This is a genomic window from Flavobacterium sp. C4GT6 (assembly GCF_036347315.1).
Classification (GTDB): Bacteria; Bacteroidota; Bacteroidia; order Flavobacteriales; family Flavobacteriaceae; genus Flavobacterium.
Genome location: NZ_JAZGZU010000013.1, coordinates 1 through 113,444, shown reverse-complemented (window position 1 = coordinate 113,444; position 113,444 = coordinate 1). Strand labels below are relative to the sequence as shown.

The 113,444-nt window shown below is 38.2% G+C and carries 88 protein-coding genes and 1 pseudogene; 24 read left to right on the top strand and 65 right to left on the bottom strand.

The features are described from left to right. Positions 1 to 119: 119 nt before the first annotated feature. Positions 120 to 1,238 carry a GTP cyclohydrolase gene (locus V3Z67_RS14295; protein WP_330443953.1) on the bottom strand — a complete coding sequence of 373 codons (1,119 nt, stop codon included), beginning with the start codon at positions 1,236 to 1,238 and terminating at the stop codon, positions 120 to 122. A gap of 12 nt (positions 1,239 to 1,250) precedes the next feature. After that, complete coding sequence (locus V3Z67_RS14290; protein WP_330443952.1) at positions 1,251 to 2,231, bottom strand: transporter; 981 nt, start codon at positions 2,229 to 2,231, stop codon at positions 1,251 to 1,253. Positions 2,232 to 2,351: 120 nt separating this feature from the next. Between V3Z67_RS14290 and V3Z67_RS14285 the strand changes: the two genes are divergently transcribed. The 3 genes from V3Z67_RS14285 (at position 2,352) to V3Z67_RS14275 (ending at position 6,569) form a co-directional block, all read left to right on the top strand. Continuing rightward, on the top strand, positions 2,352 to 2,633 hold the full coding sequence (locus V3Z67_RS14285; protein WP_330443951.1) for a DUF4834 family protein: 282 nt from the start codon (positions 2,352 to 2,354) through the stop codon (positions 2,631 to 2,633). 149 nt (positions 2,634 to 2,782) lie between these two features. Further along, positions 2,783 to 5,266, top strand: a complete 2,484-nt coding sequence (locus V3Z67_RS14280; RefSeq protein WP_330443950.1) for a YfhO family protein — start codon at positions 2,783 to 2,785, stop codon at positions 5,264 to 5,266. A gap of 19 nt (positions 5,267 to 5,285) precedes the next feature. After that, positions 5,286 to 6,569, top strand: coding sequence for a glycosyltransferase family 4 protein (locus V3Z67_RS14275; protein WP_330443949.1), 1,284 nt, complete (start codon positions 5,286 to 5,288; stop codon positions 6,567 to 6,569). 382 nt (positions 6,570 to 6,951) lie between these two features. Here the strand turns inward: V3Z67_RS14275 and V3Z67_RS14270 are convergent, their stop codons facing one another. From V3Z67_RS14270 to uvrA, 3 genes and pseudogenes are all read right to left on the bottom strand, one after another. Further along, positions 6,952 to 7,320, bottom strand: a complete 369-nt coding sequence (locus V3Z67_RS14270) for a glyoxalase (protein WP_330443948.1) — start codon at positions 7,318 to 7,320, stop codon at positions 6,952 to 6,954. 548 nt (positions 7,321 to 7,868) lie between these two features. Then, positions 7,869 to 8,069: pseudogene (locus tag V3Z67_RS14265) on the bottom strand (DnaJ domain-containing protein); the annotation flags it as partial. A gap of 204 nt (positions 8,070 to 8,273) precedes the next feature. Further along, positions 8,274 to 11,063, bottom strand: coding sequence for an excinuclease ABC subunit UvrA (gene uvrA, locus V3Z67_RS14260; protein ID WP_330443947.1), 2,790 nt, complete (start codon positions 11,061 to 11,063; stop codon positions 8,274 to 8,276). A gap of 114 nt (positions 11,064 to 11,177) precedes the next feature. Here uvrA and V3Z67_RS14255 point away from each other — a divergent pair, with 114 nt between their 5' ends. After that, positions 11,178 to 12,437 (top strand): ADP-ribosylglycohydrolase family protein, encoded by a 1,260-nt coding sequence (locus V3Z67_RS14255; protein ID WP_330443946.1) that lies wholly within the window; start codon positions 11,178 to 11,180, stop codon positions 12,435 to 12,437. 41 nt (positions 12,438 to 12,478) lie between these two features. On the opposite strand, the gene V3Z67_RS14250 is transcribed toward V3Z67_RS14255, so the two are convergent. Beyond that, positions 12,479 to 13,423: a DUF2167 domain-containing protein gene (locus tag V3Z67_RS14250; RefSeq protein WP_330443945.1), complete on the bottom strand. Its 945-nt coding sequence runs from the start codon at positions 13,421 to 13,423 to the stop codon at positions 12,479 to 12,481. Between the two features lie 135 nt (positions 13,424 to 13,558). Here V3Z67_RS14250 and V3Z67_RS14245 point away from each other — a divergent pair, with 135 nt between their 5' ends. The 3 genes from V3Z67_RS14245 to V3Z67_RS14235 all read left to right on the top strand — a co-directional run bounded on the left by V3Z67_RS14245 (position 13,559) and on the right by V3Z67_RS14235 (position 15,050). After that, positions 13,559 to 14,023, top strand: coding sequence for a YdeI/OmpD-associated family protein (locus tag V3Z67_RS14245; protein WP_330443944.1), 465 nt, complete (start codon positions 13,559 to 13,561; stop codon positions 14,021 to 14,023). A gap of 244 nt (positions 14,024 to 14,267) precedes the next feature. Next, positions 14,268 to 14,852, top strand: a complete 585-nt coding sequence (locus V3Z67_RS14240) for an RNA polymerase sigma factor (RefSeq protein WP_330443943.1) — start codon at positions 14,268 to 14,270, stop codon at positions 14,850 to 14,852. Between the two features lie 51 nt (positions 14,853 to 14,903). After that, positions 14,904 to 15,050 carry a hypothetical protein gene (locus V3Z67_RS14235; RefSeq protein WP_197429388.1) on the top strand — a complete coding sequence of 49 codons (147 nt, stop codon included), beginning with the start codon at positions 14,904 to 14,906 and terminating at the stop codon, positions 15,048 to 15,050. Between the two features lie 19 nt (positions 15,051 to 15,069). Here V3Z67_RS14235 and V3Z67_RS14230 read toward each other — a convergent pair whose 3' ends face one another. Then, entirely contained in the window at positions 15,070 to 15,729 is a 660-nt protein-coding gene (locus tag V3Z67_RS14230) for an endonuclease III domain-containing protein (protein ID WP_330443942.1), read from the bottom strand. A 35-nt stretch (positions 15,730 to 15,764) separates the two neighbouring features. Here V3Z67_RS14230 and bcp point away from each other — a divergent pair, with 35 nt between their 5' ends. Further along, the gene (gene bcp, locus V3Z67_RS14225) at positions 15,765 to 16,217 is read left to right on the top strand and encodes a thioredoxin-dependent thiol peroxidase (RefSeq protein WP_330443941.1); all 453 of its coding nucleotides are present in this window, start codon (positions 15,765 to 15,767) and stop codon (positions 16,215 to 16,217) included. 29 nt (positions 16,218 to 16,246) lie between these two features. Here the strand turns inward: bcp and V3Z67_RS14220 are convergent, their stop codons facing one another. The 3 genes from V3Z67_RS14220 to V3Z67_RS14210 form a co-directional block, all read right to left on the bottom strand. Next, the gene (locus V3Z67_RS14220) at positions 16,247 to 17,638 is read right to left on the bottom strand and encodes a serine hydrolase domain-containing protein (protein ID WP_330443940.1); all 1,392 of its coding nucleotides are present in this window, start codon (positions 17,636 to 17,638) and stop codon (positions 16,247 to 16,249) included. 90 nt (positions 17,639 to 17,728) lie between these two features. Next, positions 17,729 to 18,751 carry a transglutaminase domain-containing protein gene (locus V3Z67_RS14215; protein WP_330443939.1) on the bottom strand — a complete coding sequence of 341 codons (1,023 nt, stop codon included), beginning with the start codon at positions 18,749 to 18,751 and terminating at the stop codon, positions 17,729 to 17,731. A gap of 83 nt (positions 18,752 to 18,834) precedes the next feature. Further along, the gene (locus tag V3Z67_RS14210; protein ID WP_330443938.1) at positions 18,835 to 20,304 is read right to left on the bottom strand and encodes a TonB-dependent receptor; all 1,470 of its coding nucleotides are present in this window, start codon (positions 20,302 to 20,304) and stop codon (positions 18,835 to 18,837) included. A gap of 85 nt (positions 20,305 to 20,389) precedes the next feature. On the opposite strand from V3Z67_RS14210, the gene V3Z67_RS14205 reads away from it, so the two are divergent. The 3 genes from V3Z67_RS14205 to V3Z67_RS14195 are packed head-to-tail and all read left to right on the top strand — an operon-like array spanning position 20,390 to position 22,171. Continuing rightward, positions 20,390 to 21,154: an MBL fold metallo-hydrolase gene (locus tag V3Z67_RS14205; protein WP_330443957.1), complete on the top strand. Its 765-nt coding sequence runs from the start codon at positions 20,390 to 20,392 to the stop codon at positions 21,152 to 21,154. A 7-nt stretch (positions 21,155 to 21,161) separates the two neighbouring features. After that, positions 21,162 to 21,653, top strand: coding sequence for a hypothetical protein (locus V3Z67_RS14200; RefSeq protein ID WP_330443937.1), 492 nt, complete (start codon positions 21,162 to 21,164; stop codon positions 21,651 to 21,653). 35 nt (positions 21,654 to 21,688) lie between these two features. Continuing rightward, positions 21,689 to 22,171, top strand: coding sequence for a hypothetical protein (locus tag V3Z67_RS14195; RefSeq protein WP_330443936.1), 483 nt, complete (start codon positions 21,689 to 21,691; stop codon positions 22,169 to 22,171). 45 nt (positions 22,172 to 22,216) lie between these two features. Here V3Z67_RS14195 and V3Z67_RS14190 read toward each other — a convergent pair whose 3' ends face one another. Genes V3Z67_RS14190 through V3Z67_RS14170 form a run of 5 tightly spaced genes read right to left on the bottom strand, consistent with a single transcriptional unit; the run spans position 22,217 to position 26,837 of the window. Beyond that, a complete protein-coding gene (locus V3Z67_RS14190; protein WP_330443935.1) occupies positions 22,217 to 22,870 on the bottom strand; it encodes an alpha/beta hydrolase in 654 nt (217 codons plus the stop codon). Positions 22,871 to 22,873: 3 nt separating this feature from the next. Next, positions 22,874 to 23,203 carry a DUF4870 domain-containing protein gene (locus tag V3Z67_RS14185; RefSeq protein WP_330443934.1) on the bottom strand — a complete coding sequence of 110 codons (330 nt, stop codon included), beginning with the start codon at positions 23,201 to 23,203 and terminating at the stop codon, positions 22,874 to 22,876. 1 nt (position 23,204) lies between these two features. Next, positions 23,205 to 23,651 carry a hypothetical protein gene (locus tag V3Z67_RS14180; protein WP_330443933.1) on the bottom strand — a complete coding sequence of 149 codons (447 nt, stop codon included), beginning with the start codon at positions 23,649 to 23,651 and terminating at the stop codon, positions 23,205 to 23,207. A 4-nt stretch (positions 23,652 to 23,655) separates the two neighbouring features. Then, positions 23,656 to 24,912, bottom strand: coding sequence for a dihydroorotase (locus V3Z67_RS14175; RefSeq protein ID WP_330443932.1), 1,257 nt, complete (start codon positions 24,910 to 24,912; stop codon positions 23,656 to 23,658). Continuing rightward, on the bottom strand, positions 24,909 to 26,837 hold the full coding sequence (locus V3Z67_RS14170; protein WP_330443931.1) for a vWA domain-containing protein: 1,929 nt from the start codon (positions 26,835 to 26,837) through the stop codon (positions 24,909 to 24,911). The genes V3Z67_RS14175 and V3Z67_RS14170 overlap by 4 nt, the downstream gene beginning before the upstream one ends. Before the next feature lie 116 nt (positions 26,838 to 26,953). Between V3Z67_RS14170 and V3Z67_RS14165 the strand changes: the two genes are divergently transcribed. Next, positions 26,954 to 28,066, top strand: a complete 1,113-nt coding sequence (locus V3Z67_RS14165) for a lactonase family protein (RefSeq protein WP_330443930.1) — start codon at positions 26,954 to 26,956, stop codon at positions 28,064 to 28,066. Between the two features lie 30 nt (positions 28,067 to 28,096). Here V3Z67_RS14165 and V3Z67_RS14160 read toward each other — a convergent pair whose 3' ends face one another. Next, positions 28,097 to 29,446, bottom strand: coding sequence for a DEAD/DEAH box helicase (locus tag V3Z67_RS14160; protein WP_330443929.1), 1,350 nt, complete (start codon positions 29,444 to 29,446; stop codon positions 28,097 to 28,099). A 174-nt stretch (positions 29,447 to 29,620) separates the two neighbouring features. Between V3Z67_RS14160 and V3Z67_RS14155 the strand changes: the two genes are divergently transcribed. After that, complete coding sequence (locus tag V3Z67_RS14155) at positions 29,621 to 31,597, top strand: DUF7619 domain-containing protein (protein ID WP_330443928.1); 1,977 nt, start codon at positions 29,621 to 29,623, stop codon at positions 31,595 to 31,597. Between the two features lie 62 nt (positions 31,598 to 31,659). Here the strand turns inward: V3Z67_RS14155 and V3Z67_RS14150 are convergent, their stop codons facing one another. Next, entirely contained in the window at positions 31,660 to 32,334 is a 675-nt protein-coding gene (locus V3Z67_RS14150) for a response regulator transcription factor (protein ID WP_330443927.1), read from the bottom strand. A gap of 519 nt (positions 32,335 to 32,853) precedes the next feature. Between V3Z67_RS14150 and V3Z67_RS14145 the strand changes: the two genes are divergently transcribed. The 4 genes from V3Z67_RS14145 to V3Z67_RS14130 all read left to right on the top strand — a co-directional run bounded on the left by V3Z67_RS14145 (position 32,854) and on the right by V3Z67_RS14130 (position 38,884). Then, positions 32,854 to 33,900 carry a hypothetical protein gene (locus V3Z67_RS14145; protein WP_330443926.1) on the top strand — a complete coding sequence of 349 codons (1,047 nt, stop codon included), beginning with the start codon at positions 32,854 to 32,856 and terminating at the stop codon, positions 33,898 to 33,900. A 173-nt stretch (positions 33,901 to 34,073) separates the two neighbouring features. Further along, positions 34,074 to 35,816 carry an APC family permease gene (locus V3Z67_RS14140; protein ID WP_330443925.1) on the top strand — a complete coding sequence of 581 codons (1,743 nt, stop codon included), beginning with the start codon at positions 34,074 to 34,076 and terminating at the stop codon, positions 35,814 to 35,816. Between the two features lie 171 nt (positions 35,817 to 35,987). Further along, the gene (locus V3Z67_RS14135; RefSeq protein WP_330443924.1) at positions 35,988 to 38,297 is read left to right on the top strand and encodes a T9SS type A sorting domain-containing protein; all 2,310 of its coding nucleotides are present in this window, start codon (positions 35,988 to 35,990) and stop codon (positions 38,295 to 38,297) included. A 92-nt stretch (positions 38,298 to 38,389) separates the two neighbouring features. After that, complete coding sequence (locus V3Z67_RS14130; RefSeq protein ID WP_330443923.1) at positions 38,390 to 38,884, top strand: ankyrin repeat domain-containing protein; 495 nt, start codon at positions 38,390 to 38,392, stop codon at positions 38,882 to 38,884. Between the two features lie 38 nt (positions 38,885 to 38,922). Here the strand turns inward: V3Z67_RS14130 and V3Z67_RS14125 are convergent, their stop codons facing one another. The 12 genes from V3Z67_RS14125 to xylE form a co-directional block, all read right to left on the bottom strand. Continuing rightward, positions 38,923 to 40,428: an alpha-L-fucosidase gene (locus tag V3Z67_RS14125; RefSeq protein WP_330443922.1), complete on the bottom strand. Its 1,506-nt coding sequence runs from the start codon at positions 40,426 to 40,428 to the stop codon at positions 38,923 to 38,925. Between the two features lie 9 nt (positions 40,429 to 40,437). Further along, a complete protein-coding gene (locus tag V3Z67_RS14120; RefSeq protein ID WP_330443921.1) occupies positions 40,438 to 42,681 on the bottom strand; it encodes a glycoside hydrolase family 3 C-terminal domain-containing protein in 2,244 nt (747 codons plus the stop codon). A 14-nt stretch (positions 42,682 to 42,695) separates the two neighbouring features. Continuing rightward, positions 42,696 to 44,864, bottom strand: coding sequence for a glycoside hydrolase family 3 C-terminal domain-containing protein (locus V3Z67_RS14115; protein ID WP_330443920.1), 2,169 nt, complete (start codon positions 44,862 to 44,864; stop codon positions 42,696 to 42,698). A gap of 3 nt (positions 44,865 to 44,867) precedes the next feature. Next, the gene (locus tag V3Z67_RS14110) at positions 44,868 to 46,865 is read right to left on the bottom strand and encodes a glycoside hydrolase family 97 protein (RefSeq protein ID WP_330443919.1); all 1,998 of its coding nucleotides are present in this window, start codon (positions 46,863 to 46,865) and stop codon (positions 44,868 to 44,870) included. A 107-nt stretch (positions 46,866 to 46,972) separates the two neighbouring features. Next, the gene (locus V3Z67_RS14105; protein ID WP_442902269.1) at positions 46,973 to 49,369 is read right to left on the bottom strand and encodes a TIM-barrel domain-containing protein; all 2,397 of its coding nucleotides are present in this window, start codon (positions 49,367 to 49,369) and stop codon (positions 46,973 to 46,975) included. Between the two features lie 6 nt (positions 49,370 to 49,375). After that, positions 49,376 to 51,868 carry a glycoside hydrolase family 2 TIM barrel-domain containing protein gene (locus V3Z67_RS14100; RefSeq protein WP_330443955.1) on the bottom strand — a complete coding sequence of 831 codons (2,493 nt, stop codon included), beginning with the start codon at positions 51,866 to 51,868 and terminating at the stop codon, positions 49,376 to 49,378. Positions 51,869 to 51,927: 59 nt separating this feature from the next. Then, positions 51,928 to 52,785 (bottom strand): hypothetical protein, encoded by an 858-nt coding sequence (locus V3Z67_RS14095; protein WP_330443918.1) that lies wholly within the window; start codon positions 52,783 to 52,785, stop codon positions 51,928 to 51,930. Between the two features lie 23 nt (positions 52,786 to 52,808). Then, positions 52,809 to 54,398 carry a RagB/SusD family nutrient uptake outer membrane protein gene (locus V3Z67_RS14090; RefSeq protein WP_330443917.1) on the bottom strand — a complete coding sequence of 530 codons (1,590 nt, stop codon included), beginning with the start codon at positions 54,396 to 54,398 and terminating at the stop codon, positions 52,809 to 52,811. Between the two features lie 14 nt (positions 54,399 to 54,412). Then, positions 54,413 to 57,523, bottom strand: coding sequence for a SusC/RagA family TonB-linked outer membrane protein (locus V3Z67_RS14085; RefSeq protein WP_330443916.1), 3,111 nt, complete (start codon positions 57,521 to 57,523; stop codon positions 54,413 to 54,415). A 45-nt stretch (positions 57,524 to 57,568) separates the two neighbouring features. Then, positions 57,569 to 58,891, bottom strand: coding sequence for a xylose isomerase (gene xylA, locus V3Z67_RS14080; protein WP_330443915.1), 1,323 nt, complete (start codon positions 58,889 to 58,891; stop codon positions 57,569 to 57,571). A 2-nt stretch (positions 58,892 to 58,893) separates the two neighbouring features. After that, the gene (locus V3Z67_RS14075; RefSeq protein ID WP_330443914.1) at positions 58,894 to 60,387 is read right to left on the bottom strand and encodes a xylulokinase; all 1,494 of its coding nucleotides are present in this window, start codon (positions 60,385 to 60,387) and stop codon (positions 58,894 to 58,896) included. Between the two features lie 26 nt (positions 60,388 to 60,413). Continuing rightward, complete coding sequence (xylE, locus tag V3Z67_RS14070; protein ID WP_330443913.1) at positions 60,414 to 62,033, bottom strand: D-xylose transporter XylE; 1,620 nt, start codon at positions 62,031 to 62,033, stop codon at positions 60,414 to 60,416. A gap of 249 nt (positions 62,034 to 62,282) precedes the next feature. Between xylE and V3Z67_RS14065 the strand changes: the two genes are divergently transcribed. Together V3Z67_RS14065 and V3Z67_RS14060 are read left to right on the top strand one after the other, a co-directional pair. Next, a complete protein-coding gene (locus tag V3Z67_RS14065) occupies positions 62,283 to 62,948 on the top strand; it encodes an NUDIX hydrolase (protein WP_330443954.1) in 666 nt (221 codons plus the stop codon). A 48-nt stretch (positions 62,949 to 62,996) separates the two neighbouring features. After that, positions 62,997 to 64,040, top strand: coding sequence for an aldose epimerase family protein (locus V3Z67_RS14060; RefSeq protein WP_330443912.1), 1,044 nt, complete (start codon positions 62,997 to 62,999; stop codon positions 64,038 to 64,040). 64 nt (positions 64,041 to 64,104) lie between these two features. Here the strand turns inward: V3Z67_RS14060 and V3Z67_RS14055 are convergent, their stop codons facing one another. The 20 genes from V3Z67_RS14055 to V3Z67_RS13960 all read right to left on the bottom strand — a co-directional run bounded on the left by V3Z67_RS14055 (position 64,105) and on the right by V3Z67_RS13960 (position 91,568). Further along, positions 64,105 to 64,740, bottom strand: a complete 636-nt coding sequence (locus V3Z67_RS14055) for a response regulator transcription factor (RefSeq protein ID WP_330443911.1) — start codon at positions 64,738 to 64,740, stop codon at positions 64,105 to 64,107. Between the two features lie 2 nt (positions 64,741 to 64,742). Next, on the bottom strand, positions 64,743 to 65,531 hold the full coding sequence (locus tag V3Z67_RS14050; protein WP_330443910.1) for a sensor histidine kinase: 789 nt from the start codon (positions 65,529 to 65,531) through the stop codon (positions 64,743 to 64,745). Positions 65,532 to 66,154: 623 nt separating this feature from the next. Further along, entirely contained in the window at positions 66,155 to 66,583 is a 429-nt protein-coding gene (locus V3Z67_RS14045) for a hypothetical protein (RefSeq protein WP_330443909.1), read from the bottom strand. A gap of 125 nt (positions 66,584 to 66,708) precedes the next feature. Then, on the bottom strand, positions 66,709 to 67,986 hold the full coding sequence (locus V3Z67_RS14040; RefSeq protein WP_330443908.1) for an ATP-binding protein: 1,278 nt from the start codon (positions 67,984 to 67,986) through the stop codon (positions 66,709 to 66,711). A gap of 5 nt (positions 67,987 to 67,991) precedes the next feature. After that, positions 67,992 to 69,038, bottom strand: coding sequence for a hypothetical protein (locus V3Z67_RS14035; protein WP_330443907.1), 1,047 nt, complete (start codon positions 69,036 to 69,038; stop codon positions 67,992 to 67,994). Between the two features lies 1 nt (position 69,039). Then, positions 69,040 to 73,371 carry an eCIS core domain-containing protein gene (locus tag V3Z67_RS14030; RefSeq protein ID WP_330443906.1) on the bottom strand — a complete coding sequence of 1,444 codons (4,332 nt, stop codon included), beginning with the start codon at positions 73,369 to 73,371 and terminating at the stop codon, positions 69,040 to 69,042. 17 nt (positions 73,372 to 73,388) lie between these two features. Then, a complete protein-coding gene (locus V3Z67_RS14025; RefSeq protein WP_330443905.1) occupies positions 73,389 to 74,849 on the bottom strand; it encodes a contractile injection system tape measure protein in 1,461 nt (486 codons plus the stop codon). Then, positions 74,849 to 75,445 carry a hypothetical protein gene (locus V3Z67_RS14020; RefSeq protein WP_330443904.1) on the bottom strand — a complete coding sequence of 199 codons (597 nt, stop codon included), beginning with the start codon at positions 75,443 to 75,445 and terminating at the stop codon, positions 74,849 to 74,851. The genes V3Z67_RS14025 and V3Z67_RS14020 overlap by 1 nt, the downstream gene beginning before the upstream one ends. 24 nt (positions 75,446 to 75,469) lie before the next feature. Beyond that, positions 75,470 to 78,457, bottom strand: coding sequence for a hypothetical protein (locus V3Z67_RS14015; RefSeq protein WP_330443903.1), 2,988 nt, complete (start codon positions 78,455 to 78,457; stop codon positions 75,470 to 75,472). Positions 78,458 to 78,466: 9 nt separating this feature from the next. Then, on the bottom strand, positions 78,467 to 81,487 hold the full coding sequence (locus V3Z67_RS14010) for a hypothetical protein (protein ID WP_330443902.1): 3,021 nt from the start codon (positions 81,485 to 81,487) through the stop codon (positions 78,467 to 78,469). 6 nt (positions 81,488 to 81,493) lie between these two features. Then, complete coding sequence (locus V3Z67_RS14005) at positions 81,494 to 84,601, bottom strand: baseplate J/gp47 family protein (protein WP_330443901.1); 3,108 nt, start codon at positions 84,599 to 84,601, stop codon at positions 81,494 to 81,496. Positions 84,602 to 84,608: 7 nt separating this feature from the next. Next, complete coding sequence (locus V3Z67_RS14000; RefSeq protein WP_330443900.1) at positions 84,609 to 85,022, bottom strand: GPW/gp25 family protein; 414 nt, start codon at positions 85,020 to 85,022, stop codon at positions 84,609 to 84,611. Positions 85,023 to 85,036: 14 nt separating this feature from the next. Beyond that, on the bottom strand, positions 85,037 to 85,327 hold the full coding sequence (locus V3Z67_RS13995) for a PAAR domain-containing protein (protein WP_330443899.1): 291 nt from the start codon (positions 85,325 to 85,327) through the stop codon (positions 85,037 to 85,039). A 2-nt stretch (positions 85,328 to 85,329) separates the two neighbouring features. After that, positions 85,330 to 87,015: a phage baseplate assembly protein V gene (locus V3Z67_RS13990; RefSeq protein WP_330443898.1), complete on the bottom strand. Its 1,686-nt coding sequence runs from the start codon at positions 87,013 to 87,015 to the stop codon at positions 85,330 to 85,332. 6 nt (positions 87,016 to 87,021) lie between these two features. After that, positions 87,022 to 87,795 (bottom strand): CIS tube protein, encoded by a 774-nt coding sequence (locus V3Z67_RS13985; RefSeq protein ID WP_330443897.1) that lies wholly within the window; start codon positions 87,793 to 87,795, stop codon positions 87,022 to 87,024. Further along, positions 87,792 to 87,968, bottom strand: coding sequence for a DUF5908 family protein (locus V3Z67_RS13980; protein ID WP_330443896.1), 177 nt, complete (start codon positions 87,966 to 87,968; stop codon positions 87,792 to 87,794). Before V3Z67_RS13980 ends, V3Z67_RS13985 begins: the two co-directional genes overlap by 4 nt. Before the next feature lie 18 nt (positions 87,969 to 87,986). Then, positions 87,987 to 88,442: a phage tail protein gene (locus V3Z67_RS13975; RefSeq protein WP_035132173.1), complete on the bottom strand. Its 456-nt coding sequence runs from the start codon at positions 88,440 to 88,442 to the stop codon at positions 87,987 to 87,989. A gap of 6 nt (positions 88,443 to 88,448) precedes the next feature. Then, positions 88,449 to 88,889, bottom strand: coding sequence for a phage tail protein (locus V3Z67_RS13970; protein ID WP_330443895.1), 441 nt, complete (start codon positions 88,887 to 88,889; stop codon positions 88,449 to 88,451). Positions 88,890 to 88,924: 35 nt separating this feature from the next. Further along, entirely contained in the window at positions 88,925 to 90,859 is a 1,935-nt protein-coding gene (locus V3Z67_RS13965) for a phage tail sheath C-terminal domain-containing protein (protein ID WP_330443894.1), read from the bottom strand. Between the two features lie 40 nt (positions 90,860 to 90,899). Then, positions 90,900 to 91,568, bottom strand: a complete 669-nt coding sequence (locus tag V3Z67_RS13960; protein WP_330443893.1) for a DUF4255 domain-containing protein — start codon at positions 91,566 to 91,568, stop codon at positions 90,900 to 90,902. Between the two features lie 254 nt (positions 91,569 to 91,822). On the opposite strand from V3Z67_RS13960, the gene V3Z67_RS13955 reads away from it, so the two are divergent. The 3 genes from V3Z67_RS13955 to trxA are packed head-to-tail and all read left to right on the top strand — an operon-like array spanning position 91,823 to position 93,357. Further along, positions 91,823 to 92,731 carry a J domain-containing protein gene (locus tag V3Z67_RS13955; RefSeq protein WP_330443892.1) on the top strand — a complete coding sequence of 303 codons (909 nt, stop codon included), beginning with the start codon at positions 91,823 to 91,825 and terminating at the stop codon, positions 92,729 to 92,731. A gap of 8 nt (positions 92,732 to 92,739) precedes the next feature. Beyond that, positions 92,740 to 93,033: a chaperone modulator CbpM gene (locus V3Z67_RS13950; RefSeq protein ID WP_330443891.1), complete on the top strand. Its 294-nt coding sequence runs from the start codon at positions 92,740 to 92,742 to the stop codon at positions 93,031 to 93,033. Between the two features lie 15 nt (positions 93,034 to 93,048). Next, on the top strand, positions 93,049 to 93,357 hold the full coding sequence (gene trxA, locus V3Z67_RS13945) for a thioredoxin (RefSeq protein ID WP_330443890.1): 309 nt from the start codon (positions 93,049 to 93,051) through the stop codon (positions 93,355 to 93,357). An 8-nt stretch (positions 93,358 to 93,365) separates the two neighbouring features. Here trxA and V3Z67_RS13940 read toward each other — a convergent pair whose 3' ends face one another. The 5 genes from V3Z67_RS13940 to V3Z67_RS13920 form a co-directional block, all read right to left on the bottom strand. Next, on the bottom strand, positions 93,366 to 94,721 hold the full coding sequence (locus V3Z67_RS13940; RefSeq protein WP_330443889.1) for an MBL fold metallo-hydrolase: 1,356 nt from the start codon (positions 94,719 to 94,721) through the stop codon (positions 93,366 to 93,368). A gap of 1 nt (position 94,722) precedes the next feature. Continuing rightward, positions 94,723 to 95,553 (bottom strand): ATP cone domain-containing protein, encoded by an 831-nt coding sequence (locus tag V3Z67_RS13935; RefSeq protein WP_330443888.1) that lies wholly within the window; start codon positions 95,551 to 95,553, stop codon positions 94,723 to 94,725. 66 nt (positions 95,554 to 95,619) lie between these two features. After that, positions 95,620 to 96,522, bottom strand: coding sequence for an alpha/beta hydrolase (locus V3Z67_RS13930; RefSeq protein WP_330443887.1), 903 nt, complete (start codon positions 96,520 to 96,522; stop codon positions 95,620 to 95,622). 77 nt (positions 96,523 to 96,599) lie between these two features. Then, positions 96,600 to 97,127, bottom strand: a complete 528-nt coding sequence (locus V3Z67_RS13925) for a hypothetical protein (RefSeq protein ID WP_330443886.1) — start codon at positions 97,125 to 97,127, stop codon at positions 96,600 to 96,602. Between the two features lie 3 nt (positions 97,128 to 97,130). Next, entirely contained in the window at positions 97,131 to 97,592 is a 462-nt protein-coding gene (locus tag V3Z67_RS13920) for a hypothetical protein (RefSeq protein WP_330443885.1), read from the bottom strand. Between the two features lie 130 nt (positions 97,593 to 97,722). Between V3Z67_RS13920 and V3Z67_RS13915 the strand changes: the two genes are divergently transcribed. Further along, positions 97,723 to 98,445: a hypothetical protein gene (locus tag V3Z67_RS13915; RefSeq protein WP_330443884.1), complete on the top strand. Its 723-nt coding sequence runs from the start codon at positions 97,723 to 97,725 to the stop codon at positions 98,443 to 98,445. Positions 98,446 to 98,526: 81 nt separating this feature from the next. Here the strand turns inward: V3Z67_RS13915 and V3Z67_RS13910 are convergent, their stop codons facing one another. Further along, positions 98,527 to 98,922, bottom strand: a complete 396-nt coding sequence (locus V3Z67_RS13910) for a hypothetical protein (RefSeq protein ID WP_035132196.1) — start codon at positions 98,920 to 98,922, stop codon at positions 98,527 to 98,529. Positions 98,923 to 99,083: 161 nt separating this feature from the next. Here V3Z67_RS13910 and V3Z67_RS13905 point away from each other — a divergent pair, with 161 nt between their 5' ends. Continuing rightward, entirely contained in the window at positions 99,084 to 100,064 is a 981-nt protein-coding gene (locus V3Z67_RS13905; protein WP_330443883.1) for a hypothetical protein, read from the top strand. Here the strand turns inward: V3Z67_RS13905 and V3Z67_RS13900 are convergent. The 10 genes from V3Z67_RS13900 to V3Z67_RS17465 all read right to left on the bottom strand — a co-directional run bounded on the left by V3Z67_RS13900 (position 100,061) and on the right by V3Z67_RS17465 (position 113,433). Beyond that, positions 100,061 to 100,699, bottom strand: coding sequence for a response regulator transcription factor (locus V3Z67_RS13900; RefSeq protein WP_330443882.1), 639 nt, complete (start codon positions 100,697 to 100,699; stop codon positions 100,061 to 100,063). The two genes, V3Z67_RS13905 and V3Z67_RS13900, sit on opposite strands and share 4 nt — an antisense overlap. After that, positions 100,696 to 102,672 (bottom strand): tetratricopeptide repeat-containing sensor histidine kinase, encoded by a 1,977-nt coding sequence (locus V3Z67_RS13895; RefSeq protein ID WP_330443881.1) that lies wholly within the window; start codon positions 102,670 to 102,672, stop codon positions 100,696 to 100,698. Before V3Z67_RS13895 ends, V3Z67_RS13900 begins: the two co-directional genes overlap by 4 nt. A 26-nt stretch (positions 102,673 to 102,698) precedes the next feature. Then, positions 102,699 to 104,966: a tetratricopeptide repeat protein gene (locus tag V3Z67_RS13890; protein ID WP_330443880.1), complete on the bottom strand. Its 2,268-nt coding sequence runs from the start codon at positions 104,964 to 104,966 to the stop codon at positions 102,699 to 102,701. A gap of 15 nt (positions 104,967 to 104,981) precedes the next feature. After that, positions 104,982 to 105,647, bottom strand: coding sequence for a DUF1266 domain-containing protein (locus V3Z67_RS13885; protein WP_330443879.1), 666 nt, complete (start codon positions 105,645 to 105,647; stop codon positions 104,982 to 104,984). Positions 105,648 to 105,651: 4 nt separating this feature from the next. Continuing rightward, complete coding sequence (locus tag V3Z67_RS13880; protein ID WP_330443878.1) at positions 105,652 to 109,449, bottom strand: zinc ribbon domain-containing protein; 3,798 nt, start codon at positions 109,447 to 109,449, stop codon at positions 105,652 to 105,654. Between the two features lie 3 nt (positions 109,450 to 109,452). Then, positions 109,453 to 110,034, bottom strand: a complete 582-nt coding sequence (locus V3Z67_RS13875; RefSeq protein WP_330443877.1) for a hypothetical protein — start codon at positions 110,032 to 110,034, stop codon at positions 109,453 to 109,455. A gap of 161 nt (positions 110,035 to 110,195) precedes the next feature. Continuing rightward, positions 110,196 to 110,840: a hypothetical protein gene (locus tag V3Z67_RS13870; RefSeq protein WP_330443876.1), complete on the bottom strand. Its 645-nt coding sequence runs from the start codon at positions 110,838 to 110,840 to the stop codon at positions 110,196 to 110,198. Between the two features lie 56 nt (positions 110,841 to 110,896). Next, positions 110,897 to 111,538, bottom strand: coding sequence for a hypothetical protein (locus V3Z67_RS13865; RefSeq protein ID WP_330443875.1), 642 nt, complete (start codon positions 111,536 to 111,538; stop codon positions 110,897 to 110,899). 56 nt (positions 111,539 to 111,594) lie between these two features. Further along, a complete protein-coding gene (locus V3Z67_RS13860; protein WP_330443874.1) occupies positions 111,595 to 112,242 on the bottom strand; it encodes a hypothetical protein in 648 nt (215 codons plus the stop codon). A gap of 1,044 nt (positions 112,243 to 113,286) precedes the next feature. Further along, entirely contained in the window at positions 113,287 to 113,433 is a 147-nt protein-coding gene (locus V3Z67_RS17465; RefSeq protein ID WP_417369314.1) for a T9SS type A sorting domain-containing protein, read from the bottom strand. Between the last annotated feature and the right edge of the window lie 11 nt (positions 113,434 to 113,444).

The window sequence follows — 113,444 nt, the reverse complement described above, 5'->3', positions numbered from 1 at the left end:
TAAACCGAAAGCTACTTCTGTCTAAAAAATGTATTTTTACTATTATTAATCCTGTATCGCTATTTTAGGACTAGTCAATAGCATAAATAAAAAAGCCTCCTTTATAAAGGAGGCTTTTTTTATAGGTCTTTTTTGTATGTTTTTCTACGCTTGTGAATTTTAGGGTCAAAGTTTTTCCATAAATTATTCATGGCGTGGTTTTCTTCAAGTTCAGGAGTCCTAATACAGTTTACAATATTGTTTTTGGTGAATACCTTGTGGAATTCTTCAAAAATAATAGCAGTAACCCCTTTGTTTTGATATTCAGGATCAATACCTATGAGGTAAAAAACAACATCTTTGCTCTTCTTTTTGGCTCTTAGCAGGTGTATAAACCCAAACGGGAATAGTTTTCCTTTTGCTTTAATAAGCGCTTCAGAGAACGAAGGCATTACTATGGTAAAGGCTATCATGTTATCGTCCTTATCCATAATAAACTTAATATACTCCGGATTTATAAAGCTGATGTATTTCTTTTTGAAATATTCAATTTGTATATCACTAATCGCTACAAACGAAGCCAGTTTTGAATAAGTAGCATTAAACAGCTCAAACATTTTATCTACATAAGGCATAACCTCTTTGGTAGAGCTAAAGTTTACGGCTTTCAATCCATACCTGCGTTTAATAAGTTGACTTGCCTTTTGAAAATTAGCAGGGTCAACATTATTCATTGTAAAGATGCTTTCGCGATACTCCTTTTCAATAGTAAAGCCAAGCTTCTCAAAATGTTCCATATAGTATGGATGGTTGTACCATGTAATCATGGTGCCTATTTGGTCAAAGCCTTCGGTTAGTACGCCTACCTTATCAAGGTTTGAAAAGCCCATAGGGCCTTCTACATACTCTAAGTTATGCTCACGGCCGTATTCATATACTTTTTCCAAAAGTGCTTTAGAAACCTCTATGTCGTCTATAACGTCAAACCAACCAAAGCGTACTTTTCTCTTTTGTTGCTGGTTTACTTCCTGCCAGTTTATAATAGCAGCGGTTTTACCTACAATCTTACCGTTTTTATAAGCCAGATAAAATTTGGCTTCGGCATTCTCAAAAGCAGGGTTTTTGGTTTTATCAAAACTTTCAAGTTCTTCTGATATGATAGGTGGTACCCAGTAAGGGTTGTCTTTGTATAGCTCAAAAGAGAACTTTATAAAATCTTTTAATTCGCTTTTTGTTTTAGCTTCTTTAATTGTAATCATTAAATAGTAATATTAGTCTTCTCCGGTTTCAAAATCGTCAAGACGGTCTTTCTTTTTATTTTTTTTGTCCTTTTTCTTTTCTTTTTTCTCTTCCTCTTTGCTCTTTTCTTCTTCATATTCGGCCTTGCCCGGAAGCAGAATGTCGTTATAATCGGCATCAAATCGCCAAGAGAATCCTACACCTCCGTAAAGTAGGAACGGAGTATCTTTAAAATTCTTACTTATAGAGGCATCTATTTGCATAGTGTCGTTTAGCAGGTGGGCAGCACCCAGCCTGAAAATAGCATCGGCATAGTAGTCGCTGTCGTATCCCTGAAATTCTCCAAAAGCTGACCATTTGTCATTAAAGCCGTGTGTAAGGGTAGATATCCAGCCATAGCTTGGGTATTCTGTAGTGATTTTATCGGCAATAATGTTGTTAACCCAAACCCATTTTCCAAAGTGATGATGGGTTATGGCCATAAGTTTAGGGCTAACCTCGTCCTGAGGGAAGGTGTAAACGCTTTTACCGCCTACAAGGTTAACACCTCCGTAAACCGCCACGGCAGGGATAAGGTTTCTCCATCTGAATTTATGGTTGGCTTTCCAGCTGTATAAGTTTGGTTCGGGGTTGTAGTTTTTGTCAGGGTCGTAAATAAGGTATTTTGCTCCTACTGTAAACTGCCTGAAGTCGTTACGGGTATAGGTTTGCAGTGCATTGTCATACCAGTCAAACTGATACTGTGCATCAAGTACGAACTCCAGTTCTTCTAAAAAAGCACCATAACGTATTTGCAGATCAAGACCGGTACCTTTTGCATCGTAGTTTAAAATATCATGATCTTCCCAAATACCGTATATTCCTGTTTCTACCTGAAAGATAGTTTTACCCACAGCAAAGCCCGACATTGACTCTCCAGGTCGGTTTGAGTTAATCTGATCAGTATATTGTGCATGAAGACATGCAGAGGTTAAAAGTAAGGTAAGCGGAAAAATTTTTTTAATGAAATTCATGGTTTGGCTCGTTTATTGAACGTAATGTATTACACTTTTTCAAATGTAGTATATTTTATTATATTTTAGTGTGCCTATTTATTTTTAAGGAAGAGATTCCGTAAATTTGAGAAAATTAAAATGACAATGGTTACTGCAAGTTTCACCGGTTTTATAAGAACAATATTAATTATAATTGCTGTTTATTACCTTTTTAGGTTTTTAATGAGGCTGTTTGCTCCAATGCTAATACAGCAAATGGTAAAGAAAGCTGAACAGAATTTCAATAATATGAATCAGCAATATAATCAGCAGGCGCAACAACAGCAATATCAGTCGCAAAGCCGGCAGCAAAGCACTAAACAGATGCCTGAAGAAAAGAGAAAAGTAGGCGAGTATATTGATTTTGAAGAACTTGATTAAATGATACGGTAATCCTTCCCTGCGGAAGGATTTTTTATTTCCGGCCTTTTTATTAATTGAATACTTATAACTGTATTTTTAGCGAAAATAAGTATCTTCACGGCGTTTAATAATTCCTTAACGGGAAATAAAAATCAATAAAAAGGCATATGAAAAATATAAGTAAGTATTATCCGCACCTGCTTGCTGTTATAGGGTTTGTTCTTGTTTCTCTAATTTATTTTTATCCGGTACTACAGGGGAAAAAAATATACCAGTCGGATATTGCCCAATATACCGGTATGGCAAAAGAGCAAAACGATTTCAGGAAGGAAACAGGTGATGAGCCTTACTGGACAAACAGTGCCTTTGGCGGGATGCCTACTTACCAAATGGGTGCAAACTATCCGCATAACTACATTAAAAAGATAGACAGCGTTTTACGCTTTTTACCACGACCTGCAGATTATCTATTCCTTTATTTTATAGGTTTTTATATACTCATGATGGTCTTGAGGGTAAGTCCGTTAAAAGCATTTTTCGGGGCACTTGCCTTTGGTCTCTCCACCTATCTCATTATCATACTTGGGGTAGGGCACAACGCTAAAGCCCATGCTATTGCCTATATGCCTATGGTTGTAGCAGGATTGATACTGGTGTTCCAAAAACGATATATTGTGGGAGGGCTGCTTACCATGATGGCAGCAGCACTGGAGATTAATGCCAACCACTTCCAAATGACCTACTATCTGTTACTATTGTTACTGGTACTGGCTATTTTCTTTATTATAGAAATTGTAAAAAGTAAAGACTTTAAACATCTTGGTAAAGCAATAGGAGTGTTTGCTGTAGCGGGTATATTGGCACTGGGTGCAAATGCTACTAACTTAATGGCTACTTCTGAATTTACCAATTTTAGTATAAGGGGTAAAAGCGAACTTACTTTTAATCCTGACGGTAGTGAGAACACAACGACATCGTCAATGGATTACAGTTATATAACCGAATATAGTTATGGTATTGCTGAGAGTTTTGACCTTATAGCACCAAGACTTTTTGGTGGTGGTGCAAGGGAAGATGTAGGAGAGGATTCTCATTTGTATAACTTTATACTTGGGCTTGGCGCATCTAATGCTGAAGCTAGAGAATTTGCGGCAAATTCGCCTACTTATTGGGGAGATCAGCCTATTGTGGAAGCTCCGGCTTATATAGGTGCTGTTATCTTCTTCCTGGCCATATTAGGACTGTTTATAGACAAACGAAAAATAAAATATGCCTTTTTGACAGGTGCGATTCTGTCATTATTACTGTCGTGGGGTAAAAACTTCCCGGCACTTACAAACTTCTTTATAGATAATGTTCCGTTATACGACAAGTTTAGGGCGGTATCATCCATACAGGTAATACTGGAACTGTGTTTCCCGGTACTGGCGATAATGGGGCTACAGTCTTTCTTTAAATCAGAAAAACAGGAACAGCTTAAATCACTTTATATTTCTGGTGGAGCTGCGCTGGGGGTAATAGTACTTTTATTCCTGTTTAAAGGTTCTTTTGACTTTACAGGCGGAAGTGACGACCAGATTAGACAAATGTACGGGCAAATGGGACCTGATTTTGTAAAAGCCCTTATTGAACAACGTAAGGAGATGTATACCTCTGATTTATTACGTTCGGGTATACTGATATTGCTTTCTGCCGGTGCACTTTGGATGTTTGTAAACAAAAAGCTGTCGGACTTTGTGACGGTGCTTGTAGTGTGCGGACTTATGGTGTTCGATCTTTTCTTTATAGATAAGAACTATGTAAATAAGGATAATTTTAAAAGCGCAAGTCAAATTGATAGACCTTTCCAGGCAAGTCCTGCCGATGAGTTTATAATGAAAGATACTTCCAGCTACAGGGTTTATGAACCATACGGAAGGTTACAGGCAAGAACGTCTTATTTCCATGAGTCGGTAGGAGGTTACAGTGCTGTTAGACCACAGCGTACCGACCAACTGTTTACTTACAATGTTGAGAATAATATGGGAGTACTGTTTAAGTCGGTAAACCCGGAAACAATGACGTTTAAACAGTCGTTACCGGTACTAAACATGCTTAACGTGAAGTATGTTTTACTACAGTCTAACGATAATCAGGATATACCTGTTGAGAACCCATTTGCTAACGGAAGCGGATGGTTTGTAAGCAAGGTTAAGAAAGTGAATTCGGCAGATGAGGAAATAAAGGCTCTTGATAGTCTTGATACTAAAAATGTGGCCGTAGTTAATGTGGCTAAATTCCCTGAGGCGGTTTCTAAAGTTACTTTTGCTACAGATAGTCTTGCCGGTATTACACTGATTAAAAGAGAGCCTAATTATATTAAGTATAAAACCAATAACACTAACGACGGACTTGCAATATTCTCTGAAATATATTACCCTCAAGGATGGGTAGCTACTATTGACGGTAAAGAACAGCCGCATTTCCAGGCAGACTATGTTTTAAGGGCTATGCAAATACCGGCAGGTAAGCATACTGTTGAATTTAAGTTTGAGCCACAGGTAGTTAAAGAAGGTAGTACTATTACACTTATCAGTTTTATTCTGATGTTGGTGTTACTGGCAGCAGGAATATACTTTGGTACTAAAAAGAAAAGCGAAGCAGCAGAATAATATATAAGGTTTAGGAGTTATGAAGAAGGTACTTATAATAACGTATTACTGGCCTCCTGCGGGTGGACCGGGTGTACAGCGTTGGTTAAAATTTGTAAAGTACCTGCCAGAGTATGGTATTGAACCCGTAGTGTATGTACCTAAAAACCCTACCTATCCTTTAATAGACGAGGAGTTACAAAAGGATGTGAGTTACAATACCACAATCCTTAAAAATAATATTATTGAGCCTTACGGTTGGGCCTCGGTATTTTCAAAAAAGAATACAAAGAAAATAAGTTCGGGGATTATACCTGATAAGAAAAAGCAGTCGGCACTCCAAAAGCTGATGCTGTGGGTTAGGGGTAATATGTTTATTCCGGATGCAAGAGTACTTTGGGTAAGGCCTTCGGTAAGCTATTTGACCAACTATTTACAGGGCAGTGGTATTGATACGATTATTACTACCGGACCTCCGCATAGCTTGCATTTAATAGGGATGGAGCTTCAAAAAAGATTCGGGGTTAAATGGATTGCTGATTTTCGTGATCCGTGGACAACCATTGGCTACCATAAAGAGTTAAGGTTAAGTGAATCGTCTCAGCAAAGGCATAAAAAAATGGAGCGCGATGTACTTAATACTGCCAATAGTATTATTGTAACCAGTCCTACTACTAAAGCCGAGTTTGAACAGTTAACTAATAAGCCTGTTACAGTAATCACTAACGGTTATGATGTGGAACAGGTGGCTAAAGAACCGCTTGATGAGAAATTCACGTTAGCACATATAGGTTCGTTTCTGTCAGAACGTAACCCGAAGATACTTTGGGAGTCACTATCCGAACTTATTAATGAGGATGCTGAATTTAAAGATAAATTCGAACTGAAACTTATAGGGGCTGTTAGTCAGGAAGTACTCGCTTCCATAGAACAGCACGGACTTAACGATTACGTTAATAATGTGGGTTATGTGTCGCATAGCGAAGCGGTAAAGCAACAACGTAAGTCGCAGGTATTGGTGCTGGTGGAGATTGATTCTCCGGATACACGATGTATTATACCGGGCAAGCTGTTTGAATACATGGCGTCTGAAAGGCCTGTTATAGGTATAGGGCCACAAGGGGCTGATTTTGCCAATATTATTAAAACGACTAATACAGGTGTGTTTGTTGAGTATACAGAAAAAGAAAAGCTTAAGGATACCCTTAAATCTTATTTTGAACAGTTTATGGGTGAAGGATTAAAAGCGCATGCTATAGGGTTGCGGCAATATTCGCGTAGGAATTTAACAAAACAGTTAGCAAGTTTGTTAAAACAAAGTTAAAAAATGTTATGGTTGTTTTTTTAACTGATATAAAATTCTAACCTTTAGGCTAGGCTGTTAAAAAAGAAAATCCCGCTATTCTGAGAGAATAACGGGACTTAACAAACCAACCAACCAATTATTAACAAACCTCAAAATTATAAAATCCTGAGATTTAATTAAATAATTACAATTATCGTGCCAGAAATCAACCATGAGTTAATTTAGTTGACCCGAATTGTAATACAAAGTTAACGAATAATTAATTAATAAATTATCATTTGTCTTTTAAATATTTTGTTTTAATTGAATTTTTTTTATAAGAGGCAGTTAAAAAACATTGAAAACCCCAGCTATAGCTGGGGTTTTGCTTTATTCTTAAAATGTGCTTAAAATCATTAGGTTACAAAAAAAATTCTCCGAAATGCCATAATATCCCTGACGGATCGTGTACAAAACATTCTTTACCCCATTCCATATTACGTACAGGTACCAGCCTAACGCCTTTATATTTTGCTGTAAGGTTTAGTTCGTTTAAGTTTGTCCAAAAAACATCAACGTTTTCCACTTCCATAAAAAGCATGGTATTATCTACCCAGTCTTTTACGTAGGCTTTCTGTAAATAGAATGCGATTCCGTTATCGGTTTTAAAAACCGAAAGATCGGGAGAGAGTTCGGTTTCCTCAAAACCAAGGTCACGGTAAAACATTCGTGAAACCTCAAAGTCTTTTGCTCCTATAAACGGACGTATCGATTTAGCGTTATGATTCATGGTTTAAGGGTTTGTATGGTTTAAAGATATAAAATAAGGATAGCTGTTTTACATTAGCTGTTCTCCATGTACAGGAATACCAAAAACAATATAATAAACAGCACGAATATCACTATTGCAATTAGTGTGGGCGGGGTTTCTTTTACTTCCTGTGGTTGCTGTTGAATGGAAGGATTATTGGTGGCTGTAATACTGTCGTTAATCTTATTTAGTAAGTTAATACGGTTAACCATCCTTACGTTACCGTCGGCGAGTTTTAGGAGCCTGTCATGAAACTCATGTTTAAGGTTTTCGTCTATAAATATGGCGCAGGTAAGTGCTTCGTCAATAATCAGGTGGTTAATGCTTAAATCCTGTTTGCGTATCAGGAAACTAATGTTCTCCTCACTTAGCAACCTGTCAATAGCATTGTACAGTACATTTTTATTAACGTGTCCGCCGGCACTCAATACGGCATCTTTAATACGTTTTATCTGTACCAGATATTTTATGGGACTGGGTTTGCCCGGTTCGCTATATTGTGGTTTGTTCCCTTTTTTAAAACCCTTAAAGTAATCGTACTCCATACGGGTTTCCTCGTCACTTAATATGATATAGGATTCCAGTATGGCTTTAAAGTTTTCCTCACTCTGTTTATCACCATTATTTTTATCGGGGTGGTATTTTACCGCCATTACTCTATAAGCCTTTTTTATTTCGGCCTGAGTACAGGTTTGGGAAACACCCAGTATTTCATAATGGTTTTTCATTTAGTAATCGTTGTGATTGTAAAAATAGGAAATTTTGGACTCTAGTTTAAATTTGTATTAAATGCTGTCATTGCGATGAGACACTGCTGAGCAATCTTTTAGTATGTAGAAATCTCAACTTACTAAAGATTTTTCGACTCCACTTCTTTACGCTCAAAATGACAAAGTATAACAGGGAACCTGAAACTTCAAACCTGAAACCAATTACAACTTCTCTCCTAAATATTCACCAGTAACCGACTTAGGGTTTTTGGCAATTTCCTCTGGTGTACCAAAGGCAACTAAATGTCCGCCATTCTCACCACCTTCGGGACCTATGTCTATAATATAGTCGGCACACTTAATAAGGTCAAGGTTATGCTCAATAACGATAATCGAATGTCCTTTATCGATAAGAGCATCAAACGATGCCATTAGTTTTTGTATGTCGTGAAAATGAAGCCCTGTGGTAGGTTCGTCAAACACAAATAAGGCTTTATCTTTCGTATTACCCTTAACTAGGAACGATGCCAGTTTTATACGCTGTGCCTCACCACCCGAAAGGGTAGAGGACGACTGACCCAATTGTACATACCCTAAACCAACATCCTGTAGCGGTTGTAGTTTTTGGGTAATTTTGGTTTGTTTGTGCTTATCAAAAAACTGAAGGGCATCATCTATGGTCATGGTAAGTATATCATCGATATTCTTGCCTTCAAAAGCCACTTCCAGTACCTCTTTCTTAAAGCGCTTACCGTTACAGGTTTCACACTCCAGGTGAACATCGGCCATGAACTGCATTTCTATAGTAACTTCGCCTTCTCCTTTACAGGTTTCACAGCGTCCGCCATCTACATTGAACGAGAAATGTTTTGCCTGATAACCTCGCAGTTTGGAAAGCTTTTGTTTAGAGTACAGATCCCTTATATCATCATAAGCCTTAATGTAGGTAACCGGGTTGGAACGTGAACTACGCCCAATAGGGTTTTGGTCTACATACTCAATATGCTTAATGTGTGAGTAGCTGCCTTGCAGTTCGGTAAACTGTCCGGCTTTTTCGCCCACACCTTCCAGTTTCTTTTGTATGGCAGGGAATAATATTTTTTTTACCAGTGTACTCTTACCACTACCCGAAACTCCGGTAATAACCGTAAGGCAGTCCAGCGGGAAGGTTACATCTATATTTTTAAGATTGTTTTCGCGTGCACCTACAATATCCACATGGTTTTTAAACTTGCGACGTTTTGCAGGCACTTTGATTTCCATATCGCCGTTAAGATATTTTGCGGTAAGTGATTCTGATTTCAGGATCTCGTCATAAGTACCCTGAGCTACCAGTTGACCACCGTGTGTACCCGCTTCCGGACCTATATCGATAATCATATCGGCAGCTTTCATGATGTCTTCATCGTGCTCTACCACAATAACGGTGTTGCCTAAATCACGAAGCCCGATAAGTACCTTGATAAGCCTTTCGGTATCTTTAGGGTGAAGCCCTATACTTGGCTCATCCAGAATGTACATAGAGCCCACTAGGCTACTGCCCAGTGATGTTGCCAGGTTGATACGTTGTGATTCACCACCCGAAAGGGTTGATGACCTACGGTTTAGCGTAAGGTAATCAAGCCCTACTTCCTGCAGGAAGCTAAGGCGGTTATTGATTTCTACCAACAAGCGTTTAGCTACCTTTTGGTCGTATTCGCTAAGCTGTATGCCTTTAAAAAACTCAATAAGGTTTTTGATAGGCATATCCACAAGGTCTGATATGGTATGGTTGTCAATCTTTACATGGTTGGCTTCCGGTTTAAGACGTTTACCCTTACATGCCGGACACTTGGTTTTACCACGGTAACGCGAAAGCATCACTCGGTTTTGTATTTTGTAGTTTTTCTCTTCAAGTTCGGCAAAAAAGTCGTCTAGTCCTGTAAAGTACTGGTTGCCTTTCCATATAAGTGCCTTATCACTTTCAGACAACTGGAAGTAAGGTTTGTGTACTGGGAAGTTAAACTTGTGACTGTTGTTAACCAACTGGTCACGATACCAACCCATGCTCTCACCACGCCACGGGTAAATGGCATTTTCAAACACCGAAAGGGCTGTGTTTGGAACAACAAGTTCCTCATCTATACCTACTATGCTGCCGTAACCTTCGCACGACGGACAGGCACCATAAGGATTATTAAAGCTGAAAAGATGCACGTTTGGCTCCAGGAAGGTAAGTCCGTCCAATTCAAAATTACTGCTAAAAGCCAGTCGGTTTCCGGTTTTTACATCCTGCAGGTACGTTTCGCCCTTACCTTCGTAAAAAGCGGTTTGTACGGCATCTGCCAGTCGGTTATAAAACTCCTCTTCATCTTTTACCACAATACGGTCTACAATAAGCATTACCTCTTTATTGGCAAAGTCGGTATTGCCCAGTTCGTCCAGTCGCAGCATTTCGTTATCTACCAGTATACGGGCAAAACCCTGCTGTAGTAAAACGTTTAGTTTTTCTTCAATAGTACGCCCTTTCTCTATGTGTACAGGTGCCAGTAACAACCATCGGCTGCCGTCTTCCTGTTTTTTAACCTCTTCAACCACATCGGTTACTGTATGCTTTTTAACCTCACGCCCTGAAACAGGGGAGTAGGTACGGCCTACACGGGCAAAAAGCAGTTTTAGGTAATCGTAAATCTCGGTACTGGTACCTACGGTAGACCTCGCATTGGTAGTGTTTACCTTTTGCTCAATGGCAATAGCGGGGGCTATACCCTTAATGTATTCTACCTTTGGTTTGTCCAGCCTGCCTAAAAACTGACGCGCATATGACGAAAGGCTTTCCACATAACGGCGTTGTCCTTCGGCATAAAGCGTATCAAAAGCAAGGCTTGATTTACCAGAGCCCGAAAGCCCGGTTACCACAACCAGTTTGTTACGCGGAATGGCAACATCAATGTTTTTAAGATTGTGAAGCTGCGCCCCTTTTATAAGGATGTTTTTTTTAGGTTCGAGTGTTGATATATCGGTTTTTATCATAGCAAAAATGGTAATGTGCAAAGATACTGTTTTACACCGAAATTTTTGTTAAAGAGATGAAGGGATAAAGCGTTATATTTGAGGTATAGTTATTATAAAACCAACCACACTTTAATGTCAAAAATAAAATCAGCCTTATTAGGAGTAGCCGTAGGAGATGCCATTGGTGTACCTGTAGAATTTTTAGGACGTGGCGTATTAAGAGATAATCCTGTAACCGATATGAAAGGCTATGGGACACACAACCAGCCACCGGGTACTTTTTCAGACGACAGTTCGCTTACTTTTTGCCTTGCAGAAGCCCTTACAGAAAAGTATGATCTTAACAGCATAGCCGAAAATTTTTTAAAATGGTTGTATGAAGGATACTGGACAGCACACGGAAATGTATTTGATATAGGAATAGCTACCAGGGAGGCTTTGATTCGTTTTAAGAAAGGTTGTGAACCACAACATGCCGGAGGATTTGACGAATACTCAAACGGAAACGGTTCGTTAATGCGTATACTGCCTTTACTTTTTTATATTGAGGATAAGCCTGTAGAAGAGCGTTATCGTATTATTAAAGAAGTATCATCCATAACACACGGTCACGTACGTTCGGTTATAGCCTGTTTTTACTATTTGGAGTTTGCGCGCCATTTAAACCGTACTACCGACCTTACTTATATTTACAGTGTTGTACAAAGGGAGGTTAATGAACTATTGGTGAAAAAAGAGATAAATCCCGCAGAGATAGCTGTTTTTGAAAGGCTTTTAAAGTATGATATATATAGGTTGCAGGAAGATGAAATACAAAGTTCCGGATATGTGCTACATACCCTTGAAGCTTCGATATGGTGTTTAATGACAACAAAGAACTATAAAGATGCTGTGTTGAAAGCTGTAAATTTGGGTAGTGATACCGATACTACCGCTGCAGTTACAGGCGGACTTGCAGGATTGTTGTATGGTGAGGAAACAATACCTTCACACTGGCTTAGCTTACTTGCTAAACGCCTATTTATTGAAGACCTGGCAGAACGTTTAGAAAAGGGTTTACAGATACAAAAATCTCATTTTATAGCAGAGCTTAAGTACCGCACCACAGAAGAAGGAGGAAGGAAAAGCTGTTCTCATAGTGGTTACAGACCTGCATTAAAATTTGCTTTTGATGCTATGATAACTACAGGGGTACAGTATTTTTTAGATAAAGAAAAAGTATGTCCCGGAGAAACAGTAAAAGCTGCCATATATATCATTGCTTTTCCCTATTTTGAAAAGAGACTTGAAGTAGGGATGGAGTTTGATTTTAGTAAAGGTAATATCATTATAGGTACAGGTGTAATAACCGAAATTATAGATAAAAGCCTTGAAAAACCAAAAACGCCTTAAAGCATGCTTTAAGGCGTTTTTGTATTACTCTTGTTTACTTGTTATGCTTCAGGAGTAAGTTGTTCCGGAGTTTGGTTCTCACTGTCGGTATCTTCGTCTTCTTTTTTCTTCTTGCCTGTAATACGTCTGTATATTGCTCCAAAGAATGCGATAAGGCCTATAACGATAAACTTACCAAACTTAGCAATTACTGCAAAGAAACCTACTTTTGCCAGCACCTTACCGGCTACAAGTCCGCCAATAGTCCATGCAGCAACCTCGTCTACAGATGGGTCGAAATCTTTATATTTGAATCCGTCATTAAACTCTACTATGTTTAATACCTGCGGGATGTCTTTTTGAACAGTAGCTAAATCTTCCATTGAACCGATAGCGTTTAATACCAGTACACCTTTTCTACCCAGTACCCTTACATTATAGTTTAGGGTATGTATAGAATCAGTTCCAAATTTAATTTCCTTAGCCCAATGTAATATTTTTTTATCGTTATCATAATAAGGAGGTGCTGCCCATCCTATAAGTTCAAGAGGAGCATAACCCATTTGTACTCTGTTTTTACTGTCTTCAAGGGTTCCTTCTTTCATTTCTTTTAACAGGTCGTCATAGTCAATATCATCGGCGTCATCATCTTTTACATATCCAATTTCATTATACTCAATATTAAAAACATATCCATGCTCGCTTAGAACGCCATCTTTTTCAGGCATAATAAGTCCCATGGTGATATCTTCTTCATCAGGATTTCCCCATAAGTCTACCAGTACATGTTTGGATTGTTCTGCATCCAGATACTTAAAGCCTTGCGGTACATTAATGGCGCCAACTCCGTTTTTAAGTTCAATTTTACCGTGCTGATAGGTGAATGAATTTTCAATAGAGTCATAAACAGCCTGTAATTCGGCATCGGTTAGCTCTAGCTCCTCCTGTGCATAAACAGCAGCAGATAACATAGTGACCATAAGGACACTCATAAATTTTTTGATCATTTTTTTGTAATTGGTTTGTTTGAGCAGCTAATATACCTATTAAGTTTTTTTTAACAAATATTAATATGCCTTGAGGTTTTCTTTTTAATTAGTTTTGAATCATCTAATCTTTTTTATGAGGATTTATTAATAATTATGCTTTTAACCGATAAAAAATACCTGCTTGAAAAGTTTCCGGGGAAAGGAGGGTGGACTTATGCTGTACTATCGGAAATAAAACCTAACGGCGATATGCCCTTTGGCCTGGTTAAGGTAAAGGGCAGTATTGACGGGTATGAGATAAATAGTTATCACCTTATGCCTATGGGTAATGGTAATCTGTTTTTGCCTGTTAAAGCCGAAATACGTAAAAAGATAAAAAAGCAGGCTGGCGATTATGTACATATTACATTATACAGGGATGAAAGTGAGTTTGAAATACCGAAAGAAATTTTACAATGCCTTAAACTTGAGCCCAAGGCAGAAGGAAAAATCATGAAATACAAAAAAGAGGAGCAAAAAAAATTTATAGACTGGATTTATGCTGCCCAAAAAGAGGAAACAAAAGCCGACCGCATTGCGAAAATGCTGCAAATGCTGGATAAAGGCGAAATGTTATAAATTTCATAAAAGTTTGAAATTTCCTTTAGCATTATGACTTTTTTCAAGAATATTGCCCGTATTATTGCGTTTCAAATGTTAAAATTTAAGTTTTTTTTTGCATGTTAAACTTAAATTCCTTTATATTTGGGATATAATTAATTCAAAATTAACATTGCCTATAGAAAAAATTACTTTTTAGAAAAGAAACCCAGTTTCTGATTATTTATTGAGAACCCAAATTCAAAAACTAAAAAGTATTGCTATGGCTAATGTTGTAATCCCAGATGCCGTATTGGTTAAGAACTATATGTGCGGCGACGAAAATGCTCTTGCCTGTTTAATTAACAGACACCAATCAAAAATTTACGGTTTTATCTACTCTAAAGTAACTGACAGGGATATTGCAGACGATATCTTTCAGGATACTTTTATCAAGGTAATCAAAACCCTTAAGTCTAACGCTTATAACGAAGAGGGTAAGTTTCTTCCGTGGGTAATGCGTATTTCGCACAACCTTATTGTGGATCACTTCAGGAGAAACAAAAAGATGCCTATGCACCGTGAAACCGAAGAGTTCTCTATTTTCTCTATTATGACAGATGATAGTCCTAATATTGAAAGTATGCTAATCACTAATCAGGTTGAAAGTGATTTGAAAAAAATGATTGAAGAGCTTCCTGGCGATCAGAAAGAGGTACTTCAAATGAGGATATACCAAGATCTTAGCTTTAAGGAAATAGCTGATTTGACTGACGTAAGCATTAATACTGCGTTAGGCAGAATGAGGTATGCACTTATGAATTTGAGAAAACTGATAGAAAAAAATAAAATAATTTTGACAAATTAAACAATATCGTGGCTTCGTTTTGCGTTGTATAGAAAATTAAGTACAAAATACATGGCAAAACTTTACTCTAAAAAGAAACAAGAAGCTCCGGAAATGTTACCAAAAAAAGAAACAATAGCGTTTTTGCTTAACTATTCAAAAGCATTAAAAATAGTTAAGACCTCAGGTAATCTTACTTTTGAGAGCATCGCTAATTAATAAAAAGAAGTCCCGTTTTTTAACGGGACTTCTTTTTATTATATTCATCTATTACTGTTTTCCGCCCAATGGTGCGGGTAATAATATCTTTTTCTAAATTCCAGCCACGGGCAGGAGAGTATTCTCTTCCGTACCATATTATCTGTAGGTGAAGGTCGTTCCATAATTCTTCAGGGAACAGTCTCTTTGCATCTCTTTCTGTTTGCTCTACGCTTTTTCCGTTACTAAATCCCCATCGGTACATTAACCTGTGTATGTGTGTGTCTACAGGGAATGCCGGTATACCAAATGCCTGAGACATAACCACACTGGCTGTTTTATGACCTACGGCAGGCAGTTCTTCAAGATCAGGGAAATTTGCCGGAACCTCGCCGTTATGTTTAGCTATCAGTATTTCCGATAGTCCGTGTATACCTTTTGCCTTCATTGGCGAAAGTCCTACCGGTTTTATTATTTCCCTTATTTCCTCAACGGTGAGTTTGACCATGTCATAAGGGTTATCGGCACGCTCAAAAAGCAGGGGAGTTATTTGGTTTACTCTCACATCGGTACTTTGTGCCGACATCAATACGGCAATAAGCAGGGTATAAGGGTCTTTATGGTCTAGCGGGATAGGTATGGTTGGATATATTTCCTTAAGGGTATCTATAGTGAACTGAACCTTTTCTGCTTTGGTCATTTTTATGTATTTTTATGAAAAACAAATATACACTTATGATTACATTAAAAAAAGGAGATAAGGCACCTGACTTCTCGGGAGTTGACCAGGACGGAAACAAACATTCATTAGCCGATTATAAAGGCAAAAAGCTGGTTGTTTTCTTCTACCCGAAGGCCAATACGCCGGGATGTACTGCCGAAGCCTGTGACTTAAGGGATAATTTTGAACGTTTTAAAGCCAATAACTACGAACTTTTAGGGGTGAGTGCCGATTCGCAAAAGGCTCAGGGTAAGTTTAAGGATAAGTATGAGTTTCCTTTCCCGCTAATTGCCGATGAAGATAAAGCAGTAATTAATGCCTTTGGGGTATGGGGTCCTAAAAAGTTTATGGGGCGTGAGTACGACGGTATACATCGCACCACATTTGTAATAGATGAAAACGGTATTATTGATGAGGTTATAGAAAAAGTAAAAACTAAGGCTCATGCCGAACAGATATTGAAATAAAAAAAGCAGCCTATTGGCTGCTTTTTTTATTATTCTATTTTCTTTGCTTCATAATCTATGCCCTGCTCGGGTTGTTGTACCCTGTATTTTGTAACTTTCCCTTCGCTGTTAAAAGTAAACTCGAAACTTACCTCAGGACTGAAACCGTCAACAATAAATTTTGTTTGGGATACCGGTATGAGTTCAAGCTTTTCTTCCTGACCTACGGGAACATAAATTTTACCGTCCTCATAAATAATCTCTTTTGTTTTACCGGTTTCGGTTACATATTTTCCTTCACATTGCTGTAGTATATTATTATCTATTTTAACCTGTTTTTCAGGTTCCTGATTGTAAAGTATACGCCTAATGTTTTTTACTGGTATTTCTGTTGTGGATAAGGCATTGTTTTGAAGTACAATAATGGTTTTGTCATTATCTAAATGTCTTTCAATATAGGTTATATAACCTCCCCAGCTACCGCTGTGTAAAGCTATCTTGCCATAATCGGGAGAATTGGTAAGCATCCATCCAAACCCATAATCTGTACTTCTTTGTCCTGACATTTCATAAGAGGAAAATATCATTTTCCTGTCATTGTCATTAATAATTTCATTACCATATAATGCCCTGTCCCATTTTAGTAAATCTTCAAGGTTGGAGTTTACCATTCCGTCACCCACTATACCATCCAGATAAACCACATAAAAATCAGATCCAAACTCATCAGGGGTTACCTTTTTGTTTAATTCACGCGAGAAAAGATAACCCAATGCATAGTTGTTTTTAATTTCCGGCTTAAACCATCTTCTGTAAATAAAAGTATTATTCATTTTTAATGGTTTAAATATGGTTTTATTAAGGTACTCTCCATACGATTGTTTACTCACTCTTTCAATTATAGTAGCTAAAAGTAAGTATCCTGTATTGCTGTATTCCCATTTTTCGTTAGGAGAGAAGAGTGGTGCAGGCTTCTGTTTTTCAAATGCTTTTATAACATCACTATTGGTTGCTATTTTACTTTTGTCCCATTCTTTTGCCAGTAAATCCATATAGTCGGGTATTCCTCCTGTATGGGTCAAAAGGTTTTTTATTGTTACATTGCCGTAAAACGAAAGCTCGGGAATGTATTTGCTTATTTTGTCGTCATAAGATAGTTTACCTTTTTTTTGTAACTGCACAATTCCCATGGCAGTAAATTGTTTTGAAACAGAGGCAAGCTCAAAACAGGTTTGTGTATTTAGTTTTTGCTGTGTTTTTTCGTTAGCCAGCCCATAACTTTTTTCAAAAACTACCTGTCCCTTTTCTGCTACCAGTATATTTCCGTTAAAAGCATTTTTTTGGTAGAGTTCATTAATGTAATTGTCTATTAATTCTGCCTTTTGAGCCAAAACTTTAAAGGAGCATGTGAAAAGCAAAAGAAGCATTATATTTTTTTTCATACTAGTTGGATTGGTTTAATACATAAACGGAAAGGTTGAGTTATAATTATAAATACAACTTAATAAAAAAGGAGCCTATAGGCTCCTTTTTTACTGAACTTTTACTTTAAAGCTAAGCATTCCGTATATGCCTGAGTATATTGTTAATTCTCTTATTCTTTTGTCTTTAATAATATAGTCGAAATTTAAAATACCATCAGAATATTTTACCTGATCGCTACTGTATTTGATACGATTTTCTTCGGGTTTAAAATTTGTATCTATAATTATTTGGTTCTGTAGGGTGTAGTCATCACTCACCTGTATTTTGAAGTGAATTGTATCGCCTACTTTGGCGTCAATTATTCCTGATTCCGGGCTTATAAGGGTAAAGTATGGTATTGCTGAAGATGAATATAGAGGTAGGTTTTTATATTCCTCTTTAGCATTAATGTATGTTGTGTGCCTTATCCATTCGGGATCTGAAGGGAAATGGTTTAGCAGCATTCTTTCATAAGGTGTACACCAATAAGAGTAATTGCGTTCTTTTATAAATCCTGTCGGTTTCATGTTTTTATCTCTTGGACAGTGACCTGCTCCCCATGTAACATCAAAATAATAGTATTGGTTATCTATTATAACAACATTCCAGGCATGGTCTATTTTTCCCAGTATTCCTATCTCTCTTTGAGATTGTTTTGTATACCCATTTACTATTGAACTTTGTATGCCTGCTAACGAACACATTTTTTTAAATAAAAAGGAATAGCCAAAACAAACTGCTTTCTGTTTATTTATTATGTTTTTTAGAAACTTATCTTCCCATTTGGCATATTGGGTTCCGTAATCTTTTCCTTGTTTATGTTTGGAGTATTCAACTTTGGTGTCACCGTTATTAAAGGCTTTGTAATCGTATTCAATATTTTCGGTTATCCACATAAATATAGCCCGTACTTTTTCGAGATCTGTAGTGCAGTGCTTGGTTAAGTCATTAACTAATAACGGAATATCGTTTTTGTATTCAGTGTGAATAGCTGTACTATCAATAGTATAATACGGATTATCTGTATTTTGTTGGCAATACCCGTTTAGGGAGTAAAATAGTATGATTATACTAAGCAGAAATTTTTTCATTATGACTTAAGGTGCTTAAGCGTAAATATAAATAAAAAAGCAGCTATATAATAGCTGCTTTTTTATTTATTGTACCGTTTTATTTAGTTCTGTTCTGCTACCAGTTTTTTCGGATCATAACCAAACAGTTGGTTTTTCTTTATGATTTCGGCAACCCCCGGAGGAAGCATATCTTCCCATCCAGACTGTCCTTTGCTAATCATTTTAAGCACCTCTCTTGAGAAAATGTCAAGATAACTGGCATCAATATCAGCAATATCAATCACTTTACCGTTAAATTTAAAGAACTTGTACAGTTCTTTCATACGAGGGTGAACCATTAGGTTTTCTGAAGTGATTATTTCGCCTTCCTCATCTTTCATAGGGTATAGGAATACCTTAAGGTCACGGTAAAACAGTTTACCAAAAGCCTCCAGTATACCACCACTTAGGTGACGGTAATATTTTTCGTCAAATATATCTACAAGGTTGTTAACGCCCATGGCAAGCCCCATACGAGCTTTGGTATAGCTTGAGAAGTATTCAACAACTTTGTAGTATTCCTGGAAGTTTGATATCATTACGGTTTGGCCTAATGAACAAAGTAGTTCGGCTCTGTCCATAAAGTCACGCTCGTCAATTTCTCCTTCAGATCTAAGGTTAGAAAGTGTAATTTCAAAAACAACAAGGGCTTTATCTTTCTCCACTTTGTTTTCTTCAATAAACATTTTGTATGATTGCTCATACATATCCATGTTCACCTTAGTTACCGGACGGAAACTACCTCTTAGTGCAAGAATATTTTTCTTGTATAATATAGCTGCCGGAAGTATGTTGTGACCGTCAGGGCCAAACATTACCGCATCGGTCATACCATTCTTAACAAGCTGTAAGCTCATTAAGCGGTTATCTACAGTAGCAAATCGCGGACCCGAGAAATTGATGGTGTCAATCTCTAACTGATCTTTATCAAGGTGATCATAAAGGTAGCGTAATAGCTTTTTAGGATCGTTGTATTTGTAGTAAGCTCCATAAATAAGGTTAACCCCCAGTATACCCAGTGTTTCCTGTTGCAGGCGGGCATCGGTTTCCTTAAAACGGATGTGCAGGGTAATTTCGTTATAGTCCTCTTCCGGTTCAACCTGATATTTAATACCTACCCAGCCGTGACCTTTAAACTGTTTAGCGAAATCAATAGTTGCTACCGTATTGGCATAACTAAAGAAAACTTTATTAGGGTGCTTATCCCTTTTAAGTCGGTTTTCAGTAAGTCTTACCTCGTGTGCCAGCATTTTTTTAAGTCGGCTTTCGGTTACATACCTGCCGTCGTCTTCAGCGCCATAAATGGCATCACTAAAGTCTTTATCGTAAGCAGACATGGCCTTTGCGATAGTTCCTGATGAACCACCTGCCCTGAAAAAATGGCGGACAGTTTCCTGACCGGCACCAATTTCGGCAAAAGTACCGTATATGTTCTCGTTTAGGTTAATCCTTAGAGCCTTGTCCTTTATGGAAGGTACGTGCTCTATAATTTTGTCTCCTTTCAGAGTGATATCAGAATCTTTTAATTTCATGGAAGTGCAATGATATTTGCAAAGTTAGGAAAAACAGGACTTTTAATAAAAGATAAATCCTATTTTTGTAAAAATTTAATGTGTGATTAAAGTATGGTTTTTAGGGACAGGAACATCGCAGGGCATACCGGTTATAGGGTGTACTGATGCTGTTTGCCAAAGTGATGATCCTAAAGATAAGCGTCTGCGGGTATCCGTTTGGATACAGTGGGACGATTTCTCTTTTGTGATTGATTGCGGCCCTGATTTCAGGCAGCAAATGCTTACCTGTGGCTGTAACAGGCTGGACGGTATACTGTTTACACATGAACATGCCGATCATACTGCAGGACTTGACGATATAAGGCCTTTTTTCTTCAGGCAGGGAGATATAGCCATATATGCCCATAATAGGGTACTTAGCGAACTGGAAAAACGGTTTGACTATATTTTTGAAAAGGAAAATAAATACCCCGGAGCACCATCTGTTAAAGAGCATATTGTTGTAAATAATGAACCATTTACTATAGGTAACAAAACCGTTACTCCTGTAAATATAATGCATGGAAACTTGCAGGTTTTTGGTTACCGAATTGATGATTTCGCTTACCTGACAGATGTGAAAACCGTAGAGCCTGCCGAAAAGGAAAAGCTTAAAGGTTTAAAGGTGCTTGTAGTAAATGCACTAAGGGAAACTAAACATCCTACTCATTTTAACCTTGAAGAAGCTTTACAGTTTATCGATGAGATTAAACCCGAAAAAGCTTACTTAACCCACATAAGTCACCTTATGGGACTACATGAGGAAATACAGGCAAAATTGCCTGAAAATGTTTTTTTAGCTTACGATAACTTACAGATAACCATTTAACTATATTATGAAAAAGAACCTTTTTTTATACCTGTTTATTTTTTCGTTACTTATTAATGTGTTTACTTATATGTATTTTACTAATAAGGATAAGTTTCAAACTACAAATATAGAAACTCTTGAAGGGAGAGTACAGGCCTTAAAAGATTCTGTAACCGCAAATGAGGATAATCTTTACAAAGCCAACTACTTTACACTTGATCAAAATGAAGATGCACAATTGTATTTTGGAGATAAGGATTTACAGAAAATTCAAATTGCAATAAGAGATGCTATTTATGCAGGTAATGCAAAAGCCGGAGGAAATCCTCTTGTTAACTATCCGCAAATAGGAAGTCCTTTTTTAGTTAATAATTACAGGATACTTAACAATCGTTGGGTAATAATTGATTTTAGTAACGGGACTCTACACGGTGAATCTATAATTAAATATTTTGTTGAGGAAGACGGTAGTATAACATTTGAACCGGCCGAAACACTTTTACATGCGAATAATTAAATTTTTCGTATTTTAGAGTTATCAAATAAAAACGAATGAAAAAGTTATTGCCACTGCTGCTGGCGGGGATGAGTTTAATTTCCTGTGAGCAAATGATGAAAGATCGTGGTGAGGAACCTGAGGCTGAGCCTGTAAAAAAGGTGGTTATTGGTAACGATAAAGATGCTAAAGGTTGTGTTACTTCTGCCGGATACCGGTGGTCGTTATTAAGAAAAGAGTGTATAAGGGTTTATGATGTAGGGTACAGGCTTAATCCTGTAAAGGAACTGAAAGACACAGGAACCGCATACAGTGCTTTTGTAGTTTTTAACGATGACCAGAGTGTGGTAGAGGTTTTTTTACCCGATTCATCTAAAACATTCCTGCTTTCCAAAACGGAAGAAGGTATTTACAAAGCAGACGACTGGATGCTTGAAGTAAAAAAAGATTATACTTTGTCTAAAGAAGGGAGTCCGTTGTATGCGGGAGCCCTTATTGAGGAAAAAAGAGTAACGGGCGATGATAATGCCCAAAGCTAATACAGTAATACAATAAAAAAGGCGGTTTTTAAACCGCCTTTTTTATTATTGATTAGTCTTGTTTATCCAGCTTAACAGGTCGTAAAAGTTTTGTGGTGTAACACCATGCCCTACAGGATATTCGTGATATTCCACATCCAGTTTCAGGTCTTTTAAAACCTCCGGTGCTTTACGTGCCCAGTCTACAGGGATAACCTGATCTACCACTCCGTGAGAAATAAAGAAGCGTAGCTTAGAAATATCGTTAGTATTAAAACCTTTGTCTATAATATCCATGTTAAGGTAACCACTAAGGGCTACAACACGGTCAATTTTTTCAGGATAGGTTAGTGCTATGGAATAGCTTAGTATAGCGCCCTGGCTAAACCCAAGCAGGGTTACTTTTTGAGCATCAATAGGGTATTGGTCTATAAGTTCATCAATAAACTTAACGATAAGTTCCCTTGATTCTATTGCCTGATTGTCATCGGAAAACTTATTCATATCCGAATCAAAATTAATAGCATACCATGCATTTCCGTAAGGAGGGATGTGGTATGGTGCTCTTGCCGAAATGATATAATACTCGTCGGGAAGCTGCCCTGCAAACGAGAACAGGTCTTCCTCATTACTACCATAACCATGCAGTAACAGTATTAAAGGATTCTTTTCCTGTTTTACTTTAGGTTCCCGTATTAAATAGTATAATGAATTGCTCATTGATTAAATGCTTTTAAATAGTTTTTGGAAAAAAGGGCCCAGTATAGGCATAAGGTTCATTTGTCCCTGTAATGCCCCTATGAAACCAAATATCCATAATATGAAGAAAAAAAGATAAAAAGCAGAGCTTACCATCCAGCTATCAAAAAAGCCTACTGGGTATCCTAATGCAAAAAATGTAAGCATTAAACCCAGAGCCTGCCTAATATGGAATGAGGCAAAAGCATCTTTCTTTTCACTGTTTAGTACCATTGCTATAATTGAGCCAATAATAGTAAGATAACTTACTATGGCATATGTTTTCCCGTTGTTGTTTTCAGGTTGCGTATTCATTTTAATATATTTCTATCGTGCTTTTTGCTTCTATATCTGTTCGTGCATCAAATATTACATCATAGTAAGATGCATCTCCGGCCTTTGTGTTAAGAACCAGTTTTTCACGACCAAACTCAACACCTTTTTTGTCCTTTACGGTAAAAGTAAGTGTGTCGTTAACAGCTTTTTCGGTAATAATATAAATTACCAGTTTATTGTCTTTACTATTGCCTTCATCTTCAATGTAAAACTTACCGGTTTTAATTCCTTCATTAATACGTTTTTCAGATAGGCTGATTTTACATTCTAAAGTCCTGTCAACACCTTCACTAACCCCTTCAATAAATTCGGTAGCAGTTTCCCCAACAGCTTCTCCGCCTTTATTAATCGTTTCTTTAGCCTTTTGACAGGAGCATATTGCTAATGCACAAAAAGCGGTGATTAGAAAATGGACAGGTGACTTCATAATGCTATTCGTTTAAAATTAGTTTTCCGTTGTGGTATACACCATATGCCTTACCTTTTAACTCCTGACCTAAGAAAGCCGAGTTTTTAGATTTTGAAAGAATATCAGCTTTAGTAAAGGTATGTTTTCCTTCGGTAGTAAATAGGGTGAAAGATGCTGTTGCACCTTCTTCCATAGCATGGTCTTCAATTTTGAATACGTTTTTACCGGCAGTGAGTTTTTCAATAATAACATCAACCGCTAGTATATTGGCAAGTGCTCCAAAAGCAGTTTCCAGTCCTATAGTACCATTTTTAGCCATATCAAACTCCATTTTCTTTAGCTCGATGTCAAGCGGATTATGGTCGCTGGTAATCATATCTATAGTTCCGTCAAGTACTCCCTCTATAAGAGCTTTTCTTTCATTTTCAGGTCGTAATGGCGGAGCTACTTTGTAACGGGTGTCAAAGTTAACCAGAGTATCATCGTTAAGTACAAGGTGATGTACGGCAACACTACAGGTTACATTTAATCCTTTTGTTTTAGCCTCTCGTATAAGCTGTACCGATTTTGCTGTAGATACAGTAGGGATATGCATTTTACCACCTGTATATTCTAACAGGTACAGGTTACGTGCTACCTGTAATTCTTCGGCTAGGGCAGGTATACCTTTTAATCCTAAACGGGTACTAACAAAACCTTCGTGTACTACACCTTTACCTTTAATTTTACTGTCCTGACAAAAAGTAATTACCAGTCCGTCAAAATCTTGAGCATACTGTAAAGCAATCTTTAACAGGTTTGCATCCGGCAGGTCTTTATTATAATCGCCAAAAGCAACGGCTCCGGCATTTTGCATATCAAAAAGTTCGGCTATATCAAGTCCTTCGCTGTTTTTCGTAAGCGCACCTATAGGGTGTAATGATGTAGCGGCATTGTGCCCTTTGCTTAATAAAAAGCTTATATCTGCCTGAGTATCGGCAATAGGGTTTGCGTTAGGCTGTAGGGCTATGTTTGTAAAACCACTACGGGCAGCTACGCTAAGTCCGTTTTTAATAGTTTCCCTATCCTCATAACCAGGTTCGCCAAGGCTTACAGAACTGTCAAACCATCCGCGTGAAACGTGAAGGTTATCCAGCTGTATAACTTCAAAATTTGCTTCTTCGGCAATATCTTTAGCTATTTTAGTTATTACACCATTTTCTACTTTAATATCAACAGCCTGATTGTTGAATTTGCTGTTTTTATCAATAATGGTAGCGTTTTTAAAGATCAGGTTCATTTTACAAATTTTTGGATAAAGAGTTCAAGTAACAGGAATACCAGCGCGCCAATAATAAACCATTTCCATAATTCGCTGGCAGTCCTTAGTGATTTAATATCGTTGTATACGGTTGAAACAGAATCTGTTTTAGTATAGTCTTTTACAATGTTGCTGTTTTGAAGGCCAAGGTCACTTTCTGTTCTTGGGTAGTTAAAACTGATGTTTTTTAATACATTTTCATTTTTTACCACGCTATAGTTACCTGCAGTTTCGGGATAATCGCCAAACGACAGTTTTAACTTATTGTTTAGTATTTGCTGCATTGGGATAAAATCGCTTATATCGTTCTTTACGGTTACCACTTCATCTTTAGACAGCAGAGCATCAATAATAAGGTTTTGGTTTTCTCCTATCTTATATGCAAAAACTCCGGTTTTGTTATTGTTTTGAGCCATGTTATAAAAGGTAGGCACAATAAGCGGGGAGTTTTGGAAATTAGTGTTTTGTTTATTGATAGGTGCAGAGAACAGGTATACATTACCCAGCCTGTTAGTTAACGATGCCAGGAACGGAGTCTGGTCTGCATACGATAGTACCGGTAGTGCAGTTCCTTTAATGGTAAATGAGTTATTTACCTTAGGGTACTGGAAGTTTTTAATTTGCCTTTCGAATACGGTTTGGTATAACGGATGGCTAAATGATATTTTAGTTATTTGCCTTTCGTTATTGTTAAGGGTAAGAAGGGATGTATTACCAAAAGCAGCCATAAGGCTGTTAAGGTTTTGCACAGATGCTTCTGCCGAAGGGATTACAATAATATTACCACCTTTTTCGTAAAGCGATTTTAATGTTGTGATAAGTGCCTGCGGAATCTCAGTAAGCTCATTAAGTATAATGGCATCCTGTTTTTCAAGGCTATTGTAGTCTACACTGCCGGGTTGTACCGAATTGAATACAAAATCATCGTCAGTATAAATGCGTGAAAGGAATTTGTTTTTCGCTTCATCACCAATAGCCAGTACATTTGATTTTTCGGGTTTTGAGATACTGAAATAGTACTCATTATCATAAGCCAGACTGTTATCTGAAACCGATACATAGCCGTGAAAATCTTTTTTAGGGATGGTAAAGTTTAGTGTTTTTGATGGCTGATCAAAAGTAACCAGCGTTTTGGCTGTAAGTTCTTTACCATTGTATAGCGCTACCGATGTATCATCGTTAACTGTTCCGTTTGCTTTTAAGTCTACCGCAATTTCGTAGAAGTTTTCCAGAGTTTGGTAAATGTATACACTATCTACTGCTACGTTGTTTTTGTTTTGGGCTTCAGGTACTATAAAGTAAACAGGAGATTTTGGGTCAAGTTTACTTATGCTCTGGCTTTCCAAATTAACAGCATCAGTAATAACCACTATATCTTTACCCGTATTAGGCTTTTTTGTCTCGGCTTTTGTAATCAGGAAATCAGGATTAAAAGGTACCGAACCGTAATTAATATTCTGTAACTCTTTTTGTATGGATTTTACATCGGTATCCCAGTATGCATTAGTTGGCGTTATAAGCGAAAACTGCTGATCTTCGGGTGTGTTTTCCAGTATGTCCTGTACGGCTCTTTTAAGCAGTTCGCCTTTACTGCCTTTTGCCTGCATGGAAAAAGAATTGTCCAGTAGGATAACCATTTCGTTACTCTTGTTGTTATCGTCGCTGGCTTTGAAAAACGGCTGTGCAAAAGCAAGGATAAGACAGGTAAGTAATAACAGCCTTGTAAAAAGTAAAAGCCATTTCTTGATTTTAGAACTCTTGCGGGTTTGCATGTTGAGTTCCTTAAGGAAACGTACGTTTGTAAAGTATTCTTTCTGAAAGCGTCGCAGCTGGAACAAGTGTACCAGAACAGGGATTACCAATAGGAATAAGAAGTAAAGGATTTCCGGATGTTTGAACTGCATTTAGTTGAAAGTTTGTCAAAAATACAAATTTTTATTCTAAATGAAAGTGCATAACTACAGTATAAATTTCACATAATATTTAAATACCCTATTTTTGTTATCATTAATTTGCACTCATGAAAATTACCCGATTACTTATTTTGTTAGGATGCATTAGTTTAAATGCACAGGACAATTACAACCTGATTATAGGAACCTATACCAATGCCTGCGAAAGCGAAGGAATTTATGTTTATGATTTTAATACCAAAACAGGCGAAGCTACTTTAAAAAACAGCTCACAAGGAGTTATTAACCCCAGTTATGTAACGGTTTCTGCCGACAATAAATTTTTATACAGCGTTAATGAAAACGGAGAGGAAAGCACAGTAAGTGCCTTTAACTACACGGCTTCGAGTGGGAAGATTGAATTTATTAATAAAAAGGACTCTAAAGGTGCCGACCCATGTTACTTAATTAATGATGATAAGCATGTTATTGTAGCCAATTATACCGGAGGTACCATAGTTGTTTTTGGGAAGGATAAGCATGGCGGACTTACAAAAGCCAAACAGGTAATAAAACATAGTGGTAGCGGTATTAATAAAGATCGACAGGAAGGGCCTCATGTACACATGGTTTACTTTTCTCCTGATAAGAATTATGTTTTTGCTAATGATCTTGGTACAGATAAAATATCTGTTTATAAATATAATAAAAATGCTACAGATGGCAGTAAAGTACTAACGCTAGCCGATACGGTAGAGGTAAAAAAGGGTAGTGGCCCAAGGCATTTAGTGTTTAGTCCTAACAATGTTTTCTTTTATGTATTGCAGGAACTGGACGGTACTTTAACAGCTTTTAGTTATGTAAAAGGTAAAATAGAGAAGATACAGGAAAGTACAATTGTGACTCCGTTTTTTACAGGGCAAACGGGTGCTGCCGATATTCATATATCACACGACGGTAAGTTTTTATATGCTACAAATAGGGGTGATGCCAATACTATTTCTGTTTTCAGGGTGCATGCAAACGGAAAGATAAATTTAGTACAGCAAGCCATTACCGAAGGAATAGGACCAAGAAATTTTGCCTTTGGCCCTAAAGAGGATTACCTGCTTGTTGCTAACCAAATTAGCAATGATGTAATTATTTTTAAAAGGGATAGAACGACAGGTATGCTAACCGATACGGAAAAATGTATTGAACTTTGCTCACCGGTATGTTTGGTGTTTACAGCAGTGAAATAAGTTATAAGAGATATAAAAAAGAAAGAGGGATTATTTCCCTCTTTTCTTTTTTTGTGACTTTTTCTTTTCGGCAGCTCTGTTACGTGGTTTTGTTTTTCTTGGGTTTCTTTTACCCGGACCACCAAGGTTAACCTTTTTATTTTTATCCTTCTTATCGTGATAGGCGGCTCCGCCCTCCAGTTTAGGTTTCTTTAAAAGGAATTTTATTTTCTTTTTGTCTTTTTCAAATTCAAGTAGTCTTTCTGCTATCTCAATATCTTCCGGCATAGGGATTATTTCAATCTCCTTTTCCATCAGCAACTCGGTTTCAATAAGCAGTTCCTCTTCCTTAGGGCTTATAAAGCTTATGGCTATACCTGTTTTATCGGCACGACCAGTACGCCCTATACGGTGAATGTATTGCTCTTCCACTTCAGGGAATTCCATATTGATAACATGCGTAACATCTGATATGTCCAAACCACGCGCCATTACATCGGTAGTAACTATACCTCTAAGGTTACCCTCCTGGAAAGTAGCCATAGTGTTAAGCCTGTAGTTTTGTGATTTGTTAGAGTGAATAACACCAAACTGCTCAGGGAAAGCTTCTTCAAGCTGCTCCATTAAAATGTCGGCAGTTTTTTTGTTGTTCACAAATACCAGTATGCGGCTCATGCCTTCATCCATTTCCAGTAAACGCTTTAATACGTTCATTTTGGTAAGGAAGTTAGGTACACGGTAACCAAGCTGTTGTATTTTCTCCAGTGGAGTGCCCGATGCTGCCAGCGAAACTTCTTCCGGGAAATCAAAAAATTCATCAAGCATTTCATCCACATCTTCGGTCATAGTAGCCGAGAAAAGTATGTTTTGCCTTTTTTGTTTCATCATTGAAAGAATAGAGGTAACCTGAAAGCGGAATCCAAGGTTCAGTATCTCGTCAAACTCATCGATAACAAGTTTTTGCAGGTTGTCAAAACGAACCACATTATCAAGTGCAAGGTCCATTAACCTACCCGGTGTACCTACTAAAATGTCTACACCCTGATATACTAAATTTTTTTGTGTATTGATATTAGTACCACCATATACGCCCAATGCACGTACAGACATGTACTTTGTAAGCTTTTCTACTTCTTCAACTACCTGTACAACAAGCTCACGTGTAGGTACTATTACTACTACACGGGGAGTATCTGTAGGGGCAAATTTCCATTGTTTTAAAACGGGAAGCAGGTAAGCAAAGGTTTTACCGGTACCGGTTTGTGCAATCCCCATCATATCGCGGCCAGAAAGTATAACAGGCATCGATTTTACCTGAATAGGAGTAGGGTTTTCAAACCCAAGTTCGTCTAATGCTTTTTGAAGCGATTTAGGTAAATCAAGATCGTGAAATGTGGTCATTACATTTTATTTTGTGCAAAGATAGGTATAAAAGTTAACTACCGTGTTATTGTGAGTAGGCTATAAAATTAAATTGGATTTTAAAGTAGGGGATTTGAGTTTTTAATTGTTTTGGTAATATATCAGCTGATTTTATAAAGATAAATCAAAATTTTAACCAAAACCAACAATGCTATGAAACGAAAATTATTTTTCCTGACCTTATTATTATTTATTGGAGCTAATGGTTTTGCTCAAATAGTAGCAAACCAGCCGCCTGATATGGTGCAATGCAGTCTTGAGGTTTTTGATTTAACTCAACAGAATACTACTATTTTAGGAAGCTACTCTCCAAATAGTTATACTGTAACTTATTTCGAAGCCGAAGCGGATGCCGAAGCAAATACTAACCCAATTGACATGCCTCAATCGTATGTTCCTAATACCGCTACTTCTGTTGTTTATGCAAGGTTAACCAGTATGGCGGATGTAGATGTTTATGATGTTACCTCGTTTAATCTTATTATTTCTACATGGCAAAGTATCCCTGCCAATGAACCTACAGACCTTGTAGTTTGCCTGGATGAAAATACTACTACTTATACTATTGATTTGACAAGTAAGGAAGATGAAATACTTGAAAACATTATGGGATATTCTTTTACTTATTATTTGGGCGCTACCGATTCTGAAATGGGAGTAAATGCTTTAAATAATCCTGATGCGTATGAGTGGGACCCTAATGAAATTGAAATAGTTTGGGTAAGAATAGAAGATAATATGTCTGGATGCTATACATTGATTGTTATCAATTTAGTTGAAATTGAGTGTACAGATAGCACTGTGTCTGGTGATTTGCGATTTGGAGATATGGCTGACTTTGGTTGTATTGATGGTCCGCCGGCAGCACATGTTATGGTAAAGATGACTCATGATAATGATATTTTTTATACCTATACAGATGAAAATGGCCATTATACATTCTATAACGTTCCCAACGGTGTTAATGAAATAAGTGTATTGGGACAGGGCGTTTACACTTATGTCGCAGAGCCTATATCCTATCAGCTTACTGCACCAGGTGTATTTGAGGATATTTATTTTTGCCTTGAATCACCGGAACCTATTGATGATGTAAGTGTTTATTTAATTATGCAGGCACCAAGGCCGGGATTCCCAATGTATGGGTATATGGTAGTACATAATTTAGGTAATACTACTGCAAATGGTAGCGTTTCACTTGAATTTGATGATTCTTTGGTAAGTTTTGTAAATTCTGTACCTGGTATGTCACAGTCTGGTAATACATTATCTGCAAATTATAGCGGACTGCAAGGAGCACAATACCTTGTTTATTATATGGAGTTTTTAGTAGAGCAGCCACCTACAGTTAACCTTGGTGACGAAATTACTTTTACAGCCAGTGTTACTACAGATGGTGATGATGTTGACATTTCTAATAACGAGGATGTGTTAACCCTTATAGCTGTAAACTCTTATGACCCTAATGATATAGCATGTCGTGAAGGAGATTATATTTCTGAAGAACAAGCAGAAGGTTACCTTAACTACTACATACGTTTTCAAAACACAGGTAACGCCGATGCTATCAATGTTAGAATAGAAGATGTTCTTGACGATAAGTTAGACTGGGAAACCTTGCAGCCACTATCAGCCAGTCATGATTACAGGGTAGAGGTAGAAAATAATACAGTTCAGTTTATTTTTGATAATATAAACCTGCCGGGTGAAGAGGTAAATGAGCCTGAAAGCCATGGTTATATTGCCTACAGGATAAAACCGAAAGCAGGAGCAGAGATAGGCGATATTTTTGAAGCAACTGCTTCTATTTATTTCGACTTCAATGAGGCTATTGTTACTAATACAGCTACTACCGAAATCCAGTCAATAATGGGGCTTGGAGACAATGTACTTAATCAGTTTACATTATATCCAAATCCGGCAAAAAACATTGTGAATATTGCGTTTGGAGATTCGGTTGCTAATAATGTTAGCTTATCGATAAGTGATATTTCGGGTAAAATTGTACTTGCTAAAACTATTAGCAACAGCGCAAACAGTTTTGATGTATCTGCTTTAACACAGGGAATGTACTTTGTTACACTGACGGCAGATGGTAAAAAACAAACTAAAAAACTAATGATCGAGTAGTTTTATAATCTGAGTTGAATAAAAAAGCGGACTATTTAGTCCGCTTTTTTGCTTTAAATATTTTATATAAGCGGTAACTCCTCGGTCGTTACTATATGGTGCTGTATGGCATAAATAACAAGTCCGGCAATGTTTTTGGTTCCTGTTTTAATAAAAATATTGTTTTTATGTCCTTCAACTGTTCTGGGAGTTATGGTAAGTATTTCACCTATTTCTTTTGCAGTTTTCTGCATAGATATAAGTCGTAATATCTCTTTTTCCCTCTCTGTTAATAGTTTATCGTCTTCTAGTATAGAAAGTTCTTCTTTATCATGTATTTCCTCTTTAATGTTAGTTATTTGATCATCAAGAAAATATACTCCGTTTTTATGAACAGTTTCTATAGCCTTAATAAGCAAAGTGGGTGAGATACCTTTTGGTATAAATGCAGCCACGCCGCTTTTTATCATAAAATCTAAAAAGGTTTTTTGATAATGAGAAGACATCACCATAATTTTAATAGACGGATACTCTGATTTTAGTATACGGGTAATTTCAGTACCGTCCATTTCTTTCATCTTAAGGTCTAAAAGTAATACATCGGGCAGTTTTGAAGACTCTTTAAGTTTCAATAAGAGCTCGTTGCCGTTTTCTGCTGTGAAATTAACAACTATGTTTTCCTGATTATTAAGGTAACTTTCAAGAAGTTTGGAGACTAAATTGTCGTCATCTACTATTGCGGTAATAATTTGTTTCATAGTTAGGCGTGGGATTGGTTTAGGTTTAAAAGCTATACTCTGGTATTTTATATAGCATTAAGGTAGTAGTGGCAGGAGGTCATCTTTACATACAAGTTTATATGTATGCAAAAATAGTAAGAAACATCTTATGTTTTGTTTTTACTATAGGCAATAGGCTTTAATTTACTTTCTTCAAAAATAGAATATTCAATGCTAAAGAACAAAATATATCTATGTGTTGCTCATAAATATAGATGAACTGCATATAGTTGTTTTATTTTTGTTTTTTTAATAAAATGAATGAATATATTCTATTCTGGAGTTTTAAAAATGGTTAGAAATAATAAAATTAATATTTTATTAACATTTAAGATTGGTTTGATATATAACAAAAAGTGATTTTAATAGATAAAAAGTTTAATTATATCGATAACTAATTGATTTATAACTAAATGGTTGCTTGTAAAACTAACTTAGACAAGCAGTTAAAAACAAACCATAACTGCTTAATGTCTAACCAATTAATTATTACTTTTTATGAAAACCAAATTATTTATTTTGGGCGCTTGCGCAGCACTGGTGTTTGCGGCATGTAGCAAAGATGAAAACCAAAACACAAACGATTTTACGCTTAAAGCATCAGAAGAGTATTCTATTGCCAATTTACAGGCAAACGCTATGAAAAATCTAAAACAAAAATTTGTTTTTGAAGCTAATGGTGAAGAAGCTTTAGTAGAGGTAAAAAGCGGCGTTAAGATTAGGGTAAAAACTGCCACATTAAAAGTAGGCGGACAACCTTATTTTGGGCCGGTTATAGTTGAGTATGTTGAAGTTTTTGGAAGAGGAGACATGCTAACAGCAAACAAAACCACATCTGGTTTAACAAATCAGCCACAGTCTGAAGATGATACAAGGCCACAGCCACTTATCTCAGGAGGGGAATTTTATGTTAATATGACAACCGAAGAAGGTGAGAATATTGACGAAGGTGCAGAATACCAACTTGAAGTACCGGCAGAGCTTACCGGGGGTGAGCCTGATGAGGATATGACTTCATGGACAGGAGATCAGGAAGATACTGATGGTGACGGTGACAGCGATGATGAAGGCGATGTTACCTGGGATGAGGATGAAGCCGGTGATGGTGATGACGATAACGGTGACGGAGATAAGGATGTTCCTGTTGAAAACGGAGAGTATATACTTAAATTAAAAGAATTCGGGTGGTGTAATATTGATAAACTTGCTGAGTATCCAAACGAAAAAACTACTATTTTTGTTGATGTGCCAAATGGTTTTGATGATACTAACTCAAAAGTTTATCTTGCTTTTGAAGGTCAGCAAAATATGTTAGTTTCACTAGATCATTACGATCAGGGAACACAACTTTTTGGCGAAACATATAACCTGTTACCAGTAGGTGAACAATGCCATATTATTTTTGCATCAGGGCAAGGCGGACAGTGGATTTATGCAGTACAAACAATTACTATAACACCTAATGGAGTTTATGTTGTTAATGCAGGGTCTCTGGTAACGGCTACACAGGCAGATGTTATTAATATGCTAAACAGCTTGCCATAATCACTACTAAAACATAGTCATTTTATAGATAAAAAGTTCCCGTTTTACGGGGACTTTTTCTGTTTTAAGGAAAACAGTTTTTAAACAATACGTATTTTTTTGTTAATTTACTTCGATTAAAATTTATGAAGCTGTAATTTAACCCTACTTTTTCAATATAATTTAACCTTACTATGAAAGATAAAATAGTGCACAAGCTAAATGAGTTACAGGCAACAGCTATTTGTGGTAACGATATTAGCTCTTCCTGTTTATATGTATCGGCACTTACTATTGGTTATGCAGGTCAGTATGCCTGGATTTCGTTAATTGTTGTTGCAGTAGTATTGTTTATGTTTAGAAAAATATATGGAGAAGTAGTAGGGGCTTTACCCTTAAATGGAGGTGCATACAATGTTTTGCTTAACACTTCCAGTAAACGTATTGCATCTATAGCGGCTATATTAACGGTACTATCATACATGGCAACAGCGGTCATATCTGCCAGTGAAGCTATGCATTATCTTCATAATATCTTTACCGGTCTCAATGTACAAATTGCTACGGCAATAGTACTACTTATATTTACATGTATAGCTATTGTAGGTATAGGGGAATCGGCAGCAGTAGCTGTATTTATCTTTATAATACACTTAATATCATTAACACTACTGGTAGGTACTGCGCTATTTTTTATACTTAATCACGGTACCGAAACCTTTTCCCTTAACTGGAAACTACCCGCACACCCCCGGGGCATAGCTTACACGTTGTTTTTGGGCTTTTCGGCAGCAATGCTTGGTATTTCCGGTTTTGAGAGTTCGGCTAACTTTGTGGAAGAGCAACAACCGGGAGTTTTCAGGAAAACGCTTCGAAATATGTGGGCTATAGTAAGTTTCTTTAATCCTGTTATTGCTATTATACTTATAGCTATTATTCCTGTAATTGAGCTTGATGAGCATAAAGAGTCTCTTTTGGCTTATTTAGGACAAACAACCGGAGGTTCATGGTTGGCATGGGTAATATCAATAGATGCTGTATTAGTGCTTTGTGGTGCTGTGCTTACCTCTTTTGTGGGGGTATCAGGGTTGCTTAAGCGTATGACGCTTGACAGGATATTACCTAATTACTTTTTAAAGGAAAATAAAAATGGTAGTAGCTACAGGATAGTTATTGTGTTTTTAATTTTATGTATATCGGTAATGATAGCTACAAAAGGCCACCTTGAATCGTTGGCAGGGGTATATACCTTTTCTTTTCTTGCTGTAATGGCACTTTTTGGTATTGGTAACCTTATGCTTAAAATTAAAAGGAGAAAACTACCAAGGCCTGAAAAGGCAAACGGACTGGTTGTAGTAATTGCCATTGCTTTTATTATTACAGGGTTTGTAGGTAATATGTATTTAAGCAAGGAGGCCTTTAATACCTTTATACAGTACTTAGTCCCTGCACTAATTTTTGTTTTCCTTATGCTAAACAGGTCAATGCTCATAAGAACTACAGTAAGTGTACTTTCTTATTTCTATAAACCAATTAGGAAGTTTGCCATTATAAGTAACCGTTACCTTGAAAGGGTTAACCGTAAGCTTCATTCTCAGGAATTTGTGTTCTTTACTAAAGGTGATGATGTTGCCATACTAAACAAAGTTATGCAATATGTAGAGGACAACGAGACCACTAAAAAATTAAAGATTGTAAATATTAAAAAAGATAATACCTGTAATGAAGAACTTAAAAAGGATTTAGAGGTGTTAGACAGGGCTTATCCTGAAATACATATAGAGTTTGTAGAAATGAAGGGTAACTTTGGCCCAGAGCTTATAGATGAATTATCCAATAAATGGGGTATACCAAAAAACTTTATGTTTATTGGATCGCCGGGAGACAAATTCCCTTATAAGGTATCTGAACTTGGAGGAGTACGCCTTATTATGTAATATAAATTATTGATTTTTATAGTGTTATGTTTTTGTATGTAATGTTACATAAAATCTTTTTTTTAAGAAAAATGTTACAATTTTAGTAGGTGAAGATTTTTTAACACCTCATTTTCTCAATCTTAAAGAAATGTTAATATTTTTATTAGCAGAAACCACTAAAAAAGAACTATGAGGAAAATCAAACTACTATTGCTGTCCGTTATGTTTATAGCATCGGCATACGGACAGGTATCTAATGACGGAAAGCCAACCAGTTGGAGATTAACACAATTACCGGATGTGGCACCTATTCAAATGCCGTCATTCAATCTCGATTCCATTCAGGCAGAAGACAAAATCAGGGATGCCCAGCAAAACAAACCCTGGCGTTTTGGATATGAGTTTTTGGTTGATAATAACCTGGAAAACAGCGGAAGCTGGAAAACTCTTGAAAACGGAGACAGGATATGGAGAATCCGTTATACTTCAAATGGTGCAAAAACCATGAACTTTGTTTTCTCTGATTACTTTATCCCTAAAGGAGCAAAAGTATATCTGTATAATAATGACAGAACTGATCTACTTGGTGCTTATGATGACAAGCAAAATAATGAAAGGAGAATACTGGGTACATGGCTTGTTAAAGGTGAAGATATCTGGATAGAATATTATGAACCTGCAGCAGTAAGCGGACAGGGAAGACTGGAAGTGTTTAAGGTTGTACACGGTTACAGAACTAAAACCTTTACTGAAATTGCTTTTGACGATTCACTAAACCAATCAGGTAACTGTCACTATGATGTAGACTGTTATGTGGAAGGTATTGAGAATCTTAAAGAGATAAGTAAACAAGCGGTAGCAATGTTAATTGCAGGAGGTAATGGTTTTTGTACCGGAACTCTTGTAAATAACACAGCCGAAGACGGTACACCATATTTCTTAACAGCAAATCACTGTTACGAGGGTAATGACGACCCGGCACAATGGGCTTTCCTTTTCAATTGGGTAAACCCTAACCCTGTATGTGCAGGAAGTCCCGGAAGTACTTCAAATACAGATTACCATTTAACGGCCAGTGGTGCAGTTTTACGTGCAAGAAGAACACAAAGTGATTTTTGCTTAGTTGAAATTACTACCGAACTACCGGATGAATGGGATTTAAAATGGGCAGGCTGGGATATTAGCACTACAATACCTCCATTTTTATACGGAATTCACCATCCAAGAGGTGATATCATGAAAGTTAGTGCCGATTTTGATGCACCTACTTTAGAGATTACTCAGGTTGATGTGGGGGACGGACCGGTAAGTGCAGAAGTTTGGACAGTTGAAGAATGGGATCTTACCGGCTTACAGCAAGGATCATCAGGTTCTGCAATGTTTGATGATAATGGGCTTGTAAGAGGGCAGGCATGGTATGTATCTAATCCTGATTTTTGTGACGGTACTGTGGCTACAAATCAAAGCACCGGCTATGGTAGGTTTGATAAATCATGGAATACAGGCTCTAGTGCTGCTACAAGATTAAAAGACTGGTTGGATCCTGCCGGAATAATTGGTGTAGGTCAAACATCTATAGGTTATTATCCGCCTCAAAACCTTTTTGCTATAGATGCTAAAGTATTGTTTTTTGACAAAGGATATGAGCTGTGCGGTAACAATGTCGAACCAACAGTAAGACTAATCAATAATGGTATTGAGAACCTTACTTCAGCTCAAATATCTTATTCTATAAATGATGGAGAACCTGTTATTATTGAATGGACAGGTGATTTGGCCGAGAATGAAGGAGAGCTTATAGAACTTGCTGAATTACCATTATCTACAGGACAAAATATTGTTACTGTAACAGTATTAAATCCTAACGAATCAGAAGATATGTTTGTTCAAAATAATACACTTACCAATATCATTAATGTAGCTCCTGTGTACGGAATACAAAATGTTGTTGTTAATATAAATACAGATAGTAATGGCGGTCAGGTAAGCTGGCAAATTACAATGAATAATGGGGCTAATCCATTAGTGCTTTATAATTCACCAACTTATGGTAATAACCAAAGCTATACTAACGAATACCTAATGAACTCTGAAGCATGTTATACATTTACTATAACAGATACCGGAGGCGATGGATTAGGCAGCGGAAATTATTCGGTAGCTGTAGGTAACAATGTAATTATTGAGGGAGGTGATTTCGGAAGTACTGAGTCGATATCTTTCAGGCTTGACAATTCGGCAGGTCTTGACGATTTTGCTGAAAACCCAATAACAGTATATCCAAACCCTTCGGCAGGTATATACACAGTTTCTGTTAATGAGGAGCTAACAGATGTAAATTATACTGTATATAATATGTTAGGACAGGCAGTGGCAAACGGTAAGTTTGTTAACGGCGCTAACACGGTAAATATTACCGATATGTCTAAAGGCGTTTATTTTATAAAAGCGGCAGATGCATCGGGTAAAGTGTTTACAACCAAACTTATTAAAGAATAGGAATTTAATATTAGTTGATTAAAGAGGCAGGGTGTTATGCTCTGCCTTTTTTATATTTATACATAATCCAATAATTACTAAAAAAATAAATAATGCTTAGTATAGTCAGTTATAAGAGTTCTCAGGAAATGATTAATGAGATTGAAGAGAAAGGGATTGATATTAATTCCAGAGATGAATTTGGATACAGTATTGTAATGCTGGCATTATTAGATAAGAAAAAAGAACTGGTAGATTATCTTTTAGAAAGAAATGTTTATTTAAACACGATTGTAAATCGTGAAAATATTGCTCATTATCATTGCCGGTGGAATTGGGATGAAAGCTGGGATGCTGAATTGATGCTAAAAATGATACAAAAGGGAGTAGATATACATTTAATAGATAAAGGAGGAAATCAGCCCCTATGGTATGCAGCAATTAAAAACAGAGGTTTTGGGAGAACTCTCGACTTAGTTGAGGTTTTACTAAATGCAGGAGCAAATATGCATCATGTTAATAATGTAGGCAAGACACCAAAAATGCTTTCGGAACTTCTGGAAGATACAGAGCTTTTAAAGCTTTTTGAGAAATATGATAATAGGTAATACTATCAATAAAAAAAGAGGCCATTGGCCTCTTTTTTTTATTTGGTAACAATTTTAAGCACAAAGGCTTTATTGTCTACTTTTTGTTTAGGGGTTGTAAAATGCAGTCCGGTATCATCAATGTTGAAATCAATTTTTTCATCAGACCCCAATACTGAAACAGTTTCAACCTGTGGCATCTTTTCACCAAGAGTATTTTTGGTAAATGATTGTAAGGCAACCGGCGTATTTTCTCCCGGCCAGCCCAATACAATAGCATAGATAATATTGTCCTTTTTGGTATAACGAATATCTTGTGCCGTATAGTCAAGCTTATCAAGGAACATTCCGGATTTTTCCTGTTTGGTAGGGCCTTCGCCAAATACTTCCCAGGTACGGGTTCCATAAATAGCTTCTCCGTTTACTTTTAGCCATTTACCAATAGTGATAAGTATATCCTTTTGGTTTTGCGGAATAGTACCATTTGCCATAGGCGATATGTTAAGCATAAGTGCCCCGTTCTTACTAACAATATCAGCAAGTATATCTACAATATCATTGGCTGTTTTAAGCTGTAAATCGTTTGTATAACTCCAGCTTCCTACAGATACGGTCTCGTCTGTAAGCCAAAACTCCTTAGTGATTTGGTTAGCACGTCCTTTTTCAAAATCCTCAATACTTACGCTTTTTGGCAGTTCACCTTCCTTATGGGTTATAATAACCTGCTTGCCTTCATTAGCTGCATGGTTAAGATAATAAGCCGAGAACTGAGCCTTAAGGGTATCTGGAAGTTTGGAAAGTTTTCCGTCAAAATAAATCAGGTCAGGGGAGTAGTTATCAATAACTTCTTCCAGTTGTTCTAACCATTCACGGTAAAACTGCTCTTTAGGGATATTACCGTAAAGTTTAGCCAGTTTAGGATTTTCTGATGAGGTTGGCATATCCGGATTGTACGGAAAGTACGATTCATCATCAAGCCATTTATCTGGGTTATCCTTATTGATTTGCAGGTTACGCGCCATATGGAAAGAGGTAACAAATTTTAACCCTCTGCCATGTATGGCTTTTTCAAGTTCGCCCACTAAATCCCTTTGTGGTCCCATATTTTTTGCATTCCACGGATTGATTTTACTATCCCAGTTAGCCCAACCGTCATGGTGTTCGGCAACGATACCGCCGAATTTTGCACCTGCCTGTACATACAGGTCGGCCCACTCATCAGCGTTAAAGTTTTCGGCCTTGAACATCGGTACAAAATCATGATATCCAAATTCAGATGGCTGACCGTAGGTCTCCATATGATGTTTGTTCTCCTCGCTGCCCTCAACATGCATAAGGCGTGCATACCAGTCGTTAGCATAAGCAGGAACCGATAACACTCCCCAGTGGGCATATATACCAAATTTGGCATCCTTAAACCATTCGGCAGTAGCATCGTGGTCTTTCATGGATTTCCAGTTGGGTTGGTATGGCCCATCATTGACCTGTTCTTCTTCTTTTTTCTTGTGAGAACAGGCTGTTAGGGCTGCAAATGTTAATACGTATAATAAGTTACGTTTAATCATAATTATAACTTATTGAATGGTTACCGTTACTTCCTGAGTTATGTTTTTGCTTGAATTACCCAGTTTGAAAGTATAGTCTCCTTTTTCAACTACCCAGCCTTTGCTGTTTTCGTCATAGTAAGCCAGTTCTTTTACAGGGACATTTATAGTCACCTTTTCGCTGTTACCTGCTTTAACCAGTACTTTGTTGAAACCTTTAAGTTCTTTAGCAGCACGTTCTACAGCTGAGTCGGCTTTGGAAACATATAACTGTACAACCTCTTTACCATCCTGTTTTCCTGTGTTTTTCACATCAACAGTAACGGCAATTGTTTCATCTTCGTTATATGATTTTTTATTGGCAACAGCATTAGCCAACTCAAAAGCAGAGTATGATAAACCATAACCAAACGGATATAAAGGCTCTACGTTTTTAGTATCAAACCAACGGTATCCTACAAGGATTCCTTCTTTATATGTTACAGTATCTTCACCCGGGAAGCTGTTCGTAGCATGTGCAGGAGAGTCAGATAACTGCTTAGGCATTGTCCATGGTAATTTACCCGATGGGTTAACAGTACCTAATAAAATATCGGCAAGGGCATTTCCGCCTTCAGATCCGTTATACCAGCTCCACACGATAGTTGAGTTTTCCTTTTCAACATTGTTAATGTCATAAGGAGCCCCGGCAACAAATACCACTATCGTTTTAGGATTAGCAGCTTTTACGGCTGTTATCAGTTTTTCCTGCCCAAACGGAAGGCTGAGGTCAATACGGTCACTTGCTTCGGTTTCATAGTCACGGTTAGCTCCTACAAATAATATAGCGATGTCTGATTTTTTAGCTGCTTCAACAGCTTCAGCAATCATTTTAGGGTCAACATCGGTAACAGTTTCTTTAGCTTCCTGAGTTACCTCACCAAACTTCATTTCTTTTTTAGGCTTGAAAAGTGTTTTGTAACCTTCGGCATAGTTAATAGTAACCGATTCCGAAAGTTTTGCTTTTAAAGCCTCAAGTGGAGTAACCTCACGCTTGGTTTTTACACCGGCACCAAAACCACCCTGAGAATGTTTAGCTGTGGCATTAGGGCCAATTACAGCAATACTCTTAACTTCCTGAGTGTTTAAAGGTAAAAGGCTTTCGTTATTTTTAAGCAATACAACCGATTCGGCTGCGATGTTATAAGCATCTTTGTAATGTGCTTCGGTAGCAATGCTTCCTTCGGCACGACTTTCTGTATTGCCCATAGCCTTAACGTTGAACAACAGTTTAAGTATTCTTTTGGCATGTACATCTACTTCAGCTTCGGTAACTTTATCGTCTTTAACTGCCTGTATAAGCGGGTTAGCAAACCAGAACTCATCAAACGACGGAGCATTTGTTCCCATTTCAAGATCAGTACCTGCTTCAAGTGCTTTTTTGGTAGTGTGAACCGCATCCCAGTCGGAAATTACCACACCTTTAAAGCCCCATTCGTCCCTAAGCACGTCCTGTAGCATGTATGGGTTTTCACAAAGGTAATCCCCACGGAACTTGTTATAAGCTCCCATAACACTGTAAGCATTTGCTTTTACAACAGCATCATGGAAAGCAGGAAGGTATATTTCACGAAGTGTACGCTCGTCCATAAGTACGTTTACTGTACCGCGGTTGGTTTCCTGATTGTTTGCAGCATAGTGTTTAATACACGCAGCCACGTTGTTTTCCTGAACACCCACTACATAAGGTACAATAAGTGTTTTGTTGAGAAAAGGGTCTTCTGTCATGTACTCATATGTACGTCCTCCAAGCGGTGTACGGATAATATTGAAAGCAGGGGCAAGCAATACATCCTTACCACGAGCACGGGCTTCCTCACCAATACTTCTACCAAAGGTATGGGCTAATTCAGGGCTCCATGCAGCCGAGAGTCCGGCACCTGCAGGGTAGTAGGTCGCGAAATCGTTATCCAGTCCAAGCGGAGCCCAGCTCATACGCTGCAATTCCTCACGAATACCAAGCGGACCGTCAGCCATATGCAATTCAGGTACTCCAAGGCGCTCCACACCTTCGTTGGTAAACATGCTGTAGCCATGTAAAAGGCCTATTTTTTCCTCAAGGGTCATTTGCCCTACAATAGAGTCTATTTTAGCATCAAACTCATCACTCATAGGTGTACCCTTATATTGAGCAGTTTCCGACTGAGCTGCCGTGTCGTTTGATGTTTTGTCTTCTTTGCACGAGGCTATAACCAGTACCAGTGCAGCCGAAAGGCATAAAATCTTATTCTTCATATATGCGGTGTATATTATTTTTTAATGGTAATCTGTTTTGTGAGTGCGATTGCAGCAGATGATCCTCCTGCCTGGAGTTCTATGTCTTCGGGTTCCAACTCAAATCGTTGTTTTGCTGTGTTCCAGTATTCAAGGTCTTTTGCCCTTAATGTTAGGGTTACCGTTTTGGTTTCTCCTGCTTTTAAAGGTATACGTTTAAAAGCTTTCAGTTCCTTTACAGGGCGTTCTATTTTTGAGTTTAGGTGTTTTACATAAAGCTGTATCACCTCTTCACCATCTCTTTTTCCAGTATTGCTTACAGTAACTTTGACTTCAATTTCCTTGTTTTTAGATAGGGTATTGCTACTGGTTTCAATGCCTCTGTAAGCAAAGGATGTATAACTTAATCCATAACCAAAGGCGTATAATGGTTCTCCTTTAAAATACATATAGGTACGCCCGTTACGGATGTTGTAATCCAAAAGGGGAGGGAGATCGGTAATGTCCTTCACCCAAGTTTGGGTTAGCCTTCCGGCAGGGTTGTAGTCGCCAAAAAGCACATCTGCCAGTCCGTTTCCGGTTTCCTGACTGTTATGTGTTATATGTACTATTGCCGGAACATTTTCCTGTGTCCAGTTTATGGCATAAGGGAAACTACTTTGTAACACAACCACTGTATTAGGGTTACTTTGGTAAATTACCTTGATAAGATCTTCCTGCTCTAAGGTTATTGCCTGCCTGTCTACCGCTTCTTTACCGTTACTTGGTACAGGGCAGTCTGCCCAGCCTGCATCACAATAAGGATGGTTTCCGGCTATAACAATTACCACATCGGCTTCGGAGGCTATTTTGGCTGCTTTACCATCGGCATTGTTTTTAGCATAAGTAACTTCTATGTTGTTACCGACTTTATTTTTTATCCCCTGTAATGGACTCACTTTATAAGGCGGAGTACCACTATACCAGTCAAGGTACACATCTTCGGCATACTGCCCGATAACAGCAATACGCTTAATGTTGTTTTTGTTTAGAGGAAGCAATTGTTTGGCAGGGTCATTTTTTAAAAGTACGATTGATTTTCGGGTAGCTTCAAGTGCTAGTTGTTTATGACTCTCGCTAAGCCACGGGTCTTTAGCATCTTTGTCAATGCCTATTGTAGCATATGGGTTATTACCTGTAGCATCCAGCATTCCTAGTTTTATCATTACCCTGTAGTCACCTTTCAATACTTCATCTATTTCTTTTTCGGTAAGATAACCGTTAGAAATAGCTCCATATACAGCTTCGGTAAACTCATCAAGAAACTGGTTGATGCCTACTTTTATCGTGGCAGCTGCCCCAAGAAATTTATCTTCATAATATTTATGATCCGATAACAATAAGCCGAAAGCACCACCATCGGTACAAATGATTCCGTTTTGTCCCCATTCGTTAACCGTAATATCTTTAAGCATAGGGTGTACCATTGCGGGAATGCCATTTACTTTATTGTAAGCAGCCATATAGGCACGTGAACCGCCTTCAATAACGCCCATCCTGAAAGGAACCGAATAGTACTCCCTCCATAATCTTTCGTCAAAATCAGATGAGGTATAGGTGCGTCCGTCTTCGTTACTATTGGCAAGAAAGTGCTTCATAAGCGAAGCAGTTTGCCAGTATTTGTCGTTATCTCCCTGTAATCCTTTTACAAAGGCTACAGTCATAGTTCCGTTAAAAAAAGCATCTTCACCATAGCTTTCCTCGGTACGTCCCCATCGCGGGTCCCTTGCCAAATCTGCATTAGGGGCACGTACTACCAGTCCGCCACGATTATAATGCTGATAGGCAAAGCGGGTTTCCATACCCTCTGCCGCAGCAATTTTTTGGAGCAGTTCGGGATCCCATGTTTCGCCTAAGCCATACGCCTGTGGGAAAGTGGTGGTAGGTAAAGGTTCGCGGTTTTTTCCTCCCCATTTTCCGGGTCCGCCCAATGCCAAGCCATGAAGTCCTTCCACATGCCCTGTGCCTTTAACACCCAAACGCGGAACCGAAGGATCAGTACTTAACGCATTTATCTTTTCGTCCAGTGTCATTAGCGATAGCAGGTTGTTAATACGCTTTTCGGTATCCAGGTCAGGATTTTGAAAAGGGTACTGGTAGCCTTTTTGCTGTGCGGCTAACGATGTTGTTATTAATAATAAGAAGTAGAAACAATACCTATTCATTACTTACAGTTTTTTAAACCTGATAGCTGTACCGCCTGAAGCACCAATCTTAAGGATTAATTTATCTTTTGCTGTTACGTTTTGTTTTGTAATGCTCACCTTCGCAGGATTATGTGTCTCATCGGTACCTTCGGCATCAGCATAAATCTGAGCTTCATACTGGGCATCAGCATCAAGGAAGTCAAGGCTTACCTCAAGGTCACGCGCTTTTTCGTTAGTAATGCTTCCTAAATACCAATCGGCACTGTGTACATCCTTGCGGACAGTGGTAATGTATTCGCCAATTTCTCCGTTAAGTACTTGAGTATCTTCCCAGTCTGTTGGTACATCTTTAAGGAACTGGAATGCAGGATTTCCTTCGTAATTTTCAGGAAGGTCGGCAAGCATTTGGATAGGAGAGTAAATGGTAACATAAAGAGCCAGCTGTTTTGCTGCTGTAGTATGTACCCTTTTACCAGGATATCCCTGAGTAACCTCTACATCCAGTATACCCGGAGTAAAGTCCATAGGGCCTGATAGTAATCTTGTAAACGGAAGGATGGTTTCATGGCTTGGCGGGTTACCCTCGCTCCAGGCATTGTATTCCATACCGCGAGATCCTTCGCGCGCCATCATATTAGGGTAGGTACGTCTTTCTCCTGTATCTTTAATAGGCTCGTGGAAGTTAACCGCTAAACCGTATTCTGCCGCTTTTTTAAGCACATAGCGATAGTAGTTTACACCAAACTGACCGTGGTGCCATTCTTTCATATTCAATTTAGAACCTACCTGTCCTATTTTTACGTTGTGTATGCCTAAACGTTTATAAAGGGCAAAACCTTCGTCTATCTCTTTAAGGTAATTGATAAGGTTAGAACCTGTTTCATGATAACCAATAATGTTTACACCTTTGCTTTTACCGTACTCCACCACCTTTTCAAGGTCGAAATTATCAGCATTTTCGGTAAAACTGAACATGTGCATCCTGTTTTCATACCATGCCGGAGTCCAACCTTTATTCCATCCTTCAATAAGCAGGTAGTTAATCCCTTCCTTATTGTTGAAGTCGATATATTCTTTAGCATTTTTTGTAGTAGCGCCCTGTTTTTCACTTTCCCAGAAAGTATATTTACCTATGTGCATTCCCCACCATATACCGGTATATTTAAACGGCTCAATGTAAGAAGTATCGGTTAATACATTTGGCTCATTAAGGTTAAGAATCATGTAAGAAGTGATAAGGTCGCCCGGTTTTTCACCTATCTGGATGGTTCTCCACGGTGAAGTAAAGGTTTCTGTAGTACGTACCTTAACTCCGTCTGCCCATGGAACCAGTTCTGATTTCAGGTTAGAACCTTCGGTATGCCTAAGTACCATGCTGGCAAAATCTACAAGATTAGCCTCATGGAAGCTAACTACAACTCCGTCTTTATTTTCTACAGTTAATGGTGTATGTACCACATCCAGTGTACTTACCGGAGAGGCCTCATACAGGTACTCATAGCGGTTTTCCTGATAGGCAGGGATCCACCATGCTTTACCGTCTTCTTTTAGGTTGAAGGCCGTAACCTCGTCCATAATGAAGATGCTGTCTTTTATATTTTGTTTCGGGAATACATAACGGAAGGCCACACCATCGTCAAAAGCACGGAACTGTATTTCCAGATCGTGTTTTTCTTTGCTTTGAAGCTTAACCACCATTTCGTTATAATGGTTCCTGATGTTTTTCTTTTCGCCCCAAACCTGTTCCCAGGTGTCATCGTGTGTTGAAGTTTGAACATCTACCAGTTCAAAATCCTTGGTAAGGTCTTCGTTTTTAAGTACGAATCCAAGTGCCGAAGGGGTAATGATCTCTTTCTCCTCGTGATTAACGGTATATGTAGGCATGTTACCGTTTAGGGAGAAGGTAATTTTGTTTTCACCGTTTGGCGAAGCCAGTTCGTGTGTGGTTTGTTTAGTTTCCGAACAGCCTACAACAAGTAGGGCAAGTAAGGCTGGTAATATAAATTTTCTTGAGGTCATGATAATTATTTATAAATAATAGATGTGCTTAAAAGTAATAAAACCGGGGACAGGAAGTCTAAACGCTGGCCCCGGAGTGAGTAATAACTAACCCAAAACAACTTAATTTATTTAATCCATTCGGTTTTAAAGGTGGTTTCACCGCTTAGAGGGTTGCTGTCCACTTCAAATCCGTTACCTTTTTTAGTAAGTTTTATGTTTTGTAATGCTTTCCCTTCCGGAAGATATACCTTAGCGGTAGCTGTAGTGGTACCTTCGGCAGCATATACTTTAAGGGTAAGCTTGCTCCAGTCCATATCTTTTGTAGACTGAGCCAGTTTTATGTGAGGGATGGCTGTACCGCTTTTAACCAATACGATAATTGGTAATTCTCCGGCAGCAATTCTGTGCCATCCACCATTGTATACTTTTTTAGTTTGGTAATCTACCCATTGTCCCGGCGGAAGATATACATCTCTTTCGGTTACTTCTTCAAATAACGGGGCAACAAGCATATCTGAACCAAACAGGTATTCGTTGTCAATTAACCACGAACCAGCATCCTGCGGATATTCTACAAAAAGGGCACGCATCATTGGTAATCCTTTTTCAGAACTTTCCTTCGCCTGAGCATAGATGTACGGCATCAGTTCGTAACGCATGTTATCGGCATTTCTGAATGATTTAAGGAAATCTTCGCTGTATAACCAAGGTTCTGTAGGCGGTTCACCGTGGCTTCTTACGTGTGATGTAAGCATACCAAACGGAGTCCATCTTTTGTAAAGTTCTTCAGGCGATTTGGTAACAAAACCTCCCACATCATGACTCCAGAAGCTGAATCCGCAAAGTCCTAATGAAAGTCCGCCACGTAGTGTAGCCGACATTGCTCCGTTTGTAGTAGCGGCATCACCTCCCCAATGTAGCGGATAACGCTGGCTACCAGCCCATGTACTTCTTGCCCATATAAGGGTATAACCTTTTTCCCTTTGGGTAAGTTCGGCTACAGCTTTGTTATAGCGAAGCGGGTACAGGTTGTGCTCGTAGAAGCCGGTACGACCTGAGTGGTAAATACCCTCGGCAGGTGCAGCTTCACCAAAGTCAACCTTAAATACTGCCACACCCTGATCCATTAGGTGTTTTAGTTTTGCCTGATACCATTTTACGGTTTCAGGGTTAGAGAAATCCAGTACGGCATCTTCATAAGGAAGATTACCTTTCCTGTCCTTAACAGCTAAACCGTTATCTACTATTTCGTTAAACAGGGTATTTCTTGGGGTAAAGTACGGTAACTGCCACAGGCATACATTAAAACCGTCCTTTTTCATATCTGCCATCATTTTGGAAGGATCATCAAAACGTTCTGAAGCAAACTCGTAGTTGTTTCTCCAGTCTACGTCAAACCATCCGGTATCAAAGTGGATAACATCACTTGGTATTTTATTTTTACGGAGATTTTTGGCAATTTCGCGTCCTTCCTTTTCAGAGAAGTAAGTAATACGGCTCATCCAGAAACCAAACGACCATAAGGGGGGCATTGAAGCCTTACCTGTAAGATCGGTATACTCATCAAGGATGTCTTTAGGCTCACCAATAAAGATGAAAAGATCAGCAACATCATCGCCAATCATCATTTTATTAGCACCGGCAAAGTACTTACCAAAATCAACCGTAACAGGGGTAGAGGTATGCATAAAAACACCATACCCACGGCTACTCATGTAAAACGGAATAGGTTTGTACATGGTTTCATTTTGAACACCATTTGCATCATCTGTCCATAAAACAACTTTTTGCCCGCGTTTGTTGAACTGGGTGAACGACTCACCACAACCGAATATCTTCTCGTCTGGCTCAAGGCTGAAAACAGGAGCTACACTACGGGAGTAATCACTGTTCCTGCGAACATAAGAATACGGCAGTACCGGGGTGTAAGTGTTTTGAAGGTCTGAATTATGAAGTGTTGAGGTAAGCAGCTTACCTTTTGCATCATATATTTTTACATGCCACGGATTGGTTTGTATTTCCACACTGCCGTATTGGCTTGTATATTTATGTCCTGTTGCTGTTTTACTGTATTTCCAGTTTTCAGGATGATTTGGTGCTGTGCCGTTTACAAGCATCAGCGACTCTTTCGGTTGATTGAATTGTGGACCCGATGTTGTTTTTATTCTTATGGCACGCTCTGAAACAAACTCTATACTAAAAGGTAGTACAGGAGCAGCCTCATACTCTGTAGCAGGGAATTCGTTTGCTGCTACGGTATCAGGCTTCATCATCATGTTGTTAAATGCCTGACGTGTTTTGTAATTGTAACGGGTATATTTTACAGTGCCTTTCCCTGTTTTGGGGTCAAACGATGCCAGTTCGTCGGCAAAGTAAAAGGTATTGGTATAATTCTCAAAGTCGGTACTTACATCCACGGGGGCATTAAGTACAGGTGCGTTTTGTATTTGCGCACTAACACCCTGTATGGCTGCGGTGGCCATAAAGAGGCTTAAAGAAATTTGTGTTAATCTGTTTTTCATTAGTTTTTATTCTTCTTGGTCACTTATTGTATTTATAGTGATAGTATTTTCCTTTAATCCATCTCCCGATGCGGTTAGGGTAATGGTTCCGGCTTCTTTTGTTGCCTGTACTATAACCAGGCATTTACCGTTAAGGGCAGTATGACTGTTTCCTTTGTAGGATTCATGGCTCACAGGATCTCCGCTGCAAACACCTACAATTGTACCATTGCCCTTTACGTTAAAATGAATTTCATTATTGGCTGTAGCAGCAAATACACCTTTGTCATCTGTAATATCAACAGTAATGAATGATAGGTCATTACCGTCAGCTTTTATGGTTTCCCTGTCAGTTGTAAGTTGGAGCTGTGCAGGTTCTCCGGCGGTTTTTACTTCTTTCTCCAATACGGTTTTACCGTCTTTTCTGGAAACTGCTTTTAAAGTACCTGCCTCAAACGGAACGTGCCACATTACATGCAGGTCGTCATTTTGTTTGCTGCGTTTTCCAAGCGATTTTCCGTTAAGGTACAGTTCCACTTCATCGGCATTATTATAGTAAGCCCAAACATCTACTGTGCGTCCTTCTTTCCAGTTCCAGTGTGGGAAAACGTGCAGTACCGTTTTATCAGTCCACTCGCTTTGGTACATGTAGTACACATCTTTAGGGAAGCCTGCAAGGTCTACTATACCGAAGTACGAACTTATGGATGGCCATTGGTAAGGTGTAGGTTCACCTATGTAATCAAAACCTGTCCAGATGTACATCCCTGCAAGGTAATCGTGTTTTTTAATGATTTTCCATGTAGCCTCGTGGGTTGAACCCCAAGGTGCCTGTACCTGATCGTAAGCCGATACGGTATTGCCAGGATTACCGTCGTAAAACGGAATGTCCCAACGCTTAGGCCACATTTTTACGGTGTCTGACTTGGTATCATAATACCCTCTTGTAGCCAGTGCCGAAGTGGTTTCGGTAGCAATGAACGGAACTTTAGGGAAGTTTACCGGATGCTTCTCATAGGTTTGATGTGCATAATTGTAACCAATAATGTCCAGAGCTCCCGATGCTGCCAGAGCATTAGGGGTATCGGCAGTGTTTTGGAACTGTATACTTACTTCATCACTGTTTACTATTATTGGCGGATTCATGGCAGCCGTAACAGGGCGGGTATTATCCATAGCCTTTACGATTGCCGAAAGCTCACGGCCTATTTCGGCTCCTTTTTCACTCCATTGTTCCGGTATTTCGTTACCTATGCTCCACATAAACACACTAGGGTGGTTACGGTCTCTTAAAATCTGGTCTTCAAGATCCTTTTTGTGCCACTCGTCCCAGTAGTTACTGTAATCGTATGGTGTTTTGGACTGTGCCCACATATCGAAGGCTTCGTCCATCACTATAAAACCCATTTTATCACAAAGGTCTAAAAGCTCAGGTGCAGGTGGGTTGTGTGCGGTACGGATACCGTTAACACCCATTTCCTTCATTATTTCCAGCTGACGCTCTATAGCCCTTGTATTGATTGCCGATCCAAGCGGACCCAAATCATGATGCAGGCAAACACCTTTTATTTTTACCTGCTTACCGTTAAGCAGGAATCCTTTTTTCAAATCAAATGTAAATGTCCTTATACCAAAAGGTGTTTTGTACTGGTCTACAACTACATCGTTTAAAGAGATTTGTGTTACAGCCGTATACATTTGTGGTTTTTCAACCTCCCATAATACAGGGTTCTTTACTTTAACCTCCTGTACCAGGTTTTGTTGCTTGTTTGCGGCTATATTAGTTTTTTTTGAGACAGATGCGATTTCTGAATTCTCTTTAAAAAGGGTAGTGGTAACTACAAGTTCTTTTGCTTCAGGATATTCGTTTTTAATGGTTGTTTCTAGGTTAACAACAGCTTCGGTCTCTGTAACTGTTGGGGTAGTTATAAAAGTTCCCCATTGCGTTACGTGTGCCTTATCGGTTGTTTTTAGCCATACATTCCTGTATATGCCTGAACCCGAATACCATCTTGAATTAGCTTGTTTTGAGTTGTTTACCTTAACTAATATTTCATTTTCCTTTTCACCATAGTTAAGGTAAGGGGTAAGGTTGTATTCAAATCCTAAATACCCGTTTGGACGATTGCCCAGGTGATGTCCGTTTACCCAAACATCACTATTCATGTAAACTCCGTCAAAAACAACAGAGGTGATTTTTGTGCTGTCTTTCTCAGCTATTTTAAATGTTTTTGTATACCATCCTAAACCACCGTTTAAGGCACCTCCGCCAATTCCGGCAGGACTGTTCTCATCAAAAGGTAGCTCAATACTCCAGTCGTGTGGAACGTTAAGTGTTCTTGCCCTGCTTTTATCAATAATGGTATCGTTGCTGTCTTTACTAAGGTAAAACTGCCAGTTTTCGTTAAAGCTTACTTCACGATTACTAAAGTCAGTATTGTTTTTACCCCCGCAGGAAGCAAGTAATAATAAGCCTGTTAAGGCAAAAAACTGTATGGCTTTTAAATGTTTTACTGTCATGGTGCTTATAGAAAAATATCGATAAGTGGTTTTTGCCACTTATCGATATTTATTAAGTATTATTCCTTTGGTTTGAAGTGGAACACAATTAAGCACACTCCTTCACCAGTACGGCTTTGGTCACGAATAACTGCAAGCCTTAAAGAGTTATCTGAAAGTTCAACAACTTTTGTAGCTGTCCAGTTGCTTACATCAGGGTAGTAATCACCACCATGAAGCAGTTCTACACCACCTGTAAACGTAAGGTTATGCCCATCAACATCAAAAGAGAAACCACCGTCTTTAGTAGTTTGGTCATTTGAGTTTAAAGCTGTTTGGGTAACACTTGAGTTGTAACCACCATCAAGGTTAAAGCTCATTTCACCCCAGTCTTTTTGTTCCATAACCCAGCTGTTACCTGCATAATCAGGGAACCAGTTCCAGTAGTCACTACCATCAGGATTATAAGGGAAGTCAAGACCTGCCCAGCCGATAGGGTCAAAGAAGTCAAGCTCCCATGTTTTACCGTCTACACCATTTGTTAGCATACCCCATTCAGGATCGCTAAAGTATTCTTCATTATTAGAGTCTATAGTAACTACAATAGGATTTGCTGCTACAGGACCACCTTCGGTATAAGCTGTAAAGTATACGGTATAAGTACCCGCAAACGGGAACATAACTGCATTTTGGTGCTTGTTAGAGTGACCAAGATCATTACCTTCTGCATCAACATAATTCCAGTAAGGAATAATGCCTTGTGTGCTGTTTGTCATTATAACGCGGTTCGCGTTTTCAGGATCCTGAGTCACACTAATGTTCAGGTCTGTTGAGCTTAGTGTCAAAGCAGGAAAATCATCGCGATCCTCTTGTGGATCACAGGAAAATAAAGCTCCTGCAAAAGCAAGTACCGTGATTATTTTAAAGTATTTTTTCATAATCATACGTTTTAAATTAATAATTAATTCCAACCCGGATTTTGTTGTATAGTACCATTTGAAAGTAATACCTGAGACTGAGGAAGAGCAAACCATCCTTCTGTTTCTGTCCTGAAGTTTACTTCAAATTCACCTCCCATGCCAGAAGCATCTATAGCTGTTTTGGCAGTATTAACACCTTGTCTTATAAGGTCAAAATAACGATGACCTTCAAGAGCAAGTTCTAAGCGTCTTTCATTCATAATGTTTTCCATAGAGGCTGTAACACTATGAGTATCATCGCCAAAGGCGCGCTCCCTTACTCTGTCTAAACAAGTTTGTGCAAAACCTGCGTTAGAGTCAAGGTTAAGTTCGGCAGCCATAAGCAGTACATCAGAGAAACGTATTACAGGATAATCTTCGTAGTTGTCAATTTGGAAATCACCGCCGTTTGCAGCAACAAGAGCCTCTCCGGCTTCGTTTGTAATGGGGCAGAATTTTTTCCATGCATATCCTGTAAATTGTCTTTGTCCTCTTGCTTCGGCATCAAAGTCAAGTTCTTCACCCGCAAAGTCAATAATGGTTGCATCTCTTCTTGTATCACCTGTCTCATAAGCATTATATAAAGACGGAGTTACAGTTGCACCACCCCATCCCTGAGCATAAGGGCCTAAATTACCACCTCTTATAGCGATGTTAACCTGGAAACGGTTACCTTCATGAAGGTTCCAGTCTCCTAAACCAGAGCTGTTGTAGCGAATAGCAAATACCATTTCGTTATTTCCTTCGCCTGCATAAGGAATATCCTGAGAGTATGAAGCAGCAACCCAAAGGCTTGCAAAGTCACCCACTAGGTCGTGACCACTATTGTTAACCACATCATTGATGTAAGCAGTAGCTTCTGTTTTAGATACTACACCTGCAAGATCTGAAGCGTTGTAATAATCAGTATAGAAAAGGAATGCTTTAGCAAGGTAAGCCTCTGCAGCCCATTTTGTTATACGACCATAGTTGCTGTTTGAAGGCTGAGAGTAGTTGTCATCACTCAGGTTATCTGCAGCAAATTTAAAGTCTTCGGCGATAAGCGCATAAGTTACTTCTGCCGATGATCTTGGAGTTTCAAATTCTTCACTGCTAAGAGTATGATCTAAAGCAACGATGTCACCAAATACCCTTGCTAATTCAAAGTGGAAGTGTGCTCTTAGGAAACGTGCTTCGGCCTCATATGTTAATTTAAGATCTTCATCTGCTCCCCATTCTACATTATCAAGGTTTTCAAGAAGGATGTTAGCTCTGTAAATACCTATATAGCAGGTTTCCCATACGGGCTTATTCATTTCTTTATCTGAAGAGAATTCAAAACGGTCCCAGTCTAAAGATACATTGTTATCGGCAGTACCAAAACCACCATAACAATCATCTGAAGCTATTTCGGTTGTAAGTAACCAGCCACCGTAACCTTCTCTTTGTAGTACGTCATACACAGCAACAAGACCTTCAAAAGCATCCTGTGGTGTTTTATAGAAGTTTTCTTCTACCTTATCTGTATAGGGTTCATTTTCGATAAAGTCATCAGAACATGAACCTAAAGCAAATAAGGATGTAAGTGCGAATATTTTAATGTAATTTTTCATTTTTTCAGCCATTTTTAGAAGTTAGCACTAAGTCCTATCATATAAGTTCTTGGTTGCGGGTAGTACCCTACATCAATACCTCTTGCCCACGACTGGTTTACGTTACCGAAACCAACCTCTGGGTCAAGTCCTTTATACTTTGTAAATGTAAATAGGTTGTTTACAGAAGCATAAATCCTGAACTGTGTAGCAAATTTAAGCGCATCTGTAAGTTTAGTTAAATCACAGCCTACAGTTACGGTTTTAATCCTGAAGAAACCTGCATCTTTTACATAAAGGTCTGAAAATTTGGTGTAATTACCATTTGATGTAGTACCATAAGTCACTCGAGGAGTGCTGTTTGAAGTTCCTTCACCAGTCCATCTCTCAAAAATATCAGTAGTATAGTTAAAGAATGGTCTTGAGTAATCTCTTACACCATAAACGTTTTGGTTACCGCCTGCACCATAAGTGTAAACAGAGAAATCAAACGCTTTGTAGTTTAACTGTACATTTAAACCGTAGTAGTAATCAGGGTTAGGGTCACCAATTTTGGTTTTATCGTCAGCATTAATAACACCGTCACCGTTGCGGTCTACAAACTTCACATCACCAGGCTGTGCGTTTGGCTGTACAGGATTTCCGTTTTGAGCATAAGCGTCAATCTCTGCCTGGTTTTGGAAAATACCGTCTGTTTGTAATCCATAGAAGTAACCAATAGGCTGACCTTCCTCTACACGGTTAATCTCGTCAATACCCTGGAATAACAGGTTAGATTCACCATATATAATTCCGTTTTGTGTAGCAACACGTGTAACTTCGTTTTTGTTATGAGAGAAATTAGCGTTAACTGTTATTCTCCAGTCGCTACCCATGTTTGTAGAATAGCCTGCAGCAATCTCAAAACCTTTATTGTTAATGTCACCACCGTTAACAAAAGGAGCTCCTGCACCTGCAATAAGTGGTGTTGGCTTTAGTACAAGCCAGTCTTTAGTAGTTTTGTCGTAATAGTCGAAAGATAAAGTAAAGTCATTAAATAACCTTGCATCAAAACCAAGGTCTAACTGTTCTGAAGTTTCCCATTTCAAATCAGGGTTACTTAGGTTATCAGGGCTGGAACCTACCACTAAAGGTAATTCGTCGCTTCCTGTACCAAAATGGTAATTTTTGTCGTAAGAGCTGATGGTTGACATATAAGCAAAACCTTTGTCAAACTGATCGTTACCGTTTTGACCCCAGCTACCACGTAATTTAAGGGAGTTTACAAAAGCATCTGTAGGGAAAAACTCTTCCTGATCAATGTTCCAACCTGCAGAGAACGACGGGAAAACAGCAAATTTGTTGTTTGGTCCAAATTCTGAAGAACCGTCACGTCTGATTGTAGCAGTAAACAGGTATTTGTTATCGTAATCATATAATAACCTGCCAAAATAAGAAAGGATGTTATAATCTGTACGTCCGCCCGATACGATGTTTTGCTGCTGGTTAGTAGCATTACTTAGGTAAGCGTGCTCAAAATCATCAAAAATAAGGTTTTGACCTGTAGCACTTTGATATTCTGATACTCTTTCCCTTGCCGACATACCCACTAATACATCAATGTTATGTTTATCGGCTAAAGTGGTTTTGTAATTTAAAGTGTTTTCCCAAATCCATGAGAAGTTATGGTTAGCACTTTGAGTAACAGATGAAATGTTGTTATACGATATAGATGAAAGGTTGTATTCCGGAGTGAATGAACGATAGTTTGAATCACTAATATCTATACCAAAGCTTGTTCTGTATGTAAATCCTGCATAGCTCGCTTCGGCAAAAATGTTACCTACATAACGGTTTAACTTGTTTTCGTTAAAGTTGTTGTAGTACATTAATCCGGCAGGGTTTGTAATATCTGAACTTAAGTTTGAAGAAGCATACTCGCCGTTCTCATCAAAAGTAGGGAAGTTTGGCGGGGTATTCATAAACCCTCTAATTGAATTGTTATATATTCCGTCATCCTGTACTCCTCTGCTTTTTGTCCTGGCATAAGAGAAGTTTTCACCTACTTTTAAATGATCGTCAATAAGGTTATAAGTTGAGTTCATTGTAAAAGTGATACGGTCGTAGTGTGACTGGTTGTTCTCACCACCTATTAAACCATCCTGACCGTAGTAAGAAAGGCCTGTGGCATAAGTAGCCTTTTTATCACCGCCGTTAATAAACAGGGAGTGGTTTTGTTTAACGGCATCATCAGTAAACAGGTCATCCTGCCAGTTGTGATCAACCATATTGTTTATCTGATCCTGAGAGTAAAGCGGAGCAAAACCTGAGTTTACACGGGCTTCGTTCATAATTGTAGCATACTCGCGGGCATTTAGTAAATCCAGTTTTTTATATGCATTTTGGAAACCGGTGTAGCTGTTAATCGATACGTTCATTTTACCCTGAGATCCTTTTTTTGTTGTTACTAAAACAACACCGTTTGCAGCCCTTGCACCATAAATAGAGGCAGCAGAAGCATCTTTAAGGATATCAACCCTTTCGATAACAGATGGGTCAAGGTAACCGATACCGTTGTCTACCACAACACCGTCTACCACATAAAGCGGAGTGCTGTTTCCGGCAGTCCCGGTACCACGGATGTTAACCAACATACCTGCTCCCGGCTGACCCGATGTAGAGGTAATGGATACACCCGAGCTTTGTCCCTGTAAAGCTCCAACCGCATCGATACTGTTAGTTTGCTGCAGGTCTTTACCGCTAACCACAGAGGTAGCAGCCGAAGCTACTTTTCTCTTTTGGGTACCGTAACCTACAAGGATTACCTCATCCAGTTCTGAAGCTTCAGACTGCATGGTAATGTTAATAGTAGACTGACCAGCCACAGGTATTTCCTGTGAAGAAAAGCCAATGTAGCTGAATACCAGTGTTGCGTCCGGACTAACGCTAATTTGATAGTTACCGTCAATATCGGCGCTTATTACATTGCTGGTTCCTTTTTCCATAACGTTTACCCCGGGTAATCCAAGGCCGTCATCAGAAGAGATAACCTGCCCCTTTACTACAACCGACTGCTGGGCAAAAGCCGCAGGAGCCAGTAATACAGAAAGGAGCAATGACAAGCAAATTGTGCGCATTTTTGACGAAAGACAATTTTTACTTTCCATAATAGTTAGAATGTTTAGTTAGTGTTCGTTGTTTGTTTCTGCTTCCTAGTAAGCGTTAGCAATTATCTGTTCAAATAATTCCTGTCTTCCGCTTATAGGTTGTGGTTCACCTTGCTGACGTGCAATTTCACTAAGTTTTTCTAAAGTGAGCTCTCCTTTTTCAAACTTAGCACCGTTGCCACCATCAAAAGATTGGTAACGCTCTTTGCGTAATTTTAAGTAATCTGTGTTTTTAAGTACATGTTCAGCACAAATAAGTCCGCGGGCAAAAGTGTCCATACCGGCAACGTGTGCAATAAATTTATCTTCAAGGTCAATAGAGTTACGGCGCACTTTAGCATCAAAGTTTACCCCACCTGTAGTTAAGCCACCGCTTTGCAGTAATACCATCATTGCCTGTGTAGTCTCATAAATGTCAATAGGGAACTGGTCTGTATCCCAGCCGTTTTGGTAATCCCCTCTGTTAGCATCTATACTTCCTAAAAGGCCAGCATCGGCAGCAACCTGAAGTTCGTGTTCAAAAGTATGTCCCGCCAATGTAGCGTGGTTTACTTCTATATTCAGTTTAAAGTCATCCTGTAATCCAAATTTGTTGATAAAGCCAATACATGTAGCAGCATCAAAGTCATACTGGTGTTTTGTAGGCTCCATTGGTTTTGGCTCGATAAGAAAAGTACCTTTAAAGCCTTGTTTTCTTGCATAATCCCTGCAAGTACTAAGGAACATGGCAAGGTGTTCCTGCTCCCTTTTCATATCGGTATTTAAAAGGCTCATGTAACCTTCACGGCCACCCCAAAATACATAGTTCTCTCCGTCAAGGGCGATAGTAGCATCAATAGCGATTTTTGCCTGTCCGCCAGCATATGCTACTACATCAAAGTTAGGGTTAGTAGAAGCACCGTTCATGTAACGAGGGTTAGTGAACAGGTTAGAAGTACCCCATAATAGTTTGATACCTGTTTCCTCTTGTTTTTGCTTAGCATACTCTACCATAGTCTGGATGCGTTGTTCAAACTCGGCAAGGGTAGGAGCTTCGTCAACCATATCCACGTCGTGGAAACAGTAATAAGGGATAGATAGTTTTGACATAAACTCAAAACCTGCATCCATTTTATCTTTTGCTCTTGCAATAGCATTTTCGTTTTTGTTCCATGCAAATGTTTCGGTAGAACTACCAAACGGATCGTCTCCGGTATTGCATAGTGTATGCCAGTAAGCCATTGCAAAACGTAAATGTTCTTTAAGGGTTTTACCTGCAACTACACGGTTCTCATCATACCATTTAAAAGCAAGCGGGTTGCTGCTCTCTCTGCCTTCATATTGTATTTTGTTTATTGTACTAAAAAAAGATTGGGTCTTTGTGTCCATTTTTATTCCTGTAAATTAATGTTATTCTTCCACTCATTATATATATCAGCATACTGCGAAGTGAGGTGTGCAGTAGGCTCGATGCGTTCTAAGCATTCCAGTTTTTCGAAAGCTTCGCCAATTGAAGCGTAATACCCGTAGCCGTATGCCGCACCACGGGCAGCACCTTCGGCGCCCGATGTGTTGTACAGCTCTACTGTGGTTTGGGTAGTATTGGCAAAAATTTCTCTGAAAACCGGACTCAAAAACAGGTTGGCTTTCCCGGCGCGAACCAAATCGCCACCGGCATCTATAGATTTCATTACATCAAAACCGTAGTTCATGGCAAACACTATCCCTTCGCAGGCAGAGCGTACCAGTTGTGCCGACTGATGTATATTGAAGTTCAGGTTTTGTATACCCGAAGTTGCTTGTTTATTATTAAATATTCTTTCTACACCATTACCAAAAGGGTAGAAGCGAAGTCCTTTACTACCTGGCTGTGCTTTTGCAGCTTCGGCATTCAATGCTTCATATGAAATAAGTCCGTTCCTGTCGGTACTCATTATTTTACGTAGCCATTGGTATAAAATACCCGATCCGTTTATGCAAAGCATTACGCCATTATGCTTGTCCTTTGGCGCATTGTTAACATGTAAAAAGGTGTTGATGCGGTTATTGGCATCATAAATATCATTTTGAGAAACGGCATAAACCACAGCAGATGTACCTGCGGTAGTGGCTATTTCTCCCGGTTTGAATACGTTAAGTGATAGGGCATTATTAGGCTGATCTCCTGCACGGTAGGTGATTTTTACCTGTGGGTTAAGTCCTAATTCAGCAGCAACATCAGGGTGTATTTGTGCCTGATTGCCAAAGTTTGGTACAATCTCGGGGATTAATCTTTCCGGTAATCCCATTGCGTCTAACACTTCGGTAGCAAGTCTGCCTTCAGGGAAGTTCCAAAGTGCTGCTTCCGATAGTCCGGATGTACTGGTTTGTGCCACACCCGATAGTTTTGCAGCAATATAATCGCCCGGAAGCATCATGTATGTTGCCTTGTCAAACAGTTCAGGTTGGTTATCTTTAACCCATTTAAGCTTTGATGCGGTAAAGTTGCCAGGGCTACCCAGTATTTGTGACTGGCATTTTTGTGCTCCTATATTATTATATATAGTGTCACCAATTTGTGCCGCACGGCTGTCGCACCATATAATGGAAGGTCTTACCGGATTCAGTTTTTCATCGGTAAGTACCAGTCCGTGCATTTGATATGCTATACCAATACCTGCAATTTTGCTGATATCGGTATTGTGTTTTGTTTTAAGTAAAGCAATTCCGTTTTTTACATACTGCCACCAGTTCTCCGGATCCTGTTCTGCCCACCCAAACTGTGGGGCGGTGATTTCCATTTCAAATTCCGGTACGGTTACAGATGATACAGTAGTCCCCCTTTCGGCATCCAGTACCGAAAGTTTAATTGACGAGCTTCCTAAATCTATGCCTAGAAAATACATTTGTTATTATTAATAGATGATAATTATTATTCTGTTTTATCCTTTAGCCACAACTGCTCCATTTCTTCCAGCGTTTTTCCTTTAGTTTCAGGTACAAACTTCCAGATAAAAATTGCCGAAAGCAGTGCCATAATACCGTATATCCAGTAAGAGAAGCCGTGGTTAAACATTTGTGTAAGGGATTCGTTATTGTTCATCATAGGGAATGTCCATGATACAACAAGGTTTGCCAGCCATTGAGCGGCAACTGCCACTGCCATAACACCTTTTATTTTGTTTGGGAATATTTCAGACAGTAGTACCCATGTTATAGGCCCCCACGACATGGCAAATGCAGCAATATAAAGTAGCATTAGTAATAGTGATACCATTGAGCTGCTTTGTGAGTAAAGCGCAGAACCAAGCCCCACCATACTAACTGCCATTACAATACTACCTATAAGCATTAGTTTTTTTCGTCCGTAATTATCTACTGTAAATATGGCAAGTACGGTAAACAGCATATTAATGGCACCCACAATTATAGTTTGTATCATAGAAGCATCATTACCCAGCCCCATCCCTTTAAAAATCTCGGGAGCATAGTAAAGCACTACATTAATACCTACAAACTGCTGGAATACCGATAACAGAATACCTATTATTACTATTGCCCAGCCATAAGTTAGCCAATGTGCTTTTTTTACATTAAAAGAGCCTTTAATTTCTGTTAATATACTTCCTGCTTTTTCCGGCCCGTTAAGTTTTGTTAGTACGGCAGAAGCTTCATCCTCTTTCCCTTTCATTACCTGAAAACGAGGTGTTTTTGGTACAAACAACAGGAAAAGGAAGAATAGGGTAGCAGGTATGTTCTCAGACAGGAACATATAACGCCAACCGTCAGTATTAATCCATTCGGTAGATTGTCCTTTTACAATAAAGTAGTTAACAAAGTATACTATAAGCATACCGCTTACAATAGCAAACTGATTACATGACACCAGTTTACCACGAATATCAGCAGGAGCCATTTCGGCTATGTAAAGCGGAGCAAGCATACTGGCAAGTCCAACACCTATACCACCTATTATCCTATATATAATAAACGAAGTAAGACTGCTGCTGCCAAAGAATATGTTCATTTCCTCTGGGAAAGCCGAGCCTGTAGCAGATACAATAAATAGGGCGGCCGATAACAGCAACCCGTTTCTTCTACCTATAGAGTTTGCGATTCTGTCGCCTGCAGCGGCACCAATAATACATCCTACAAGCGCACTACTCACCATAAATCCTAAAATTGAATTTTGAAGGTTTTCTGTAAGTACCGGAGGAAGTGTTAAAAACTGATAATAATAAAATGCCCCACCAATAACCACTAATCCTGTAATAATGGCAAATGCAGTACTGCGTTTGTAAAACCTTAAAATAAAAGAAGCAGTTAAACCAATAACTGCTACGGTGCATAATGTAATTATGATTTTAAACTCGGTAATTGCTGCTGAAGCAGCGATTACATCGTTTGAAATTTTATTAATAAAAAAATCATCAAGAGCACCTACTGCTCCAGAGATTACTGCAGTATCATAACCAAACAGCAACCCGCCCAAACTAGCAACAGCTGTTATAAGATAAATACTACTTTTACTTATTTGTGATGTTAAATTCATAAAGCACTAAAACGTTTTCACTTATGGTTTATTTGACCACAAGTATAAAACTTATTTTTAATATTAACAAAATAATGTCTAAAAAAATTTGCATTTAATAATTTATACCCCTATATGTAACAGAATTGAAAATAAAGTACAGATATTAGCATTTTCAAAAAAATCCCTATATTCGTTGACGTTTTAAAAGAAATGAAGGTGAAAAAAATTATCGATAAAGAGTCAGGAAAAGTAATAGAGCGTTCGGTAATGAATTCCATTACGATTGACTGCGTTATATTTGGTTTCGATAAAGGATCGCTTGAAGTGTTACTTGTACAGCACGGTGAAGGTATTAGAAAAGGTGAGTGGGGTTTACCCGGCGGATGGATACGAGAGAGAGAAAGTATTGATAATGCAGCCCATAGGCTTTTGGCCGACCTTACCGGCCTTGACAGTATTTACCTGGAACAGCTTAAAGCTTTTGGAGAGCCAAATCGTTTTCCGCTTGGACGTGTAATTACCATAGGTTACTTTGCCCTTATTAAAAAAGAAGATTATGATGTTAGAGCCGGTTTTACAGCATCTGACGCTAAATGGTATAAAATAGCCGATATTCCAAAACTTATTTACGATCATAACGATATTTTAGACTATAGCCTTGAGCACCTTCGCAACAGGGTAAGGCAGGCTCCTGTAGGGTTTAATCTGCTGCCTGAAAAGTTTACGCTTTTTGAGCTTATGAAGCTGTATGAGGAGATACTTGGAATTGAAATGGATAAGTCGAACTTTAGACGCAAAATATTAAGAATGAAGCTTTTGGTTGAGCTTGATGAAAAACAGAAAGATGTTTCCCATCGTGCCGCAAAGCTTTATGAGTTTGACCAGAAAATATATGAGAAACTAACTAAAAAAGGCTTCAATTTTGAATTTTAATAATCGGGCTCAAGGGCCTGTTTTTTTATTTTAACCTCACCGCATTTAATGAATAATACAACCTCACTCAATTTTATTGAAAAGTCGTTTGGCACCCTGCCTAACGGTACAGAAATTAAAAGTTATATACTTACAAACTCAAAAGGAACACAGCTTACCATAACTAATTATGGGGCTACCATTACATCACTAAAAGTTTTAGGGAATAATAAACAGCCTGTAGATGTTGTATTGGGTTTTGATGATGTACAGGGTTATATGGAATCATACAGCCTGCCATCGGTACCTTATTTTGGAGCTGTAATGGGGCGTTATGCCGGACGTATAAAAAATGGTAAGTTTACCCTTAACGGAACAGACTATCAGCTTAATACTAATTTAGGAGAACACCACCTGCATGGGGGGACAGCTGGTTTTGGACGAGCGGTATGGAAAATGACCGAAGCCGGAATTGAAGCTAATCCTTTTATAAAGTTACAATATATAAGCCCAGACGGAGAAGAAAATTATCCGGGAGAAATGACTGTTGAAGTTACCTATACGTTAACAGAAGATAACGAAGTTAATACAGAGTATACTGCTGTTAGTAATAAGGATACCGTAGTTAACCTTACCCAACACAGTTATTTTAACCTAGACGGACATACAGGTAATGTAAAAGATCAGCAGCTACAGGTTTTTACTGATACAATTGTAGAGACAGATGACCTGAATATACCAACAGGCAATTTTATTGCTGCTGCCGATAAAGGATACCATTTCCTAACACCAAATCCTTGCCCGGAGGTAATTGATACCTCATTTGTAATTAAGGATAATAATGAGGTTGCGGCTGTATTAACCAGTGAGAAATCAGGTTTGAAAATGACGGTACAAACCAATCAACCTTCGGTACATATCTATGTGGGCGGTAATTGTGGTAGTGAACTAAAAGGCAAAGAAGGTGCTGCTTACCACTCATTAAGCGGTATATGCTTTGAAACCCAAAACTTCCCTGATGCGCCAAACAGGGATAATTTCCCTTCATCAGTTTTAAAGAAAGGGGAGAAGTACTACCAAAAAACTATATTTAAGTTCGAAAATAATAAGTAATAATAAGCGAAAAGCAGCCCTTGGGCTGCTTTTCTAAACATAAAGTTTAATGTAGGGATAAACTCTATATGCAAACTATTTTATGCTTTATAGCATAAAGCACAAGGCCTATTCGTGTTTTGATTTCAAGTTTCTGAAAGAGGTTTTCGCGGTAGCCGTCAATGGTTTTTGGACTAAGGCACATGCCATCGGCAATCTCTTTGTATGTCTTTTCGGTACAGGCTAGTTTTATAAATTCTATTTCCCTTTCCTTCAGTACAATCTTATTGTCAATATTGAGCTTATTGATAAGGTAGCCCGATACCATTTCAGAGTAGTAAAAGCCACGGCTGTATACTTCCTCCAGTGCTTCCTTAAAATTCTTTGGATCGGTATCCTTTAAAAGGTAACCTTTTGCTCCGTTGGTAATCATTCTCATTACAGTATCCTCGTCATTGTTAACCGAAAGCGCTATTACTTTTTGATCAGGATGGTTTTGCTTTATCCACTTCATGGTTTCAATGCCGTCCATTATAGGCATATTCACATCGAGCAAAACAATATCCGGAAGTTTAATACCTCCTTTTACAGCAGTAATAAATTCTTTACCGTTGTTGTAAATCCCGGCAACCTCAAAGTTTTCAAACGATCCTACAAGATAGGAAAGAGATTGTGAAAACAATAAATGGTCGTCTACTATTATAATTTTTATTTTACTCATCTTTAAGCATATTCTTCTATGGCGATTGGATAACTTATGGTTACCTGTGAACCTTTTTCCAATTCAGAATCAATTTTAAAAGTAGCTCCTATAAGCTGAGCTCTTGTTTCCATATTTGTAAATCCGTTGCCTTTAGATATGTTTTGCAGGCTAAATCCTTTGCCTGTATCTGTAATAATAATGTTACAATTCGTATCAGTAAAAGCAATATTTATATCGATGGTCTCACTGTGTGAGTGCCTTAATATGTTTGAAATGGATTCCTGTAAAATTCTGTATATAATAGTCTCGTGTTCCTTGTCTATATCATGAACCTTTCCGGTTATGTTCAGGCTACATTTAATTGTTTTGAGCTGCTTTATTCTTTCAAGATCTTCGTTAAGCGCCTCAATAAAACTAGACTCCAGTACAATATCACCGTTCATTAGCTTTGATAACATCCTTATTTCACCTAACGATTTATTTATAAGGTCTTTAAGGTTAAGCATGTTAGCTTTGGTGTACTTGGACTCGTCAGACAATATTATGTTTACCTGCATTAATGCTACCGACAGAATTTGGCATATATTATCATGCAGCTCTTTACTTACAGTTGTTAACGTTTGTTCTTTTATCTCAATTTTAGACTTGGTCAGTTCCGACTGAAAAACCAGTTCGGCAGTCATCTTTTCTATTAAGAACTTAGACTTCTTTTTCTGAAAAAAGTAAAAAAGTATAAACAGCGTCAATAACAGTGTAAAAAGTACAATGCTAAATGATATGATTAGTAGTTGTATTTCTTCTCGCTCCATATGAACCCTACTAAAAAGCAAAAATTCATTAGTAAATTTAAGAAAAATATTATTAGTCCGTAGATAGATGGATTATAATCTATCAAAAACCACTTTAGCGACAACATAAACGGTAAAAAGGGAACATGAAAAATGAGTATACCCAACACAAACCAGAAAAAAACTGACTTGCTGTAACTAAGTACCAAATTAGAGCTAAATAGCTCAAACATATAGAGAAAGCTAAGTATAATTATACTTAATACTCCTACTGTATAACTGTTAGTTAAAATCTGACCAAATTCGTTTTGAATAAAAAAGTAATTAATAAAATAAAATACTAAAAATATAACGAGTAATAGTGAAGCCAGATTTTTATGTGTCCTGGTCTTTATAAGAGACTTTAATAATAATATATATATGGAAAATGACATTAATATGTAAAGATTAAAGACATAGTAGTTTAATAAACCTGTCCATATAGTAAAGTATTTCCCTACAAGCTCTGTAGCTGTGGATAACCATATTAACAATAAAATGGATTTAGCTTTATTACCGGGTAGTTTGTGTAAAAAAACCAGTCCACAAATACCCGATAACAAAGACAAGTATACTATACCAAATCTTAAATCTTCTAACATAAATTAAATCCCATATTGCATTTTAGGAGGATTACCCATTGAACCATAATTAAGCGGATTAACAGTAGTAAGATCCTGTGATGTAGCCCCTCCTGATAAAGGAGTAGCAGAATTTGCCTGACGACCTGTAGCTGTCATAAACATTGTTGTATAGCCGGCTCTTCCTACTGTTTCATTGTTTGAGTATACACCAAGGTAAATTCTTACTCCATCTACAGTAAAGCCCTGATTATTACCTTCAGTTTTAATATATTCTACAAATTTTTCAAGTTCTTCAAGAGAAAACCAAACGGCATTTGTATCTTCCTGACCTGCTGATGTAACGTGTTTACCTGATTTTTGAGCAACAAAGTTTGCACTTAGTTCTTTTGCTTTAGAATAGCTTATAAGCTGTGTTGGCTGTGTAAGTGATTTAGAGTTTTCTGTTTCCATGATTAATTTGGTTTTTTGATTCCCGACAAATCTATGTCTATTAATCCTTATCTTACAAGGGGAAATAACCCCTTTTTGTAAGGGGAGTATTTTATAACTGACTTAAAAATAAGGAAAAAAACATTTTAAATTGCTGTAAACTGCCTTTCTTCTTTATTGAATTCTTCTTTAATGCCCAGCAGTAAATTTTCTTTTGATAATGTTTTACTGCCTTCACCTAACGCAAGTAGGGAAGCTTGCATGATAGCCGAAACAATTTGGGCTCCGGTTAGTTCATATTGTTGTGCCAGTTTTGGGATAAGCCCTTTTTCAACTTCAATATTTTCCGGGAGGGTGTTGGTCCAAAGTTTTATGCGTTCTTCAAAAGTTGGTTTGGAAAATCTTATAATTGAATTGAATCGCCTCAGGAAAGCATCATCTATATTATTCTTAAAATTTGAGGTAAGTATTACCAGTCCGCTAAAACTCTCTACTCTTTGTAATAGGTAACTAACTTCCTGATTGGCATACCTGTCGTTAGACGATTTTGTACTTGTACGTTTCCCGAAAAGAGCATCTGCCTCATCAAAAAGTAATATCCAGTCTTTATGCTCGGCTTGGGTAAATATTTTTTCAAGGTTTTGTTCGGTCTCACCAATGTATTTTGATACCACCTGAGATAGGTCAACACGATATATCTCACGATTAAACTCTTTACCCAATAATGTTGCCGTAAGGGTTTTACCGGTTCCCGAAGAACCATAAAGTAAAGTACGGTAACCAGGCAGTATGTGTTTTTTCATTCCCCATTCATGCAGGAGCGTATCATGATATTTCAGCCAAAGCTTTATTTGGTTTATTTGAGAATCAATATTTTCATTAACCACAAGGTCTTCCCATTCCATTTCGGTATTTACTTCTTTTGCAGGGAAGTTGGCTCCAAACTTGGGTTTAATGGCTTCACCATAGCAAAGCAAATGGATTACATCGTTAGGGAGTATGAGTTTACCGCTCATTTGCGGTTCTCCGGGTTTAACATCCTCCAGCATAAGGATATTTTTTTTGTAAAACCAATGATTTGGAGAGAATAACTGCTGGATTTGTAACCTGTAATTTACATCGTTTTTTGCTAAAAGGTAAAGTATGGTTTCTCCTGTACATATCATCCCTCTGTGATTTCCTTCCTTTACTCCGGCTAATTCCGGAAACTCACCACCTTCGGGGTATACTTCCCTAATTGTCTCATCAAAAAAGTTAGGCAGTACATGGGGTACAAGTGCCATAAGTAATGTAAAAGCTTCTTCATGAGTGGTATCGTGATTAAGTACTTCAGAGAAAGTATTCTGAAAGTTATGCTGTCCGTTTTCCGATGTGGTGGACTGCAGTATATATTTTAAGTACGATTTGAGTGAATTGAAAAACATAGCTGTTAATAATATAAGTTACCGTCTTTATCTAATACAAAAAGTTTATTATTAGCAATAAAAGGCGGATGTTTTACACCTTTTTTCAAGCTGAATTTTTTTGATTCTTTTAGCGTAATAATATCAATAACAATAATATTTTGTAACGTGTAAGAGTAAAACACAGCATTTTCACTATCAATAAAACTTAATTGATAAGCTCCCGAACTAATACCTAAAGCACCGCCGAGTTCTGTTTTTTTAATTAAGTTTCCGTTTTTACTGTCTAAATGAAAAATGGTGTTTCCTGAAAACAAAGCAATTTCATTATTATTACAAAAGTTAGCCAAGAACGAATTAATGCCTGTACCCGAGCTAAATTCCCAATTTAATGCTCCTGTTATGAGATCATAGCTTTTAACTGTATGTGGGAATAACGTTAGGTAAACGCTATTATTTATTATAAACGGATAATCGTTTACAAATTCTTCAGCAGGATTTTTTTGTGTAATAACCTGATCCCAGTTTTTTTCTCCGGTTATAGCTTTTTGGCTATATATCTTATCGGGGTATGTATTATATATAATATTATCATCATCAAGTAACATAAACGAAGCAATTCCCGGTAAGGTATAATTACCTGAAATTTTCCTTTCTGCCGTATCAAAAATTATAGCCTGATTAATATTATCAATAAATGTAGGCCAAATAATATACTTGTCATATACTACAGCATTTATGAGGTTAGGGTTACAATTATCTTCTTTTGCTGTAATTGCACCTGTTTTAAAATCAAGTACAAACAATGATGTATTGTTTGAAAGGAAAATTTGTTCTCCATGTATAAGAGAGTCCCTCATAACATATGGAAGTGTAATGCTCCATAATGTGTTATTAGTAATACTATCCTTTAATACGACTTTTTTGTTGCCGTAAGCCAAAAGAATTTTTCCTTCAGCCACAAGGGGTAATGCACTTAAACGTGTTTCCATTGGTTTTAGGATAAGTTCAATGTCACCGTTAGGTATGCTAGTTACCCTGTGATTGTTATATTTAAAAAAGTTATAGTTCATATCAGTATCTTAAAATTACTGAATTTAATTGTTGTATTGCTAATTGTGCCTCGACCGGATTGGAAAAAGTTTTAGTTATTTGTTCAGATATATTACTAATCAGGTCTGCTGTGCTACCGGCACGGTTTGAAATTACATATCTGGAGTTCATAAGACCGGCACCGGCTCTAAAATCGTTTTGCATTTGTTTTGCTAATCCCGCTACATTACTAAAGTTACCCCAGTTTTTAAACTCATATTCAAGTCCGTTAATTAGAGCCATGTCAACCCTTCGTCCGGTTTTTACAATTTCAAATCCTTTTATCCCGGCAATAAATTCGTTTGACTGTCCTCCAAGGAACTTGAGTAAAAATTCTCCTCCAGCAAATTTATTTTGGAAAGGGTGTGTGAGTTCAGAAACTAATCTTGAGTAGGTATCAATATTAAACCTTTGTATCCTTTTAAGATATGTAATGGTGCTCTTTAAATCGGCAGCATTGCGGTACTGTAAAACATTTTGAACTATTTTTTCTATGTTTTCAAGGCTCATTCCCATTCTTCTGAGTTCAGTAACCTGATCTGAATATCTTATAAAGTTTTGTACTACTTCATCATATATTTTGGAAGAACCTTTAATGCCTTTGCTCATTATAAGCTCATATAGTTCCCTGTTTTCATCCAGAGCTCTGCCACCTTTTAAGGCGTTTTGTTCAAGGTATCGGGTAAGGTTAGAACCTTCAGCTCTCGAGCCTATAATAAGGCGGTTACCCTGCGGTCCTAATGGTTGCCCTTCAGGAAGATCGTCAATTTTAACTACTTTGCCCGACATTAACAGCTCCCACGGATTTATATAACCTTCAAGCCTGTACCATCCGTTTCTTATTATAATCCTGAATCCTCTAAAGCGCACCCGGGCAAATAACCTTTCGGCCAAGTCATCAAGTGTTTTTATTCCTTTACCTATTTTGCCTTTTATACCCTGTAGTATTAGTTTTCCTCTTTGTACTATAGCTTTTGAAGTTCTTAATAGGGTTTTACTACCGCCTGCAATACCTCTTAAAGCTCTCATACTAAATCTTCCTGCAGAAGAGATAGCTCTACCTGTGCCTCGGTATACAGAACGTACCCCTCTGCCTATGGCTCTTACCCCGCGTCCTATAGCTCTTGCGCCCCTTCCTGCAAGCCTGGCGGTAGCGCCAATTCCTTTTGCTATACCTCGCCATAAAGCCGAACTACCCAGTAAGGCAAATATGGCCTCAACAGCGGCTACAGCAAAAGCTCTTGCTAACGATTTACTTGCTCCCGGAATATCTCCGTTAATTGATTTATAAACATATTCACCCAAATAAACACCGGCTCTTATTACCGCCACTCCAATCATTATAGGGGCAAGTGCTCCAAAAATGGCAGGGAGTGCGGCTGTTATTGCTCCACCCGTTAATATCTCGGCAAGTACAAGTACTATTAAACTACCTATTATGGTAGGTATAAGCCAGCTTTTATTGCAGCGCCACCAAAAACCTAAGCCCGACCTCATTTGGTTAATAGTATATCTAAATCTCTGATTACGGGTTAACGGACCAAACTTAGCCTCTTCAGGATAAGATGAAGCTTCTGTTTGTGGTCCCTGTTCTCCTTGAGATTCCTGAGGAGGGTTACAGGCTAAAGACGCCATTTGTTCATTGCTTTGAGTCATCATTTCCTGAAGTCGCAATTCGGTTTCTTCCTCATGACTTAAAGGTTCTGATACGGCTAAAGAAGATGAACTGCCGTTTTCATCATTGTCATTTTCTACATCATCTGTAGGGGCTGTAACCATTTCAGATAATATACCGTGTACGGTTCTTGAACTGTCATCTGATTGACCAAATTCAATAGTGCCGTCACCACCGGTTCTTCTTAATATAGTTTCCTGTAGTTCGTTTGATGGTTCAAATTCGCCAACCGAGTCAACATCGATATCTTCATCTGTATAAACCGAACGGCCAAATAAAGCTGCATCTTCAAGACTAATACTGTCTTCCAGTCCTGATGCTCTTAACTGCGACATTAATGAAGGTTCACTAAAATCGGTTTTTTCAAAAGGTAATGGTATGGTAAGGTTTGATCCAACCAGTTCTTCTTCCATCTGACCTTCAAATTCGGCAGGTGCGCCCATTGCGGCAGCTACCTGATTACTAAGCAAACTCAGGTCGAGCTCAGATACCATTTTTGCTACCCTGTTAGCTGCAATTACTTTTTCCTCGTCTGATTTTCCCAGTATTTGCTGTAAAAACTGTATTATAGATGTTTTTACCTGTACCCATGTATCACCAAACATGGCAAAGTTTGGCATGGCTCCCAGTACAGCTATCATTACCTTTAATACAAAATTTATGATAGGTGGTTTAAAGCAGTCTGGCAGCAGTCTCCAAAACCATGCGGCTATGACAATAGGTAGTAACCATGGGTTTAGTGCCAGGAATATTAGTTTAGCTACAATTATAGCGTAAGGTTTTATTACCTGCCATACACTTTGTACCACGCCGGCAATAGCAGTTCCAATTTCCTTACATTTTGTAACTACCATGTTACCTACGCGCCTTATAACAGATGTTACCCTTGCTACCGCAGCACGTAATGCCCTGAATATGGTTGATCTTGCCACAGCACTAACCAATGAACCAAAGGCAGCCTGTAATCGTTCAAATTGGCTACTTAACCACTGTACAGCCTGGTTTACCAGTACTTTAAGTAATTGTAGTCCGCTTTGTATAGGGTTCAAAATTGTTTCCCGTATGGTTTCCCTAAATTTTACAAAAACCTCGTTATCCCAGTTTTCCTTAATCCATACCACAGCCCTGTAAATACCATAAGTTGCAGCACCTATCAGTAAAAACGGACCAACAGGGGAGAGCATAAGTATAATACCCCCAATAATCATTAACGGGGTCTTTATAGGCTCAATCGCTTCCTTAATCCAGTTCCAGGCTTCGGTTGCTTTTTCAACGAGCCAGTCCCAGGCAGATGTTGCACTGCTCCAGGCAATATTGAATTGTTTTTTTATCCAATCCCAGGCTTTTTTAAGTCCGTTTATAATAGGTTTTATAAGATTCCATACCCATTTAGCCTTATCAACAATCCAGTCCCAAGCAGTTCTTGCATAATGTTTAATAGCATCTATGGCAGGTTTCCCGTAGTTAGTCCATAACGAACTAAAGAAACCACTTACTTTATTAAACACAGTTCTTAACCTTGCTAATGCTGCTCCGCCAATGCTTTTCAGGAAGTTAAAAATCTTATCGGCAAGTATGGCAAAACTACGGCAGGCTTCTTCAACCTGTCCCTGTAGGCTCAGTACAATTCCGTCAATAAAGGAAGATAGTACCCCGTCTAGTCCTTCTTCCTGAAGTCGGGTAAATAATCCTCCGGTAAGAGCATCAATACCTCTGCCTATCATATCCCTGATGTTCTCCCAAATGTTACCTCTTAAAAACGGAAGTAATCCGGGGGCAATTCGGTTAATAATGTCTACCGCCTGATCTTCTACCCATTCTATAACCTGACCACCAAAACGTATCGCTGCTCCACCGGTATAATCCCATGCTGTAGATGCAGCACTGCTTATGCCATTACCTATGTCGTCAAGTAAATTCCTCTGGATTGTAGCAGGTTTTTTTTGTACTTTTTTTGAGACACTGCCACCTTGCTGTATAGAATGGGTAAGTTCGTGCGCCAGCAGGTGTTTGCCGGAGTGGGTATTGGGGTTGTATTTACCCTCATTAAAATAAATATCGTTGCCTACGGTAAATGCCTGCGCGTTAAGTTCGCGGCTCATTTGTACCGCCTGGCTACCGGTATGGATACGTACTTGAGAGAAATCAGCTTCAAACCTATTCTCCATAAAATTTTTAGTACTTATATCCATAGGACTTCCTGTACCTTTTGAAGAAAGGATATTACTCTCTACATGAGTAGGAGCGACTGATGCTTTTCCAGTACCTGAACGTTGAACAAATGGAGTTATGGTTTCTGAAAGTGATTTTTTCTGTATTTTTTGCTCTTCCTCTTCACATTTAGAACATTTGAGTTGTATGGAAGTATAAGCTGATGAGAGTGTTTTTTTTTGGATCCTGTTTTCTTCTTCCTCACATTTGGTACATTTTTTTTGTATTGCCGGAGGTGTAGGTGTAAAGCTATGTAGGGGGGTACTCTGCATTTGCATCACCTTGTCGGCCATAGTATCAGCTTCAGCTTCAAAAGCATCATTTTCTGCACCTACGTTCATTTTTTTCTGTACCACAGGTGTAAAAACCGGAGCATTGGATTTTGCTGCCTTGGCTTTTGGTTCGTTATTTTGAAGCTGTTGATACATAACAATACATATTCTGTTTAATACCAGTTACAAATAAGGAAGTCTTCCATAAATGGTGTTTTTACCATATTAATAGCCCACGGAAGTTTTTCCAGTAGTATATCATATCCTTTCTCTTCAACCCATAGTTCAAAGCCTGAGTTTTTAAGGTCTATTTTTCCGTCACGTTGTAAAAAGGTTTGCTGTAATGCCTCAATAGATGAACCGTTTAGAGGTTTCCAGTATTCAATAACTGCTTCCAGGAGGTTGTGACATTTGTCTTTTTCTTTTTTGGTAAGTTTTAGCTTAGTGTTTACAGTACTACTTACCGGCAGGGCACATAATATTTTGTTAAGCGGCATTTCATTTTCAAAAAACTGTTCTTTTCCTGTTACCAGATATTGAATAAGTAGTATAGCCTTATGCTGATCTTGTTTTTTAAGCCATTTTCCGTCATTGCAAAGATCAAGCTGCTCAAAAAGGGAATTAAGAAAAGGGTGTAGTATAACAGCCCCTGCATTTTTTATGAAAACAGCATTTATACCGCCGTCTGTAAACATTGAATCGTTCTCGGGAGTATCAGTTCTGGCTTGCCTATCAGTTTGGTTTTTATAAATAGGCACCGACTGACTTTTGTACAATCTTTTTTCGAGACCTTTAAAAAAAGCTTTTACCTGTGCAGGACAGCCTTTTTTTTCTGCTTTTAATAGAGTAGTGGTTTGAGAAAGAAACTCTTTAAGTTCATTAAAACTAATATCCCAATGGATTTTTGATGCTTTTACCAACTCTTCAAAGTAAAACTGTTTTTTATTGAGTGATTGTTGCTGTAAAACATAAATCCATTGTAAAAAGCGCATCCACTGCTGTATGGAGGCTTTGTTTTTTCCTGTAAATACCTTTGCCGGGTAAGCTGTAACTATATCTGTAATTGCCTCAGGATAGTAGCCGGAAAGTAATGATGTTGTCAGTACTTTTTCCTTTAAGGCATCGGGCATAGTAAAAATCCAGCGGATAAGGGTGTTAAGGTCGTTTTGAAAATATTGGGAAAGCTCTTGCACAAAACTATCGTTAACCGTTATTTTTCTTATTAGTTTTTCAGGGTTGGCGGCTATGCCGTTTTCGGGTAGCATACCGGTTTTAAGGAATTGGTATAATAGCATTTCGGCATGTTGATTATCTGATAAAAGATTATTAAACCTGTTACTGTTGTTGTCCTGTTGGTGTATTAATGGTTTATTGGCTTTTAAATACTGTTCTATTTGGAAAAGGGTATATTCTATCAGTTCGTTTTTCCAGTTTTTTTCTGAAAGGTTCTGAATATTGATCTCCAGTAAATCGATGTTCCAGGTATGGTTCTTAACAGCATATTTGTCCAGCAGTACAGCTAGTTTAGGGTATATTTGCCTTTCCAGTACCACACTAAGCTCGTTATGCATCACGTTACTGAATGAACGCGATGCACACTGAACATCAACAGTATTTTGTTTAATTAAATGCATTATCGGGTAAGATTGTTTTTAATAGTATCCATAGCTTTTATGTACATTTTATCTTTTTTAATTCCTGTTATATTATCAACAGTTAATTTTTTGAAGTTTACTGCTATTGAAGTGCTTATCATTTCGCCTGGAGCAAGGTTTGTACGGATAACCAGTAAGAAAAATGTTCCTTCTTTAATTACATTTAGAGTAATTGTTCTGTATGTAGTCTTACTGATATCTGAAAACTGAGGGACAGTATAGAAAAGTGAAATATTGTCTTCATCCCCATCAGGAATGAAGGCCCTTAATAAGTTGTATTGTTCCTCACTTATTTCCAGTTGAAAACGACCACCAGCAGCTGTTTCAGAACCACTATTGTTTTTGAGCATTAAATATGCATTGCAGCATTGGTTTTCAACCCCCTTAAAAGAGTAGTGATAACTTTGTATATCGTTTGTCACTACATTTTCTGTAGCTACTTCAAAACCATTAGTACCGCCGGCTTTGTAATTTGTCATTTTGGTAAGTACTTCTCTTACCTGTGCGGCAGTATTGCTGCCGTTATCTTTAAGGGCGGCTATTAATTCCAGTATTTCTTTTAATTCGGTTTCCATAATTATGTCGTTTTTTGATTGTTGTTAATCAGTATAAAAATCATTTGAGTTGAAATCATTAGCATTAAAATCGCCAACAGCTGTTACTACAATAGTTTGTGTGCTTCGGCATATTTCACCTAATTGAGTAATGGTCACGTTAAATTCCTGACTGTTACTGAAATCAAAGTTGTGGTCAGTTGTCCCATTGTCTGCAATTACCGTATCACTGCCATCGCCAAAATCAAACTCATAACTGTGGATATCATCGGCATTTGTGTTTTTAAAAAGGAATACATTTGGCTTGTTGGCGTCACGTTTAAAGTTCCAGGCCAGTTCCTGAGGACTCTGGATTGTAAGTTCAAGCGTATTGCTTACTTCTCCGCCCACTTCATATTGAAGGGTATAAGTTTGCGGAGTTTGTACACTGTTATGACCCGGTGTAAAGAAATACCTGTCACTGTGTTGTACAATGGCATCTTTTGCAGTGCCTGAAAAACTGCCTCCTGACTTCCCTGTAATAAATACTTCATACTCACCTTCCATATTATTATTACAGTATTCCAGTGTTTCCATTTCGATTTTTGGAGGAGCCGCTGTTTCCAGTTTTATCTCTATAGTATTGCCTTCACTACAGCAGGTATATGGCAGGAAGAAATCGGCAATAACAAGCTGCTCCAGTGAGTTGTTTTGATTGTCTCCGGTAACCGTTGGTGCAAATTGTAACAGGTCTTTAAAATTTTCCAGTATAAACCCGCTCATTTCGGCAGTGTAAGTAGCATCCAGTTTATATTTGGCTATTTCCATAAGGTTAGCCTTAATATTATCGGTTTCGTCCTTACATGGATTAATTGTTGTAGTAGGCTTTGTTTTGATTTGCGATTTGTAATCCTTGAATTTTATACTTTTTTCAAGCTCTGCCTTAACATCATCGGCTATTGGAATATTATGTTTATAAGCCTTTACCGAAGCCAGCAGGTTAGCATAAGAAGGGGGAGGGGCAGCCGCCTTAAAGATGGAGGAGTCTACATAAACCAAAATAAACGTACCGCCTTTAGTTACCCCCGCCTTATGTTCAAGTCCTGAATGTTTTTTTATGAAAGTTGAAAAGAATAGATCTTTATACACATTTTGCCATCTTACATAAGCTTCTTCATATATTACCGCAAATGGATCTTCCAGGAACAGTTCATTAATGTCGTCCAGCCTGTCTATTAAATCCTCTGCCAGTACCGAAAGGGTTTCCCTGTTAAGCTGTATACACCAACGGTGTAGCAGGAATACGTTATTAAGCTCTTTGAAAATTTCGTAGAAGCTGGTGAAATTAGGCAGGAATTCTTTTAGATCGTTTGTTAGCAGGTTTTTGATTTCCTGTAATATATTCTTAAAGTTATCTATGGTTTGCCCAGAAAGGATGTTCTCACTAATTAGTTTGTTCCTGCGGGTATTCATCCAGTTAAACACAAACTCGGTTATATTATAAAGCCTTTTACGGGCCAGGTCGTAATCGGTTTCAAGATCATCCCAACGTCCTTCAAACTTCATAATGTCTACTTCCTTGTCTGTAAAATCAACAGCATTAACAGCTGTTATTTTAAAAGGCAGACTGTTACTGTTTTTAATAAGCGTAAGGTCTTTTAATACACTTTTGTAGTTCATGCCTAAATGCCCTTCAATCCTGAAGAAATTATAAGGTTCTATATCAAAAAGCAAAGGTTGTTTTACTGCTTTAGTATTACTGTATCCGGCAATATCCGAATGGTAGGAAAGTATAGAATCGTTTTCCTGATTTTCCGTAAGTTCCGGACTCCATTTTTTATTAAGCTGAAGCACATTACCATAGTAATACGGAATAGCCTTTTCGCTAAGCATAGCCTTCCCATAAACCGACGGAGTTACTTTTATCTTTCCGTTTGCCGGAACGCTAAACGAATTGATAATATGATTAAGGCGGTCAAACAGCAGTTCCAGTTGTTTTAGCTTAGCTTGTTCTTCCTGCGATTTGTTTAGCGTTGCTATGAAAGGAGTCCTGTATTGTGTACCGGTTTCGGTACCATTGCCCAGTGCAACATGAAAAGGGAACAGACCTTCGTTTACACAGCATATTGTTGGATTGATTTTCCTGAAGGCAGCGATTTCATTATACGCTTCGGTTATATCATAAATCCAGTCCCACAGGTATTGATTGTTTATGGTTGACTTATGGTTATTTACAATCTCGTTTATCTTGTTTTTACAGTTTTGCAGTACAGGGAAGTTAGTATTACTGCCGTGGTTGTTTTTAAAATCGTTGTAAAGTGCAGCTACAGCATCTGAAACTGAGATAACAAAACTGTCACTATATACTTTATTGAACTGTTTTAAAACATCATTTCCTGTGTTGATATTAATGTAAGGGTCAACATTATATCGGGGGAAGGTAAGCTTAGGAGCTTTTGCCATAACCGTATGCTCATGGAAAACATCGGTATTAAGGTCGTCAATAGGAAATATAAGTGGACGCACGTTAAACTCCATACGTTTGCCCTTGTCATCACAATTGGTGTTTACACAGTTTTTTTGGTCTATTAGGGAAATCTCAAGTAGCAGTACAACTATTTTATCACTTAAAAAGTCTTTTGTAAGAGGCTTTTTAGTATTGTCGTCTGATGCCGACGTTACCAGTTCCATACAGTTTTTAACAGGTTCATACTGTGTAGCATATTTAAAGATACTATCCAGATGGGATTCCTGTAAGGAATCAGGTTTTAAAAACTGTTCGGAGATTTCGTAATCATGGTAATGTGTAAATATATTTTCCTTCCAGTTGATTTGAAAACCAAGTGATGTTACTGCCGTACCGCAGGATATTTTTACTGAATTTTCGCTAGGGGAAGAAATTTCAAGGCCACATACTATACCCAACCCAATAAGGCTTTTACGGGTTATGCGGTCCTGCTCTTCAAGATGGCTCACCAGCAGGTTGAGGTCTTTTTGGCTTAAAACCTGATTGGCTTCAAAAACCGGATAAATAGTTGTATTATAAGCTTCCATGATGTTTTATTATAAAGTTCCTAATGATGTTTTTCCCAGAGTAAGAGGCCTGCTTGATTCGCTTAATTCACAATCGTAAAGGTTACCTTCAGGATAAATGGTGTTAAGTTCTTTTAAGGCCAAAATGAGTTGGTTTAATACTTTTTGGTATTTCTTTGTCTCGGTGGCTGTTAGTAGGTTACTGCAAAACAGGAGTCGGTATTTACGAAAGGCATCAAGCCATTCCCTGTACTTTTGCTGGAACAGGAGCATATCCTCTATACCTACCCAACATATTTTAAACAGTACATGTGCGGGTGCTTCCTGCCTGAACACTTTTTCGGCATATTCCCTAAACACAATGTTTTTAAAGCGTGACAGGTAACCCGGCAGTACAATAGTAGCCTTAAAGGAGTAAGGATCGTTATTAACAGGGTCGTTGCAGTCGTCGTTAAGGCAAACCGAAAGCAAATCACTATCGGTAAATAGTTTATTGTCAAAAGGTCTTAGTAAAATATGTTCCAAACAGTAAAAGTTCTCGTAATAGATGTTGAGTTTGGCAATCATACTTTCCAGATAATCGTAGGACTGCTGTTCGGTATCAAACTTTTTATCCAGTCGGGCTATTTTTGTACTGTCATCTACCAGATACAACATAAACTTACTGCCGTAATTGTCTATTTTGTAGAGGTTTTGATCAAGGAAATGCAGTTGTGACCATTCCCATTTTTCCTTTAGGTTAGTAGCAGGAGATACGATTTTGAAAAGGAAGTCTTCTGTTTCGGTCTCAACGGTCCATTGTGTTTGCGGAGCATCTTCGGTCACGATATTACGTAGCCCTATTTCATTTATACCTAATAGTCTGGCAACTCGTTTTTCATAACCGCCACGATGTTGGGTATTCCAAAAATCATTAAGTTGTGGAGGGATAGTATTACTTTTTGCATTAAGGTAATTTATACCCAGACCTCTTTTACTGCTTATTTCGGGATAGGAGTTTATAAAATTTTCCTTATCGGTAATCAGGTTGGCATAGTCAAAAGCCAGTCCGCCCATGCCTTGGGTGTCATTTGCCACCCGATACATCATAAACACATAATCGTTAAAGCTTTCGGCAAAGCGGGCTATAAGGTGATCCAACACCTTGTTTCTCCTTGTGTAATACAGGCTTTCACTTTCGTATAGTGATACATAGTTAGTGGTAAGTCCGTTTATTAATTTAGACTCTAAATCCTGCCCGTATATTTCCTTAGAATAGAAATCACCACCTTCGGCATCGTTCTTATCGAGAAACGCAGGGAAGTAAGTTCTGGCAGCACCGTTAGTATCAAAAAGATCTTTAGCATTGTATAGCTGACTGAAAAAATCAGCTAGTAACTGTTCGTAAAAATACAGGTAGGCCTTTAGTTGTTTTACCTGTGCTTTCCGTAACTCAGGTGCTTTATCTGAAACCGGATTTTTACCCAGCCCATAATTGGCAGGGAAGTCATTTTGAATACTGTAATACTCGTTTAACGGATAGTAATTACCTGTTTCTGCCTCAAAATCGTTTTTAATATTTTGCAGTTTTCTCTGGCTAAACTGCGATTTGTACATTATAACCTTTTGTTCAGTAAGCATTTGTTGTGTTTCGGTAAGCAGGAATGGTATACCCTGCTGAAACAGTAACAGCTTTGATTTTGAGGCGTTAAATACAGGTTTTATATCTCCGGGTAATGGCAATACCCATTTTTGATTGCTGGATGCAGTTATGGACTTTCCTAATGCATTGTAGGCTGTCATCATGAGGTTTTTAACCGATTTAACACCGTCAATTTCCATTAGGGCAGCGATAATGTCTGACGCATGTATCTCTTCAGGAAGGGTCGCTTTTTCAATTTCCTCATCTTTAAGGAAGCCATGTATTAGCTTTGGACCAAGAAAAATATCTTCCGAATGATATCCTTCGTTTACCAGTTGTGACAGGGTATAGAAGTTTATTTTCGGACTGATAATATTATCAATAGCGATTTGTACCTGGCTCATTACCTCTATGGCATCACTGCCCGGTACAATATCAATATCGGCACAAATCCCAATATCTGTTTTTTGGATAACCTCAACACACAGGTAGTCTTCACACAGATTCCTGTTTTGTTGCAGACTGTTTGCTACACTGGCGGTAACAGTTTCAATCTTTTCTTTTTTGGTAGCAAGTAAGGCTATTACCTCACATACGTTTTTCTCTTTACCAAAGTAATTCAGGGCAATATCCAATTCACGGGAATCGTCGGGGAAAATCCTGAAGTGAAGTGAATCGGTAGGTTTGCTGTACCTGTTCACTACCAAATACACTATACCATTTGTTATTTTAATGCTATCTATAGTAATTTTAGACGGCTTATCCATTTTTTTGAACAGTGCTGTGTTGGGATGATTCCAGTTAGTAAATTGCGGAACGATTTTTAGTTTTACCCAATGGTCTTCACTCCAAAAAGCATGTTCTAAAACAAGACTGTTAAGGTCGCCCAAAACAGGATCATCTTCCAGTTCTATACGGACTTTATTAAGTCCTCTTAGTTTCAGTTCGGGTATTGTATTGTTTTTATTATCAGTGTTTTTAAGGCTAAGTTTATCTTCCCTTTTATTGATATACAGCTTGGCTTCGGTATCGTTAGGTAGTTTGTACCCATCTTCGTCGGTAGTTTTTTGTGAGGCAATAACCCAGGCATTGGCAATACCTTCTATATCTATTATCAGTTTCCTGTAATCAATTCGAATTAGGGGAGCATTGGTAAAAATATCCGATGCTTTGAAAAACGTATTGTTTTGTATAACCCCGTTTTTATTGGTAAGCAGGTCTTTTATATCAAAATCGGCTCTGTACCCCAGTTCGGTAATGGCATAGCAAAGCACATCCAGTATGGTTATACCGGGATCGTGGGCATTGTAGTCGGTCCAAAATTTATGACCAAGCGTTTCTATATGCTTTAATCCTTCCTGTAGCAGGAACTGAAAATCCTGTGACGGATTCAGTTTTCTGTCTTTCTCTATATAATAGTCCTGCGGCATGGCTTTTTATTTTATTTCCTCTATGAGGTGTGATTCATTAGGGATAAATAATGTAAAATCGGTTTGGGGTGTAATCTTGTTTAGGTTTTGGATATGGGAGTCTGTTATCTGGTTATTTTCATCCAGTAGGTATTGTGTAATCTTAAAATTGGTTATGTAGTCTACAAAATCCTGATTGTCTACCAGTTGAATGATGGATGAAAACTCAATTTCATTGGCAAAATTCAGTTCGGGGTCATCATAGGCCCACGGACTCAAATACCTGTTTATGGTTTCCTTTAACTGACTGATGTATAGCCTGCTGTCCATACCGGGTACTTCCCAAAACTTTACATTAAACTCAACCTTAATCATTTCTGCCTTTGGTGCCTTAACGTTAATGCGGGCATGCGCTGATGCTTTTTTACTTAAATGCTCTTTTATTAAAAGCATCTTATTAAGACTAAGCAGAGGTTTCCAGCTTATGTTATCTGTGTTTTGTGATTTTGCCACAGGTATTACCGTAATATAGCCGGCAGCTACGTTCGATATCTGAGTATCATACCTGTAATGATTTAGTGTTTTTACCCTGTATACTTCCGGGAATTCCTGTAAGACTATATGCTCATAATCCCATACGGTTATGGCTCTGTTTTTATGTCTTAGTCTTTCGCTTATCCTTGTGTAAAGGGATTCGTCTGCTTCGGCTTTTCTGCCCCCAAAAGAGGCATACGGCTGTAGTATCTTCTTAACCTGATTAATAGCTGTGTAAGTTTTGCTAATCGTTCCTTTCGGAGTATGTTCCAAAAATTCAGTACCTGTATTTTCATAATCAGTAAGTACTGCTTTTAGTGCCTGTACATGGATGCCTAAAATGCGGCAAACCGCCTGTATATTGGAAACCGATATACGCAACCAAAACAGTTTAGCCGAAAATAGCGTGTTATCATTGTTATAGCTTGGAACGGTAATGTTTACAAGCCCCGACTGGGTTAGGGAAAGAGTTTCGTCTCCTATATTTTGGGGTTCTATATCCTGCCACTGGTTGTTGCCAAGATAGGACCATTTTACTGTTGCAGGTTCCAGCCTAGGGTTTGCCGTACCTTCCTCCAGTTGAATAAGGAAGTTTAATCCGTCTTCATAAACTGCATTTTCAAATCCAAGATACATAAAACCTTCCTGAGCACTTGCAGTTGAGAATTTAAACAGCCCTTTAGTGAACTTTTCATACCCAAACGGAGTTGATTTAAATATCTCTACCGGATTCGCCTCGTTTGTTCTGGTAGTAAGGTTTATGGATTCGCTTACATTATACCAAAAACCAAAGTCATTATACTGAGGTTTGTATGGAAGTGTTCCGTCATTTTTAGTGGCATCAATGTAAGCTTCCATGTATTTTTCATTAGCATAATTGCTATCATTAAACTGAATTCTAAACTTACCATTGGATTTTATATCACTGCTGGCTATTTCGTTAAACCTGTAATCTGTTAACGGATAGTTGTTTTTGATTTCATTGTATTGGTTCGAAAACTGTACCCATACACCGTTGTGAAGCTGATAGGTAATAACCTTATTATAAAATATCCAGTTAAAGAAGAACGAACCGAATATAGCCTCTGCATTCTTTTTCATAAACAGCTCATTAGAGCTTATGTAAAAACTGTTACCACTTTTAGGAATTTCTCCAAACGGATAAAAGGATTTTTCGGGATCAATTGTACCAAAGTCCGATTCAATTTTGAATGATTTGAAACCGGCAACCTTTACAGTAATATCTATTTTACTTACAATATTTATTACCTCTGTACTTTTAGGTATTATTTTTAATACAGGGAAAGAAGTATTGATTTCTAAATCTTTGTGTAGCTTGGCATCATAAGGTATAATTGCCTTTTCATCAGCCGGGATACTTAGTTTAATTGCTTGTACAGCATCGGTGTTGTTTACTTTTTCATTCTCCTTTACAGTCAGTTCTATAAGTTCTTTTTCTCCAGAGATGTAAAAATCGAAATCGGTAGCATTGTATTGCTTATCATTGAAGGTAATATAGATGGAACGCTCACCACTTTGAAGAAATAATAGCGGACTGGCAATCATAATTCCTTCTCTTGTTTCTTCGGTATTTGTAGTAAAGGCATCAAATCCTTTTCCTGTAGTATTTAAATCGGTAAGTGTAGTTTTATAAAAGCTGTTGTTACTGTAATATTTACTTAAAAATGAACTGAGTTTTATACCGTTTATGGTTTGATCCTGAGTGGCACTGTAATATTTTTTCTGTCCGGCGCTGTTTTTCCCTGCCGGGAAAACAGTCCCTTTAGGTATAAGGAATGGTGTGGTGTTATGAGGCTGTACTACTAAGTGTACATAATCAGGCTTAGCCCTTTGGTTTTCAACCTTCAGTACGTTTTTATAGTAAAAGTCAAGGTGCCTTTTGGTAAACTCATTAAACTTATCTTTTGCTACCTGTAACAGTTTTACAAAAGACAGGAACAAAGTATAATGCGGAGAATGGTCAGGGTAATTACTTAACTGATTGTCTACTGCTTTTTGGGTAAAGTTTTTCCAGGACAGTAATAACCCGAAAAGCTGCTGTATAGCCTTATTGAATACATAGTTTTTTAGCAGTGAGGCTATATCAGATGAAGTGTTTACCATAGTAATGATATAGGTAAACCTTTCGGCTATGGTATAAGTAGAGGAAATAAGCGCTTCCTTTTCAAGGATGTTATCATCCAGTAATGCCGCCTTTTCCTTAAGTTCGTTAAACTGTGTTTCTATTTGGTTGAAATACTCCAGTAATATTGCCTTTTGTGAAGCATTATCGCTATTGATAAGTATTTCATTCTTCTTTTTTTCAAAAGAGCTTTGTAACAGTTCTATATTCCAGTTGGCAATCAGTATAAGTATGGAAGTGGATTCCCTGCCGAAAAACTCGGCCCATGTACCTTCTGGAATATTAAACTCGTTGTAAAACGTTACATACTGCGAAAGCTTCTGAACAAAAAGGATAAAGTCCTGTTCGTTCCTTTCATCCAAACGGAAGTAAGTGGGATCTAAAGCAGGGTTTACTCTGTTAGACTGAGTAGTTCCCATTCCGCTGTGTATTGATAATATGGAGTTACAGTTTCCCATTTTGTTGTTATTGTTTTACAAAAGTTCCTTCTTCCAGGTAGTAAGGGAATACATAGTTCTTTCTGGAGTTTGTAGCCCTTATGCGATAGGTAATTTCAATGTATACCACACCATTATTGGTTCCTTCAGTTTTGAAGTCGGTATCAAGAAGTTCAATTCGGGGTTCATACAGCACTATGGCATTTTCAATAATCCCCTTTATTTTGGTAAGCAGGGTTACCGTTATACTTTCATAAAGCATAGCTGAAAGGTCACACCCATAGTCAGATCGCATAATCCTTTCCTTTAACTGGGTGGTAAGTAGTATTTGCAGGCTTTGGTATATGTCCTGTTCATCACTTACTGTTTCTACTGTTGCTTTATGTTTATTGAAGGTAGGAGGGAAGCCCCATCCTGTCCCTAAAAAAGAATCCTTTTTCATAATTGTTTGGTTTTTTATCCGCCTATCATTACAGTAGGGCAGCCTACGGTTACCGTACCGCCATGAGCTGTTGGGTCACCCATTCTCACGGCAGATTTACCGGCAATAAAAACACTGGAAGAACCCGTTGTAAGGGCATCGGGCGCTCCGGCACATACACAATTGTCGCCCACTACGGCAGCAGGCATACCGCCTACAAGTACTGTGGTATTACCTCCCGGCAGTATAGGACCGCCTACATGAGGTTTAGGCCCGTCTGACATTGGGCAGGTATGCATATCTGTAGTTCTGGCTGCTGCTCCCATAATTAGTTTAGATTGATGATTGAACCCTTTAGTTCCAGTTGGCTACTTGCTTCAATACCGGTTTGTATGCCTTCTACCTTAATGTTTCCGTTTGCTTTTATATTGAGGTCCTTACAGCTTTCAATAGTAATTCCCTGGTCGTTGAGTATTACTTTGTTGCTGTTAGCGTCTTCAAGGGTAATCCCTTTTTGGTCGTCACTTATAAGAACCTTGTTTCCGTCGTTAGTGCTTATTTCAATACTTTTTGTTTCTCCGTCAATTACTATGCGGGTACCTTCTTTGGTCACAAACCCTTTTTTGTAATTATTAGCATCAATAGGAAAGGGCATTGGTTTATTACTACTGTACAAACAACCAAGCACCACAGGGGTATCGGGGTTATTGCCTATACAGCCTACAATAACTTCGTCATCCACATCGGGGATAAAAAAGCTACCCGTTTCGTTTGATGCATTGAGGGTTGCGAGCCTTGCCCATATACCTTCTCCGTTTTCCGACAGGATAGGGATGCGTACCTTAATCCTGAACTGGTTGTTGGGGTCTTCCTCTATTTGTGTGACTACTCCAATTTGTAATCCGTTTAGAGTATTGGACTGCCCAATCTGTGCCTGAGTGTTGTTAACTCCCGGTGAAGTACTTTCAGTAAAGGAACGTTCGCTTTCCAGTCCGAAAGTATATTCTGTTTTCCAGCAGCCGTTTTCAAAAGAATGTACTTCCTGTGAAATAAGCAGTTGTATATTATCTATGTCGTTATTAACCTTACTGAAGGTGATGTAATCGCCCAGTTTGGCACTTAGGTTACCAAAGGTGGTTACCCTGCCCTGAATAGCGGCGATGTTACTTCTTTCCAGTGTGGCATTGGCAATTTTTTCCAGTGTAGATTCCTGCAATGAGGTTTGGCTAACCCTTACCGTATGCGGATTCTCATCGGCATCCTGCTCACTTGACACACGACTCACCGACTGGCTTTCTATATCCCAGCGTTCTATGGTAACCGACGATCTTCTCTTTTCGGGGTCAATACGACCGTTAAACGTAAAAACATTAATGCCGTTTTCTGCCTTATAAGAAGGTTCATGGTTGGTATTCAGTATGTCAATTCCGGTAAATTCGGTATTGCGTAATGCGACCATCATCCCTATGGAATCCAAAAAACCTATAAGGTAATCCCAAGGCGTGGTTGAGGTATTGTGTGTTATCTGTTCCTCACTCCAGGGCTGATTGGTTAGGTTATCGCTAATACTTAGGTCTCTGGTAAAGAGCGTTAGTTTATCACCAAAAGTATGGTTGTTGTTTTCTTCTTCCGATGACGATTGTGTTAACTGCAATGCAATATCCTTACACTCTACCTTAGCCGTTATCTGTTCGCTTTCAATACGTTTATCAAGCGACTTTATAATCCCCTTAAAAATAGTTTCACTGCTGCCTTCAAAATTTACTTTTACCTCTATAGCTATAGGAGGATCACCTGCATTTCGCGTAAGCGAATTAATAGGCAGTTCCTCTTCTTCTTCCACATGGTTTGCCGCATCTACAAAAATGAACTTAGCTGTAGGAATCCTATTAAGTTCAAACTGTATGGTTGCTTCCTTTAGCAGGACATCTAGCCCTGTGTTTACCCCGTTAATAAGAAACTCAAGGTTGAGTAAAGTGTCTGAAGAAGGGTAATATGGCTGTAAATCAGGCATAGTAGGTTATTTTACAGGTGGGAATTTTATTTTCTGACCAAGACTGATGTTTCTGAAACTTAACAGTTTATTGTTCTTAGCTACATCTATGTAAAACGAATTGTTCCTGTAAATGTCTTCAGCTAAAAGGGTGAGCTTGTCATTCATTTTCACTGTTCTTTCGTGGGTAAGATCGGGTGAGCTGCGCTGTTCGCGGGCTACCATAACTTTGTAGTCTACAGTGCCCTTAAAGGTGCAGTTTACCTTTGCCCTTATGGGCCTGCCGTCTTTCCTGAAAAGAACATAATCAATATTCATACTCTTTAACCTGCAGGTAAGGCTGTAACCTCCCCATAAAAGCTTTAGGTAAGAAGTTTGGTGGGTTTCGCCATCAAAGCCCATTAACAGGTCCTTAAACGCTTCCACCTCTTTCTCTACGGTTTGTACTTCGCCAAAGGGATTTACTATGGCTGGTTTTAAGGCCTCGGCAACATCGCCAAACGCATCCAGTAAGTCTGATCCCTGACCGTTACCGTCTTTTATTTTCCCGGGAGGAATAATTCCGGTACTGTCAAACAGAAACTCAAAACTTACCTCTTCGCCTTCAATACGGTTAAACCTAAGGTCACTGCCGGTAGTTCCCATTGCCTGCCCGTCACAAAACACCACATTGTGCCTCATACTATACTTCTCAGGGTTTAGCTGTACAAAAATGGTTTTGCGTGGTGGTTCGGTATATTGCTTGGTAGGGAATACCTCAATACGCATTTTGTCTATACTTCCTAAAATTCCGGTTATCATCGTTCAGCCCTTTCTTTCATTATTTCCAGTACGCTTCGGGTACATTCCTTCACTATTTCCGATATCATTTCCTTTCGTACAACATTATCGGATTGTGGTGCGGCAGTATAACTTTCCCGCTGATTTTCAGCCACAGTTACTTTTATTCTTAATTCTTTGATTTCTATTACCATGGTTAAAGATTTTAATAATTAAAAGGGAATGGGAATTTCTTTGAAAAAGTTATACTTAAGGGTAATGGTTTCAATCACTATTTTGTTCTCTTCGGCATTAAAGTCACTAAACTCATAGCTTAAAGGGATAGCCTTTGCAACATACCAAACCTTTACAGGGTTACCCTTTTCGTTGAGTAAAGAGACAATAAGGTTTGCCGGGTAGAAAATGAAATCGTCCATTGCCTGATTGCACCATAATGACAGCCCGGACAAGTCGTTTGTAAGTCCCCTTTTAAGTACCAGGTCCTGATACCCTGAGCGAAGCGGCAGGTTGTGTTTAAACTTATTTTGTCCGCCTTCGGTATAGGGTTCGGTTTCCATGGTAACTTTTAGTCCCGAGACACTCTGAAACTTGGTGTCAATGGAAAACTGAGGAACCAGTTCAAAAACGACTGAAAAATGGAAGCCTGTTATAGGATCGCTGCCCGGCATAGTTCTTTATGATTTAGATTCTACAGTAATGCCATGGTTGGCTAGTTCTACGGTATCTATAGCTGCCTCGTTAGCGTCTGATTTTAAATCGGTGCATTTAAGCGACACTATAAAGCAGTCTTTTACGGTCCATACTACTTTAGGTTCGTGGTTTTCATCAAGCAGGGATATGATTATGGTACGTTTTTCTACCGTATTTTGTGCTACGGTATTGTACCAATCGTAAAACTCATTGTCCCCTAAAAACACCCCGCGTTTTAAAGTAATATTGCTTAGTTTTTGCAGCCCGGGCATTTTCTTTTTGAAAAACTCAGGGCTGGAACCTACACGATGTTCAATAACATCCATTTCTTTATTTAAGCCCGATACTTCCGTAAAGGCTATTTTGCTGCCACCCCATTGTACGCTGAAGTGAAACTTAGGTAGCGGAAAATCTATATTTGGCATCTTGTTATAATTTTAAGGTTATCTAATAATTATGGTTAAGATCGTTGCTGCATTTGCTTGAACTCAAGTATGATAAATTCGGCAGGTCTTGAAGGTGCATAGCCTATTTTAACGACCATTCTGCCCTCAAGCACATCCTGAGCCGACATGGTTTCGTTAAGTCCTACACGAACAAAAAAGGCATGCTCTGCTTTGCTTCCTGCCAAAGCACCGTCATTCCAAAGAGTAGTGAGATAATTATCTATCATACCCTTAACACTAACCCATGTTTGCGCTACATTTGGTTCAAAAACATATTGCATACATGCCTTTTTAACCGATTCTTCAATCATATTTGCCAGCCTTCTAACATTTACATACCTCCAGTCCTTACTGTTTCCCGCTAATGTTCTTCCACCCCAAACAAGGAATCCTTTTCCTGTAAACTTCCTTATGGCATTTATCGATTTTCCGGTTTCGTGTATATTCATGTTCTGCTGTTCGGCATCATTAACATCGTCTGTAAGACCTACTATACCATTAATGCTCACGTTTGCCGGAGATTTCCAAACACCGCGTGTGGCATCGGTAATGGCATATATTCCTGCTACTGCTCCTGATGGCGGAACCGTATTCATAGACTGAGACAGTTTCTCCACTATTGATGGATAAATAGGAATTTGTGAGATAAGGTTATTTTCTTCAAAAAGTATGTAATCATTAAGGCTCTTAACGGCGTTGTCCATTGCATTTATTATGGCTGCATGCAGCTTTTGTACAACCAACTGAATTTTTACAAAATCAGGCTCATCATGTGGTGTAGGGGTAGCTACAGCCACTTTTATAACATCTGTGTAAGGATTGCTGGCAGATTCTGTGTAAGCCGATATATCGCCCCATGCATCTTTAAAGTTGGTGTCGTTATCTAATGCAGTAAGATCATCAACATCGGTCGTACCGTTTGATTGTTTCAGTACCTCATAAGCAAACTTGAAGTCTACCAGTTCCTGAGCATATTTCTTCAGGAAATTAGTAATAAGGTCTGACGTAAAGTTTTTCGCAGCCGTACTGGTAAGATCTGCCGGTTTGCCCAACACCTTAAGCATGTTCCACATTTTATCTATAGCTGTTTTCAGCTTATTGTGGGTATCAATAGGTATTTGGTGTAGCTTTTTAGGATTTGTAGCATCTGAAGGAGCAGGAGAAGGGTTCCATGCTGTATTCACGGCATCGTAGTCGGCATTTTTCTTTTCAAACTCTTCTATTGAAGCCTTCAGTGATGTGTTTGATGAATATATGCCTTTAAAGTTTACCTTACCAGCTCCTGTTCCGTTAATGTCCTTAAACCTGAAACTGTAAGGGAACGAGCTTTTAAGGTATGGATAGTAAGCCGATCCGTATTTAAGGTTCTGGGTGCCAACCCTGTCTCTAAACTCTGCACTGTCGGCAACTAATCCGGTATCCTGTTTCACATCCATTATAGTAAACCTGTCCATAAGTTCAGCACACTGCATTAGCGCCTGTTGTTGCACAAGTCCCAGTTTTTGTGCCGTTAGATTAATGGCATCGGGGAAAAGTAACAGTGTTGGCTCGTCAAACTTTTTAAGGAGCTCAAGCCCGTCAGTAAATGTAGTTTCACTAGTTATATTATCACTGTAGTTCCCTACAGAAACGATATAACATACACCGCCGCCATTACTGTAAAACAGCCTAAGCGAATTGTACAGTTTGTACTTGCTTTCGGTTACGGTTGTATTGTTTGTAGGCATTAGGTTTGCGTCTAACTCCACTGCTACTGAAGCAGGTTGTGGTGCGCCGCCAAAAAGCTCTTCAAACTCCATGAAAGAAGTTATTCTGGTAGGCACAGTGGGGCCTTTTGCTGTATACCCTACAAAAGCAGGTACTGCGGTTGCTACCTGAGCAACTGAAGGAGGGAAGGCATCAATCTCATTGATGTATACCCCCGGTGTTTTAATAGAACTTATATTCATAACTTTTTCGGTTTAGTTCTTAAGTATGGTTATTAATTGTTTAATCATTATCTGCCTGAAACTCGTGTGATTCCAGTTGCCCTATCAGGCTGTTCTTATCGTTTTCCCAAAGATTGATTTTAACTTTATTGATTACTTTTTCCTGAGTAGTAGTTGAGCTTTGTACAGCGCACAATCTTATTTTATACAGTACCGAAGGCATGTACTTAGAACCCAGGTACGACCACATTTGGTTAAGCTGTTCCATAGACAGGCTAACCAGTTCCATGCTCACCTTGGAGTAGTTTTCTTTTTGTACCTCGCTTTTTGCCAGATAAGAAGTGTAGTCTATAAGCTCGCTATCGTCGTTTTTATAGTAAAAGGTGTTGTTTTGCTGGAAATAGCTTATAATGTTTTTGAGTTTATCCAGTCCGTCAAGGTATTTGGAAAGGTCTTTATTGTAGGAACTGAAGAGAACAGACAGGATAAGGTTTTGTGCAGGATGCCTGTAACGGGATATATTAGTATCATCGGCAGTACCTTTAAGGTATACCGACTGGTTTTTGAGTGTTTTGTCTTCCTCAATATTAACTATAGACATTACTATAGGTGTTTTTGAGGTTAAAAACTCATCGCCGTCATTAAGTGTGGCTATGTTGGTAATATCGATTAGGCTGTTGTCTGTATCGATAAGTCCTGCAAGTTTTTCTATGATAATTTTAATATCCATCACTCTGAACTTTTTAGCATTTAATTTTGTTCAGCATGGGGTGATGCTGTTGGTTGGTTTTTGTTTGTACAAAGTAACTTGTATATAATCAGTTAGTTGTGAGGTTATAACCCTGTTTTACAGGGGGAAATACCCCTTAAAATCTTTAGGGGATTGTATTTAGGAATAACGTTAAAAAATGATCAAAATCATTTCGTGTTCTTTGATATTATACCATTTTAGCCTTAAATTTATAGTGTAAACCAATTGTATTTATGGAGTTTATAGATTACTACAAAATACTGGGCGTTGATAAGAGTGCAACGACCGATGAGATAAAAAAAGCCTACAGGAAACTGGCGCGAAAACTACACCCCGACCTGAACCCCGACGATAAAGAGGCTGATAAAAAATTCCAACAGCTTAACGAAGCCAATGAGGTACTGAGTGATCCTGAAAAGCGAAAGAAATATGATAAGTATGGAAAGGATTGGGAACACGGTGAGGAGTATGAAAAATACAGGCAGCAACATCAGCAGCAAAGACAGTCTACATCCCAGGGTTTTGGTACGCAGGATTTTGAAGGAGGTGATTTCTCTGATTTCTTTGAATCGATGTTTGGTGGCGGCGGCTATACCCGCAGTGGTGGTGGTCGTGGCAGGCAGGTGCGTTTTAAAGGTCAGGATTTCCACGCCGAAATGTCTCTTACGCTAGAACAGGCCTATACTACCCACAAGCAAACCTTTACCGTAAATGGTAAAAGTCTCAGGATAACTGTTCCGGCAGGTGTGGCCGACGGTCAGGTAATTAAACTGGCAGGGCAAGGAGGTAATGGCGCAAATGGTGGACCTAATGGTGATTTGTATATTACTTTTACCGTGACCAATTCACCAAATTTTAAAAGGCTGGGTGATGATTTGTATGCCGATAAGGAAATTGACCTATACACAGCTGTACTTGGTGGTGAGATGATGTTTGAAACCATGAATGGTACCATAAAACTGAAAGTAAGCCCCGGTACACAAAATGGTACAAAGGTTAGGGTTAAAGGAAAAGGTTTCCCCGTGTATAAGAAAGAAGGAAGCTTTGGCGACTTGTACATAACCTATACCGTTAAGATACCTACAAATCTTACGGATAAGCAAAAAGAACTGTTTAAGGAATTGTCTAACGAATCAAAATAATCAGGACAATGGAAAGTAACGAATACATACCGGTAAAGATATTTTGCCAGCACCATAGCATAGAAATCGCTTTTATAGATACCTTACAGGAATACAACCTGGTAAAAGTAATAACAATAGAGCAGGAGGAATGCCTGCCGGTAAGTGAGGTAAGCGAAGCAGAACGAATGATTAGGCTGCACAATGAACTTAATATTAATATGGAGGGACTTGGTGCTGTTTTTCATTTACTGCAAAAAATGAAGAACATGCAAACTGAAATTGAAGGCCTTAAAAACAGATTACGATTTTACGAACCCTGATAAAACGAAATAACTATGGATAAATTTAACCAACTTATAAGTGGAAGTAAACCTGTACTGGTCGACTTTTTTGCAACCTGGTGTGGTCCCTGCCAAATGCTGGCACCCATATTACATGATGTAAAAACCGATATGGGCGATAAGATTACCATTATCAAAATAGACGTAGATAAAAACCAACAGTTAATGGCAAATCCTCAGTTTCAGGTAAAAGGTGTCCCTACACTTATGCTGTTCCAAAACGGTAAAATGCTCTGGAGGCAATCAGGAGTACTGCAAAAGGATGATATTATAAGGACGATAAATCAACACGCAAAGGTATAAGGGCGAAATCAAATTTCGGCTTCACCATGCATAAAAGGAATGTTACACTCAAAGCCGTAGCGTTCCTTTATTTTTATACGTAATTCATCGGCAGGTTCGTTTTCCCCATGTACAAGGAAAATACGTTCGGGCTTGTTCTCTAAAGCCGACAGCCAGTTTATCAAATCATGCTGATCGCCATGTGCAGATAATCCTTCAATCTGTAATATATTGGCCTCTACAGGATAGTACTGTCCGTATATTTTGATGGTTTCATATCCTTCTAATAGTTTGCGTCCGCGGGTGCCTTCGCCCTGATAGCCCACAAATATTACAGTGGTATTAGGTAATCCTATATAACGTTCAAAGTACGATAGCACACGTCCACCAGTAGCCATTCCGCTGGCAGCAATCACAACCTTAGGCCTGTTGTCAAATATTACTTTTATAGTGTCTTCATAATCGGTGATTACAGAGAACATTTTTGTCATTTCTATGCACTCATGAGCCGAAAGTTTGTGCCATTGCGGATTTTCGGTAAAAACCCCCAGTACATTAGCTCCCATAGGAGTATCCAGTATATAAGGGATATCAGGTATTCTGCTTTCTTTTTTGAGCTGCCATAGCAGGAACATAATAGACTGAGCCCTTTCTACCGCAAAACCGGGTATAATAACCGTACCGTCTTTATGAAAAGTATTGTTGATGTAGGTTTCCAGTTCCAGTTTTGGGTTGGTATCAGGATGAAGCCTGTTTCCATAGGTACTTTCTAAAAACACATAGTCGGCCTTTTTAGGTTTGGTAGGAGGGAACATAAGTACATCATTATCCCTGCCTACATCGCCCGAAAATACCAGCGTTTTATCTTCTGCCTCAACCGTTATACTACAGGCACCTATAATATGTCCCGCATTGGTATAGGTAATCGAGATTTCTGCATCAATATTAAACGTTTCATTTGGTTTTATAATCCTGAATAACGGGAATACGTCTTCAGCCTGTTCTACAGTATATAGTGGTTTTGCAACCTTATGTTTGGATGATTTCTTTTTGTTGGCTTTTGCAGCTTCTTCTTCCTGTATTTTGGCGCTGTCAAGCAAAATGAGTTTAGCTATTTCTTTAGTAGGTCTTGTGCAGTATATTTTTCCTTTAAAGCCCTGTGTAACCAGTTTAGGTAGCCATCCGCAATGATCTAAGTGCCCGTGTGTAAGTAATACATAATCTATGGTTTCGGCAGGTACGGGTAGTACTTCCCAGTTAAGTTCACGCAGTGCTTTTAACCCCTGAAAAAGCCCACAATCCACCAAAAAACGAACGCCGTTACTCTCTACAAGTGTTTTGGAGCCGGTAACCGTGCCTGCCCCACCTAGGAATTTTATTTTCATATCACATATAATTACAAATGCCCGAAGCCTCTTTAATAACATTTCTCATGCGGTTGGCACTTAGTCCTATTTTTTCAAGGCTTTCAGTGTTGTTAACCAGTTCTTTTACCAGCAGTATATTCAGTATAAGCAGTTTTTCCTTTTCGGCTGCCGTGAGTGATGTAAGGCAGGTTATAGGGTACAGGCAGTTATTATCTATTTTGGTTTTAATATTGTTTGCTTCAGGGTAATCCCAGCTTAAAAGGGATAACCCCGAGCAGGATGCAAATGCAACTGCATCACCCGTAAAACGCGTATTGGTAGCTATGGTACAGTTATCAATAGACTCTTCCGAATTGAAAATAGTATGGGTATTATGTTTTACATCATTAAAGCGGGAGAGGATGTACATAGGCACTTTGACATCCGACCGTACTTCACGGCTTCCGTGAAACTTACATTCTATAATCCCAACTTTATCGTCTTTTTTAATAACCACGTCAATTTCGTGGGTAACACATTTTCCCTGTAAGGTAATATTTGTGGTTGTAGCAAAACCTTCGGAGGCATACAGGCGGGCTATAAACTTTTCAAAGAAAAATCCGGCGGGGCCTAACATCTCTATAGCTCTGCGCAGGTTGTATTTTGCAGCATGCACGTTAGCCTCTTTTTTAAGAAGGCTGAAAGCCATTTTATAAATCTGTTTGGTACTTATACCGTCATACAGGTTTTTGTTTATCTCTTTCAGTATAAACTCCACCTTGTGTGGCTGGGCTCCCGACCGTAACAGGGAGTGCTTTAACTTATCCTGATTGAACTCAACAATATGCCCTGAATTTTTTACTACCTTCATAATAAGAATCTTACTATAAATGTAATGAAAAAATCCCGTCATTACTATGACGGGATTGTGTTGATATTATAAAAAGTTACCTGATTTCATCCAGTTTTTAAGATTGTCCATCCATCGGTCGTCGGTGGAGCGGTTTATCATTCCGAAACCGTGTTCACCATGCGGATACAAAAGTATTTCACTCAGCACTCCGTTTTTTAGTAAAGCTTCGTAATAAGCAATACTGTTACCTAGAGGTACGAGACCGTCATCGGCAGCATGAACCAAAAATGCAGGCGGGGTTTTGGCCGTAACCTGTAATTCGTTTGAGTACTGCTCAATCAGTTGTTTTGAAGGGTTTTTCCCAATAAGGTTTATCCTGCTACCCATGTGTGTAAGGCTATCGGTAAAACTGATAACAGGGTATAGTAATATAGAAAAGTCAGGACGGAGAGAAGTATGTTTTGGGTTGGCAATAACTTCTCTTTCAAATTGGGTAGAGGCGGTGGCGGCAAGGTGTCCTCCGGCAGAAAAGCCCATTATGCCAATTTTATTAGGGTCGATGTTCCATTGTGCGGCATTTTCACGAACCAATTGTATAGCACGCTGTGCATCCTGTAGCGGGGCTATTTTTCTATCTTTCATAATGGTATCGTTTGGTAGGCGGTATTTCAGCATAAATGCCGTAATCCCCATTTTATTTAATGCCTCGGCTACATCTTTACCTTCGTGTCCGGTAGCAAGCACGGCATATCCGCCACCAGGGCAAATAATAACAGCCGATTTTTTATCAGATTGTTTTTGAGGCTTAAATACCGTAAGGGTAGGGATTGATACGTTTTGAGTAAGCAGGAAGCCACTGTATTTAGTCTCTTCTTTGTTTTCGCCTGGTATACTGTTGGGAATTGAATCTTTGTATAAAGGGATAACCTGCTGGGCAGTAACATTAATTGTGAATACAGCTGCCAGTAGTATAAATGCGGTTTTCATAATATGGGTGTAATTTGAGATGGGAAATTAAATATTTACTCCCGTATCTCAAAAAATATTATTGGTTAATTTGACCATTAGAGAGGGCCGAGTATAAACGATAGGCTTATCAGTTGTTCGGTATCGTTTATTTTTTCTACATAGTTTAGTACAACACATTCGGGAAAATCATCAATACCATAGGGAATTTCCTGATTGTAGGATAGTGATGCTCCCTGTTCGGCTTCATGCTTTAAAAGATGAATACCGCTTTCCACATCAAGTGGCACATTTATATAAGGATAAATACTTTCCATAAACCGAATGGCTTCTATATAGTTTTCCTGTATGGAATCAGTTATCAGTCGGGTTTTAAACTCAAAAGTGATGTTTACATATTCACAGCCTTCGTTGTATACCTTTAATATACTGCCGTTAGGTAGTACAGCCGTTTCTATGGCTGAAAGTCCGTCACTTTGCAGGGTAAATTTATGATTACTAAAGTATTTGTTGGTAAGAGTAGGTTCTGCAGCACCCCTTACACAATCGTTATTCTGTTGTGCCTGTACATCCTGATTAAACAGCATGGCAAAGGCTAATATGGTCGTTTTGATTAAGTGTATCATAGCTTATGATCTTAAATCGTTTTCCTTCTCTAAAATTACGGTATTATTTATAAAGTATTCACCATTAATGTGATAGCTTTCTAAAAAACAGCTTTCTTCACTGTGTAACATTGGGTCTGTAATTGCCTTTTTAATGGTAAGGCTGTCCAGTTTAAATGCTGTTTGGTTATCAATACGCACCTCATAACTATTGTTTAAAGGCATATTACGGTGTATGTTTCCCCAGTATTTTGTGGTTTCAAGTGACAGTGCAGGTATAGCTTCCACAGCAAAGGAATCTTTTACTTTCTTTCTGTCATATTCATAAATCATTATGTTGTTCAGTTCGTTTTCAGTATATCCGGTAAAGGTGAAATTAAGGAAGCTTATTTGACCTGTAGCTGTACTTTTCTCCTCGGGTGTTTTACAGCTCACTGCTTTTAGCATCAGTATTGTTATAGCTGTAAGTTGTATCCTTTTCATCATTGTTTCTGTTTTTAGGGGCTGTAGTACAAAATTAAACCGAACCACTATCACTACAGTACACTGTGACAATGAAGTTTATATATCCCCGAATACCGTGAGGGAAGCCGTTTTTAAAAGCCTGAATTTTGTGATGAACTCTAAATTACATATTGAAATGGACTTTAAAACAATGTTGCAACTTCCGGCTATGCCAACGACAAAAATTATAGAAATACTACAACAGATAGTTGAGAAAGAAAGAGATAGTGAAAACCCCGATATTCCTCAGGTAAGGATAACAGCAGGAGCATCGGGCTCGTATGTCGGTTACTTTATTGATTATAATAAAGACGATAGGACTATACTTTTGGGCAACTGGTTTGATAACCAGTCTGAGCTAAATTATATTGATTATGGTAATGTTACCGGAATATCTGTAAGCAGGGCAAACAAGTACGCCTATCTGTTCTCAAACGGGAAAATACCATTTGTACCGGCAGAGGGCGATGTACCTACCATGCTTAAATTAAAAGAAGCTATAAAGAATACTCAAATGGCTTTTAAAATTGCCCTTAAAGTTCCGCATGATGTAATTATAGAATGGAACAAACCCGAACAGCCTACTGGTACTGATAAGTACTATGCCAAAGAGTTTTTAAGTATTCTTAAAAATGCTGTAACCGGTATTTGTGCCGATAATTTAGGCAGGGAAGCTTTTGCAGAAAGTGTAAAGAAACTCGCTTATAAATTTGGCACAGAGAATACAGTAACACTTAACGGAGACGAAATGCTGGTAACAGCAAACATGGAGAGAAACTGGCAAACAGTACCATCGGCTACTATGTTACAGGAAATGATGGAAAAGTGTTTATAAAAACAAACTTGATATAAATTAAAAAGCTCCTGAATTTCAGGAGCTTTTTTTATGAAGGATTAGAAACAACAAAAACTACTACTATAGGTTGTTTTCAAGGTATTCTCTTATAGTTGTATCTGTATAATAACCACTATGATGTCCTCCATAACTTGCTTCAATTGTTAGTATGCCACTGTCAAGGTTAAGGTTTTTCTTTTCCTCAGCACCTTCGGCAGGTATATTGTTTACTACAATTTTAGTTATGCTTTCCTGTACGGCTTCTTTACCTACCGTGTCAGAACATAGTTCTTTAAAAGCATCTACCGTGCGTTGTAAACATACGCTTGGTATAAACTTGATAGCTTCCATATCAAAAGAGTCCCAAGTAATGTCAATAGGAAGTTCTTTACCTACAATCTCGTTAAGCTCGTTTTGATAGTTATCAAAGTACTGCTCTTTAATGCCCTGAATGGCTTTTTTTTCCTGTAATCCCATAAATGTTATTTTTTTATTGATTTTCAAATATTTTACTATTGCCAAAATTAGCTTCTCAGTTACTGCTGTACATGACCTCTTTACGGGAAATATTTTACTCACTGAATTCAGGGATTAGACACTCAATGTTTTGCTGTAGTTTGGTTTTGTAAAGTAAGACTATGAGAAAAATGATATATATACTTGTAATTATAGCCGTTTTGATAGTGTGCAGGGGGTGTATACCAAGCCTTATGGGCGGAGTGAGTAAAAAAACGGCAGCCGAAAACCTAACTCAATATTTAGAAAAGAATTTTAAGGGGGAACTGGGGTTTGAAGAATTATCGCGTTTTTTTAATGAAGGGAATATGAACCCCAATATGTTTAGAGCTGTTGTGTATGAAAAAGCCCGACCCGTAATACTATTTGTAAGTTATTTTGATGCAAAGAAAATACTAACGGAAGAAGGAGATAAAACTGTAACAGCTTATCATAAAACAATCCCCGAACAATATAAGGAAGCCAAAACAGATTATACTGCCAGAGAGTATATTAGGGAATACTTTAAAGACAGACTGAGCAAAATTGACTTTGGTTACTTTGAAACGACAGCTATTTTTGACCATAAGGCACAGGTAAGTGAGATTAAAAGTATTACCGATGATTTTGAACAGCAACTAAATATGTACAAGGACAGTTTACTTGTAAGTAATACCCATAGGGTTGTTTTTGATATGGAAGAGGTAAACGGACTTACACTTAAAGTAGACTTTGATTCGGAGTCAGATAAGTTTACCGGACAGCGTTTTGGGGTTTGGCGAAAAAGTAAAAGCTATACAAAAATAGAAGAGGCATTAAAGCCCGAAATGACAAAATACCTTAGCAGTAATAATTTTGACCTGCAACTGCACGCTACGAATGCCTTTTACCTCAGACAGACTGATTTTGCCGAAGGGGTATGGGTAAACTTCTTAGAAAAGAAAGGTATCGTGCCTAGTGATAAGGGTAGATGGCAGGATCCTGTAATTGCTTTTATATTTGTGTATTATGACTTAAATACCGGAGACATTAAAAAGCAGTTTGTAGAAAAACGTATTGTTTTTGATTCCTACATGGATGAATTGGATAGGATAGGGAAGAACCTCCCTGCAGAATACCATTAATCTTCAAACAATCCGGATTCAATAGCAAACTTAACAGCCCCGGTAGTGGTTTTAGATCCTGTTTTAAGCAGTATGTTTTTGCGATGGGTTTCAACCGTATTTACCGATATGAATAGAGCTTCAGATACTTCTTTTGAAGTAAGCTCATCGGCAAGTAGTTTAAGTACTTCTTTTTCCCTTTGAGAAAGTTCGATGTCCTTATATTTTTTTCGCTCAAATACGCTTTCCATATAGCGTTGTTTAATGATGTCTGAAAAGTACTGTTCACCGTCTATAACAGTACGCACGGCTTTTTGAAGCTCTTCCTTACTGGTAAACTTAGGGACAAAACCATCGGCTCCCTTTTGTATTACCTTATGTACGGTACGGTGGTTATCCAGCATACTAAGCATAATGATTTTTATATCTGCTTTGTGTTTTTTAGCTTCTGTAAGCAGTTCAATACCATCCATTTTAGGCATATTTATATCAGTTATAATCAGATCGATTTCAAACTGACCTAACAGCCTCATTACCTGCTTGCCTTCGGTAGCCAGGTGTACATCCTTAACCTGTGGCATTTCATTTAAAATGGTATGAAGCCCCTCTAAAAACATAAGGTGGTCGTCTGCTATAATGATATTTACTGTTTTCATGTCTGTTCTTTTATAGGGATGTTAATGGTAATTGAGGTTCCGCTGTTGGCAGAGCTGTCTATATCAATACTACCGTGTACTTTTTCAATACGCTCGCTTATATTGCGTAGCCCTATTCCCTGTTTTTTATTTTTGGTAAAACCTGTCCCGTTGTCGTTTATAACAATATTGAGGTAGTCTTCGTGTTTGGTTAGCTGTACCTCTGCCGTGGTGGCATTGGCATGTTTCAGTATGTTATTTACCAATTCCTGGACAATGCGGTAGGCATCGGCAAGTAGGTCATCCGGTAGGTTGTCAATCTCTTCCTCAGGATAAAAGAAAGCTGTTATTTTTAATCCAGAACGTAGGCTTAGCTGCCCTAAAAAGTCGTGTAAAAAGCTTGCAAATCCAATTTTTGAAAAGGGAAGTGGGTGTAACTGGTGTGACAGGCTCCTAAGGTCACGGCAGGCATTGTCTATGCTTTGCAGCATACGCTTTATTTGCGGATTATCTTTTTTATCACCAGCATAATGCTCAAAAGCAATTTTAATACCGGCAAGGTCACTGCCTATACCGTCATGTATTTCTCTTGCCAGGCGGGCACGTTCTTCATCCTGTCCTTCCTGAAAACGCTCAATAACCGATATTTTATGGTCTTTTATAAGCTGATTGATTTCCTGTTTGGCATTCTCTTCCTTTTGTACCACCAGTTGTTTTTGTACCCTTAAACGGAGTACATAAAAATAACGGAGAATAATAAGGGTGATAAGTACCAGTATAAACCCTGCTACAAAGGCATTACGTAGTACGGTTTGGCGCTTTACGGTAAGTTCGGCTTTTTGCAGCTCGGCCTCATTTAGTTTCTGTTCTTTTTCTAACAGGGCAATTCGGGTTTCCTTCAGCTCGGTTTCATAACGTTCCTGTAGTCCGGCTACATATTTTTCCTTGTCAACCGAATTGATTTCGTGCTCGGTACTAATTCCTTTTTGGTAGTACAGTAATGCATTTTTATAATCTTCCTGCTCTTCATATAACTGAGCCAGATTTTTATAAAAGTTAGCATTATAACTAAGCAGTGATTTCTCCTCACTTATATCCAGTGCCCTTTGAAAGTAGTTAATGGCCTGTTGGGTATTGTTGAGCTTCATTTCGCATAAGCCCAAATCGTTTAGCACAATAGCCATGTCTGAAGTGAAGTTGAGCTGTTCCAGTAGGGCAAGTGTTTTTTTAAGTTCAGGAATAGCTTCCTTATACTTTTTTTGTACTACCAAAAGCTGCGACAGGTTTATTTTAACATAAGCTATGGCAGCTTTATTACCCTCACGCTCCCTGTATTTTAAAACGGTTTGATAGTGTTTATAAGCTTCGGGATAGCGTCCCTGTTCCTTCAATATATTGGCAAAATTAAAAAGGGTTATAAGTACGCCATCGTCATCACCAAGAGCACGATACAAATTAGCAGCCCTGTCTAGGTTTTCACTTGCTTTTTTATAATCTTTTTGAAGTATGTAAAGTGTTGCTATGTTTTGATAGGCATTGGCCTGTTGCTGTTTGTTATCTGATTTTTTAGCAAAGTCAATACACAGCATAAAGTTGTCCATAGCCTTTGGATAGTTACCGGTGTTTTTATAACCCAATGATAAAATGTTGTAACATGCCGGAAGCCCCTGTTCAAAATCGAGTTTTTTTAAAATCTCAATAGCTTTGTTAATGTTGACTATGGTAGCATTATAATCGCCGGTAATAGAGCCAAGGTTACCAAGGGCATAATAGGCTTTTGCCTCGTTTAGCGAAGCATCACTTTTTTTACTGAGCTTAAGCCATTCCCGAGCTGCTTTTTTTGCTTTTTCGGGATTGCTGTTAAGCTCACTTTTATAAATAGCCCGTAAAGAATCTATTTTTTTTTCTATAGGAGTTTCCTGTGCCAATGCATTACTATGTATCAGTAAGCAAAGGCATATTAAAACAGATATTTTACAGGCTATTCTTGGCATATATGAGAGTCACAAATTTAATTGATTTAGGAAAAATACTCCGACTTTAACTTTCTTTTAATATCCTTTAAACTCTCTTTTTCATTTTGCGATAATCCGGTTTCTATTTCCTCACTTAATCGTAAAAGATTATACCTAAGAAATAACTCTTCAGGATAGTGCTCATCAGCCATTACCTGCAGGCGTTTACAGTCGGTTTTTTGTGGTGTTTGCCAGCTCATTCGCATACTGGTATAACGTGTTGCAGTTTCTATATTACCTATGTTTCTTTCACAATCCAAAAGCACAGCTGCATTATGGTTATAATCTTTTTCCTCTTCAAATGCGGTGTTCGGGTAGTACTCCATTAGCATTTTATAGGCTTTGATGGCTTGTTCATACTTTTTAAGTGTGTAGAGTATATAAGCATAACGGTAATCTATAAGCCACTCCCTTTGGGTTGGGTCATACGCCATTATTTTATCATATAATTCTAATGTATATTCCTCGTGACCTTCGCTTCTGCAGGCGCGCCAAAAGGCACGTTTGTAACAATACACGGTTTCCCAGCCCATATCGCCGGCCTGTTCAAAAGCCTGTGCCGATGCCAGGTTGAAACCCATTATCCAAAACCGTAATGCATTACCAAAATAATCCATAGGAGTTTGCGGGTTGTTGATAACACTGTCATTGGTTACTTCGGGCACTTCCGGAATTTCCTGGTAATCATCATAATCAAAAGCGATAAGCCATTGCAGTATAGGTAACGGTTGCGGATGCAGCCTGTTGTTCCTGTACGCTTCAGATGCATATTCATAACAACGGCGGTAGTCGCCGATAATAAATATAATCTCAACACACTGATTAATGGTATTCCAGTATTCATTGCCTTTTTTACTACAGTAGGAAAGCTTGTGTTTTACATCTTCAAAAAACAGTTTATATTTTTTCTGACTCTTGTAAATCATCATTCTTAACTGATACATAGGGATGATATAAGGTGTATGGCTAAAATACTTTATACCATCTTCAAGGCACTCCAACGCATTTATCTGGTAGCCCAAATGAGCAAAAGCATCGGCTTTATAAAAAATGGTAGCCTCGTTAGGTACGTTTCTAACCTCATACTGGTTAATTGTTTTGATTACATTGTTCCAGTCGGCCATCAGTCTGTAAAAAATAGTAAGCTGCTGGTAGTAGGTTTTAGGAGGCAATCCCTGTAAATGTGCTGCATTAAGTGTATTGTATGCTTCTGCCGGATCTTTATCTACAGTAAGCTGTGCATTACTTTTAAGTACTGTTAAAAATGCATTGTTTGGATCGAGTTCCAACCCCGCATTTACGTAGTGTGCCGCTTTTTCGGTTTCTCCAGTATAATGGTATGCATTTGCAAGGAAAAAGTTATACATAATACGGTTTTGAACCTTATTAATGTTGGCAAGTTCCCAATAGGCAGCAAGGTCATTAAACTCGTTTATTTGTTCCATCTGTTCTAAATCAGTAAAAGAGTAGCCTTCCAGTACTTCCTTTACCAATCCATAAGCACTGTATGCATGAAAGTAGTTTGCCAGTAACAAAACAGAGTTAAAATCAAGCTCTTTATCTCTCCATCCTTCCTGCCATTTTTTGGAAACTTTGTCAAACCCTTTCCTGTATATACACGTTTGTATATCAAGATGGATAAGCTTTTTATTCTGTTGGTTTATAATATGATACTCTTTCAGCTCATCAATAGCAGTCATGTTACAACTTTGAATAGCCAGGTCAAAACAGCTGCTGGCTATATCCTCATCTGTACTTATATTTTCAGACTGCTCCATTACTACTTTTAACAGCTGTTCTCTGCTATGCATTAACATTAACTGTGCAAATGAAGCTTCCGGATACAGCTCGGTTAAATGCTCCAGTATTATAATAGCATTATTATGCTGACCAAGTTCCTGTAGTTTTTTTGCATAGGCATTAAGCAGGCTTAAATCATCTGGATATTTTAGCAGTGCCCTTTGCATAATCTCTTCAGGGCATTCATTGTAAAAACTGCATATTAACTGATAGTCGGGTAGGGTGATTGTGTTATGTCTTTCCAGTAAGTCACTGTATTTTTTTATGAACTCTATGTCCAAATCATTTTCATACATAGTCCAGTAAATAATACCTATGCGGTAAAAACGGATTCTTATTAAATCATCAATATTTCCCTCGTTACCGGTAACCATTTCCTGAGCGGCTCTTATAGCTTTATTAACCTCTTCCCAACGGCCTTCACGATAGGCTAATTCAGCCACTTCTATATAATTTTCTAATGTGTTCTCCATGGTTATGAATTTAAATTACCATTGTGTAAACCAATGTGGGTTAGTGATTTTTAAATATCTGAGGCTTTGCAGTACCGATTGTTCGCTGTTGGCAAAAAAAGCCATATCCGAAGCCATATTTGCGGTCATGAACTGATGCCCTATAAGTACATTTTCATGAAACGAATCCCAGTTATTAAAAATCTTTTTTACACTGGTGGTAATATCTGTAAGCCTTAATTCCATTTCGGTTTCATCAATAAAACCCGAAGCTCCACCCATACGAAGCAGGAATACTGCCATAGCCAAATCATATCCGGCAAGGGAAGTTTTATATAACGAAAAACGATGCGGCCATACTATCCTGTAATAGTTTCGGTCAATAACATATTTTTGATTCTCTAATAGCTTGATATATTCTTCTTCACTGTATATCCTGAGTTTGCAGGCTATATCACGAAAGTTGTTAGAGGCTTTCCTGATAACTTCATGAATATAAACACTGTTGCGAAGCTCTCTTGCCGATTTTATATTATAGGTTTTCAGGAGTTTTTTAGCTAGATATTTATGGGTTTCATTTTCGGGATCCAGTCCAAACCATGAGTCGTGTTTAATGTTCTTATGAAAGTTTTCCATAAGCACAGCCGATAGGTTTAACTGTTCCTGTATTTCTTCGGTTATTTCTGTTGTACTTGTACTCATTGCATTATCCCTTTAATTCGTTTGCTACCTGTTTTAGACCATCGGTGAAAATTTCACTGTATGCACCCGAGTTAGCCATTGCTTCAAGCCCCTGCTGGTAAGAAGAGGCGAACATGGTATTTTTAACCAACTGCCCGAATACCATACGGCACATTGCCCCAAAATTGGAATATTGTGCACCCATTTCGGTATCGATATCCAGTATAGCCATATAAATGGCCTGATACAGTTCCATGGCAACATCGGTATTTTCGGCAAGCCAGTTTCTGGATTCTTCTATTTTCATGGTTAGTGGTGTTATAATCATAGGGTTATCGGTATCACTGTCTTTATAACCGTTTATATATTGGGTTATCTTTTGCATGTTTTCCCTTGTAACCGTAAACGTAGCCATAAACGTACTTAGCTCGGCAACCAATGAGGATTGTGCAGCCATAGCTTCGGCAGTATTTACCGTTTTCTTAGTAGAAGATGTTATTACCGTGTTAGTATAAATGTCCTCATCATCTTCTTCTTCCTCATCAAAATGATACTCATATAACTTCTCTATATAATTTTCGATTTTCGCCTGAAGGAAGAAATCTAGTTTACCCGATGTTACATATTCATATAAGTATTTTACTAATGGTTTAGGGAATTTATCGTTATCAATACCTTCTATTAATTTGGCAATATGGGCACTAATATCTTTGCAAATCTTTTTCTGTACACTTTCTCCTTCGGGTAACAAACTATCCTTGTCCATAAAACGCACCAATAACTCAAAGATTTTGGTTAGAACTATGCTGCTGTCTTCCTCACAGTTATTAAAGTAATCAATAACCCTGTTATGGTGTATATTAAGTACGCTGGAAACCCATTTTACATCTTTACCACTACTATAGTAATAGTCACTTAAATAATTATACAGATTAGGTAGCTGCTCTTTGGTTAACGGATCGTTTTCATTTCCTATTAATATCTTTTCAGCATATTCTTCGCACTCTTCAGCTATGGAATAATGAACATCCTTTAATCCCCATATATCAACAATAATGTCAATATCATCAGTGCCTTCGTTTAAGTGTATAAGCAGATTATAAATGATCCTGATATAGGTTTCCTGTATATAGGTATCGGCTTTATAAGCATTATGTGCAAGGTATATAAGGGCACGGTGTATTTGTAGACGTCTTTCTTCGGCTATGTAATTTTTTAGGGAATGCGGCGCATGGTTTAACCCTAACAATACAAATCGCACTAACGGATCGTTAAGCCCGTTACCATAGTGGCTCATAAACCATTTGGAGAACTCCTCTTCACCTTTAAACAGCTTTTCTGTAACATAATAAAAGCTGATATGGTACCCTATACCTTTATGCTGCATTATTGGGAGTTCCTTTCTATATTCCTCACGTAGTAAAATAGAGAACTGCTCATTATAAAACTCTACAATTTCAGTAGGCATGGTATTGGTGTCAGCTTGGTTGTACCACAACTTTAACAGCGATAACGGCATTTTTTTAGTGTCATTGAATGTTAAGCAGTGCTTACCATATTTCTCCATTACCTCTGTATAGAAGTTTACCGAATTATCTCTTGTAAGCCACTCCACAAACCTGTCATAGCACTTTTGTATAGTTATACTATCAGCCTCATCTGTTTTATGATAAAACAGGAACACATCGTTACCATCCCATTGCCTGTGGTGTAATAAGTTAAGAAAAGGATAACTTCCGTTTGCCTGCATATTCAGGATTTCCTTACCCTGTTCCTTAATAAACTTCATACTCTCCTTAAAGGCATCAAGTATTTTATAACCAAGGGTAAAGTCTACCTTGTTTCCTTCAATAACCATGGTTGGTAAACCATACGGATTTTTTAATATCCAGTTACTCATAAGGTCAAAAGCATTATTACCATAACCGGCACCTACCGGTAATATGTTAACAAAGCTGTTTACCAGTTTTTCATTGTCATCGTCAAAAAAGTTACGGATAAAATCCTTGTCTATCTGGAAAGGGTAGGAGTAATAATTACCGTCTTCGGGCGATTTTGCCACATAAGTTTCTCTAAACAATCCGTATAGGTAGGCCTTGTGCCCAAAATAGTCGGCATTAATATAGTCTCTTATATCAAGGCTGGCATGTATTATATATTTACTAAGCGGAACCGAAGCCGTTTCAGAATACACGATAAGCAAACGGAATACCTCAAAAACCCTTTGTACAAAAACCTTTTCAAAAGCCCTATATTGTAGGAAAGTTTGGGTAAAACGAAGGAAGTTTATCAGTTTCTGTATATCCTCTGTATCAGGGTAGTAACCTGACTCTACAACAGGCAACCATGATGCGATAAACTCATATCCTTTTTCCCCATCACTGTAGCATTGCGGTACATCAAAAAACATTTTGGCCGCTTCAGTGTAGTTTATGTCTTTCTTTACCCTATGGGAAAGTATTTTGGTTAAACCCTCCCTGTCATCTCTGTTTTTGCAGAAGTGTATTAGGGTATCCCATTCCTCCTGAGTAGGAGTAGAGAAGCGTGCCGCATAGTTTAAATAACTATTGATTTTATCATCACTATAGGTGCTAAACAGTTTACCAAACAGGGTTGTGTTACCCCATTCCCTTATCAGCGCATTTGCTGCCTGTGTAAATGCATCAGGATATACGCCTATAACGTTTTTCCCATGTTCGTTTTGAAAATTAATATCATCCTGCTTAACAAAATCAATTAATGCGATTAGCTGATGCTCATTGAACTTTGAATCGGTTAATATCTTTTCATACGAGTCAGAGTTGTCTGTAAGTAACCATGAATAGGCATTATAACATGCCGGTTTATCCATTTTGGAAACAAGGATAATTTTCTCCTTATCGTTAAACAGCAGGGCAGCTCCTAAAACCAAATCAGGATCATGGTGATCCAGCGCTTCTTTAGCTATTTGGGTAAAATAGTCATACTGTGCATGATTGCTCATTTCCAGTTTGTTCAGTAAATGGACAAGCGCTACCCCTGCATAAGGCTTTAAATAGGCAATATCAAGTACAGGTAGTAAAACATCAAGAAATACATCTAGGGAGGTTTTACTATCTTTAAGTTTAGTGCAGTCATTAGTCCTTATAGGTTCCCAGCTAAAACGGTGGTCAAACGAGTTAGGGTGCGAAAGCCATAATGCCATTTCCATACGAACGGGAAATTCAGGATCTGCCACCTCATATAGTACGCGCTTGCACCAGTAGGGATGAAAGTTATAAGGATATTCACGGTTGTTGGCTATTTCGGCCAATCTGAACACGGTAGATGATAACGAATTATTTAATGGATCTTTGAGTAGTTTTTCAACTGTAATATCCTTTTTAAGCAACTCGTCAAAGGTTTTCAGGGTATTATCCGGAAATGGTATTTGGGAAATCATATCGTTTTCCACCCTCATCACGGCATAATCACCCTTTACCAGCAGATAAGGCTCCAGCATATATGCCTGCTCTTTGGAAAACTGTATAACCTTGTAGTGCTTATTGTAGGTTTGCTGATGCTGTGACAACTTTACATCAGTCAATTCTTTAACTTTGGCAGGCAGTTCTAACTGACTTACACCAAGGCTTTTTAATATCCTGGCAGGACCAAAATATTTATCTTCCATTACTTCGGTACCACAATGTTTACAGAAGTTACCTGATGAAGGAGTAAGGTCGGCACACCAAACACAGCGTACGTCTGCACGCACCGAGCTTCCACACTCTATACATAAATCTCCTTGTTGCCAGTCGTTAGGCTGCTTAGTATGGCAGCTTTCGCAATAAATGACTTCGGCCATGATTTATCGGTTTTTACGAATTCTTGCCCACATGTTTTCTTTTTCCTGCGGAGTCATTTCTTTCACCATTTTTACAATAGCGTTTTTAGACTCGCCTTCGCGTTTAAGGAATAGTGCTATTTCAAAATCAGCAGAAGGTACAAACTCCGAACCGCAGGAACGACAGAATTTACCCGGCCCCGAGCTAAAACACCAATGGCAGTTTAATACCGGTTCTGCCTGATTACCACATGATAAACATAGGTCTCCGGTTTTATAATCTTTTGGTTGCTTGGTGCCACAGTGTACACACTTAACCACATCGGCACTTTCTACTACTATAGGTTGCTGTTGTGCGGTTTCATTCTCTTGTTGTGTGATAACTTCCTGTTGTGTTTTTGCACCCACTGCCCATAGCATAACTTTATCAGCAGTTTCTTCGTCAAGTCCGGTAATGTCTATAAGTGTTTGGGTGTCGCCAATCATTTCAAAATCGGCTTTTTGTTGTATACCGGCTTCGGCAAGTGCGGTTAAATGGTCGTTGTTAAGTCCCTTTGACTTTAATATATTCTCTAAAAGTTTAGGTAGTGAATTTGTAGTATCCATGGTTGAATTTTTTTATAAAAATATTTTAAAATCTACATGGTTTTTTCACCATTACGAAGTACTTTTATTTATCCCTGAATTCAGGGATAGTGTAAGAGTCTTAATTAAAGAATAATAAAAAAGGCCTGAATAATCAGGCCTTATAAAATAATTATTAGAAATTATAACAATTGAAGAAGATAGAAACTACTTGAAGGGTTATTTATGGTGTATGGAGGCATAGGCATAACTGTATCATAATAGGTAGTTTTTCCGCTATCGGTAAAAGTAGTTACGATATCAGCATCATCCAGGGTAGGGGATTGGCTGTTTGGTTTAAGTGCCAGGAATGATTCGTACTCACTGCCTTCTGCCATATAGTTTGCCGGCATATAAAAGGCTTTGAATATACCATCTGTAGTAAGTGTTATCTGTTTCTCTGCCCAGTCAGCATAATTTCTGTCCCAATCCTGTGTTCTTACTCTGGCTTCCGCTTCAGAGATTTCGTCGGTAGAGTTACCCGGAGTATTTTCCTGAGTATTAAGTGCTGAAAGGTTTTTCAGGTCGGCCTTACATATGGTAATGGCGTTGAACAAATCAGCGTCGCTTTGCTGTATATCCTGTTCTTTGTCAATAAGGAAAAAGTAAAGCTCATTACTATCTTTAGAAATACCAGGGTAAACATGTACAGCCTCAGCTATTTCGTTTTTAATGAAAGTAATGTGGTTTCCAAGGGTAAGGTAATTAACTACACCTGATGGGTTGTTTCTAATGTTTTCCCATTCTTTCATAGCTGCAGTAACATCGGATAAATTTTGAAATGTCATTTTTTATATTGTTAAAAGTCAAATATTCATGGTAATATAGATTTGTTATGGAATGATTATACCAATTGTAGTAGGTAAAAACTATTTAGTGGCCATGGTGTCAATGGAGGTACTGGCATAGCTGTATCATAATAGGTAGTTTTTCCGCTATCGGTAAAAGTAGTTACGATATCAGCATCATACAGGGTAGGGGATTGGCTGTTTGGTTTAAGTGCCAGGAATGATTCGTACTCACTGCCTTCTGCCATGTAGTTTGCCGGCATATAAAAGGCTTTGAATATACCATCTGTGGTAAGTGTTATCTGTTTTTGAGCCCAGTCAGCATAATTTCTGTCCCAATCCTGTGTTCTTACTCTGGCTTCCGCTTCAGAGATTTCATCGGCAGAGTTGCCCGGAGTATTTTCCTGAGTGTTAAGTGCTGAAAGGTTTTTCAGGTCGGCCTTACATATGGTAATGGCGTTGAACAAATCGGCGTCGCTTTGCTGTATATCCTGTTCTTTGTCAATAAGGAAGAAGTAAAGCTCATTACTCTCTTTAGAAACACCGGGATAAACATGTACGGCCTCAGCTTTTTTGTTTTTAATGAAAGTAATGTGGTTTCCAAGGCTAAGGTAATTAACTACACCTGATGGGTTGTTTCTAATGTTTTCCCATTCTTTCATAGCTGCAGTAACATCGGATAAATTTTGAAATGTCATTTTTTATATTGTTAAAAGTCAAATATTCATGGTAATATAGATTTGTTATGGAATGATTATACCAATTGCAGCAGGTAGAAGTTGTTTTGTGAATAATCTCCTTGTCCATAAGGAGGTACTGGTCTTACTGTATCATAATAGGTAGTTTTTCCGTTATCGGTAAAAGTAGTTACGATATCAGCATCATACAGGGTAGGGGATTGGCTGTTTGGTTTAAGTGCCAGGAATGATTCGTACTCACTGCCTTCTGCCATGTAGTTTGCCGGCATATAAAAGGCTTTGAATATACCATCTGTGGTAAGTGTTATCTGTTTTTGAGCCCAGTCAGCATAATTTCTGTCCCAATCCTGTGTTCTTACTCTGGCTTCCGCTTCAGAGATTTCATCGGCAGAGTTGCCCGGAGTATTTTCCTGAGTGTTAAGTGCTGAAAGGTTTTTCAGGTCGGCCTTACATATGGTAATGGCGTTGAACAAATCGGCGTCGCTTTGCTGTATATCCTGTTCTTTGTCAATAAGGAAGAAGTAAAGCTCATTATTCTCTTTAGAAACACCGGGATAAACATGTACGGCCTTAGCTTTTTTGTTTTTAATGAAAGTAATGTGGTTTCCAAGGGTAAGGTAATTAACTACACCGGATGGGTTGTTTCTAATGTTTTCCCATTGTTTCATAGATGTAATAACATCGGATAAATTTTGAAATGTCATTTTTTATATTGTTAAAAGTCAAATATTCATGATAATATAGGTTTGTTGCGGAATGATTATACCAATTGTAGTAGGTAGAAGTTGTTTTGTGAATAATCTCCTTGTCCAAAAGGAGGCACTGGTCTGCAAGTATTATATAGTAAATAATTTACTAATAGTGGTTAAAATGGCTAATGTATAAGTGAAATTAGCAGTAATTGTACTATAGACTGTAGTATCTTAAGGATTTAAGTTTTATTAGCCGATATATAGATTTTTTGGAAATATTAAAAGGAGATTTAAGAGCTCTTTTTCACATTTACTCAATGTATCATTGGTAATGTGATTTCTAAGATTAATGTATTTTTATTACATTATGTAAGTTAGCCATAATATCATTACTGATATTGTGATTAAGCATATTCAAAATCCATGCCAATAAAGTTGCTGTCATTTAAATCAAAGAATATAGGTAATAGGGAGTCATGTAAATTTTAATTTATCATACATTCCTTTCAGGTTTTGTTATTATTCATATTTTTTCTTTGATTAAATAAATGGAATTTTGTAATGTTTTGTTATTTAATGTGTTATTGTTTCTGTTTGCAATGTGTTCAAAATGAAAAATTAAAACTATAATGTATTTTTTATTGTAATTTACAGTAAAACTCATTAGGACTGATTTATTTACTAATATGATTTTTCATGACAACTTCATTATTGGTGTGACTTTTTGACTGATGACACTTTGTCGTAATAATGTCTGCCTATTTGGTTTAATATTGTTCCTGACAAATACTATTAGCATATGTGTTTATCGGTTTAATTAAAAATAAAGAAGAACAAACAAAATATTTTTCTTGACTTTCTTAAGATAAGTTGTTGTGATTTAAAAAGTAAGATGTGGTTATACCGGAATTTTTCATGCATTATGTTTTATCTCAAAATGATAAGGTAAAACTATAACAGCCTCTTTAGTTGTTTATCCCTGATTACGGTGATTTTACTAAATAAAAAAATCCCCAACCGAAAGGTTGGGGATTTTAATTTTATATCGGTTCAGGTTTATGGCCTGTATTTGATTACTTTTTTTGAAACACTTCCGTTATCAGTAGTAATGTTAAATATGTACTGGGCTGCTTCCAACGCATCGATATCCACTTTGTTTGTACCTGTGGTTACCGTTTGCTGTTTTACAAGTCGTCCGTTAATATCATAAACAT

Excerpts from the sequence above, each read along its gene's own strand:
- V3Z67_RS13910 (WP_035132196.1), bottom strand. The coding sequence starts at position 98,922 with ATGGGATTACAGGAAAAAAAAGCCATTCAGGGCATTAAAGAGCAGTAC.
- uvrA (WP_330443947.1), bottom strand. The coding sequence starts at position 11,063 with ATGATAAAAACCGATATATCAACACTCGAACCTAAAAAAAACATCCTT.
- V3Z67_RS13875 (WP_330443877.1), bottom strand. The coding sequence starts at position 110,034 with ATGGATACTACAAATTCACTACCTAAACTTTTAGAGAATATATTAAAG.
- V3Z67_RS13900 (WP_330443882.1), bottom strand. The coding sequence starts at position 100,699 with ATGAAAACAGTAAATATCATTATAGCAGACGACCACCTTATGTTTTTA.
- V3Z67_RS14180 (WP_330443933.1), bottom strand. The coding sequence starts at position 23,651 with ATGAAGTCACCTGTCCATTTTCTAATCACCGCTTTTTGTGCATTAGCA.
- V3Z67_RS14195 (WP_330443936.1), top strand. The coding sequence starts at position 21,689 with ATGAAAAAGTTATTGCCACTGCTGCTGGCGGGGATGAGTTTAATTTCC.
- V3Z67_RS13990 (WP_330443898.1), bottom strand. The coding sequence starts at position 87,015 with ATGCCTGATTTACAGCCATATTACCCTTCTTCAGACACTTTACTCAAC.
- V3Z67_RS14075 (WP_330443914.1), bottom strand. The coding sequence starts at position 60,387 with ATGTATTTTCTAGGCATAGATTTAGGAAGCTCGTCAATTAAACTTTCG.
- V3Z67_RS14215 (WP_330443939.1), bottom strand. The coding sequence starts at position 18,751 with ATGAAAAAATTTCTGCTTAGTATAATCATACTATTTTACTCCCTAAAC.
- V3Z67_RS14170 (WP_330443931.1), bottom strand. The coding sequence starts at position 26,837 with ATGCAGTTCAAACATCCGGAAATCCTTTACTTCTTATTCCTATTGGTA.
- V3Z67_RS13915 (WP_330443884.1), top strand. The coding sequence starts at position 97,723 with ATGAACTCTAAATTACATATTGAAATGGACTTTAAAACAATGTTGCAA.
- V3Z67_RS14040 (WP_330443908.1), bottom strand. The coding sequence starts at position 67,986 with ATGTTTTTCAATTCACTCAAATCGTACTTAAAATATATACTGCAGTCC.
- V3Z67_RS13940 (WP_330443889.1), bottom strand. The coding sequence starts at position 94,721 with ATGAAAATAAAATTCCTAGGTGGGGCAGGCACGGTTACCGGCTCCAAA.
- V3Z67_RS13935 (WP_330443888.1), bottom strand. The coding sequence starts at position 95,553 with ATGAAGGTAGTAAAAAATTCAGGGCATATTGTTGAGTTCAATCAGGAT.
- V3Z67_RS14220 (WP_330443940.1), bottom strand. The coding sequence starts at position 17,638 with ATGAAAAAAAATATAATGCTTCTTTTGCTTTTCACATGCTCCTTTAAA.
- V3Z67_RS13895 (WP_330443881.1), bottom strand. The coding sequence starts at position 102,672 with ATGCCAAGAATAGCCTGTAAAATATCTGTTTTAATATGCCTTTGCTTA.
- V3Z67_RS14130 (WP_330443923.1), top strand. The coding sequence starts at position 38,390 with ATGCTTAGTATAGTCAGTTATAAGAGTTCTCAGGAAATGATTAATGAG.
- V3Z67_RS14095 (WP_330443918.1), bottom strand. The coding sequence starts at position 52,785 with ATGAAAAAATACTTTAAAATAATCACGGTACTTGCTTTTGCAGGAGCT.
- V3Z67_RS14115 (WP_330443920.1), bottom strand. The coding sequence starts at position 44,864 with ATGAATAGGTATTGTTTCTACTTCTTATTATTAATAACAACATCGTTA.
- V3Z67_RS14100 (WP_330443955.1), bottom strand. The coding sequence starts at position 51,868 with ATGACAGTAAAACATTTAAAAGCCATACAGTTTTTTGCCTTAACAGGC.
- V3Z67_RS13860 (WP_330443874.1), bottom strand. The coding sequence starts at position 112,242 with ATGACATTTCAAAATTTATCCGATGTTATTACATCTATGAAACAATGG.
- trxA (WP_330443890.1), top strand. The coding sequence starts at position 93,049 with ATGGATAAATTTAACCAACTTATAAGTGGAAGTAAACCTGTACTGGTC.
- V3Z67_RS14125 (WP_330443922.1), bottom strand. The coding sequence starts at position 40,428 with ATGATTAAACGTAACTTATTATACGTATTAACATTTGCAGCCCTAACA.
- bcp (WP_330443941.1), top strand. The coding sequence starts at position 15,765 with ATGATTACATTAAAAAAAGGAGATAAGGCACCTGACTTCTCGGGAGTT.
- V3Z67_RS13955 (WP_330443892.1), top strand. The coding sequence starts at position 91,823 with ATGGAGTTTATAGATTACTACAAAATACTGGGCGTTGATAAGAGTGCA.
- V3Z67_RS14240 (WP_330443943.1), top strand. The coding sequence starts at position 14,268 with ATGGCTAATGTTGTAATCCCAGATGCCGTATTGGTTAAGAACTATATG.
- V3Z67_RS14165 (WP_330443930.1), top strand. The coding sequence starts at position 26,954 with ATGAAAATTACCCGATTACTTATTTTGTTAGGATGCATTAGTTTAAAT.
- V3Z67_RS13950 (WP_330443891.1), top strand. The coding sequence starts at position 92,740 with ATGGAAAGTAACGAATACATACCGGTAAAGATATTTTGCCAGCACCAT.
- V3Z67_RS13970 (WP_330443895.1), bottom strand. The coding sequence starts at position 88,889 with ATGCCAAATATAGATTTTCCGCTACCTAAGTTTCACTTCAGCGTACAA.
- V3Z67_RS14235 (WP_197429388.1), top strand. The coding sequence starts at position 14,904 with ATGGCAAAACTTTACTCTAAAAAGAAACAAGAAGCTCCGGAAATGTTA.
- V3Z67_RS14285 (WP_330443951.1), top strand. The coding sequence starts at position 2,352 with ATGACAATGGTTACTGCAAGTTTCACCGGTTTTATAAGAACAATATTA.
- V3Z67_RS13865 (WP_330443875.1), bottom strand. The coding sequence starts at position 111,538 with ATGACATTTCAAAATTTATCCGATGTTACTGCAGCTATGAAAGAATGG.
- V3Z67_RS14020 (WP_330443904.1), bottom strand. The coding sequence starts at position 75,445 with ATGGAAACCGAATTAAAAGAAATACTGGAATTAATAGCCGCCCTTAAA.
- V3Z67_RS13980 (WP_330443896.1), bottom strand. The coding sequence starts at position 87,968 with ATGGTAATAGAAATCAAAGAATTAAGAATAAAAGTAACTGTGGCTGAA.
- V3Z67_RS14135 (WP_330443924.1), top strand. The coding sequence starts at position 35,988 with ATGAGGAAAATCAAACTACTATTGCTGTCCGTTATGTTTATAGCATCG.
- V3Z67_RS14110 (WP_330443919.1), bottom strand. The coding sequence starts at position 46,865 with ATGACCTCAAGAAAATTTATATTACCAGCCTTACTTGCCCTACTTGTT.
- xylE (WP_330443913.1), bottom strand. The coding sequence starts at position 62,033 with ATGAATTTAACATCACAAATAAGTAAAAGTAGTATTTATCTTATAACA.
- V3Z67_RS14035 (WP_330443907.1), bottom strand. The coding sequence starts at position 69,038 with ATGAACTATAACTTTTTTAAATATAACAATCACAGGGTAACTAGCATA.
- V3Z67_RS14200 (WP_330443937.1), top strand. The coding sequence starts at position 21,162 with ATGAAAAAGAACCTTTTTTTATACCTGTTTATTTTTTCGTTACTTATT.
- V3Z67_RS14065 (WP_330443954.1), top strand. The coding sequence starts at position 62,283 with ATGAATTCCATTACGATTGACTGCGTTATATTTGGTTTCGATAAAGGA.
- V3Z67_RS14245 (WP_330443944.1), top strand. The coding sequence starts at position 13,559 with ATGCTTTTAACCGATAAAAAATACCTGCTTGAAAAGTTTCCGGGGAAA.
- V3Z67_RS14250 (WP_330443945.1), bottom strand. The coding sequence starts at position 13,423 with ATGATCAAAAAATTTATGAGTGTCCTTATGGTCACTATGTTATCTGCT.
- V3Z67_RS14090 (WP_330443917.1), bottom strand. The coding sequence starts at position 54,398 with ATGAAAAATTACATTAAAATATTCGCACTTACATCCTTATTTGCTTTA.
- V3Z67_RS13965 (WP_330443894.1), bottom strand. The coding sequence starts at position 90,859 with ATGAATATAAGTTCTATTAAAACACCGGGGGTATACATCAATGAGATT.
- V3Z67_RS14230 (WP_330443942.1), bottom strand. The coding sequence starts at position 15,729 with ATGACCAAAGCAGAAAAGGTTCAGTTCACTATAGATACCCTTAAGGAA.
- V3Z67_RS14120 (WP_330443921.1), bottom strand. The coding sequence starts at position 42,681 with ATGAAGAATAAGATTTTATGCCTTTCGGCTGCACTGGTACTGGTTATA.
- V3Z67_RS13925 (WP_330443886.1), bottom strand. The coding sequence starts at position 97,127 with ATGATACACTTAATCAAAACGACCATATTAGCCTTTGCCATGCTGTTT.
- V3Z67_RS13880 (WP_330443878.1), bottom strand. The coding sequence starts at position 109,449 with ATGGCCGAAGTCATTTATTGCGAAAGCTGCCATACTAAGCAGCCTAAC.
- V3Z67_RS14010 (WP_330443902.1), bottom strand. The coding sequence starts at position 81,487 with ATGCCGCAGGACTATTATATAGAGAAAGACAGAAAACTGAATCCGTCA.
- V3Z67_RS13920 (WP_330443885.1), bottom strand. The coding sequence starts at position 97,592 with ATGATGAAAAGGATACAACTTACAGCTATAACAATACTGATGCTAAAA.
- V3Z67_RS14155 (WP_330443928.1), top strand. The coding sequence starts at position 29,621 with ATGAAACGAAAATTATTTTTCCTGACCTTATTATTATTTATTGGAGCT.
- V3Z67_RS14190 (WP_330443935.1), bottom strand. The coding sequence starts at position 22,870 with ATGAGCAATTCATTATACTATTTAATACGGGAACCTAAAGTAAAACAG.
- xylA (WP_330443915.1), bottom strand. The coding sequence starts at position 58,891 with ATGGACACAAAGACCCAATCTTTTTTTAGTACAATAAACAAAATACAA.
- V3Z67_RS13885 (WP_330443879.1), bottom strand. The coding sequence starts at position 105,647 with ATGAGTACAAGTACAACAGAAATAACCGAAGAAATACAGGAACAGTTA.
- V3Z67_RS14015 (WP_330443903.1), bottom strand. The coding sequence starts at position 78,457 with ATGGAAGCTTATAATACAACTATTTATCCGGTTTTTGAAGCCAATCAG.
- V3Z67_RS14290 (WP_330443952.1), bottom strand. The coding sequence starts at position 2,231 with ATGAATTTCATTAAAAAAATTTTTCCGCTTACCTTACTTTTAACCTCT.
- V3Z67_RS14255 (WP_330443946.1), top strand. The coding sequence starts at position 11,178 with ATGTCAAAAATAAAATCAGCCTTATTAGGAGTAGCCGTAGGAGATGCC.
- V3Z67_RS14175 (WP_330443932.1), bottom strand. The coding sequence starts at position 24,912 with ATGAACCTGATCTTTAAAAACGCTACCATTATTGATAAAAACAGCAAA.
- V3Z67_RS14145 (WP_330443926.1), top strand. The coding sequence starts at position 32,854 with ATGAAAACCAAATTATTTATTTTGGGCGCTTGCGCAGCACTGGTGTTT.
- V3Z67_RS14275 (WP_330443949.1), top strand. The coding sequence starts at position 5,286 with ATGAAGAAGGTACTTATAATAACGTATTACTGGCCTCCTGCGGGTGGA.
- V3Z67_RS14050 (WP_330443910.1), bottom strand. The coding sequence starts at position 65,531 with ATGGAGCGAGAAGAAATACAACTACTAATCATATCATTTAGCATTGTA.
- V3Z67_RS14030 (WP_330443906.1), bottom strand. The coding sequence starts at position 73,371 with ATGTATCAACAGCTTCAAAATAACGAACCAAAAGCCAAGGCAGCAAAA.
- V3Z67_RS14210 (WP_330443938.1), bottom strand. The coding sequence starts at position 20,304 with ATGAAATTAAAAGATTCTGATATCACTCTGAAAGGAGACAAAATTATA.
- V3Z67_RS13930 (WP_330443887.1), bottom strand. The coding sequence starts at position 96,522 with ATGAAAACCGCATTTATACTACTGGCAGCTGTATTCACAATTAATGTT.
- V3Z67_RS14045 (WP_330443909.1), bottom strand. The coding sequence starts at position 66,583 with ATGGAAACAGAAAACTCTAAATCACTTACACAGCCAACACAGCTTATA.
- V3Z67_RS13985 (WP_330443897.1), bottom strand. The coding sequence starts at position 87,795 with ATGATAACCGGAATTTTAGGAAGTATAGACAAAATGCGTATTGAGGTA.
- V3Z67_RS14185 (WP_330443934.1), bottom strand. The coding sequence starts at position 23,203 with ATGAATACGCAACCTGAAAACAACAACGGGAAAACATATGCCATAGTA.
- V3Z67_RS14025 (WP_330443905.1), bottom strand. The coding sequence starts at position 74,849 with ATGCATTTAATTAAACAAAATACTGTTGATGTTCAGTGTGCATCGCGT.
- V3Z67_RS14000 (WP_330443900.1), bottom strand. The coding sequence starts at position 85,022 with ATGAAAAAGGATTCTTTTTTAGGGACAGGATGGGGCTTCCCTCCTACC.
- V3Z67_RS14105 (WP_442902269.1), bottom strand. The coding sequence starts at position 49,369 with ATGAAAAACAGATTAACACAAATTTCTTTAAGCCTCTTTATGGCCACC.
- V3Z67_RS14005 (WP_330443901.1), bottom strand. The coding sequence starts at position 84,601 with ATGGGAAACTGTAACTCCATATTATCAATACACAGCGGAATGGGAACT.
- V3Z67_RS13870 (WP_330443876.1), bottom strand. The coding sequence starts at position 110,840 with ATGACATTTCAAAATTTATCCGATGTTACTGCAGCTATGAAAGAATGG.
- V3Z67_RS14140 (WP_330443925.1), top strand. The coding sequence starts at position 34,074 with ATGAAAGATAAAATAGTGCACAAGCTAAATGAGTTACAGGCAACAGCT.
- V3Z67_RS14270 (WP_330443948.1), bottom strand. The coding sequence starts at position 7,320 with ATGAATCATAACGCTAAATCGATACGTCCGTTTATAGGAGCAAAAGAC.
- V3Z67_RS14160 (WP_330443929.1), bottom strand. The coding sequence starts at position 29,446 with ATGACCACATTTCACGATCTTGATTTACCTAAATCGCTTCAAAAAGCA.
- V3Z67_RS13905 (WP_330443883.1), top strand. The coding sequence starts at position 99,084 with ATGAGAAAAATGATATATATACTTGTAATTATAGCCGTTTTGATAGTG.
- V3Z67_RS14295 (WP_330443953.1), bottom strand. The coding sequence starts at position 1,238 with ATGATTACAATTAAAGAAGCTAAAACAAAAAGCGAATTAAAAGATTTT.
- V3Z67_RS13995 (WP_330443899.1), bottom strand. The coding sequence starts at position 85,327 with ATGGGAGCAGCAGCCAGAACTACAGATATGCATACCTGCCCAATGTCA.
- V3Z67_RS14085 (WP_330443916.1), bottom strand. The coding sequence starts at position 57,523 with ATGGAAAGTAAAAATTGTCTTTCGTCAAAAATGCGCACAATTTGCTTG.
- V3Z67_RS14150 (WP_330443927.1), bottom strand. The coding sequence starts at position 32,334 with ATGAAACAAATTATTACCGCAATAGTAGATGACGACAATTTAGTCTCC.
- V3Z67_RS14060 (WP_330443912.1), top strand. The coding sequence starts at position 62,997 with ATGAATAATACAACCTCACTCAATTTTATTGAAAAGTCGTTTGGCACC.
- V3Z67_RS13960 (WP_330443893.1), bottom strand. The coding sequence starts at position 91,568 with ATGGATATTAAAATTATCATAGAAAAACTTGCAGGACTTATCGATACA.
- V3Z67_RS13975 (WP_035132173.1), bottom strand. The coding sequence starts at position 88,442 with ATGCCGGGCAGCGATCCTATAACAGGCTTCCATTTTTCAGTCGTTTTT.
- V3Z67_RS14280 (WP_330443950.1), top strand. The coding sequence starts at position 2,783 with ATGAAAAATATAAGTAAGTATTATCCGCACCTGCTTGCTGTTATAGGG.
- V3Z67_RS14055 (WP_330443911.1), bottom strand. The coding sequence starts at position 64,740 with ATGAGTAAAATAAAAATTATAATAGTAGACGACCATTTATTGTTTTCA.
- V3Z67_RS13890 (WP_330443880.1), bottom strand. The coding sequence starts at position 104,966 with ATGGAGAACACATTAGAAAATTATATAGAAGTGGCTGAATTAGCCTAT.